76 protein-coding genes, 1 tRNA gene, 2 pseudogenes and 1 riboswitch (1 of these 80 only partly in view) are annotated in these 83,555 nt (G+C 65.7%); of the genes and pseudogenes, 39 read left to right on the top strand and 40 right to left on the bottom strand.

From position 1 onward, the window contains the following. The 5 genes and pseudogenes from ACWJI3_RS04365 to ACWJI3_RS04345 form a co-directional block, all read left to right on the top strand. Nucleotides 1–220, top strand: a pseudogene (locus ACWJI3_RS04365) (photosystem II q(b) protein); the annotation flags it as partial. Between the two features lie 251 nt (nt 221–471). Further along, nucleotides 472–1,404: a metal ABC transporter substrate-binding protein gene (locus ACWJI3_RS04360; protein ID WP_261347328.1), complete on the top strand. Its 933-nt coding sequence runs from the start codon at nt 472–474 to the stop codon at nt 1,402–1,404. A gap of 4 nt (nt 1,405–1,408) precedes the next feature. After that, nucleotides 1,409–2,218 (top strand): metal ABC transporter ATP-binding protein, encoded by an 810-nt coding sequence (locus tag ACWJI3_RS04355; protein WP_094512902.1) that lies wholly within the window; start codon nt 1,409–1,411, stop codon nt 2,216–2,218. After that, nucleotides 2,218–3,057, top strand: a complete 840-nt coding sequence (locus ACWJI3_RS04350) for a metal ABC transporter permease (protein ID WP_480202976.1) — start codon at nt 2,218–2,220, stop codon at nt 3,055–3,057. The genes ACWJI3_RS04355 and ACWJI3_RS04350 overlap by 1 nt, the downstream gene beginning before the upstream one ends. Then, a complete protein-coding gene (locus tag ACWJI3_RS04345) occupies nt 3,054–4,265 on the top strand; it encodes a DUF4336 domain-containing protein (protein WP_480202975.1) in 1,212 nt (403 codons plus the stop codon). Before ACWJI3_RS04350 ends, ACWJI3_RS04345 begins: the two co-directional genes overlap by 4 nt. A gap of 37 nt (nt 4,266–4,302) precedes the next feature. Here the strand turns inward: ACWJI3_RS04345 and ACWJI3_RS04340 are convergent, their stop codons facing one another. Both ACWJI3_RS04340 and lepB read right to left on the bottom strand, forming a co-directional pair. Further along, a complete protein-coding gene (locus ACWJI3_RS04340) occupies nt 4,303–4,650 on the bottom strand; it encodes a DUF760 domain-containing protein (RefSeq protein WP_094513026.1) in 348 nt (115 codons plus the stop codon). Between the two features lie 49 nt (nt 4,651–4,699). Next, the gene (gene lepB / locus ACWJI3_RS04335) at nt 4,700–5,293 is read right to left on the bottom strand and encodes a signal peptidase I (protein WP_094512900.1); all 594 of its coding nucleotides are present in this window, start codon (nt 5,291–5,293) and stop codon (nt 4,700–4,702) included. 57 nt (nt 5,294–5,350) lie between these two features. Between lepB and menD the strand changes: the two genes are divergently transcribed. The 3 genes from menD (at nt 5,351) to ACWJI3_RS04320 (ending at nt 9,216) form a co-directional block, all read left to right on the top strand. Continuing rightward, the gene (menD, locus tag ACWJI3_RS04330) at nt 5,351–7,174 is read left to right on the top strand and encodes a 2-succinyl-5-enolpyruvyl-6-hydroxy-3-cyclohexene-1-carboxylic-acid synthase (RefSeq protein WP_480202974.1); all 1,824 of its coding nucleotides are present in this window, start codon (nt 5,351–5,353) and stop codon (nt 7,172–7,174) included. Nucleotides 7,175–7,227: 53 nt separating this feature from the next. Next, nucleotides 7,228–8,130, top strand: a complete 903-nt coding sequence (gene menB / locus ACWJI3_RS04325; protein WP_094513024.1) for a 1,4-dihydroxy-2-naphthoyl-CoA synthase — start codon at nt 7,228–7,230, stop codon at nt 8,128–8,130. 114 nt (nt 8,131–8,244) lie between these two features. After that, complete coding sequence (locus ACWJI3_RS04320) at nt 8,245–9,216, top strand: sensor domain-containing diguanylate cyclase (RefSeq protein ID WP_480202973.1); 972 nt, start codon at nt 8,245–8,247, stop codon at nt 9,214–9,216. Between the two features lie 12 nt (nt 9,217–9,228). Here ACWJI3_RS04320 and ACWJI3_RS04315 read toward each other — a convergent pair whose 3' ends face one another. Genes ACWJI3_RS04315 through ACWJI3_RS04305 form a run of 3 tightly spaced genes read right to left on the bottom strand, consistent with a single transcriptional unit; the run spans nt 9,229 to nt 11,646 of the window. Beyond that, on the bottom strand, nt 9,229–9,636 hold the full coding sequence (locus tag ACWJI3_RS04315; RefSeq protein WP_480202972.1) for a response regulator: 408 nt from the start codon (nt 9,634–9,636) through the stop codon (nt 9,229–9,231). Nucleotides 9,637–9,662: 26 nt separating this feature from the next. Then, nucleotides 9,663–11,291 carry an ATP-binding protein gene (locus ACWJI3_RS04310; RefSeq protein WP_480202971.1) on the bottom strand — a complete coding sequence of 543 codons (1,629 nt, stop codon included), beginning with the start codon at nt 11,289–11,291 and terminating at the stop codon, nt 9,663–9,665. 7 nt (nt 11,292–11,298) lie between these two features. Then, nucleotides 11,299–11,646 (bottom strand): PAS domain S-box protein, encoded by a 348-nt coding sequence (locus tag ACWJI3_RS04305; protein ID WP_255139779.1) that lies wholly within the window; start codon nt 11,644–11,646, stop codon nt 11,299–11,301. Nucleotides 11,647–11,851: 205 nt separating this feature from the next. On the opposite strand from ACWJI3_RS04305, the pseudogene ACWJI3_RS04300 reads away from it, so the two are divergent. Then, nucleotides 11,852–12,199: pseudogene (locus ACWJI3_RS04300) on the top strand (STAS domain-containing protein); the annotation flags it as partial. 22 nt (nt 12,200–12,221) lie between these two features. On the opposite strand, the gene ACWJI3_RS04295 reads toward ACWJI3_RS04300, so the two are convergent. The 5 genes from ACWJI3_RS04295 to ACWJI3_RS04275 all read right to left on the bottom strand — a co-directional run bounded on the left by ACWJI3_RS04295 (nt 12,222) and on the right by ACWJI3_RS04275 (nt 18,847). Beyond that, nucleotides 12,222–13,394 carry a PP2C family protein-serine/threonine phosphatase gene (locus tag ACWJI3_RS04295; RefSeq protein ID WP_480202970.1) on the bottom strand — a complete coding sequence of 391 codons (1,173 nt, stop codon included), beginning with the start codon at nt 13,392–13,394 and terminating at the stop codon, nt 12,222–12,224. 5 nt (nt 13,395–13,399) lie between these two features. Beyond that, nucleotides 13,400–15,907 (bottom strand): ATP-binding protein, encoded by a 2,508-nt coding sequence (locus ACWJI3_RS04290; protein WP_480202969.1) that lies wholly within the window; start codon nt 15,905–15,907, stop codon nt 13,400–13,402. A 28-nt stretch (nt 15,908–15,935) separates the two neighbouring features. Beyond that, nucleotides 15,936–16,535, bottom strand: a complete 600-nt coding sequence (locus ACWJI3_RS04285; protein ID WP_094512893.1) for a heme NO-binding domain-containing protein — start codon at nt 16,533–16,535, stop codon at nt 15,936–15,938. Between the two features lie 59 nt (nt 16,536–16,594). After that, complete coding sequence (locus ACWJI3_RS04280) at nt 16,595–17,656, bottom strand: polysaccharide pyruvyl transferase family protein (RefSeq protein ID WP_480202968.1); 1,062 nt, start codon at nt 17,654–17,656, stop codon at nt 16,595–16,597. 300 nt (nt 17,657–17,956) lie between these two features. Then, complete coding sequence (locus ACWJI3_RS04275) at nt 17,957–18,847, bottom strand: glycosyltransferase family 8 protein (RefSeq protein WP_480202967.1); 891 nt, start codon at nt 18,845–18,847, stop codon at nt 17,957–17,959. Between the two features lie 669 nt (nt 18,848–19,516). On the opposite strand from ACWJI3_RS04275, the gene ACWJI3_RS04270 reads away from it, so the two are divergent. The 15 genes from ACWJI3_RS04270 to ACWJI3_RS04200 all read left to right on the top strand — a co-directional run bounded on the left by ACWJI3_RS04270 (nt 19,517) and on the right by ACWJI3_RS04200 (nt 35,732). Continuing rightward, the gene (locus ACWJI3_RS04270; protein ID WP_094512891.1) at nt 19,517–20,560 is read left to right on the top strand and encodes a polysaccharide biosynthesis/export family protein; all 1,044 of its coding nucleotides are present in this window, start codon (nt 19,517–19,519) and stop codon (nt 20,558–20,560) included. Between the two features lie 69 nt (nt 20,561–20,629). Continuing rightward, nucleotides 20,630–22,078 (top strand): GumC family protein, encoded by a 1,449-nt coding sequence (locus ACWJI3_RS04265; RefSeq protein WP_480202966.1) that lies wholly within the window; start codon nt 20,630–20,632, stop codon nt 22,076–22,078. A gap of 88 nt (nt 22,079–22,166) precedes the next feature. Continuing rightward, a complete protein-coding gene (locus ACWJI3_RS04260) occupies nt 22,167–23,423 on the top strand; it encodes an O-antigen ligase domain-containing protein (RefSeq protein ID WP_480202965.1) in 1,257 nt (418 codons plus the stop codon). A gap of 164 nt (nt 23,424–23,587) precedes the next feature. Beyond that, complete coding sequence (locus ACWJI3_RS04255; RefSeq protein ID WP_480202964.1) at nt 23,588–24,868, top strand: lipopolysaccharide biosynthesis protein; 1,281 nt, start codon at nt 23,588–23,590, stop codon at nt 24,866–24,868. Between the two features lie 126 nt (nt 24,869–24,994). Then, nucleotides 24,995–25,888 (top strand): glycosyltransferase family 2 protein, encoded by an 894-nt coding sequence (locus ACWJI3_RS04250; RefSeq protein WP_480202963.1) that lies wholly within the window; start codon nt 24,995–24,997, stop codon nt 25,886–25,888. Nucleotides 25,889–25,929: 41 nt separating this feature from the next. Then, nucleotides 25,930–26,907: a glycosyltransferase family 2 protein gene (locus tag ACWJI3_RS04245; protein WP_480202962.1), complete on the top strand. Its 978-nt coding sequence runs from the start codon at nt 25,930–25,932 to the stop codon at nt 26,905–26,907. Between the two features lie 40 nt (nt 26,908–26,947). Beyond that, nucleotides 26,948–27,979, top strand: a complete 1,032-nt coding sequence (locus ACWJI3_RS04240) for a glycosyltransferase family 2 protein (protein ID WP_480202961.1) — start codon at nt 26,948–26,950, stop codon at nt 27,977–27,979. After that, on the top strand, nt 27,976–28,431 hold the full coding sequence (gene pssD / locus ACWJI3_RS04235) for a PssD/Cps14F family polysaccharide biosynthesis glycosyltransferase (protein ID WP_480202960.1): 456 nt from the start codon (nt 27,976–27,978) through the stop codon (nt 28,429–28,431). Before ACWJI3_RS04240 ends, pssD begins: the two co-directional genes overlap by 4 nt. Continuing rightward, complete coding sequence (locus tag ACWJI3_RS04230) at nt 28,428–28,907, top strand: glycosyltransferase (protein WP_480202959.1); 480 nt, start codon at nt 28,428–28,430, stop codon at nt 28,905–28,907. The genes pssD and ACWJI3_RS04230 overlap by 4 nt, the downstream gene beginning before the upstream one ends. Beyond that, on the top strand, nt 28,904–29,905 hold the full coding sequence (locus tag ACWJI3_RS04225) for a sugar transferase (RefSeq protein ID WP_480202958.1): 1,002 nt from the start codon (nt 28,904–28,906) through the stop codon (nt 29,903–29,905). Before ACWJI3_RS04230 ends, ACWJI3_RS04225 begins: the two co-directional genes overlap by 4 nt. Next, entirely contained in the window at nt 29,902–30,399 is a 498-nt protein-coding gene (locus ACWJI3_RS04220; RefSeq protein WP_480202957.1) for an ATP-binding protein, read from the top strand. The genes ACWJI3_RS04225 and ACWJI3_RS04220 overlap by 4 nt, the downstream gene beginning before the upstream one ends. Before the next feature lie 561 nt (nt 30,400–30,960). Next, nucleotides 30,961–31,596, top strand: a complete 636-nt coding sequence (locus tag ACWJI3_RS04215) for a L,D-transpeptidase (protein ID WP_480202956.1) — start codon at nt 30,961–30,963, stop codon at nt 31,594–31,596. A 105-nt stretch (nt 31,597–31,701) separates the two neighbouring features. After that, nucleotides 31,702–33,246 (top strand): glycogen synthase GlgA, encoded by a 1,545-nt coding sequence (gene glgA / locus ACWJI3_RS04210; protein ID WP_094512881.1) that lies wholly within the window; start codon nt 31,702–31,704, stop codon nt 33,244–33,246. A gap of 67 nt (nt 33,247–33,313) precedes the next feature. After that, nucleotides 33,314–34,192, top strand: a complete 879-nt coding sequence (locus ACWJI3_RS04205; protein WP_480202955.1) for a hypothetical protein — start codon at nt 33,314–33,316, stop codon at nt 34,190–34,192. Nucleotides 34,193–34,196: 4 nt separating this feature from the next. Beyond that, a complete protein-coding gene (locus ACWJI3_RS04200) occupies nt 34,197–35,732 on the top strand; it encodes a UDP-N-acetylmuramoyl-tripeptide--D-alanyl-D-alanine ligase (protein ID WP_480202954.1) in 1,536 nt (511 codons plus the stop codon). Here the strand turns inward: ACWJI3_RS04200 and glmU are convergent. The 3 genes from glmU to upp form a co-directional block, all read right to left on the bottom strand. Then, entirely contained in the window at nt 35,696–37,075 is a 1,380-nt protein-coding gene (glmU, locus tag ACWJI3_RS04195; protein WP_480202953.1) for a bifunctional UDP-N-acetylglucosamine diphosphorylase/glucosamine-1-phosphate N-acetyltransferase GlmU, read from the bottom strand. The two genes, ACWJI3_RS04200 and glmU, sit on opposite strands and share 37 nt — an antisense overlap. Before the next feature lie 61 nt (nt 37,076–37,136). Continuing rightward, nucleotides 37,137–38,474 (bottom strand): 3-phosphoshikimate 1-carboxyvinyltransferase, encoded by a 1,338-nt coding sequence (aroA, locus tag ACWJI3_RS04190; protein WP_480202952.1) that lies wholly within the window; start codon nt 38,472–38,474, stop codon nt 37,137–37,139. Nucleotides 38,475–38,573: 99 nt separating this feature from the next. Further along, nucleotides 38,574–39,242 (bottom strand): uracil phosphoribosyltransferase, encoded by a 669-nt coding sequence (gene upp / locus ACWJI3_RS04185; RefSeq protein WP_255100868.1) that lies wholly within the window; start codon nt 39,240–39,242, stop codon nt 38,574–38,576. Nucleotides 39,243–39,293: 51 nt separating this feature from the next. Between upp and ACWJI3_RS04180 the strand changes: the two genes are divergently transcribed. The 3 genes from ACWJI3_RS04180 (at nt 39,294) to cobW (ending at nt 41,862) form a co-directional block, all read left to right on the top strand. Then, a complete protein-coding gene (locus ACWJI3_RS04180; protein WP_369803028.1) occupies nt 39,294–39,824 on the top strand; it encodes a pentapeptide repeat-containing protein in 531 nt (176 codons plus the stop codon). After that, a riboswitch (cobalamin riboswitch) is annotated at nt 39,818–39,973 on the top strand. (Overlaps the previous gene by 7 nt.) Before the next feature lie 127 nt (nt 39,974–40,100). Continuing rightward, complete coding sequence (locus ACWJI3_RS04175; protein WP_480202951.1) at nt 40,101–40,685, top strand: HupE/UreJ family protein; 585 nt, start codon at nt 40,101–40,103, stop codon at nt 40,683–40,685. A gap of 1 nt (nt 40,686) precedes the next feature. Next, complete coding sequence (cobW, locus tag ACWJI3_RS04170) at nt 40,687–41,862, top strand: cobalamin biosynthesis protein CobW (RefSeq protein WP_480202950.1); 1,176 nt, start codon at nt 40,687–40,689, stop codon at nt 41,860–41,862. A 141-nt stretch (nt 41,863–42,003) separates the two neighbouring features. Here the strand turns inward: cobW and ACWJI3_RS04165 are convergent, their stop codons facing one another. Next, nucleotides 42,004–42,375 carry a hypothetical protein gene (locus tag ACWJI3_RS04165; protein ID WP_255100871.1) on the bottom strand — a complete coding sequence of 124 codons (372 nt, stop codon included), beginning with the start codon at nt 42,373–42,375 and terminating at the stop codon, nt 42,004–42,006. A 94-nt stretch (nt 42,376–42,469) separates the two neighbouring features. Between ACWJI3_RS04165 and purS the strand changes: the two genes are divergently transcribed. Both purS and purQ read left to right on the top strand, forming a co-directional pair. Beyond that, a complete protein-coding gene (purS, locus tag ACWJI3_RS04160) occupies nt 42,470–42,742 on the top strand; it encodes a phosphoribosylformylglycinamidine synthase subunit PurS (protein WP_094512874.1) in 273 nt (90 codons plus the stop codon). Further along, on the top strand, nt 42,739–43,392 hold the full coding sequence (purQ, locus tag ACWJI3_RS04155) for a phosphoribosylformylglycinamidine synthase subunit PurQ (protein WP_094512873.1): 654 nt from the start codon (nt 42,739–42,741) through the stop codon (nt 43,390–43,392). The genes purS and purQ overlap by 4 nt, the downstream gene beginning before the upstream one ends. A gap of 26 nt (nt 43,393–43,418) precedes the next feature. On the opposite strand, the gene ACWJI3_RS04150 is transcribed toward purQ, so the two are convergent. After that, entirely contained in the window at nt 43,419–44,021 is a 603-nt protein-coding gene (locus ACWJI3_RS04150; RefSeq protein WP_480202949.1) for a peroxiredoxin, read from the bottom strand. Between the two features lie 407 nt (nt 44,022–44,428). On the opposite strand from ACWJI3_RS04150, the gene ACWJI3_RS04145 reads away from it, so the two are divergent. After that, complete coding sequence (locus tag ACWJI3_RS04145; protein WP_144037006.1) at nt 44,429–44,707, top strand: hypothetical protein; 279 nt, start codon at nt 44,429–44,431, stop codon at nt 44,705–44,707. A 457-nt stretch (nt 44,708–45,164) separates the two neighbouring features. Here the strand turns inward: ACWJI3_RS04145 and ACWJI3_RS04140 are convergent. The 6 genes from ACWJI3_RS04140 to psb32 form a co-directional block, all read right to left on the bottom strand. Continuing rightward, nucleotides 45,165–45,238: transfer RNA gene (locus tag ACWJI3_RS04140), tRNA-Met, on the bottom strand. A gap of 49 nt (nt 45,239–45,287) precedes the next feature. Next, on the bottom strand, nt 45,288–46,340 hold the full coding sequence (locus ACWJI3_RS04135) for a M23 family metallopeptidase (protein WP_233132971.1): 1,053 nt from the start codon (nt 46,338–46,340) through the stop codon (nt 45,288–45,290). Nucleotides 46,341–46,482: 142 nt separating this feature from the next. Next, a complete protein-coding gene (locus tag ACWJI3_RS04130; RefSeq protein ID WP_094512869.1) occupies nt 46,483–46,980 on the bottom strand; it encodes a tRNA (cytidine(34)-2'-O)-methyltransferase in 498 nt (165 codons plus the stop codon). A gap of 3 nt (nt 46,981–46,983) precedes the next feature. Then, nucleotides 46,984–47,538 carry a bifunctional adenosylcobinamide kinase/adenosylcobinamide-phosphate guanylyltransferase gene (gene cobU / locus ACWJI3_RS04125; protein WP_094512868.1) on the bottom strand — a complete coding sequence of 185 codons (555 nt, stop codon included), beginning with the start codon at nt 47,536–47,538 and terminating at the stop codon, nt 46,984–46,986. Continuing rightward, nucleotides 47,525–48,667 carry a proton extrusion protein PcxA gene (gene pxcA / locus ACWJI3_RS04120; RefSeq protein WP_094512867.1) on the bottom strand — a complete coding sequence of 381 codons (1,143 nt, stop codon included), beginning with the start codon at nt 48,665–48,667 and terminating at the stop codon, nt 47,525–47,527. Before pxcA ends, cobU begins: the two co-directional genes overlap by 14 nt. 6 nt (nt 48,668–48,673) lie before the next feature. Then, nucleotides 48,674–49,342: a photosystem II repair protein Psb32 gene (psb32, locus tag ACWJI3_RS04115; RefSeq protein ID WP_480202948.1), complete on the bottom strand. Its 669-nt coding sequence runs from the start codon at nt 49,340–49,342 to the stop codon at nt 48,674–48,676. Between the two features lie 98 nt (nt 49,343–49,440). Between psb32 and ACWJI3_RS04110 the strand changes: the two genes are divergently transcribed. Next, nucleotides 49,441–50,103, top strand: a complete 663-nt coding sequence (locus ACWJI3_RS04110; RefSeq protein WP_158217467.1) for a cofactor assembly of complex C subunit B — start codon at nt 49,441–49,443, stop codon at nt 50,101–50,103. Here the strand turns inward: ACWJI3_RS04110 and lptC are convergent. Together lptC and metG are read right to left on the bottom strand one after the other, a co-directional pair. After that, nucleotides 50,045–51,193, bottom strand: coding sequence for an LPS export ABC transporter periplasmic protein LptC (lptC, locus tag ACWJI3_RS04105; RefSeq protein WP_480202947.1), 1,149 nt, complete (start codon nt 51,191–51,193; stop codon nt 50,045–50,047). The genes ACWJI3_RS04110 and lptC overlap by 59 nt on opposite strands. After that, entirely contained in the window at nt 51,190–52,776 is a 1,587-nt protein-coding gene (gene metG / locus ACWJI3_RS04100; RefSeq protein ID WP_480202946.1) for a methionine--tRNA ligase, read from the bottom strand. Before metG ends, lptC begins: the two co-directional genes overlap by 4 nt. Before the next feature lie 201 nt (nt 52,777–52,977). Here metG and ACWJI3_RS04095 point away from each other — a divergent pair, with 201 nt between their 5' ends. After that, nucleotides 52,978–54,786 carry an FAD-dependent oxidoreductase gene (locus ACWJI3_RS04095; RefSeq protein WP_480202945.1) on the top strand — a complete coding sequence of 603 codons (1,809 nt, stop codon included), beginning with the start codon at nt 52,978–52,980 and terminating at the stop codon, nt 54,784–54,786. A gap of 30 nt (nt 54,787–54,816) precedes the next feature. Here the strand turns inward: ACWJI3_RS04095 and ACWJI3_RS04090 are convergent, their stop codons facing one another. The 3 genes from ACWJI3_RS04090 to rpmG all read right to left on the bottom strand — a co-directional run bounded on the left by ACWJI3_RS04090 (nt 54,817) and on the right by rpmG (nt 57,383). Next, a complete protein-coding gene (locus ACWJI3_RS04090) occupies nt 54,817–56,883 on the bottom strand; it encodes an RNB domain-containing ribonuclease (protein ID WP_480202944.1) in 2,067 nt (688 codons plus the stop codon). 7 nt (nt 56,884–56,890) lie between these two features. Beyond that, complete coding sequence (gene rpsR, locus ACWJI3_RS04085; RefSeq protein ID WP_094512863.1) at nt 56,891–57,112, bottom strand: 30S ribosomal protein S18; 222 nt, start codon at nt 57,110–57,112, stop codon at nt 56,891–56,893. 76 nt (nt 57,113–57,188) lie between these two features. Next, a complete protein-coding gene (gene rpmG / locus ACWJI3_RS04080; RefSeq protein ID WP_094512862.1) occupies nt 57,189–57,383 on the bottom strand; it encodes a 50S ribosomal protein L33 in 195 nt (64 codons plus the stop codon). A 109-nt stretch (nt 57,384–57,492) separates the two neighbouring features. Between rpmG and pheT the strand changes: the two genes are divergently transcribed. Further along, nucleotides 57,493–59,991: a phenylalanine--tRNA ligase subunit beta gene (pheT, locus tag ACWJI3_RS04075; RefSeq protein ID WP_480202943.1), complete on the top strand. Its 2,499-nt coding sequence runs from the start codon at nt 57,493–57,495 to the stop codon at nt 59,989–59,991. A 22-nt stretch (nt 59,992–60,013) separates the two neighbouring features. On the opposite strand, the gene rlmD is transcribed toward pheT, so the two are convergent. Next, nucleotides 60,014–61,402 carry a 23S rRNA (uracil(1939)-C(5))-methyltransferase RlmD gene (rlmD, locus tag ACWJI3_RS04070; RefSeq protein ID WP_480202942.1) on the bottom strand — a complete coding sequence of 463 codons (1,389 nt, stop codon included), beginning with the start codon at nt 61,400–61,402 and terminating at the stop codon, nt 60,014–60,016. 135 nt (nt 61,403–61,537) lie between these two features. Between rlmD and apcD the strand changes: the two genes are divergently transcribed. Beyond that, complete coding sequence (apcD, locus tag ACWJI3_RS04065; protein ID WP_094512860.1) at nt 61,538–62,032, top strand: allophycocyanin subunit alpha-B; 495 nt, start codon at nt 61,538–61,540, stop codon at nt 62,030–62,032. 172 nt (nt 62,033–62,204) lie between these two features. Here apcD and ACWJI3_RS04060 read toward each other — a convergent pair whose 3' ends face one another. From ACWJI3_RS04060 to ACWJI3_RS04050, 3 genes are all read right to left on the bottom strand, one after another. Beyond that, entirely contained in the window at nt 62,205–62,492 is a 288-nt protein-coding gene (locus ACWJI3_RS04060) for a hypothetical protein (protein ID WP_480202941.1), read from the bottom strand. 1,368 nt (nt 62,493–63,860) lie between these two features. Beyond that, nucleotides 63,861–64,928: a J domain-containing protein gene (locus tag ACWJI3_RS04055; protein ID WP_255100880.1), complete on the bottom strand. Its 1,068-nt coding sequence runs from the start codon at nt 64,926–64,928 to the stop codon at nt 63,861–63,863. 61 nt (nt 64,929–64,989) lie between these two features. Further along, nucleotides 64,990–66,657 (bottom strand): DUF3370 family protein, encoded by a 1,668-nt coding sequence (locus ACWJI3_RS04050; RefSeq protein WP_233132968.1) that lies wholly within the window; start codon nt 66,655–66,657, stop codon nt 64,990–64,992. Between the two features lie 193 nt (nt 66,658–66,850). On the opposite strand from ACWJI3_RS04050, the gene ACWJI3_RS04045 reads away from it, so the two are divergent. Next, entirely contained in the window at nt 66,851–67,045 is a 195-nt protein-coding gene (locus ACWJI3_RS04045) for a sigma factor SigF (RefSeq protein WP_094512857.1), read from the top strand. On the opposite strand, the gene ACWJI3_RS04040 is transcribed toward ACWJI3_RS04045, so the two are convergent. Further along, a complete protein-coding gene (locus ACWJI3_RS04040) occupies nt 66,993–67,715 on the bottom strand; it encodes a sigma-70 family RNA polymerase sigma factor (protein WP_480202940.1) in 723 nt (240 codons plus the stop codon). The genes ACWJI3_RS04045 and ACWJI3_RS04040 overlap by 53 nt on opposite strands. Nucleotides 67,716–67,842: 127 nt before the next feature. On the opposite strand from ACWJI3_RS04040, the gene ACWJI3_RS04035 reads away from it, so the two are divergent. After that, nucleotides 67,843–68,037 carry a hypothetical protein gene (locus ACWJI3_RS04035; RefSeq protein ID WP_480202939.1) on the top strand — a complete coding sequence of 65 codons (195 nt, stop codon included), beginning with the start codon at nt 67,843–67,845 and terminating at the stop codon, nt 68,035–68,037. A 304-nt stretch (nt 68,038–68,341) separates the two neighbouring features. Here the strand turns inward: ACWJI3_RS04035 and ACWJI3_RS04030 are convergent, their stop codons facing one another. The 3 genes from ACWJI3_RS04030 to ACWJI3_RS04020 form a co-directional block, all read right to left on the bottom strand. Then, nucleotides 68,342–69,184, bottom strand: coding sequence for an ATP adenylyltransferase family protein (locus ACWJI3_RS04030; protein WP_233132967.1), 843 nt, complete (start codon nt 69,182–69,184; stop codon nt 68,342–68,344). Nucleotides 69,185–69,203: 19 nt separating this feature from the next. Continuing rightward, nucleotides 69,204–70,298, bottom strand: coding sequence for a SpoIID/LytB domain-containing protein (locus ACWJI3_RS04025; protein ID WP_480202938.1), 1,095 nt, complete (start codon nt 70,296–70,298; stop codon nt 69,204–69,206). A 149-nt stretch (nt 70,299–70,447) separates the two neighbouring features. Then, the gene (locus tag ACWJI3_RS04020; protein ID WP_480202937.1) at nt 70,448–71,359 is read right to left on the bottom strand and encodes an NAD(P)H-dependent glycerol-3-phosphate dehydrogenase; all 912 of its coding nucleotides are present in this window, start codon (nt 71,357–71,359) and stop codon (nt 70,448–70,450) included. Nucleotides 71,360–71,408: 49 nt separating this feature from the next. Here ACWJI3_RS04020 and ACWJI3_RS04015 point away from each other — a divergent pair, with 49 nt between their 5' ends. Continuing rightward, on the top strand, nt 71,409–72,179 hold the full coding sequence (locus ACWJI3_RS04015; protein WP_480202936.1) for an SDR family NAD(P)-dependent oxidoreductase: 771 nt from the start codon (nt 71,409–71,411) through the stop codon (nt 72,177–72,179). A 116-nt stretch (nt 72,180–72,295) separates the two neighbouring features. On the opposite strand, the gene ACWJI3_RS04010 is transcribed toward ACWJI3_RS04015, so the two are convergent. Then, entirely contained in the window at nt 72,296–72,688 is a 393-nt protein-coding gene (locus ACWJI3_RS04010; RefSeq protein ID WP_255100886.1) for a DUF2237 family protein, read from the bottom strand. Nucleotides 72,689–72,842: 154 nt separating this feature from the next. On the opposite strand from ACWJI3_RS04010, the gene ACWJI3_RS04005 reads away from it, so the two are divergent. Beyond that, complete coding sequence (locus ACWJI3_RS04005; RefSeq protein ID WP_094512850.1) at nt 72,843–73,064, top strand: hypothetical protein; 222 nt, start codon at nt 72,843–72,845, stop codon at nt 73,062–73,064. Between the two features lie 265 nt (nt 73,065–73,329). On the opposite strand, the gene ACWJI3_RS04000 is transcribed toward ACWJI3_RS04005, so the two are convergent. From ACWJI3_RS04000 to ACWJI3_RS03990, 3 genes are all read right to left on the bottom strand, one after another. Continuing rightward, complete coding sequence (locus ACWJI3_RS04000) at nt 73,330–73,602, bottom strand: small RNA NsiR4-regulated ssr1528 family protein (protein ID WP_094512849.1); 273 nt, start codon at nt 73,600–73,602, stop codon at nt 73,330–73,332. A gap of 71 nt (nt 73,603–73,673) precedes the next feature. After that, nucleotides 73,674–77,417 carry a methionine synthase gene (gene metH / locus ACWJI3_RS03995; protein WP_480202935.1) on the bottom strand — a complete coding sequence of 1,248 codons (3,744 nt, stop codon included), beginning with the start codon at nt 77,415–77,417 and terminating at the stop codon, nt 73,674–73,676. Nucleotides 77,418–77,464: 47 nt separating this feature from the next. Beyond that, entirely contained in the window at nt 77,465–78,382 is a 918-nt protein-coding gene (locus ACWJI3_RS03990; protein WP_094512847.1) for a branched-chain amino acid transaminase, read from the bottom strand. Nucleotides 78,383–78,459: 77 nt separating this feature from the next. On the opposite strand from ACWJI3_RS03990, the gene cobN reads away from it, so the two are divergent. After that, the gene (cobN, locus tag ACWJI3_RS03985) at nt 78,460–82,320 is read left to right on the top strand and encodes a cobaltochelatase subunit CobN (RefSeq protein WP_480202934.1); all 3,861 of its coding nucleotides are present in this window, start codon (nt 78,460–78,462) and stop codon (nt 82,318–82,320) included. A 60-nt stretch (nt 82,321–82,380) separates the two neighbouring features. Here cobN and ACWJI3_RS03980 read toward each other — a convergent pair whose 3' ends face one another. Together ACWJI3_RS03980 and ACWJI3_RS03975 are read right to left on the bottom strand one after the other, a co-directional pair. After that, entirely contained in the window at nt 82,381–82,923 is a 543-nt protein-coding gene (locus ACWJI3_RS03980; protein ID WP_094512845.1) for a hypothetical protein, read from the bottom strand. 29 nt (nt 82,924–82,952) lie between these two features. Next, nucleotides 82,953–83,555, bottom strand: partial view of a PHP domain-containing protein gene (locus ACWJI3_RS03975; RefSeq protein WP_369803023.1) — the 3' portion only. 51 nt of this gene lie beyond the right edge of the window; 603 of the gene's 654 nt are visible here — the last part of the coding sequence; the start codon falls outside the window, past its right edge; the stop codon is at nt 82,953–82,955.

The raw sequence follows: 83,555 nt of genomic DNA, 5'->3' as shown, positions 1-83,555 counted from the left end.
CCTGGGCGTGAGCACGATGGCCTTCAACCTCAACGGGTTCAACTTCAACCAGTCGGTGCTGGATGCCCAGGGCCGGGTGATCAACACCTGGGCCGATGTGCTCAACCGCGGCAACCTCGGCTTTGAGGTGATGCACGAGCGCAATGCGCACAACTTCCCGCTCGACCTGGCCCTGCTGGAGTCGGTGCCGGTGGCGCTGCAGGCTCCGGCGATCGGCTGAGCCAGCCTCTGTCGCCAGCCGCCGGGGGCCACCTCCCCTGGCACCTGCACCCCTGAAGGCCTCCGCTGCGGCGGGGGCCTTTTCTTCTGGCCCCAGCAGCGCCTCCGCTGCCGCAGGCACGTGCCGCACCAGCAACGGTTACGTCAGCGCCGCTTGTGTTCTCTTAGACCATTTTCGTGTTTGACGTTGCGCCGTTGATGGCGGCCCGCTCGATTCTCAGGCGTCCTGCCCTGGCCCTTTGTGGCGTGCTGATGCTCACCAGTGGCGCCCTGCTGGGTTGCACGCCGTCGCCGCGTCCGGCCGAGCGGACTCCGGCCCCCGGCACCTCCGCGGCTGGCACGCCAGGGGCCGCAGCGACGCAAGGGAAACCGCGCGTGCTCACCACGTTCACAATCCTGGCCGACATGGCCCGCCAGGTGGCCGGCGACCACCTGCAGGTGGAGTCGATCACCCGGCCGGGCGCCGAGATCCACGGCTACGAACCCACTCCCAGCGATCTGCGGCGGGCTGAGGGGGCCCAGCTGGTGCTGGTCAACGGCTTCGGCCTCGAGCGCTGGGCCGATCGGTTTCTCTCCGGCCTGCCGGACGTGCCGCGGGTGGTGCTCACCGACGGCATCGAGCCCTTGCCGATCGCCGGGGATGCCTACGCCGGCAAGCCCAATCCGCACGCCTGGATGTCGCCCTGGCTGGCGGAGGTTTATGTGGAGAACATGCGCAAGGCCTTCACCCAGCTCGCCCCCGCCCATGCGGCCGATTTCAAGCGCAACGCCGAGGCCTACCGCGCTGAGCTGCGCGCCCTCGACAGGGACCTGCGCCGCGATCTGGCCACCCTGCCGCCCCAGCACCGCCTGCTGGCCACCTGCGAAGGCGCCTTCTCCTACCTCGCCCGCGATTACGGCCTCACCGAGGCCTACCTCTGGCCTGTCAATGCCGAATCCCAGGTCACCCCGCAGCGCATGGCCCGCCTGATCGCCACGGTCCGAGAGCGCCAGGTGCCGGCGGTGTTCTGCGAAAGCACAGTGTCGGCAGAGGCGCAGAAGCAGGTGGCCGCGGAGAGCGGCAGCCGCTTTGCCGGTGTTTTCTTCGTGGATTCCCTGTCGCCTGAAGGTGGCCCGGCCTCCTCCCTGCTGGAGCTGCAGCGGCACAATGTATCCACACTGATCAACGGACTCAAGGGGCGCTGAGCCGATGCAACACCGCCCGCCCCGCCCGCCTCAGCACCGTCCGGCCCAGGAGCGCATCGTCGTCGACAACCTCTGCTACGCCTACAACGGCGTGGTGGCTCTGCATGATGTGTCGCTGCGGGCCTACGCCGGCAGCATCTGCGCCCTCGTCGGCATGAACGGCGCCGGCAAATCCACCCTGTTCAAGGCGCTGATGGGGTTCGTGAACCCTTCGCGCGGCACCATCGCCATCAACGGCGTGCCCCTGCGTGAAGCCCTGCGACAGCAGGCGGTGGCCTATGTGCCGCAGACCGAAAGCGTCGACTGGAACTTCCCGGTGAGCGTGGCGAACGTGGTGATGATGGGCCGCTACGGCACCATGAACCTGCTGCGCATTCCTCGTCGGAGCGACCACCAGGCCGTGCGTGAGAGCCTGGAGCGGGTGGAGCTCTGGCCGTTGCGCCACCGCCAGATCGGTCAGCTCTCGGGGGGCCAGCGCAAGCGGGCCTTCGTCGCTCGAGCCCTTGCCCAGGAGGCGTCAGTGATGCTGCTCGATGAACCCTTCGCCGGCGTGGACATCCGCACCGAGAAGCTGCTGATCCAGCTGTTCCAGCAGTTCCGCCAGGAAGGCCGCACGCTGCTGATCTCCACCCACGATCTGAGCCACGTCACCGGCTTCTGCGACGACGTGGTGCTGATCAATAAGACCGTGCTCGCTTACGGCGACACCTCCGAGGTGTTCACGCAGGAGAACGTGGCCCGCACCTTCGGCGGCGGACCGCTCGATTCGCTCACGATCACCCCGCCGGATCCGTCCGGTGAGGGCGACCTGTGATGGACGCGCTCCCCTGGCTCACCGAACCGTTGCAGCATGCCTTCATGCAGCGGGCCCTGCTGGTGAGCATGCTCGTGGCCTCCGTCTGCGGCCTGCTCTCCTGCTACATGACCCTCAAAGGCTGGGCGCTGATGGGTGATGCGGTGTCCCATGCGGTGATGCCCGGCGTGGTGATCGCCTACGCCCTCAACCTGCCCTTCGCCCTCGGCGCCTTCGTGTTCGGCGTGGGATCGGTGGCGGTGATCGGCTACATCAAGCAGATGACGCGCATCAAGGAAGACACCGTGATCGGGCTGGTGTTCACCGGATTCTTCGCCTTCGGCCTGATCCTGGTGTCGAAGGTGCGCAGCAGCATCGATCTCACCCACATCCTGTTCGGCAATGTGCTCGGCATCAGCCCCGCTGACATCCAGCAGACGGTCTGGATCTGCGGCCTGGTGCTGGCGGTGCTGCTGCTGCTGCGCCGTGACCTGATTCTGTTCTGCTTCGATCCCACCCACGCCCGTTCGATCGGCATCCACACCGGCGTGCTGCATTACCTGCTGCTGGCGGTGCTGTCATTGGCGGCGGTGGCCGGCCTTCAGACCGTGGGCATCATCCTGGTGGTGGCCATGCTGGTCACCCCGGGGGCCACGGCTCACCTGCTCACCGATCGCTTCGACAGGATGACCTGGATCGCCGTCGGCTCCGCCATGCTCTCCAGTGTGGTCGGCATCTACTGGAGCTACTGGCTGGATGCCTCCACCGGCGGCTGCATCGTGGTGGTCCAGACCTGCCTCTTCCTGGCCAGCTTCCTGTTCGCGCCCCGCCATGGGCTGATGGCGCAGCTGCGGCAGTGAGAGCCTCCAACGGCCTGCCCCCCACGCCGAGGCTGCGGCAGGGGTGGCCCTGGTGGCCGCTGCTGCCGCTCTATCCCTATGGCCGCCGCCGCACCCTGGTGCGCGAGCTTGTGCCTGGCCAGATCTGGAGTTTCGAGCAACTGCAGGGCGTGCTCTACGTGGCGGTGCCGATCCGCATGACCGTGGCACGCCTCACCGATGGGCTGCTGCTCTACGCGCCAGTGGCGCCCACCCAGGAGCTGCTGCACAGCCTGCGCGAGCTCGAAGCCCGCTATGGGCCGGTGCGCACGATCGTGCTGCCCACCAGCTCCGGGCTGGAGCACAAGCTGCCGGTGCCGGCGATGGCCCGGGCCTTTCCTGCCGCCACCGTGTGGGTGAGCCCGTGCCAGTGGAGCTTTCCGCTGCCGCTGCCCCTGCCCTGGCTCGGATTTCCCGCTGGCCGCACCCGGGTGCTGTTCGAGCAGGGCCTGCCCCACGCCGAGCAGCTGCAATGGGAGATGCTTGGCCCGCTGGACCTGGGCCTCGGCACCTTCGTGGAAGTGGCCTGCCTGCACCGGGCCAGCGGCAGCCTGCTCGTCACCGATGCGCTGGTGGCCATCTCCAGCGAACCGCCGGAGATCTTCAGCACCGATCCCACGCCCCTGCTGTTCCATGCCCGCGAGCAGGGCGCCGAGCCGCTCTGCGATGGCCAGGAGCAACGGCGGCGCGGCTGGATGCGGCTGGTGCTGTTCGCCTCCTACCTGCGGCCGTCCGCGCTGGAGGTGCGACCCTGGCCAGAGGTGATCGCCGGCAGCTTCCGGCCGGGGCTGCGCGCCGCAAAGGCCTACTTCGGCCTCTACCCCTTTCGCTGGCAGCCCGGTTGGGAGGCTGAATTCGAGGCGCTGCTGGGCGGTGATGCCCATCCTCTGCAGGTGGCGCCGGTGTTGGAGCGGCTGGTGTTTCCCAGGGCCCGCACCGCCCTGGTGGCTTGGCTACGGCGGCTCGCCCAGCTGCCAAGCATTCGCCAGGTGGTGCCTGCCCACTACGCGGCACCTGTGGCGTCCACCCAGGAGGATCTCCAGCGTCTCGCCGATGCCCTGGAGCAGCGCCCGTGGGCGCCCTCCAGCGGATCGTGGGAATTCCTTGCCGGCATCGACAGCGCCCTTGTGCGTTGGGGCGTGGTGCCGGAGGTGCCGGCAGCGGAGCCTCAAGCCGCCGGAAAGGGCTGATCAGCCCGGATCTGGAGAGCCCAGCGGGGCTCTGGGCTCAGAGGCTCAGCTCGCCGGGGTCGGCATCAAGGGTGCCTTCGCCGAACAGGCTGCTCTCCAGCTCCATGCGCTGCTCCATCTGGCGCAGGAAGTAACCCGTCATCATCGCGGAGGCCAGCAGGCCAGCGAGATTGTCGCGACTGGCCTGGATCTTCACTTCAAACTGCTCGCCCGGCAGCATGCCCAGCAGGCCCTGAACGTTGTGGCGGATGATGTCCTGAATGTCGCCGCTGGCGGATCGGGCCACACGCTGCAAAACGTCCGGAGATTGCTCCTGCAGGTACTGGATCAGCGAGTTGCCGCTGATTGATTCGCTGTCGGTCGTCAGGAACTCCGGGTTGAACATCTCCGGTGTGCTCTGCGTCACGGCCTGCACCATAACGCAGCTCTCCGGGTCAACCCATGGCCGCAGAGGGGGAGAACCGTATGGGTCCGAGTTTGTTCCAGGGCCAGTAGCGGAACACGGCGGTGCCGATCACATGGTCGGCCGGCAGGGGGCCCCAGAGGTGCGAATCGAGGCTGGCATTGCGGTTGTCGCCCATGACCAGCAGGCAATCAGGCGGCACGGCGAGCGGCGCCAGTTCATAGGCGATCGGCTCGGCCCGCCACGGCTCCGGCACCGGCTGGCCGTTGCGGATCAGCTGGCCGTCATGGACGGCGATCCGATCCCCCGCCGCTCCCACCACCCGCTTGATCAGGGCGGCATCGGGGTCGTAGCCGGCCGCCAGCAAGGCGTCGGGAGGGTGGAACACCACGATCGTGCCCACCGGCAGGGGCCGGTGCAGGCGAGCCCGCAGTTTCTCCACCAGCACTCGGTCGTTGAGCTGGAGGGTGGGCAGCATGGAGCCGGAGGGGATCCAGCGGGGTTCGATCACCGCCCAGCGCAGCAGCAGCGCCACGCCCACCCACAGCAGCAACAGGCCGACCTGGCGCAGCAGCCCGGCGCGGCCTCCGTCCGGAGAGCTGCCGCCGGTGGGAGTGACGCTCATGTCGGGGGGCTCCGGTCGTGGGCATGATCAGGCCATCCTGAACAGTCATGGGCCCCGGTGAGCGGCAACGACGGCCTCGGCAGCCATGCCCCAGCGGGCACCGATGCTCACGCTGCGGCGAATCTGGGCGCGGCCCATGCGCTGCTGCTCGCCTTCCGGCAGCTGGGGCTGGGGCGGCTCGTGCTCTGCCCCGGCAGCCGCTCGGCGCCGCTGGCGATAGCGGCCGGCCTGCTGGAGGCCGAAGACGAAGGCCTGCGGCTGTACACCGCGATCGATGAGCGCTCCGCTGCGTTCTTCGCGCTGGGGCTGAGCCGCGCCGATGGCCTGCCGGCGGCGGTGATCACCACGTCCGGCACGGCGGTGGCCAACCTGCTGCCGGCGGCGGTGGAAGCCGACCATGGCGCGATTCCGCTGCTGCTGCTCAGCGCCGACCGGCCCCAGCGGTTGAAGGGGCGTGGCGCCAACCAGACGGTGAACCAGGAGGACTTTCTGCGCTGCAGCTGCCGCTGGGCCGGTGCTGGCGCTGCCGAGGGACTGGCCGTGATGACGCCCGCCAGCCTGCAGGCGCTCGCGCAGCGGGCCTGGCAGGAGGCCATCGGCCACCCGGCCGGCCCTGTGCATCTCAACCTGGCCTTCGAGGAGCCGCTCCATCCCTCGGCCGCCGCCATCGCGTCGCTGATGGCCCGCACGCCCAGCGACAGGGTGGTGGGGGTTCAGCCGGAGCCGTCCGTGACCTCGGAAGCCTTGCCGCTGCTGGATCCCGATCAGCCCGGCGTGATCGTGGCCGGGCCCTGGCGCGGTGCCCCGGAGCAGTGGCCGGCCCACCTGCAGGCCCTGCAACGCTGGCAGCGGCGCAGCGGCTGGCCCCTGCTCGCTGATGGCCTTTCGGGCCTGCGGGGTCAGCCGCTGCTGGAGCTGGTGGCGGGCTACGACCTGCTGCTGGAGGAGCCCATGGAGCCGTTGCAGGTGTCCCAGTTGCTGCGGCTCGGGCCCCTGCCCGCCAGCCGCCGGCTGCAGCACTGGATCGGGCGCCAGTGCGGTTGCCAGCTGGTGATCAGCGAGGGCGACCCGCGCGATCTCGATCCGCTCGGCACCGCCAGCCACCGCTTCGGCCATGGGCTGGCGGCCTGGTGCCGGGCGCTGCCAGCGGCGCTCTGGGCGGGGGAGCCGCCGGCGGCCAACCACGCCTGGCAACGGCGCTGGATGGAGCTGGAGCACACGGTGCAGGCCGGCCTCAGCCAGGCCCTGCCGGTCACGGGTGCTGCCAATGAACCCGCCATCGCCCGGGCCCTGAGCCAGCTGTTGCCGCCGCAGCTGCCGGTGATGCTGGCCAGCAGCAGCCCCGTGCGCGACTGGGAAAGCTTTGCTCCGCAGGCGGGCGCTCCCCGGCCGCTGTTCGGCTTCCGCGGAGCCTCCGGCATCGACGGCACCCTCTCGCTGGCGGCCGGCCTGGCGGAAAGCGCCGGATCCCTGCTGCTCCTCTGCGGCGACCTCGCCCTCCTGCACGACAGCAACGGCTGGCTCTGGCGCCAGCAGCTGCGCGGGCGCCTCACCGTGGTGCTGATCGACAACGGCGGTGGCGGCATTTTTGAGCAGCTGCCAATTCGCACCTCCGGCGCCTCGCCCGTTCCGCCGGAGGTTGCCGCGCCCTTCGATTTTGAGCGCCTGTTCGCCATGCCGCAGAGCCTCGATCAGGCCGCCCTGGCGGCGTTGCATGGCGTGCCCGTGCGGCGCGTGGCTCAGCTGGAGGAGCTGGAGGAGGCACTGGCCTGGGCGCTGCCCCAGCCCCTGGCCCTGCTGGAGCTGCGCACCGATCGCCAGGCGGATGCCCGCCTGCGCCAGCAGCTGCGGGCCGCGCTGGTGCCTGGCTCCCCAGCATGAGCCGGCCCACGGCTCCGCAGAATGAGCCGAAGCCGCTGCCGTTGTCAGGCCTGATGCGCCCCGATTCCGCCGCACCTCCCTCCCAGCCCGCGCCGGCGGACCCCGTGCTGCCCGGCACAGCTCCGGTGCTCTGGACGCCGGCCGCCACCTACACCGACATCCGCTTCGATACCTGCGCGCAGGGGATGGCCCGCATTGCGATCAACCGGCCGGCAAAGCGCAATGCCTTTCGCCCGCTCACGGTGCAGGAGCTGTGCGATGCCTTCTCGCGTGTGCGCGACGATCCCCGTATCGGCGTGGTGCTGTTCACCGGTGTCGGGCCGGCCGCCGACGGCGGCTATGCCTTCTGCTCCGGTGGCGACCAGAGCGTGCGCGGCGATGGCGGCTACCTCGATGCCAGTGGCCTGCCGCGGCTGAATGTGCTCGACCTGCAGCGGCTGATCCGTTCGCTGCCCAAGGTGGTGATCGCCCTGGTGGCGGGCTATGCGATCGGTGGCGGGCAGGTGCTTCACCTGCTCTGTGATCTCAGCCTGGCGGCGGAGAACGCGGTGTTCGGCCAGACGGGCCCACGGGTGGGCAGCTTCGATGGCGGCTTCGGCGCCGGCTACCTCGCCCGCGTGGTGGGGCAGCGCAAGGCACGCGAAATCTGGTTTCTCTGCCGCCGCTACGACGCCAGTCAGGCCCTGGCCATGGGGCTCGTCAATGCGGTGGTGCCGTTGGAGGAGCTGGAGGCGGAAGGAGTGCGCTGGGGCCTGGAGATCCTGCAGCACAGTCCCACAGCGATTCGCTGCCTCAAGGCAGCCTTCAATGCCGAAACCGACGGCATGGCCGGCATTCAGGAGCTGGCGGGCCAGGCCACCCATCTGTTTTATCGCACGGAAGAAGGGCAGGAAGGGCGCAACGCCTTTCTTGAAAAGCGCGAGCCGGATTTCAGCGAGGCGCCGTGGCTTCCCTGAAGCGCCGCGCCACCAGCCCGGGACGGGACCTCACCAGGAAAGGACATACTGCAAGTTGTGGGATAGACGGCCGAACGGCGGCGTCCCGGTCCCCCCTGCGTCCTGCTCTCCGCGATGACCGCCTACCCCGTACCGGACAACGAGGCTGAACGCCAGGCGGCTCTCGACGAGCAACACATTCTGGATGCGGAGTCCGATGAGGACTTCAATCGCATCACACGCCTGGCCAGCCAGATGCTGGGCGTGCCGACGGCCCTGATTTCCCTGGTCGATCGGCAGCGGCAGTGGTTTCTCTCCCGGGTGGGTCTGGAGGCGAGTGAAACGCCCAGGGATGTGGCCTTCTGTGCCCACGCCATCTGCGGCAATGACGTCCTGGTCGTCAATGACGCCAGTGCGGACGAGCGTTTCAAGGACAATCCCCTGGTGACGGGGAACCCCAACATCCGCTTCTATGCCGGGGTGCCGTTGCGGACCCACTCCGGCTTCAACCTCGGCACCCTGTGCGTGATCAGCCCCCAGCCGAGGCAACTCGCCGGCAACGAACAACAACTGCTGCAGGACCTTGCTGGGATGGTGATCCAGCACATGGAATCGCGGCGCAACAGTTACCTCTGCTCCCTCACGGGCATCAAGAACCGAAGACCCTTCTTCGATGCAGGTCTGAACGAGTTCCGGCGGCAAAGGGAGTACGGAGAACCGTTGACCCTGATGATCTTCGGTCTGGATGACTTCCATGATTTCTGCACACGATTCGGCCAACAACAGGGCGATCGGTTGCTTCAGGAGCTGGCCAGACAACTGCAATCGGACTTTGGGGAGAGCGCCCTCTACGGGCGTGTGAGTGATGACGAGTTCGCCGTGTTGCAGACAGGCTTGGTGGGGCAGGAGGCGGTAGCCCAGGCGGAGGGCTTCCGTTCCGGCCTGGCTCTCCAGGGCTGGCTGGTGGGGGGAGTCCGCCATCCTCTTCCCGTCAGCCTGGGCACGGCTTGCGCCAGCAGCGACGACACCAGCTTCAAGGACCTGTTCCAACGGGCTGAAGCGGCCCTGAAGCAGGCCAGGCTGTCCGGAACAAGCCTGCCGGGCTGAACCGAGCCACACTCACGGGGCCAGTACAGCCGCGTGGGCCCGGGACAGGGCGGCTTGCAGGGACTCGACCCTGATGGGCTTACCAATGAAATCATTCATGCCGCTGGCCAGGGCCTCGGCACGGTCGCAGTCACGAATCTTGGCGGTGACCGCGACGATCCAGGGCCGCACCGTGTTGCCGGCCTGCTCACGAATTCTGCGGGTGGTCTCAAAGCCATCAACCTTTGGCATGCGCAGATCCATCAGGATGATGTCCGGATCCAGCAGCCGCTGCTGGACAGACTTGAAGAGAGTCCGTTCAGCCACCCAGTAGGTAACAATCAGGGCAGAACTGGTGATGGAAAAGATTCCCAATGCCAGCAGGATGGAAGCCCGGGAGAGCCTGCACCTTGACTCCGATGGACCATCAATGGGGCCCACTCCGCCCCTCATCGCATCACTCAGTATCATTCGGATGCAACCGACTCTGTGGCTCGGCGCCAATCGCGATACCTGCTCAAGGCCACGCGAAGATCCGCCAATCGAAGTGGTTTGGAGAGAAAGTCGTTCATCCCAGCCGCTGCACACTCCTGCCGGTGGGTGTCGAATGAATAGGCTGTCAGGGCAATGATGTAGAGATCCGAGTAACCTTCGCTGCGCAATTGGCGCGAGGCGGCCAAGCCGTCAAGACCTGGCATGGCCACATCCATGAAGATGAGATCCACGTTCCCATTCCTGACGCACTGAATGGCCGCATTGCCGTCTCCCACCGCATCTGCGCTTAGATGCAATCTGGCCAGCATCAACTCAAGCACCCTGCGGTTGACGCGGTTATCATCAGCAACGAGAATTCTGATTCCAGTCTCTAAGCTTTCTTCGGGATTGTCCCTGACAATCTCACCCTGCTCCTGCGAAGCCAGCGTGAACGGCAGACTGACCGTAAAGCAACTGCCGGATCCGAGACTCGAATCAACGGAAATGTCGCCCCCCATCAATTGGCACAATCTCGAACAGATGGCGAGGCCGAGGCCAGCACTTTGCTGCGTCTGGGCGGGATTGGAATGGCCAATGAATTCCTCAAAGATAAGCGGTAGAGCCTCCCTGGAGATGCCAATACCCGTGTCGGAAACATGGAACACTAAGGATCTCAGGTTAGCCGTGGCCGCCAAGGTATCTACGCTGAGGCGAATCTCCCCCTGATTGGTGTACTTGCAAGCATTCCCCAACAGGTTGAACAGAATCTGGCGCAGCTTGAGATCATCACCAAAGAGCCATCTCGGCGTATCCGGTGGCATGCTGAGGTGCAAGCCGAGGCGTCTTACAGAGGCTTGATACTGAAAGAGATGAATGATGTCATTGAGTAAACCATGAAGGTCGAAGGTTCTGGGGTTGAGTGCCAATCGCCCGGTTTCAATCTGCGAGATGTCCAGAATGTCGTTGATCAGGCTTAGCAGATACTCGCCGTTTTGATGAATCGTTTCGAGCATCTCCCGTTGCTGCCCCTCCATTGGGCTGCTGAGCAGCACATCCGTCATCCCGATCACAGCGTTCAATGGGGTGCGGATTTCATGGCTCATGTTGGCCAGAAACCGGGTTTTGGATTGGCTGGCTGCCAGGGCCTCATCGCGCGCCAGCTGCAACGCGCGGGTTCGCTCGACCACCTGCACCTCCAGCTGGTCACGGGCATCGATCAACTTGTCCTGGGCCTGAACAATCGCGCTTTTGTCCCTGAAGGTGAACACCAAAGACGGCTTACCAGGGAGATCGACAGTCGCCCAGGACACCTCAATCACCTGGCGGAGAGGCGCACCCAGCAGTTCCCAGGTGCTGGATCCTTCTGATCCCGAGCTCCAGAACGGCAGGCCTGATTGGCTGTCGCTGAGCTCGTGGAGATAGGGCCTCGGGAGGATCTGGCTCAGGCATTGGCCAAGGCTCTGCAAGCGGGACAAACCCACGAACCGATCAAACGATGCATTCGTCCATTCCACGATTCCGTTGAGATCGGTGAAGGCAAGGGCCTCGTCAACGGCTCCCAGGGCCGCCTCCAGCCTCCCGAGAGTGCTGCGAAGCTGGCCGACAAGGGTCTGGTCCGGCATGCACGCCTCAGGTCAACGGTCGCAGGGTTGCCGCGAACACCCAGCTATCGCCACGGCGTTCGGCCACAATGAAATGCTCCGAGTTGATGGCCTGGTTGTCTTTGCAGATGGTCATCAATTGCAGGGGATGGTTGAGAATCTGCGATTCACCAACGATCTGGAAACGGGAGAAGCCGAGATGGTGGGCGTCTTGATAAGCAGCCGGCAGGATCATGGAAAGAGAATGGCCCTTGAGATCGTCCAATGTCCATCCATAGGTCGTCTCAAACAGATCGTTGATCTCTACAATCAAACCTTCCTGGTCGGCAGCGACAAAGGGAAGAGATTGGCGTCGTAACTCTTCAATCGTGACCATGAACCTCGCGGCTGAAGCGGCCTACCTGGTTACGAACTGTAGCGTTGTGCTCCATTGGCTCCCTCCTACCCTCTTAGCGGAATGGGGGCTTGTGGTCAGACCCACACCCGCTCGCCACCAGCCGGCGGACGGGTCTCAAGACCCCAGGCCCAGCCGAATGGGCTTTCGGCGATGAGTGGTAAACTCTTAGCAATTTGCGTTTCAATGTGTGGATAATCTGTACATCCTGAAACCCATGGGCCTGCTCGACGCCCAGAGTGGCGCTGAGTTGCGGCAGTCTGTCGGTTCAGTTCTGGCGGAGCAACCCAGGGACATCCTGATTGATTGCCAGGGCGTCGACTTCATGGACAGCAGCGGATTCGGCGCTCTGGTTTCCGTGCTCAAACGGGTCAAGGAGCAAGGTCAGCAACTGTTTCTTTGCGGTCTGTGCAGCCAGGTCCGCATTGTTCTGGACCTCACCGGCACCGAAAAAGTGTTCACCACGTTTCCGAACAGTGAGGCATGCATCGCCGCATTGGCTGCCGATCAATCGGGCGGCTCAACCGACACCTGAACAACCAGAAGGCCCGTAACGATCACGACAGCAGCGCCCGGATCAGCGAGTAGTCATCGGTGAATGGCGCATGGCCCGAGACGTGGAGGATCTGGGACAGCAACCGATCCAGGCCATCGTCATCAGCGAGCACGTCTTGGCACTGCTCCACCAGTTGCATGAAGTCGGGCAGTGTCCCCATCAAGCCACCGGGCCTCGGCACTTCATAGAGGCCATCGCTGTAGATGAGAAGACAGGCCCCTTCGCCCACCTCCAGGCTCTCGGTGCCATAGGTCGCGTCGTCGAACAGGCCCACGGCCATGCCCTGACCTTTGAGCCAATGGCAGGGAAAGGCACTGGTGCGGCTCCAGAGAAAGGCTGGGGGATGGCCCGCGCTGGCAAAACTCAGGGTTCGGCTGGAGGGCTGATAAACCCCATACCAAAGCGTCAGATACCGCCCCTGGTGACGCTCCATCGGAAACCCGGAGTTCAGGGTCTGCAGCACAGCGCCCGGATCACGCAGATCAACGGGCAGCGAGCGGGAGCGCAGCTGGTTGTGAACGGAAATCGAGGGGAAGGCCGCCGCCAGGCCATGGCCGGAGCCATCGGCGAGGTAGAGGACGAAGTGGTCGTCATCAAGCCAGAAGAAATCAAACGAATCACCACCCAGTTCATGGCAGAGCTCGAACCGGGAGTCCGCCCGCACGGCACCACCGATGGGCTCGGGCAGCAGGGATCGCACATAACTGGCCGCCTCCTCCAGCTCCTGATCCAGCCGCAACTTCTGCTGATGCAACTCACTCGCCAGGAGCTTCAGCCGTTCATTGGCCTGGTGTAGGCGGATGCCGGAGCGGACCCGGGCCAGCAGCTCCTCCGGATCCACCGGCTTGCTGAGGAAATCATCGGCGCCGCAGTCGAGCCCCTCCACCCGGTCTTCCACCCGGGAGCGTGAGGTCAGCAGGATGAAGTGGGCCGATTCCAGGGCCGGTTCCGCCTTGAACGCCCGGCAGACGTCCAGCCCATTCATGCCGTCCATCAGCCAGTCGCAGACGACAACCGTGGGGGGGCAGACACGGGCCTGCACCAGGGCACTGTCACCCGAATCCGCCACAACAATCTGGTAGCCCTGGGCGCGTAGACGGACCTCGAGGATGCGGGAATGGATGCGATCGTCATCCACCAGCAGAATCGAAATCGGGGCGGGACAACCTTCCATCGGCGTCAGGCGTCCATCGGACGCCGCTGGCGCAGCGCTTCGGTCACCCGTCCAGCCTCGACAAGCAGCTGATCGATTCTGACCTGGGGCCACAGCTCCGAATCGGAGCGCAGGGACTCCTCAACCTGGCCGCACAGCGTGGCCAACCGCAGGGCCCCCAGGCTGGCACTGGGGGAGCGCAGCGAATGGGCAGCGGCGATCATTGCCGGGGGATCGTGGTACTGGTGGGCCATCACCACCGCCGACACGAGTCGCATCGCGTCCTCGAGGTAGAGGTCGATGAGCTCCTGGAGCACGGCCGCCGCCCCGTCTCCCATGGCTTGCTCCAATTCCTCCCAGGCGGCCGCGTCGATCGGGTCGGCCCCTCCACCCGCTGGCGCTTGGGGTTGGTCGCGGGGCTGGTAGTGCTCCAGGGCGTAGGTGAGCTGGGCAGGCACGATCGGCTTGGCCAGAAAGTCGTCCATGCCGGCCTGGAGGCAGGCCTGGCGATCCTCCGGACGGCCATGGGCGGTCATGGCAATGATCCAGGGCTGCACGAAGGGAGCCGGCAGACACCGGATCGCCCGCGTGGTCGCGTAACCATCAAGCTCCGGCATCTGCACGTCCATGAACAGCACGTCGAAGGGGGTCTCCTGCACGGCCGCGAGCGCCTCGGAGCCCGAAGCCACGGCCTCGGCCCGGTAACCCAGCCGCTGCAGCAACTGAAGCGCCAACTGGCGGTTCACGGGGATGTCATCGACGACGAGCAGCCGCAGCGGCAGCCGGTCGGTGAGGCGATGGGGGCCGCCCTGGGGGGCGGATTCGCGCGTCAGCGTTGGCGGCCCGGCCAGCCGCCGCTCCAAAGGGCTCTGCCCTTGCTGAATCAGGGCCAGGCGGAGCTGTTCGAATCGCACAGGCTTGGAGAGCATCACAGCCGGCGTCTTGGCCAGCGCTGCCAGCTCTGACACCTTGCACCTGTCAGCCAGGACGATCCAGGGACGCAGCTGAAGCACGGGGTCCTGCAGAAAGGCTGGCGGGGTTGTCTCCCCTTCGGAGCACAGCAGCCGCCCATCGATGACCACCACGCCAGGGCCGAGGTCGCCGATCTGGGGCTGGGCGGTCGGTATGGGGATCTGGCAGGGATCGGGGGCGATCACCGAGAGCCCTATCCAACCCAGCTGCTTCTGGAGCACGGCGCGCAGGGTGGGATTGCCGACCAGCAGCAGGATGGCGGACGCCGGCGGCACCAGGGGCTCCGGGCTGTTGCTGGCCTGGGGGGCCGGATCAAGATGCAGCAGCACGTTGAAGGTGAAGACACTGCCTTTGCCTTCCTGGCTGGCCAGGTTGATCGAGCCCCCCATCAACTCACACAGGCGCCGTGTGATCGCCAGACCAAGGCCCGTGCCGCCGTAGCGCCGGGCGGTGGAGGGATCGGCCTGGCGGAAGGGTTCGAACAACTGGGGAATCAGCGCGTCGGACACGCCGATGCCGGTGTCGCGGATCTGAAACGTGAACTGGCACGGGGTCGGCTGACCGGCCTCAGCGGCCTGGGGCTCCGCTGACACCGTGACGACGATCTCGCCCTGGGGGGTGAATTTGACCGCATTGCTCAGCAGATTCCAGAGGATCTGGCGCAGACGGGTGAGGTCGCCGATGACAGCCGTGGGCAGGCCGGGCTCGATGTCGAGGATCATTTCCAGCGGCTTGTCCAAGAGGCGGGACACGCTCAGATCGAGGGCCTCTTCGATGCAGATGCGGAGGTTGAAGCGCTGCTCATCCAGCTGCATGTTACCGGATTCGATCTTCGAGAAGTCGAGAATGTCATTGATGATCGTCAGCAGGGAATCGGTGCTGCTGTTGATGATCTCGACATACTCCCTCTCCATGGGCTCCAGCTGGGAGTCCTGAAGTAAACCGGCCATGCCGATGATGGCGTTCATCGGAGTTCTGATCTCATGGCTCATCGTGGCCAGAAACGTATCCTTGGCGGCATTGGCGGCTTCAGCAGCCTGCTTGGCCGCCTCCAGCTCCGCATTGAGCGTCGACAGACGCTGGGTTGACTCGCGCAACTCCCCACGCTGCGCGATGAGAATCTCATTGAGCTTCTGACTTTCTGTGAGCGCCACATTCCTGGCCTGCAGCAGGAAAAGAAAGTCAACCAGGGAGTCATGCAAAGGAAAGTCATTGATCTTTAGACTGAGGGTCTTAAGATCCTCCAGTTGCAGCAAACAGGGCGTACCAACAAACAACAGCTGTTCCCTTTCGTCAAGGCAACAGATCTGGCCCTTCAGTTGCAATGGAATCGCGGCGGACTTGAAAATCACGTGCCGGTCTGTGCAGTCACTCAGACTGGCGAAGTTCATGGGGACATCCGGTCGCAGGAGCAGGAAGTGCTCATCGAGGGGCTGCCCCACCAGCTCCGGGACAGAAAGGATGCGACGCAGAACAGAGCCGACGGACTGGATACGTAGCTCTCGGTCGACGACGAAATGGAAAGGGAACAGGGGATCGAGAAGGTGGTCAGGTAACGGCACGGAAGGCACCTTCAGAAACGACGAACCTTCACTCGCTCGTCATGCCGTCATCCGGCCGACCTGCGACAGATTCGGAAGGCGGAGAAAGGCGAACGTGGAACAGGTCCGTGGCATCACCCCTGTCGCGAGAGGCGACCTGATCGACCGCCAGTGGAGTACGAAAACGCTTGCCCAGGCCATGAAGCAGGCCGGTCACCATGGGGGCAAGGCCGCGCCGCTTTGAACGGTACTCCAGTTGCATGGAGGCGTCAGCACTGTGCTCGCAACGGAAGGAGGGAGGCTGCAGCTCAGGAAAGGCCAGGGCGGCGCGGGCGTGGAGATTATCGAGATGATCCAGGAATTCTGGCAGGGTGTCCCCTGTGCTTTCGAGCAACTGCTCGTAACCTTCCGTGGCTGTGTAGGTGATCCAGTACTCACCAAACGCCTGCATGATCTGATCACCCGTGAGGCCAAGTTCCTCCGTGGCCGCTGCCACCAGCCGATGGGTCACGTCGTCGGGATAGGCCTGGTACGTGGAAAAGAAATCCAGATCCTGGAGATCGGCCCGCTCCTTGATGCGCTGCCACACCTCCTCACCATGGTGGGTGGTGACCATCTGCTGAATGGCCCGGTTGACAAGCCCGTACATCGTTGAACGGCCAGATAGAGGAATCTAGCTCAGGGATCCAAGGGGCCAGACGACGACCGTCAGATCACATCGGGGAGTTGATCGAGGCACCACCGGAAATCGCGGCGCACCTGTTCACGCACGTGCTGATGATCGAACCGGCGCCCGCGGCTGGCCAGAATCGCTTCCAGCGCCGACGAAGGAACCAGGCTGGCCAGATCACAGCCGGGTAGATCGAGTCGCCGGCAGAGGTCCCTGCCCTTGTTGGAATAGTGGAGATGGTACGGAACCCGCCCGGCCGCCAGCGAAAGAACGGCCGTGTGAAAACGTACGGCAATCACGCTGTCGACCAGAGCGAACAGGGCCATGGCCAACTGCCAACTCGGCACGGCTGGATCGGCGACGAACGGGTTGAGGATGGCGGTGCCGGGGGCCCGTTCCTGGATGGCGGCGGCCACTTCGAGATCATTATCGGAGCCATAGGCGCCCGATTGGATCAAAATGACGGGGCTGAGTCCGGCCCCGGTGAGTTCAACGCTCAGCTGGGCCATTCTGGAAACGAAGGCCTCATTGTCGTGGCCGTACATGCTGTCGAAACCACGCACAGACAGGACGGCTGCCTGGGATGGATCAATCCCTAGCCGCTCCAGGCATTGCCGCGCCGTGGCCTCCGCCAGGGGGGAGCTCTCCAGCACAAAGGCAATGTCGTAGGACAACCGTGCTTGAACCCCTGCGGCGCAGAGGCGCTGGTGACTTTCGGCATCCCGCACACAGACAGCCGCCAGGCGCTTGAAATAGCGCTGCAACAGGAGAAAGCTGAGGCCGTGGCAGGAGCGAGGAATCGACTGGCCGAACAGGATGGTGCGGTTCGGACTGTGCCTCAGTTCAGCCAGGTTCTTGAGGAAGGCTTTGGTGACAAACCATTCACGCGAATTGTTGAAGATGTCCCCCCCCACGCTCACGTAAGCGTCGCAATTCCTGGGCCGTTCGGACAAGAACGTGACCCCAAGGGTGGCATCGGGCCGTTCATCCTGAACGCAACCCACCAGCTCCACATCAGGCAGCAACTGACGAAAGGCGCTGTAGATCGCTGCATCCCCCAGATTCAGGGTGCTGTAGGCGTTGATCAGGCCAATGCGCACGGGAGAGGGCAGAAGTGGAGAACAGTGATGGAAACGGCGCAGAAACGACTAACGCGTTACGCATGAATCCAGAGTGAAGCAGGAGCAAGCCACTGGTTCTTATCCTATCAGCCCTGGCCAGAAGGTAACCACGTGGTGGGTCGGGTGGCTTGTACAACGACCTGAGCCAGACCTGCCGACCAATCAGATGGCTTGTCCAGATCCCTATGCCCAGGCTGCTGCTCGCCTTAGCTGGTCTGGCAGGCCGTGTGAGCCAGGCCATCAGCGCAGAACACTTCTATCCTGGCGGCAACGATAGAATCAAGTAGACCGAATGAGTCGCCGCAGTTTACCTTTGACCATCTCCAAGGTAGGAACAGTACGGACAAACTTGCGATAGGCGGCTGCTATGCCGAGTAGTTTAACAGGACGCTGACCGGCAAAGGCGGTTCGATCCAGTAGTGCAAACCATCGATCTTGAAAGTTTGCGGCATAATCTGCGTGCCAGGGCTTGACTTTGCCTAATAAATGAATAATGCCATCTGAAAAATCAGCATCGGCCCTGCCTTTGGATGTATTCCATTTCGGATCGAGCACCAGCCAATCGCCTGCCAAGACGATATTCAGAGCATCTTGATCCATTTGGTCAAGCAAATCATAGTTTTCCTGTGCAACCGCTAGAGCCTTCGATTGGATCTCATGATGCCTCCATGCATCCAGATCCATCACAATCACTCCTGAATTAAAGTACTGGCGAGGATTGTCTAGTTTCAGCTTTTCGCGAAGTCGCTGCTGCTGCTGTGGGGTGTCTATGCCACCATCAATAACACAAGCACTGGATTTGCCATGCAGATCCAGAAGCTGCAGTTCAGTTAGATCCGAGCAAACGATTAAGTCCGTATCTAAATAGATGCAGCGAGATACACCCGCCAAGTATTCGGGTATAAAGAAGCGCGCATAAGGAGATTTGCTCTTGACAAGCAGAGTGCTGCGGAAGCTATTGACCCGCTCAAGATTGAAATCAATAAAGCTGATTTCGCCGATGTTGGCAGCTTGCCAGGAATTGGAAAGTTGCCGCTTGTCGTCCTGCGATAGATCGACGCAAATGGCATAGACATTTAGGCTTGTGCTACAGGCTTCCAAAGCGGAACGAACGGTGACCGCCGCCCCCCAAAGATAGTTGGCCGTTGCCACAATTACAATGTTAACCATCATACCTTCAGGGACCTTGCCACACGAATTTAGCTCAGCTTTGTGATTGAGACCTGGCAGGGTGGCCTTCTCCCCAGCTCCATTGCCCCAGCAGCCGTGAGCATCCCAACGGCAGTGAGGGTCATGGATCCAGTTCCCGCCTGCATGCTCCAGCAGGCCCCTACCAGTAGGAACGGCGTCTGAGGTGCTGTGCAGCTCTCCGGTGGGGGCATGGGGCGCTCCTTGACAAGGCCTGGTGGACCAGGACGGCGCCAAGGCCCCAGGCTGTACCGGTTCGGTTCCTGGGGGGCTACCGGTTCTCACGAGCCTCAGCCTTGCGACAACTAGCCGCAACACTGGCGGAGACAGCACTCCGCGCCGGCAGCGACCATTTGGAAGAGCCTTGCGGTAGCTCAATAGATTAGCCGGCACCCACTGATTGGCTGCGCAGGGGTAGTCTTCGCGGTCGGGAGCAGAGCGATACACCGACCCAGCCGAAGACGGATAGGCAAGCCAGGGGCCATACAGACACACGTTGCACCGGACCTGCCTCCAGGTGACGGGAATCATCAGGCGATTGAGTGATCACTCGTCAAACTCGCCCAGGCTGAAAGCCGGTAGCCCGCAGTCTACGAATACGCTAAGATTGTCTGAGCAAGCCAAAAAGCGAACTCTCCCAGATCGACACAGATGTCGAAACTTCTTTTTTGGCTTGTTGGGCTCGCTTGCTTTGTTGGCACTCCAGGATCGTCCTTGGCATTACCGATCTCCCCAGGAGATCGAGTCAAGGTGACAATCCCTGAAGGGGAAGAATTCAGTGGCATCTTTGAAATCAATCTGAACGGAGAGCTTGAAATTCCCTTTTCCAAGGGAATCTACGCTGTGGGTCTTGAGCCGGAACAGCTTCAGAAGCGGGTCTATCAAGCCCTGGTGCAACAAGGCTTTTTTCAGCCATCTTTTCTGAGGGTCAGTCTGAGTGTCATTCAATGGGCACCTGTACCGGTCTTTGTCATTGGATCTGCTTTTCAGCCTGGACGGTTGTTAATCAACGAGTTAAGTGACGTTGAACAGACACAGACGCCTGTTCAACTTTCTGGACAAGCTCCGCTCAACCGTATGCTCACAACGGCACTCCGTCGTGCAGGAGGCATTACTCCCACGGCCGATGTCGCCGCGATACAGGTGAAACGAGGTTCAAAAAGGCAAGTGATTGACATGTCCGGTGCTTTTACGGGAGAACCTTTTAACGACATCCCACTCATTGCTGGTGATCAAGTCATTGTTCCGGACACTGGTACCGTTAATCCACTAATCGTTCGCCCTTCTCAGATTACGCCCGCTGAAGTTGAGATTAACATTTCAAATCTTACTGTTCCTGCGGCTGGAAACTCTGTTGCTGGCATTGGCTCTCAGGCTAGGAACTTTCCCTATGGATCTCGCTTGTCCCATGCGGTTGTCTCGGCCAACTGTGCTGGTGGAACCATGGTCACCAATGCGCGACGCCGAGCCATCCTGGTGAGAACTGAAAGGATCTCGGGGAAGACGACTGTCTACGAACGAGGAGTAGAAGATCTTCTTCGCGCGTCTACAAGCAACGCCAACAACCCCTATCTCATGGCAGACGATGGTGTTGCCTGTTATGATTCGAAGATGACCAACTTCCAGGCTGTTCTTAGCATCTTTACTCAGTTTCTGAATCCATCCGTTTTGATTTATGATCGCAGTATTCCGTAGAATCTAGTGAAAGACTCTCCGCCGATCGTCGGACGACTCAGGCCTAAGGTACAGGCCGTGCGAGAACCCTTGGGAAAGGCGGCGCGATTGTTTGCCGAACAGTTTCGAAATATTCCTGGGTTGAAGGCACCCGATCCAAAGGGATGGTGGAAAAAACTGAGTCGAACCGACAAGCTTCGCTGGAGTCGCTATCTATTCGTATCCACTTGTACGAACGGATTGATATGGAGCACCAGTATTCTCTATCTTGCACTTGCAAAGCCTGTTTATACAAGCTCTTGGGCATTGGTTCTGCCTGGAAGCGCTAATGCTGTTAACTTAAGCCTGCCAGAAATTGGTCAAGCCACGGCATCAAACGAATCACTCGGCCTGGCTGCGTTTGATCCTCGTGCAAACTATGAATACATCTTCGTTAGCGAGCAAGTCATCGCGCGGGCTGCCAAGATTGCCAATATTCCTAAGGCAGATTTCGCCAAGCCTCGCATTAAGAACATTGATAACACAACGCTGATGCAGATTGATACCACCGGTCCATCGCCTGTAGATGCACGAAAGCGAGCCTATGCGTTGCATGACGCCATGGTAGAGCGTCTCAATGAGCTGCGTGTCAGCGAGATCGAGCAACGGCAAGGCCCAGCACAGGAGATTCTGCTGGAAACGCAGCAGAAGCTTGAGACTGCACAAAAGCAAGTTTCCGCATACAAGCGCAAGTCTGGCCTCACCTCTATTGAACAGGTTGAAATCCTTTCGGCTAACATTGAACAGCTACGCAAACAGAGAGCCGAGCTGGCTGCGCTGCAATCGCAGGCAGAGAGTCGATTGCAGAAGTTGAGTCGTAGCCTGGGGCTGTCTCCTTCAGAGGCAACAGATGCGTTCAAGTTGCAGGTTGATCAGATCTTCCAGCAGAATGTGAAGGACTACAGCGAGGCCACGTCTATACTCAAGGTCCAACTGTCTAAGTTCGGTCGGAATAATCCTCGCATTCTCAAAGAGATCAAGCGGCAAGAGGCTGCTAGGCAGGCATTGAATCAGCGTGCCAACGAGTTGCTCGGTCGCTCTCCATCGGCCCAGACTCTCACCAGACTGGCGTTGACTGGTGCCAGTTCTGGTCGCGATTCACTCTTCCAGAACTTGGTGAATTACCAGTCAGATGCTTCAGGTGCAGCAGCACAGGTTCGCAAGCTTGATCAACAGATCAGCTCCTTGGAGGGGCGCCTCAGGTTGATGTCCCAGAAACAGTCTTCTTTGGAGAACCTTAAGCGAAATGAACAGATAGCAGAAGCTGTCTTTGCATCCACATTGGCCAAACTGGATCTTGGCCAGGCCAATATCTTTGCAGCATTCCCACTGATTCAAATAGCTGTGGAGCCATCCTTGCCAGAAACAGCTACGTCACCAAAGCGAACATTGGTGCTTGCTGGCTCAGCATTTGGTTCCATCCTGACGACTGTAGGTCTTTGGATCCTATGGATCCGCAAGCCCTGGATCAAACGGGTCGCCAATTGGATTTCTACATAACAAGGGGTCTTCATTGGGACTTAAAACGCTTCTTTCAAGGGCCTTCCAGTCTGAGGATGATCTTCAGCCGAGAAATTGGCCAGAGCGTTTGGTCTGGTGGTCGATTGTTTGCACCTACCCTATCTGGCTATTCGGTGGACTTTACGTTGTGGGGTCTATTCTCTGCTGGCTGCTTCTTGGTTGCCTATTGATCAAGATTCTGGCCCGAATGGATCACCCAGAGGAAAATGAAGAAATTTCTATATCACCCGTGATTTGGCTTTGGATCATCGGCATGATCATCATGGAAGTTGCCTTGATTGCAGGGCATGTGAACTTCAACCTCGGGACTGGAGCTATCATCAAGTCCACGATTGGTTGGGCCAAAGGGTGGGCCGCCCTAGCGCTCTATCCGTTAGCAGGAGCTTTGCCGATTCGGAGCAGCATCCTCACGCGTGCCATTTGCATCGTGGGCTTTCATACGCTCCTTATCATGCCGCTCCTTCTGCTAACCCCGCATCTGGGCCTGCCAGAAGTGCTCTATGTCTCGCCATTGAGAGCCGTGGGTGGTCCAGGAAATGAATTCTTTGATGTTCCACTCTACGAGATTGACGGTAGCACCGGTGACCTTCGCTGGCGGCTCTTCGCTCCATGGGGGCCTGCTCTTGGGTTTGTCGGCAATATCAACTTCATGATCTGTCTGCTGGAAAAAGATCGGAAATGGAAGGTTCTGGGCATCATTGGCTCGATCCTCATGTGCTTCGTCTGCAAGTCGCGTCTTGCCCAGCTCTGCATCATCCTGATTCCAGCCGTTACGGCAGTGGTATCAAGGCTGCGTCAACCATTCATGCTGATTTCTCTTGGCGTAGTTTCCTATCTTGGAGGCATCTTTGCTACGTCTATTCTTACCGCCATCAGTGACTACTGGGAAGGTTTCAAAGGCGCTCGGGCTGGCTCTACGCGCGTTCGCTTTGCCTTAAAGCGCATCGCCTTCCATCGCTGGGAGACAGAGGCTCCGATTTGGGGACATGGTGTCGTAGAGGGCGGCCCCCATCTGGTTGAGTACATGGCCATTGGTTCCCATCACACCTGGGCCGGAGTGCTTTTTGTGAAGGGTATTGTTGGCTTCGTCGCTCTGGCTGTTCCCATGTTGGTTACAGCGCTTGATCTATTGCGCCGTGCTGCCAGTCCCCGCTATCAACTTGGCTCAGCCGGCCTGGGAATCATTATTCTCTTGTTCATGTATACATTTGGCGAGAATCTGGAGATTCTAGTCTACCTCTTTTGGCCTGGAATGCTTATGATGGGAATGGCTCTACAGGAGAACAAAGGCCCGCTCCAGTCAGAAATTCTTCCCGTACTGTGATTCACACCCAATCCGCCAGCCGTGAGACACCTTGATGCCATGACGAGCATTCTGAAGACAACAGCATGGCCAATGTCGTTGCGGTCTCGACCGCTCTGCCTGTGGGGACACAGTCTGTGGACGTTGCTTTGCCTCTCGAGTCTTAACCGTGGGGTAGACCTTTGATGCGTCTGCTCAGCCAGCTGAAGAGTTTCATCCCGAAGGATCGATTCATCCGCAACATCGGCTGGATGGGTGTGGGGGAGGTGGGGATTCGCGTCTCGCGACTCGTGGCCACAGTGCTGTTGGCCAGGCTGCTGAGCCCAAGGGACTATGGCCTGGCCGCCATCGTGTTGACGTCCGGCGAGCTTGTCAAGGTCTTCACACGCAACGGCATCGGGGACAAGATCGTGCAGGCCGATGCGGAGGATGTCCAAGAGATCTGCCAGACGGCATGGAGCCTGAACTGGCTGATCGGCTTTAGCCTCTTTGTCGTGCAGATCATTGGTTCGTTTATCTTTGCCCGCGTTTACAGCGACAACGCACTGATCCTGCCAATCATTGTGGTGAGCTTCAGCTATCTGATCTACCCACTCGCCATGGTCCAGACGGCCTTGGTACGCAGGCAAAACAGGCTCAAGTTCTACAGCTTGACCAATCTCACGGCGGTCGTCACCGACAATCTGCTGACCGGGATCTTTGCGCTGTTTGGGATGGGCATGTGGGCGATTGTACTGCCCAAGTTGCTGGTGGCTCCGGTATGGGTCGCGATGATGCTGCGGTTTGAACCCTGGCGTCCCGTCATGACGTTCACCCTCAAACGTTGGAAATCCGTGCTGGGATTCGGCAGTCGCATCCTGGGTGTGGAGATGCTCAACACGTTCCGCGAGAATGTTGATTATCTTTTGATCGGTCGCTTCATCGGTGTCAAAGCACTAGGCGTGTACTACTTCGCCTTCAACGCTGGATTGGGCCTGAGCCTGAGTGTGATCAATGCCCTGTCCGTCTCCATCTACTCCGATTTCTGTGACGTCAGAAGCCAACCTGCCGAACTCAAGCAGCGCTTCAGCAAGAACCTGCTCACCATCACCAAGGTGATCGTGCCCGTTGTGGCGTTGCAATGCAGCCTGGCCCCTCTCTATGTACCGATCGTTTTTGGTCAGAAGTGGGTGACGGAGGGTGCCGTGCCGATCTTGATGCTGATCTGCCTGTCGGCCCTGTCCCGACCCTTCGCCAACGCCTCTTCGATGCTGTTCCGCGCCGTAGGCCTGCCCCAGGTGGATCTGCTCTGGAACCTGGCCTTCACGGTGGCCCTTACCGTCGCCATCCTGATCGGCACGTCCTGGGGATCCCTGGGTGTGGCCGTGTCCGTGGCAGCGGCCCATCTCACGCTTCAGCCGATCTACCTGATGATGGGGCAACGGCTGTTGCGAAGGATTCAGGTGGCCCAGCCGGCCAGCCTTTGACGCACCTTCACAGGCCTGAGGCCCAATCCCTTTCCCCATGGAGGCCGCTGCCAGCGCGGTTAGGGTGATGGAAATGTTTCCAGCCTCGCTGGCCCCGCCCCAGTCCCGGGTCACGTCGGTGGTGCCATGGGTGCCATCGGAGCAAGCCGTACCGTCCGCCCGCCCGATTCACGCGTGAAGATCTACGCCATCTGTCTGATCAAGAATGAGGGCGACGTCATTGCGGATTGTCTGATTCACGCGCTGACGTTCTGTGATCGCATCTTCGTTCTCGATAACGGCAGCACCGATGGAACCTGGGAAACCGTGAATGCCCTGGCACAGCACTATCCGACGATTGTGATCGAGGACCAGCTCCTGATCCCATTCCGCGATGGGATGCGCTCGATCGTCTACAACAAATACAACCACGAACTGGCTGATCAGGATTGGTGGCTACGGCTTGATGGGGATGAGTTCCTCGAAGGGGACCCCAGAGAGGTGCTGGCCACGGCCAACCGTGAGAAAGCCGATTTCGTGACGGCCTGGAATCTGCAGTTCTACTACACGGATGCCGATTACAAGAACTGGGCGGCTGAGAAGCTTGAACCCCACCGTCCCATCACCGAACGGCGCCTGTACTACTCGGCCAATTGGCGAGAGTACCGCTTCTTCCGCAACCAACCCCATCAGCCCTGGAACGAAGCGGTGGCCCCACAGTGGCCCAACGGACTCACCAAAGCCTGCTCGCAGCGTCTCTACAATCGCCACTACCCCTACCGCACGCCTGACCAGATCAAGGAGAAGCTTCAGGCCCGCTACGGCCACGAACAGTTTCGCCATATCGACTCCGTCGACTGGACATCCAAGTTGCTGCCTGCGCGCCAACTGAACCACTTCCAGGAGGGTCAGCCGCCCATCATCAACCAGTTCGATTACTACGCCAAACGCCTGCGGATGATCCGGATCACCCTGATGGGACGGATCAGGGCCGTCCTGCGTCGTCTTCTGGGTGGCCACCGCTCCAGCCATACGTCGTAGCCACCACGATGGAGAACCTTCATCACCACGGGACAGCTGCGGTGGTTCCAGACCCTGAACAACTGGACGAACCGGCCATTTCCGTGGTGGTACCGATCTACAACGCGGCGCCACACATCGAGCAAACCCTGCGCTCCGTGCAGAACCAGAGCCTGAGCAACTGGGAACTGATCGCTGTTGATGACGGATCCACTGACGACAGCCTCGCCATCGTGTCGCGCCTGGTTGGGGAGGATCCCCGAGTGCACCTGGTAAGCCAGCCCAACGCGGGAGTCTCGATCGCCCGCAATCGCGGGGTGGCCCTCAGCCGTGCGCCCCTGATCGCCTTTCTCGATGCCGATGACCTCTGGCATGCCGACAAACTGCGCCTGCATGTGGCCTACCACGCCAACCATCCTGATGTCGGCGTGAGTTTCGCCCGCATCGCGTTCCTGTCCCCTGGGGGAACGCCCACCGGCCTGCTGGCGGCCCTGCCCCGGGAATCGCATCGGCCGGTGGATTTTCTCTGTGAGAACCCCACCAACACCACGTCGAACTGGGTGCTGCGGCGGCAGGTGTTCGACGCAGTGGGCGGATTCGTCACCGACATGAGTTATTCGGAGGATCTGGAATGGCTGCTGCGGGTGGCCTGCGATGGCCGCTGGCAGATCGCCGGCTTGCCTCAGGTGCTCACCTACTACCGCACCTCGGCCGGTGGGCTCTCCTCCAGCCTGCAACGCATGGAACAGGGCTGGCTGCGGCTGATCAGCGAAGCCCGTGGCTATGCGCCCGAGCTGGTGGCGAACCACTTCGCCACGGCCCAGGCCATCCACCTGCGCTACCTGGCCCGGCGCTCCCTGCGCCTCGGAGGAGCCCCCGCCATCGGCACCGATTTCATGCTGCGCTCCCTGCGCTCGGATTGGCGGATCCTGCTGCGGGAGCCGCGCCGTACCGTGCTCACGGCCCTGGCCGTCTTCGCCCGACAGCTGCTGGCCCCCTTCCGCCGCCCGGGTGGCCGCCACGACGAGGCACGGCCATGATGACCTTCGCCAATGCCCCTCTGCCTGTGAGCGCACTGACATGAGCCAATCCCCCCTGGTCTCAGTGGTGATGCCGCTCTACAACTCCGCCGCCACGGTGAGGGAAAGCCTGGAATCCGTTCTCAGCCAGACCTACCCCAACCTGGAGATCCTGGTGGTGAACGACGGCTCCACCGATGACGGGGTGGCGATCTGCCAGGGGTATGGGGACGGGCGCGTTCGGGTGGTGCATCAGCAGAACCGGGGCCTGGCCGGGGCGCGGAACACAGGCATCCGGCAGGCCCAAGGGGAGTTCCTCGGATTTCTGGACAGCGACGATCTGTGGCTTCCCACCAAGGTGGAGCGGCATGTGGCCCATCTGCAAGCGCGGCCGGAGGTGGGTGTCAGCTTTTCCCGCTCCGGATTCATCGATGAGAGCTCCAGGCCGATCGGGATCTACCAGATGCCGAGGCTGCAGGACATCACGCCGGAGATCGTCTTCTGCCGCAATCCGATCGGCAATGGCTCAGCTGTGGTGATCCGCCGAGACGTCTTTGACGCCATTCGCTTTGAGGCGAATCTCTATGGCGAAGTGGAAGACTTCTTCTTTGACGACACCTTTCGACAGTCCGAAGACATTGAGTGCTGGCTGCGGATTGCGCTGCATACCCATTGGCGGATCGAGGGAATCCCCGAGGCACTGACGCTCTACCGCATCAGCGACGGCGGACTCTCGGCCAATCTGATGAAGCAGTACGCCTCCTGGGAGCGGGTTCTGCTCAAGACCCAAGCCACCCACCCCGATTTCGTCGCCCAATGGGGCTCCAGGGCCCGCGCCTATCAGCTGCGCTACCTGGCCCGCCGGGCCACCCGCCAGCGGGACGGCGCCCTGGCTGTGCGTCTGCTGCACCAATCCCTGGCCACCGACTGGAGGGTGCTGCTCGAGGAACCGCGACGTACCTTGATCACGCTGCTGGCCGCCTACCTGCTGCGGCTGTTGCCGGAGGCTCCCTATCGCTGGCTGGAGGGTCTGATGCTGGGCTCCACGGGGGCCAGTCAGCAGCGGCGCATGCGTGGGGAACTGAGCCGATGAAGATCCTGCTGGTCTGCTCTTCAGGGGGGCATTTCAAGGCGCTGCAGCAGCTGGCCGATTTCTGGGGGCGCCATCCCCATCTGTGGGTCACGTTTCGAACGCCCACGACGGAAACGGCCCTGGCCGATGAACAGGTGCTCTGGGCCCACAGCCCCACGAATCGCAACCTGCCGAATCTGCTGCGCAACCTGGGGCTGGCGATGCAGGTGATCCGCAGAGAGCAGCCAGACGTGATTCTTTCCACCGGCGCCGGTGTGGCTGTTCCCTTTCTTCTTCTCGGTAAGCTGTTTCGATGCAAGACCGTGTTCATCGAGTCCGTGACCCGCATTGAGACGCTCAGCCTGTCGGCGCGGCTGGTGCGACCCTTCCTGGACATCCTCTATGTGCACTGGCCCCAGCTGCAGCGTCGCTATCCCCGGGCCGAACTTGTCCAGGGCAAGCTCGAATCATGATTCTCGTCAGTGTCGGAACAGAGCAGTTCCCCTTCAATCGGCTGATGCAGTGGGTGGAGCTGCTGATCCAACAAGAGCTCATCGATGAAGAGATCGTCGTTCAATATGGCACCTGTACGTTTCTCCCCAGTGGCACCACCGTGTATCGGCTGTTGAAGGAGGAGTCGTTTCGGGCCCTCGTGCAGAGGGCCCGGGTGGTGATTGCCCACTGCGGAGAGGGCACGGTGCTGTTGCTCGATGAGATGCAGCAGCCTTTCATTCTTGTTCCCCGCAGTGTGCGTTACCAGGAGCATGTGGATGATCATCAGGTGGAACTCGCCCTGGCACTGACGGAAATGGGGGTGCCGATCGCCTGGAGCCCGGGCGATCTGGTTCGCTTTCTTCTGGCGCCTTTCAAGACCTCGATCAACGACGTGACCGATAGCTCCGCCCAGTCCCTGTGTCGCAGTCTGCAGAGCCACTTTTCTCCGGCATGACAGCTCACCCTTCTCCCAACGCGGCTGTGGTCAGAACCGTTCAGAACGGGGTGCTGATTCTCCAGCTGCCCCCACGGCTGACCGTCACTGAGGCCGTGGCTTTCCGCGCCGGTTTCTGCGGCTGGCTTGAGGAGGTGGAGGATCTGCGCGAAGTGATCCTGGATTTCGGCAGGACGGCCAGCATCGACAGCAGCGGCATCGGTGCCCTGGTCGGCGCCATCAAGGCCGTCCAGGAGCGGGCCGTTCCCCTCTGCGCCTGGAGCCTGCACCGGCAGGTGTTCCTTGCCCTGCAGTTGACGGGGCTGGAGACGCTGTTGCCGATGGCAGCCCATTCCGAGGGCCTGCTCCCCCAGCTCTCCCACGTTGAGGACCAGCGCCCCCCCCTCACCCACCCTTCGGTGCGCTCCGGGATCAAGCGGTTCATGGACATCTGTGGCGCACTCATCGGCCTGGGGATCACGGCGCTGCTGTTCCTGCCCCTGGCCGTGGCCATCCGCCTGGACAGCCCGGGGCCAATCCTGTTCAGTCAGGTGCGCTGCGGCTGGATGGGCCGTCATTTCCGCATCTGGAAGTTCCGCTCGATGGTGAGCGATGCCGAGACCCTCAAAGGTAGTGTGGCGAACCAGGCCCAGGGCGCTTTCTTCAAGAATGACAATGACCCCAGGATCACCAAAGTGGGCCGCATCCTGCGCAAGACCAGCCTCGATGAACTGCCCCAGTTCTGGAACGTGCTGATCGGCGACATGAGCCTGATCGGAACGCGGCCAGCCACCCCGGATGAGGTGCGTCGCTACGCCATTCCCAGCTGGCAGCGGTTTGATGTGCGCCCCGGGATGAGTGGGGAATGGCAGGTGAATGGCCGCTCTTCCATCCGTGATTTCGAAGATGTGATCAAGCTCGACCTCCGCTACCAGCAGAACTGGAGTCTGGGCTACGACCTCCGACTGATCGCCAGAACATTCCTTGTGCTGCTCAGCAAGGATTCGGGGGCGGCATGAGTCTGCCCATGGCGGCAGATTTCGTGCCGGATGGGCAGCCTGCGGTCAGCAGTGATCTCAATCAGCTTGAGCTTGTCCTCAGCTGGTTCGAGAGACTGGGCCACCCCGACGTGCCCGCCGATGTCTGGATGCAGGCCCAGCTGGCTCTTGTGGAAGGGTTCACCAACGCCGTGCGCCATGCCCATGCCCACCTGGTGTCGCCACCACAGGTGCAGCTCGCGCTGCAGCGGAGCAGCCGCCTTGTGCGCCTTCAGATTGTCGACCACGGCGAAGCCTTTGATCTGGCCTCGGCACTGGTCAGGGTGGAAGCCGAGATCGCCGCCAGTGGTTCGGACCCCCTGGCCAGGGAGGCCCATTGGGGGCTGGTGATGTTTCTGAAGCTTCAGAAGGAGTATGGCTGGACGATCAGCTACTGCAGGGAGGACGACGGCATCAATGTCCTGTGCCTGAGCCACGCCCTGACGGCGGAAGCAGGGGCCGGTGGGTCATGCTGAAGGACTCGGGATGGCATCGGGCAGGTTGAAAGATCGACCACCGCGTCCAGAGGTGAAGGTAGTAATTGGTTCCCTCCGGTCCCCGCCCCCAACCATTGGCCAGGTGCTGGCCCCAGATGATGCTGGTGGCTTCCAGTGATCTCCGGCTCTCCTTCGGAAGACTCCCCAGATCACCGCTGTAGAGAATCCTCCGGCCTCGGTAGTAAAAGGCGGTCTCCAGGGGGAGCTCTCTGAGCTTGTCATCCAACCTGAACCAGACTTTCTTACTCTTGTGCAGCAACCAGAAGCTCCTCGAGCAGGTGGCCGGCACTGTGTTGTCCTTGTAGCTGTAGAGAACTCCGGGGTGGTGCTCAGGGGAGCCGAGCGATGCAGCCGTGATCTCCAGACCCATGAACAGAGCGGCAGACGTCAGGGAAGCGATGCGATGCAACCGTCCTCACCGTTTGGATCGCCAGCGTCAACGTAGCTTGACCTTCTGCGTGGCCATCACTCCTGGAAGGCCCCGGGGCCCTTGCGCTGGCTAGCCTGCAGAGCCTGCCCACGCCGTCCGCCCTTCCGACCGTGGATCCGGACCGCCGCTCCGCCTCCCTGCCCCAGTCGCGCTGGCGGCCCGCCGCCGGGTTGCTGCTGGCCGCCGCCTTGCTGTTGCCGGCCATCTCGTTGCCGTCTCCGGCGGCTCTTGCGGCCCCGGCTGCGTCGAGCAGGGCCTCCTCCAGCCAAAGCCTGCTGGCGGGGGTGCCCGTGGCACTGGTGCAGCGGCCCGATCGCCATCTGGTGCTGCAACGCCGCCAGCGGCGCCTGCTGGTGCTGGAGGCGGGCGAGCTGATCCGCACCTATCCCGTGGCGGTGGGCATGCCGGGCTGGGAAACCCCGCTGGGTCGCTTCGAGGTGTTGAACATGCACAAGAATCCGGTGTGGGAGCACCCGGCCAAAGGCACCCGCATCGGCCCGGGGCCCGCTAACCCGCTCGGCAGCCGCTGGATCGGCTTCCAGAAAGATTGTGCGGGCCGCCGCGGCTTCAGCGGTGATCAGGTGCTGGATCTGCAGGGTTGTCTGATGACCGGCTTTCACGGCACCCCACACCGTTGGACCGTGGGCCGGGCCGTGTCCCACGGCTGCGTGCGCCTTCACGACGAAAGCGTGCAGGAGCTGTTCGAGCTGGTGGAGGTGGGCATCTCGGTCACGGTGCTGCCCTGAGCCCGATGCCCTCGGGGTCACACAGGCAGCCCCTTCAGGCAGCCCGATCAGCCAGACCCGTCAGGCAGCCCCCGTAGAGTTCGGCCCTGCCGACCGGATCTTCTGATGCGTGTGCTGTTCGCCGCCGCCGAATGTGCTCCGATGGTGAAGGTGGGCGGCATGGGGGATGTGGTGGGATCGCTTCCCCCGGCCCTTGCCGCACTCGGCCACGACGTGCGTCTGATTCTTCCTGGTTACGGCCGGCTCTGGAGCCAGCTGTCGATTCCCAGTGAGCCGATCTGGCGGGGCTGGGCGATGGGCACGGAGTTTGCGATCTATGCCACCACCCATCCCACCAATGGCCTGCCGCTGTATCTGGTGGGGCATCCGGTGTTCGACCCGGAGCGCATCTACGGCGGTGACGACGAGGACTGGCGGTTCACCTTTTTTGCCAACGCCATCTCCGAGTTCGCCTGGAACCACTGGAAGCCGGATGTGCTGCACTGCCACGACTGGCACACCGGCATGATTCCGGTGTGGATGCATCAGGACCCGGAGATCAGCACGGTCTTCACCATCCACAACCTGCGCTATCAGGGCCCCTGGCGCTGGAAGCTCGACCGCATGACCTGGTGCCCCTGGTACATGCAGGGGGATCACACGATGGCGGCGGCCCTGCTCTACGCCGATCGGGTGAATGCGGTGTCTCCCACCTACGCGATGGAGATCCGCACGCCCGAATATGGCGAGCGCCTCGATGGCCTGCTCAACTACATCAGCGGCAAGCTGCGCGGCATCCTCAACGGCATTGATATCGCCGACTGGAATCCCGCCACCGACAAGACCCTGCCTGCCACGTTCAGCGCCGACGACCTGGCACCGCGGGCGACCAACAAGCGGATGCTGCAGGAACGCATGGGCCTGCGGGTGGACCCTGACACCTACGTGATGGGCATGGTGAGCCGCTTGGTGGATCAGAAGGGGGTGGACCTGCTGCTGCAGGTGGCCGATCGCGTGCTCGCTTACACCGACAGCCAGATCGTGGTGCTGGGTACCGGTGATCGCAACTACGAGGCGGGGCTCTGGCAGATGGCCCTGGCCCATCCCGGCCGGTTCGCGGTGTTTCTCACCTACGACGACGCCCTCTCCCGCCTGATCTATGCCGGCGCCGATGCCTTCCTGATGCCCAGCCGCTTCGAGCCGTGCGGCATCAGCCAGCTGCTGGCGATGCGCTACGGCTGCATTCCGGTTGTGCGCAAGGTGGGCGGCCTGGTGGACACCGTGCCGGCCCACGTGCCAGCCACTCACACCGGCACCGGCTTCTGCTTCGATCGCTATGAAGCGATCGATTTCTACACGGCGATCGTGCGCTCGTGGGAGGCCTATCGGCACACCGCCAGCTGGCAGGAACTGCAGCAGCGCGCCATGCGCGCCGATCACAGCTGGACCCGCTCCGCCCTGGAATACGACGCGATGTACCGCGAAGTGAAGGGCGTCAAGGAGCCCTCGCCGAACCGCGAGGCTGTCGAGCAATTCTCGTTGGGTCAGGAGGCCGACCCGGCTCTCGCCGACGGTGCGGCCCTCCCGGAGCGTCCCCCGGTCGCGCCCCGGCCCACCCCGGTGGTGTCGCGCAACCCGTTCTCGGCCCTGCTGCGGCGCGGCAACAGCTGAGCGGGTAGAGCTGCCTTGATCCGTGCGGATCCGCCCTGATCCCACCGTCTGCTTCTGAACCTGGCCCATGACGGACCCGGACCCCGGCCGCTCCCAGCTCCCTGCGCTCTACACCAGCCCCTGGAGTGCCCTCGGCCGGGATCTGATCGCCGTGCTCGCCAGCCTGCGCCTGAAGGCGCAGGAACTGTGGCGTCGCAACCGCCAGGCCGATCTGATCGTGCCCGGCTTCTGGCCACGCGCGCTGGCGCCGCTGTTCTGGCCGCTGTTGCTCCTGCTGGCATTGCTGGGGCTGACGGGCGTTGTGGTGGGGCTTAGGGCGCTGGGGCCCCGTGCGGTTCCCCCTGCTGCCCCCGTAGCGGCCCCTTTGCAGCCGCCCATCACCCCCGCCGGCAGTCCCGGCCAGGCTCCCGGCCTCCCGCATTCCCCGGCCGCTGGCTCAACAGACTCCCCGAGCTCCCGGACCGTCGCCTCTGAGCCGGCAGGGGAGCGGCGGGGAGCGCGATCCCCTGCCACTCCTTCACCAGCCACACCCTCCACGAGAGCACGCTCCGCCGGCACCCCTTCGCCGTCGCGGCCGCCTTCTGCGCCGTCACCTGCGCCGTCATCTGCGCCGCCTGGGGCCGCCCCGCCTGATTCGGCCCTGAGCGAACCCTCCCCGCCGGCGATCGAACCGCTGCTGGAGCTGTTGGCCGACCTGGACCCGCAGCAACTGATCCGCGTTGCCCGCCCCCATCCCGACAGCGGCACCCTGGAACTGGAGCTGGACGCCAGGCTCGATCGGCTCAACGCTCAGGAGCGCCAGCAGCAGGCGAACCTCTGGCTGGAGCGGGCCCGCGCCCTTGGCTACGACAACCTGGAGCTCAGCGATGGCGACGGGCTGCTGCTGGGCCGGCCTGCCTGGGTGGGAGGGGGCATGATCCTTCTCGATCACCAGGCTGGGGGCTGAGCGGATGCGGCTGGAGCAACTCGTGGCGCTCTGGGGCGACCCCATCGGTCCGGCACTCGATCCCGCTGTGCCGCTGCCCCGCGTCTGCACCGATAGCCGGCGTCTGCAGCCGGGTGATCTGTTTGTGCCGCTCACGGGTGAACAGCACGATGGCCACCGGTTCCTCTCCCAGGCGGCCGAAGCCGGCGCCCTGGCGGCACTGATCGCGCGCGCGCGTGCCGCGGAGCGCCCTGCCTCCCTGCCCGCCTGGCTCGTGGACGACACCCAGCTGGCCTACCAGCAGCTGGCACGGGCCTGGCGCCAGACGCTGGCGGCACCGGTGATCGCCGTGACGGGTTCCGCTGGCAAGACCACCACCCGCGAACTGGTGCGCGCCGTGCTGGCGCCGCTGGGGCCGGTGCTGGCCACCAGCGGCAATGAGAACAACGATGTGGGCGTGCCGCTCACCCTGCTCAAGGCCAGCCCCAGTGAGGCGGCCGTGGTGGTGGAAATGGGCATGCGCGGTCTGGGGGAGATCGAGCGGCTCTCCCGCTGTGCGCTGCCCGATGTGGTGGTGATCACCAACATCGGCACGGCCCACATCGGCCGGCTCGGCAGCCGTGAAGCCATTGCCCAGGCCAAGTGTGAGATCACAGCCGCGCTCAGCCCGGCCGGTCTGGTGGTGATTCCCGCCGGCGATCCTCTGCTCGAGCAGGCGCTGGGCGCCGTGTGGAGCGGGCGGGTGCGCCGCGTGGCGCTCACAGGCGATGACGTCGCCGGCTCTGGTTCTGCCGCCGTGGGCCCGCACGTGCCAGCCCCTGACCTGCTCGGCCAGATCGAGGGGGATCCCGGCGCGGCCGGCGGCGCCTGGCTGCAGCTGCTTGCCGGCCCCGGCGCCGCTGCAAGCACTGCCGCTCCCGCTCCTGCTCCTGTTGCTTCAGGTGAGGGAGCTTCCACTGGCGAGGCTTCCACAGACCCTTCTCCAACGGAGTTTCGGGTGCCGCTGCCCCTGCCCGGGCGCCACAATGCCCGGAACCTGCTGCTTGCCCTGGCGGTGGCACTGGAGCTCGGCGTGCGGGCCGATCAGCTGCAGGTCCTCCGGGTGGAGGTGCCCGGTGGCCGCAGCCGCCGTCTGCAGCTCGGCGCTGTACAGGTGCTCGACGAGACCTACAACGCCTCCCCCGAAGCGGTGCTGGCGGCCCTCGATCTGCTGGCGGCCCAGCCGGGACGCCGCTTTGCTGCTCTCGGCACGATGCTGGAGCTGGGCGAGCAGAGCGAGGCGCTCCATCGCGCCGTGGCACGCCGTGCCGCGGACCTGCAGCTGGATGGGCTGGTGATCGTGGATGGTGGTGCCATGGGCGCCGCCATGCAGGAGGCGGCCAGTGGCCTGCCGCGGCTGGCTCGCGTGCAGAGCCCGGCTGAGGCGGCCGAGGCGCTGCTGGGGTGGCTGCAACCGGGCGATCAGTTGCTGCTCAAGGCCAGCCGTGGCGTGGCCCTGGAGCGGGCGATCCCGCTGCTGGCGGCTCAGCTGGCCGGCGCCGCCGGCGTGGCGCCGGCCTGAGGCCCCGGCCAGTTCTCGCGCACCAGCTGGCGGGCCCGGCCCAGAGCCAGGGAGCCGGCGGGAACATCGCGGGTAAGGGTGGAGCCGGCCCCCACGGTGACGCCCTCACCCAGGCGGATCGGGGCCACCAACACGGAATTGGCACCGGTTTTGCTGCCGGCGCCGATCACGGTGCGGTGCTTGCGCACGCCGTCGTAGTTGGCGGTGATCGTGCCGGCTCCCACATTCACGTTCTCGCCCAGCTCCGCATCGCCGATGTAGCTGAGGTGGTTCACCTTGCAGCCGGCGCCCAGCCTGCTCTGCTTGATCTCCACGAAGTTCCCCACCCGGCAGCCCGCCGCCAACTCGGTACCGGGCCTCAGCTGGGCGTAGGGCCCGATGGCGCAGCCATCAGCGACGCTGGCCTCGCGTACCACCGAAAGCAGCACCTCCACTCCGTTGCCGAGTGTGGCGTTCTCCAGCAGGGAGCCTGGCCCGAGCCGGCAGCCATCGCCGATCCGGCAGGCGCCGCGCAGGTGGGTCTGAGGCTCCACCACCACGTCGCGCCCGAAGCGGGTGGCGTCGCTGAGCGTGCAGCTGGCCGGATCGATGAAGGTGACACCCTCCACCATCCAGTGCCGCCGCAGCCGCTCCTGCAGCACCTGCTCGCACTGGGCCAGCTGCAGGCGGTCGTTGATGCCGTTGGTCTCGGCGCTGTCCTCCACCTCCAGGTGCTGGGCGGAGCCGAGCAGGGCCACGGTGTCGGTCAGGTAGAGCTCGCCCTGGTCGTTGTCGCTGGAGAGCTTGGGCAGCACCGCCGCCAGGCGGCTCCAGTCGAAGCAGTAGATGCCGGCGTTCACGAGCGGGTTGTCCCGCTGGGCGGCATTGCAGTCGCGGTGTTCCACGATCGCGCTCACCTGTGCATCCTCGTCCGCGAACACCCGGCCGTAGCCGCTCGGATCCTCCAGCCGGGCTGTCAGCAGGGTCACGGCGGCGCCACCGCGCCGGTGGCTGTCGAGCAGCTGGCGCAGCGTTTGCGGACGCAGCAGCGGCACGTCTCCATTGAGCACCAGCAGATCACCCGTGAAGCCCTGCAGCGGCTCCAGCAGCTGCTGCACGGCATGGCCGGTGCCGTTCTGCGGCTGCTGCAGCACGAACTCCAGCCCGTGGTGGGCCGCCAGCGACGCCTCCACACGCTCGGCCTGGTGCCCCACGATCAGCAGGCGCCGATCGGGTTCGAGGCTGTCGCAGCAGCGGAGCACCCGCTCCACCAGCGTGGCACCGGCCAGCGGCTGCAGCACCTTGGGAAGGTCGCTGCGCATGCGGGTTCCCTTCCCGGCGGCCAGAACGGCAACGGCAAGCATGCGGGGGGCGGCAATTGGCGGGAATCTATCCGGCGCCCCGCTGCCCTTTCGCCGGTGGGCTTCAGGCCTGCAGACGTGCCAGATCGTCCCAGAAGCCGGGGTACGACACCGCCGCAGCTTCGCTGCGGTGCAGCCGCGTGGGACCGATGGCCACCTGGGCCGCCACCGCCAGGCTCATCGCCACCCGGTGGTCGGTTTCGCTGTCCACCTCGGCGCCCTGCAGCTCCACCCCTCCGGTGATGTCGAGCCCGTCGGGGTGCTCCACCAGCCGTGCCCCCATCGCGCCCAGCTGGCGGCACATCACGGCGAGCCGATCGGTTTCCTTGACGCGCAGCTCAGCTGCTTCCCGGATCCGGCTGGTGCCCTCGGCCCGGCAGGCGGCCACCACCAGCACGGGGATTTCATCCACCAGGCGCGGAATCAGCTCGCCGCCGATGTCAAAGGCCTGCAACGGCCCATAGCGCACCCGCAGATCCCCCACCGGCTCGCCCGCCACCAGGCGCTGCTCCAGCCGCTCGATGCGGGCGCCCATGGCTTCGAGCACCTCCAGCACCCCCGTGCGGGTGGGGTTGAGGCCCACGTTGCGCACGGTCAGGTCGGCGCCTGGGGTGATCGCCCCGGCCACCAGCCAGAAGGCCGCCGAGCTGATGTCGCCCGGCACTTCCACCGGCTGCCCCACCAGCTCCCGGCCCGGCGTCAGCCGCACGTGCCGGCCGGAGTCGCCGCCGATCTCGATGTCGGCGCCGAAGCCACGCAGCATCCGCTCGCTGTGATCGCGGGAGCGGGCCGGTTCGATCACGCTGGTGGGACCGGTGGCGGTGAGACCCGCCAGCAGGATCGCCGACTTCACCTGGGCCGAGGCGATCGGGGTGCCCAGCACGGCCCCATGCAGCGCGCTTCCCTGGATCGAGAGCGGCGCCAGCTTGCCGCCGGCGCGGCCGCGGATCTGGGCGCCCATGGCGGCCAGCGGTTCGGCCACCCTTCCCATCGGCCGCTGGCGCAGGGACGCATCGCCGTTCAGCACGAAGTGGCAGCCGCTGCGTCCCGCCAGCAGCCCCATGATCAGCCGCATGGTGGTGCCGGAATTGCCGCAATCCAGCACGTCGTCGGGTTCCCGCAGGCCTTCGAGGCCCACCCCCTGCACGATCACCGGCTGCCCTGCCGCGATCGGGCTGATGGTCACCCCCATGGCGCGCAGGCAGGCGGCGGTGCTGAGCGGATCCTCCGCAGGCAGCAGGCCATCGATGCGGGTTTCGCCGGTGGCGATTGCCCCGAACAGCAGCGCGCGGTGGGAGATCGACTTATCGCCCGGCACCTGCACGGTGCCGCTCAACGAACGCGAACCTTCCTGCCCGAGGGCACGGGCCGGGGGCGGTGAAGCGGCGACAGCCAGTCCCATGCCAGGGGAGCAATGGCCCGTGAGCCTAGGTCTGGGCCTGGGCGCCACGGTCTGGCCGAGCACGACAGAGGAGGGCTGGAGCCGCGCCTGCTGCAGGCATCAGGGAATGGCCGCCGCCGGGGTGCCGAACAGACGATCACCGGCATCGCCGAGGCCCGGGACGATGCGGAAGTCGGCATCCAGGTCAGCGTCGATGCAGGCGGTGTAGAGGGTGAGGTGGGGGAAGCGCTGCCCCAGGGTGTTGAGCCCGGGCCGGGCCGCCAGGGCCGTGATCACCCGCAGCCGGTCACCGCTCACCCCTTTGCTCTCGAGCCGTTCCAGCACCTGCACCAGGCTGCCGGCGGTGGCCACCATCGGATCGAACACCAGCACCCCCACCTGGGGGCCGATTGTTTCGGGCAGCGCGTCGTAGTACCAGGAGGCCCTGGCATCAGCTTCATTGCGGCGCAGGCCGACGTGGGCGACCCGGGCCGTGGGCAGCACGGCCTGGGCCCCCTGCCACAGCCCCAGGCCCGCCCGCAGGATCGGTACCGCCAGCAGGGGCACGCTGCCGTCCACCACGCTGCCTTCGGTGCTGGCCAGCGGTGTCTGCACCGTCACCCGCTGATGGGGCAGCCAGTCGCGCACGGCTTCATAGGTGAGCCAGCGGCCCAGCTCGGCCATGGCGGTGCCGAACAGAGAGGGGGGCGTGTCCTGGTCACGCAGCAGGGTCAACCAGTGACCGATCAGGGGATGGGGCGGCACCACCACCCGCAGGGACATGCTCATGTCGATCGCGTCGCGGCCGTGGCTGCCATAACTTGAGGGCCCACGGTACGTGTGTTCTTGCCCCCCTTCACTCGCCCCGGTTGGCTCAGCTCCCTGCTTGCCCTGCTGGTGGTCACGGTCGCCTGGCTGGGTCTGGTGGGCCCCCTGGCGCCGGCCCTGGCGATCACGGCACCGGAGCTGCGCGGCCAGCGGGCGCTGAAGGATCTGCAGCCCGCTATGCATGGCCGCAACCTGCAGCAGCAGGAGTTTCTGAAGGCGTCGATGCAGGGCTTCGACCTCAGTGACACCAACCTGCGCGGTGCCGTGTTCAATTCCAGCGATCTGCAGGGCAGCAATCTCAGCGGCGCCGACCTCGAAGACGCCGTGGCCTTCGCCACCCGCTTCGACAACGCCGACCTCAGCGGTGCGGTGCTCCGCAACGCCATGCTCATGCAGAGCCGCTTCACCGGGGCCACGATCGAGGGGGCCGATTTCAGCGACGCCGTGCTCGATCTGACCCAGCAGAAAGCCCTCTGCGCCAGGGCCGCAGGCGTCAATCCCCGCACCGGCGTCAGCACGGTTGAAAGCCTCGGCTGCCGGTAGATTGGCTCGTCGGTTCCAGGGGATCCATCCCTTGGAGGCAAGGGGGAAAGTCCGGTGCAATTCCGGCGCTGTCCCGCAACTGTGAAGCCTGTTCCCCGAGTCCTCGTGGCAGGGCCAGTCAGAACACCCGCCGGCGTTTCAACCCATCCAGTTCCGGCGAGGACCGGTCGAGCCATGTTTCTTCAACCCCGGGCTGCTGGCCCAGGCCTTCGTGCGGCCCAGCCAGCCAGCCCTCTTCAGTTTTCTGGCGCCCTGCAGCTCGCGCCACTCCTGGTCGTGCCGCTGCTGCTCGTGCCACTGCTGCTCGTGCCACTGCTGGCCACCCCCGCAGCTGCCCACCACCTGATGGAAACCTTCGCCCTGAAGGAGGGCCCGCTGGCGGGTCTGCTCAGCGGCATCGGTCATCCGCTGCTGGGTCCGGATCACCTGCTGTTTCTGCTGGCGCTCGGCCTGGTGGGCCTGGTGCAGCGCCTGCGCTGGGTGCTCGCTCTGCTGGCCGTGGGGCTTACGGCCACCGGCCTTGGCCTGCTGCTGCCGGCCCTGCCTGGCGCCGAAGCGCTGGTGGCGCTGTCGCTGGTGGTGGTGGGGCTGGTGGTGATCCAAAGGTTGCCTGTCTGGACCCTGCTGCCCGCTTTCGCCCTGCACGGCTATGTGCTCAGTGATGCCGTGAGTGGCTGGCAGGCGGCCTCCGTCGTTTGGTACCTGCTGGGCCTGCTGATCAGCCAGGGCGCCCTGCTGTGGCTGGCGCTCACGTTGGTGCAGCGCTGGCGCGCGGGCCTCGCTCCGGCGCGGTTGATGCTGGCGGCCGGCGTGCTGATCGGCGTCGGCTCCACGTTCGCCTGGTCCGCGTTGGTGCCCTGAGATGACAGCCTCCATGCAACGGCGTCTGCCTGTCACGGTGGTGACGGGCTTTCTCGGCGCGGGCAAAACCACCTTGCTGCGCCATCTGCTCACCACCAGCGGTCTGCGCCTGGCGGTGCTGGTGAATGAATTCGGCGAAGTCGGCATCGACGGTGACCTGCTGCGCAGCTGCGGCTTCTGCCCGGAGGAGGAGCTCGATGGCCGGCTGGTGGAGCTCGCCAATGGCTGCCTCTGCTGCACCGTCCAGGACGATTTTCTGCCGACGATGCAGAAGCTGCTGGCGTCCGCTGATCGTCTTGACGGCATCGTGGTGGAAACCAGCGGCCTGGCGCTGCCCGAGCCCCTGGTGCAGGCCTTCCAGTGGCCCGACATCCGCACCCGCACCCGCGTCAACGGCGTGGTGACGGTGGTGGATGGTGAAGCGCTGGCCGGCGGCAGTGTGGTGGCCGACCCCGCCGCGCTTGAGCGGCAGCGGGCCGCCGACCCCAGCCTCGATCATCTCTCCGACCTGGAGGAGTTGTTCGAGGACCAGTTGCGGGCGGCTGATCTGGTGCTGGTGAGCCGCGGCGACCGCCTCATGCCTGCAGAGCTGGACCGGGTGCGCGGGCGCCTTCAGGCCTCCTGCCGCCCCGGCGCCCAGGTGTTGCCAATGCAGCGCGGTCAGGTGCCGCCCGAGCTGCTGCTGGGCCTGGATCGCCCAGCCGTCGCGCCGGCTCCTGGCCCCCATGGCGAGGCCTCCCACGACCACCATCACGATCACGATCACGCTCATCACAACCACGAGCATCACGACCACACCCACGTGCCCATGCAATCGGTGGCGATTCAGCTCGCTGGCTCCTTCGATCGTGAGGCCCTTGAAGCCACGCTCCTGGAGCAGATCCAGCACCAGGCCCTGCTGCGCCTCAAGGGCTGGCTGATTCAGCCCGGCAAACGACGGCCTCTGCAGATCCAGGCGGTTGGTCCGCGGCTCGATTGCTGGTACGAGGACCACGACGCACAGAGGGCAGCCCCCGCAGGCCCGATAGCCCCCGCTCCCAGGGAGATTGGCTCCCCTGGCAGCCCCCACGAGGGTCGGATCGAGCTGGTGGCGCTCGGGCTGCGTGTCGAGCGCAGCTTGCTGCTGCAGGCGATCGAAGGCACCCGACGCAGGCAGGTCAGCGCCAGCCGGGTCTGAGCAGGCTCGCAGCCAAGCTCAGGCGGCCTGTCTGCGATCCATTCGATGGCGGCTTGTCTGTGATCCATTCACAGTCTTCCCAGGTGTGCCATCCACTTCCAGCCGACCCAATCTTCCAGCCGACCAAATCCGATGGTCGGTTCAGTCCAGGGGGATGTCCCCCTGGGCACAGATGCCGTCCCAGCAGAGGGCCTGATCCTCGCTCCAGCGGGCCTTCACCGTCTCCCAGCTGCCGGCTGGTCGCTGCATCTCCACCACGCCCTTGCCGTCGTGGCGGAAGCTGAGCTGTGTGTTGTCGAAGCGCAACCTCCAGCGCTCACCCACCGCTTCCACCGTCATCACGCAGGGAAGCCAGGGGCCATCGGCCAGCCGGCAGCGCAGGGGCACCCGCTGCACCTGTGCCAGGGCCGGAGCAAGCAGAGCGGTACCTGCCATCGCGATCAACACTGCCACCATCCCCGCCCGGGCCAGCCGGGCTCCCAGGCAGGGTTGGCTGGCGCCTGTCGCTTGCATCGCTTCCAACGCCCACCTCTGTTTTGACCATGCTTCGGCGCTGGTCCCGAGGGGGAGGCAAGCTGCCAAGATTTAACAAACGACATCCCTGCCGGTGCCCCGCTTTCAAGCCCGTGTGCTGGTCTCCCTGAGACCATCGGTTCTCGATCCGGCAGGAGAAGCCACCAGAGCCGCCGCCCAGCGGCTCGGCGTCGATGGCATCACGCGTCTGCGCATTGGCAAGGCGATGGAGGTGGAACTCGATGCGCCGGATCTCGACGCCGCGCGCAGCACGATCGAGCGGCTGAGCGATCGCCTGCTGGCCAATCCGGTGATCGAGAACTGGTGCCTCGAGCAGCTCAAGCCCGTGGAGGGCGCCGGGTCATGACGATCGGAGTGGTGGTGTTTCCCGGTTCGAACTGCGATCGGGATGTGCGCTGGGCGGCGGAAGGATGCCTCGGCATTCCCACCCGCTTCCTCTGGCACGAGGAGTCGAGCCTGGAGGGCATCGATGCGGTGGTGCTGCCCGGCGGGTTCAGCTATGGCGACTATCTCCGTTGCGGCGCCATTGCCCATGTCTCGCCGCTGTTGAGCGAAGTGGCCAGCTTCGCGGCGCGTGGCGGCCCGGTGCTGGGCATCTGCAACGGCTTCCAGGTGCTCACAGAAATGGGCCTGCTGCCCGGAGCGCTCACGCGCAACCGCCAGCTGCACTTTCTCTGTGAAGCGGCTCCGCTCACGGTGCACCCGGGCGCCTCCCAGTGGCTGCGCCACTACAGCGAAGGTGAGCAGATCAGCCTGCCGATCGCCCACGGCGAAGGTTGCTTCCAGGCCGACGCTGACACGCTGGCGGAGCTGGAGGGGGAAGGCCGGGTGGTGCTGCGTTACGCCGCCAACCCCAACGGTTCGGTGGGGAATGTCGCCGGCCTCTGCAACGCCCAAGGCAACGTGCTGGGTCTGATGCCCCACCCGGAGCGGGCCTGCGACCCGATCACCGGCGGCACCGACGGCACCCGCCTGCTGGCCTCGCTGCTGGGCTGACCGCCAAGGCGGTGGCAGGGGGTAGCTCAGCCGTGGGCGGCGAAGTACTCCTTGCTGGCGACCGGGTCGGGCTTCATGGTCGCAGCGCCCGGCATCCAGTTGGCGGGGCACACCTCGCCAGGGTGCCCCTGCACGTGCTGGAAGGCCTTGAGCACGCGCAGGGTTTCCTCCACGCTGCGGCCCACCGAGAGATTGTTGATGGTGGCGTGCTGCACGATGCCGTCCGGATCGATCAGGAACAGGCCCCGCAGCGCCACACCGACCTCCTCGTCGAGCACGCCGTAGGCGCGGGCGATCTCCTTCCTGAGATCGGCCACCAGCGGATAGGCGATTTCGCCGACACCACCGTCCTGGCGCGAGGTCTGGATCCAGGCCAGGTGGCTGTACTGGCTGTCGACTGAGACGCCCAGCACTTCAGCGCCAAGTGCGGCGAACTCTGCGTGCCGATCGCTGAAGGCTGTCACCTCCGTGGGGCAGACGAAGGTGAAATCGAGCGGATAGAAAAACAGCACCACATACCGGCCGCGGTACTGCGACAACTGGATTTCGCTGAAGTCCTGGTCCACCACGGCGGTGGCGGTGAAGTCGGGCGCCTGCTGACCCACGCGCAGGGAGGCGTTGATCGTCATGGCGGAGAGATGCTCAGGGACGGGAAGGTTGGGGAGGCTATGGCCGCCGGCGACAGCATCACGCCGGAAGCCGGAGATTGCAGCTGCGAAAGGAGGTGTGCCGCGGTGTTCCTGCCGTCTCCATCACTGTATCCAGCGCTGTCTGTGTGCAGCGGCCGTGGCGCGGATCAGCGGCGCTCGCAGCCGATCAGCAGGGGCCTCAGCCAGACGGATCAGGGCAGCCCTTGCCGGCCAAGCGCAGCGGGTCAAGAACTTTTGTCATAAAACACTGGCTGCATGCCTGAATGGGGTCGTTGGCGCGGTAGGCAGGTGAGGTGGCAGGCTGCTTCGTCAGCTCCTGTCCGCAGCACCGAACGCCAGCCTGGAGCGCACCCGGTTTCGGTGGTCCTTTTCTTTTGCCTGCCCTGATGTCCTGGGATCCCGTCCTGCTTCGCAAGTACAACGCCACCGGGCATTTCCGTCTGCTCAGCCAGCTGCGCAGCGAAATCGTCTCCCACCCGATTCAGCGTCCCCAGGCCGATGGCAGCCCGGCACGCCGTGGCCGTGGTTCCTCATCCTCCTCAAGGCGCTCCGGTGCCCGTGGTGGCGCCAGCGAGGCTGCGAACACCACCTCGGATTACGGAGCCGCTTCAGCCAATTCCGCCCCCAGCTTTCGTGAGCGCCTGAACGCCATCGAAATGCGCTGAGATCACGCGGCGATGCGCGATGGTGACTCAGATAGCGAGAGCCTGAATCAGAAAGCGAGACGCTGAGTCAGAAAGCGGCAGGTTGATTCAGGAAGCGAGAGAGACGATCACGTTCACCCCGCATGGAACCCATCCAACATTGATCCCCCGCGGATTGAACGCACCCCACAGTCAATCCACCGCGGATGGAACCAACCCCGGATGGGACCCACCCCGTTTTCATGCGGACCCAACTTGAGTGCTGGCTGATTCGCACGCCCCGGCACGCAGGGCCGGGATTGAGTCATTGGCCGAGCCGCGCAGAGCGCTCAGCAGAACTCGCCAGCTTCAGGCGCCAACAAAGTCTCGCCAACGTCAGGTGTCAACCCATTGAGGTGACAAGGATGTCAAACGATCAATGTCAAAGAATTGAAGTGCCACTGGATCTACCACTGGGTTGGATCGATTTTCAGGGCAATGGCTCGGGGGAGACTTGAACTCCCGACCTTGGGGTTATGAATCCCACGCTCTAACCAGCTGAGCTACCGAGCCCTGTGTGGAGAGCTTAAACGACGGCCCGACGCCTCCCGTGCGGCGCGTCTCAGGCGCGGCCGGGGAGGAACTCCAGGGGATTCACGGCACCACGGCCGGGGGGATGGATCTCGAAGTGGAGGTGAGGCCCGGTGCTGCGTCCGGTGCTGCCCATCGAGCTGATCACGGTTCCCTGGCCCACCATCTGGCCGACTCTCACCATCAGGCGGCTGTTGTGGGCGTAGAGCGACTTGCTGCCGTCGCTGTGCTGGATCTCCACCAGGTAGCCGTAGCCCCCGTCATGCCAGCCGGCAAAGACCACCTGGCCGGAGCGGGCGGCCACGATCGGCGTGCCGACGTTGTTGGCGATGTCGACGCCTTTGTGCATGCGCCCCCAGCGCCAGCCGAAGCCGGAGCTGAACACCCCTCTGGTGGGCCAGATCCAGGTGGCGTCGCCCTGGGTGGGGCCTTGCTCCACCTCTGGACGGCCACCGAAGGAGGGGAGATCCGGCCAGCTGAGCCCGCCGCTGCCCACGGGATTGAGCCCGAGCACCATCCGGGTGCGGCCGGGGGCGGAACGGGCCAGCCGCACCTGGGTACCGGCCACGAGCCGGGCGGCCTCTAGGCCGGGGTTCAGCCGCAGCAGCTCCTGAATCGTGAGGTTGTAGCGCTTGGCGAGCTTCATCAGGCTGTCGCCGAAGCGCACCACTCCGGTGGATTCCAGGGGTGGCAGCTCGGAGAGCGGGGCGGAGCGCCGGATCTGCTCGGGATCGAGGGCGGCCACGCTGCGCGCCCGGTTGGTGTCCCGTCCAGGGATCACCAGCCAGTCGCCCTGGCTGAACCTGTGGTCTTCGGTCACATCATTCATGCGGGCCAGGGGCGTTTCCTGGATGCGCAGCTGCTGAGCGAGCTCATCCAGGGTGACCTCTGCGCGCACCTGGATCCACACCCTGTCGCTGGCCTTGGGGAGCGAGGCGAGCTGCTGGACCGCTTTGGGCTCGGCCGTCAGCCCCAGAGCATCCCCGAAGCCGGCAGACAGCTCATCAACCCCGCTGGAGCGGGAGTCGGCGATGCCAGGGATGGCCGCAGCAGCCACCAGAGAGAGAACCGGGAGGGCTCCCATCAGAGGCAGGATCAGTTGCGAAGGCTTCATGCAAATTCACCCATTGGACAAAACCCGGTGGAGAAGCCGCCACCCCCCGGGTCGCGCCGACAGTAGCGGCCTGAACTCCTTTAGACAACCTGAAGGCCGGAGCGAACGGGGTTCAAGCGTCCCTGGCGGTGCTGGAGATCCCTGTCCCCAACTGGCGAATGGCCTCAAACAACACCACGGCGGCGGCCACGGAGAGGTTGAGGCTGCGCACCCCACCACCGCTGCGCACCGAGCCCGGCATCGGCACGGTGAGCCGGGCATCGGCGGCGGCCAGCACATCCGGCGGCAGGCCGCTCGATTCACGCCCATGCAGCAGCCAGTCGTCGTCTCGGAAGGCGAAGGAGGTGTACGGCTGGTCCACCTGGCTGCTGAAGGCCACCAGGCGCCCACCGCACCTGCGGCGGTGCTGCTCGAAGCTCACCAGGTTGGCGTGGCGGTGCAGCTGTACCCAGGGCCAATAGTCCAGGCCCGCCCGCTTCAGCTGCCGGTCATCGATCTGGAAGCCCAGCGGTTCGATCAGGTGAAGCTCGCAGCCGGTGGCCGCACAGGTGCGCGCCACATTGCCGGTGTTCGGCGGGATCTCCGGCTCAAACAGCACCACCCGCGGCATGGCTCAGAGCTCCGGCACCGGCCTGCTCAGCCGCAGCAGATCGATCGCCCGCCCGTGCACCACCAGCCACGCCTCGTTGCAGCGGGGCAGCAGCTCTTGCTGCAGCGCCCCGAGCCGATCCCGGAAGCGCCCGCCGATCGCCGTGGGGGGCACCACACCCCAGCCAGTCTCCTCAGACACGATCAGCGCGGCGGCGCGGCAACGCTGCAACGCCGACAGCAGATGCTGCTGTTCCTGCTCCCAGGCGCCTGTGTCCAGTTCGAGGTGGTGCGCCAGCCAGGTGCCGAGCGAGTCGATCAGCAGCAGTCGCTCAGCGGGCGCCCGCTCCAGCGCGGCGCTGAGCTGCCCTTCCACCTCCCAGGTGGGCCAGTCGGCCGGCCGGCGGCGGCGGTGCAGGGCCAGCCGCTCGCTCCAGCTGGCATCGCCCTCGAGGCGGGGGCCGGTGGCGATGTAGGTGACCGGCCGGCCCGAATGCAGGGCCAGGTGCTCGGCCCAGCGGCTCTTGCCGCTCCGGCTCGGACCGGTCACCAGGGTGAGCATGGCGTCAGCCCCCGCCATTCATGTTGCGCAGCGTGGCCACAGAAGATGGGGACACACGGTTGAGATAGCGGAAAATCCAATACTTGAAGATCGTGGCCAGAATCACCGGGAAGGTGGCGATGAAGAGCATCACGAAGTTCTCTCTCACCGGTAGTCCCAGGTGGGTGGCTACACCATCGAGCAACACAGTCCAGCCTTCCGGGCTGTGAAATCCCACGAAGATGTCGGTAAAAAGAATGATTGCAAAGGCCTTGGCACTGTCGCTCAGGCCATACACCTGTTCGTCCAGAAAGCCGCGCAGCACCCGGATGTCCTCACGGGCCAGCAGGCAGACCAGCCCGAAACTGAGCAGCCCGAAGGCATCGGAGAGCACGTTCTTGATCGCCAGGGTGCTCTGTCCATCCGCTTCTTCCTTCAGTTCGGCGGCGCGGCTGGCCAGGGCCTTGTGCATCGCCGCCGGATCGGGGAGGTCTTCGCCCTTGAGCAGAGCATCGAATTCCAGCTCCGCTTTGTACACACGCAGCTTCTCCACAGCCGCCTCTTCAAGCTGCGGCTTGGGGTAAGTGAGGAAGGGCACGTCGGGCGCGAAGCGATCCACCAAGGGCGAAATCACGAAGGTGCGGCTGGCCTGCTGCATCAGCAGCGGCACCAGCACCAGCAGCAGCAGGATGCGCAGCGACACCAGCGTGGAATCGCGGCGCCGGCGAAAGCCAGCCACCACGGTGGCCTCTGCCTGGGGATCCAGCTGCCGTCGCACCTTCTCCATCAACCCCATCAGGCTGCGGGGCAACAACTCCGGCGAGCGGGTGAGGGTGGAGAGCGGCTTGCGGTTGGAGTAGCGCCCCTCGACTGTTTCAATCAGCTGGAACTGCCGCAGCTCCTGGGGATCGAGTTCGTGGCGGCGGGGCTGGAGTTCCTCCACCACCTGCCGGCACAGCTCCAGTGAACTGCGAAACCGCCGCATCATCTGCGCCTGCACCGACGCCGGCATGCTCAGCTCAAGCTCCGGCCGCACAGGGCGGTCGTTGAAGTATTCGAGCTCAATGTTCTGGATCAGCAGGGCGGCCTCATAGGCGCGCTCCAGATTGCTGCGCAGATCCTTGGTGCGGGCCTTCCCGAAGGTTCCCATCCAGTCGGTCAGACCCATGGGTGCTCAGCGGGAGAAAACCCACCAGGTGAGCATCGGCACCACCGTGCCCACCACCAACAGCACGACGATCCAGGTGAAACCATTGCTGGAGGCCGTTTCCTCCTGGGTGGGGATGTTCGACTCCACCGGCACGATCACCTGCTCCAGCGGCGGGCCAGGGTCTTCGCCGCCTGCCAGCACGGCCGTGATGCGGTCGAGGGCATCGAGTGAGGCCTGGCGGTAGCGTGATCCCAGCCGGATTGGAATCGCCATGGTGCGATCGGCGGTGTTGCGCAGCAGGGATTCAGGAAGCTGGTCCAGCAGGGTGTCACTGGCCACCACGGCGGCAGTGTTCGTCTGAGAATCGATCAGCAGGATCAGCTGGGAGGAGTCGTCGCTGGAGGCGGTGGACCAGCGGTCGATCAATTGCTGGCCGAGGGTCTCGAGATCGAGGCCGTAGTCGCGGCGCTGCACCGTGACCAGGCGGGCTTCGATGTGATCGGCCTGCAGCTCCTTGAGCCGGCGTTCCAGCTCCACCGCCGTGGCCCTGCTGAACAGCTCGGCGGGATCGATCAGGTGCTGCTGGGGCAGAGCGGGATAGGCGCTGGCTCCGACGGCCCAGGCCGCCGCTACGGGCAGGAACTGGAGCAGCAACACGGTGATGGCAGCCAGTAGACGCAGCGGCAGACGCAAAGACCGGGCCTCACAGTTGTGATTGTCAGTCTGCCGCCCGCAGGCCCTGCTGTCGCGCCCTGATGTGTCAGCGTTCGTATTCCAATCGCCAGAATCCCATGGCCGGTCTCCCGCCGCCGGCACGGCTCTGCCTGGCTGCCGGAGTGCTCGGCCTGCTGCTCTGCCTGCTCAACCAGCTCACGGCACCCGACCTTTCTCCCGCTCTGGAGCGGGCAGCCGTGCTCGCCAGCCTGATGGCGGTGGGCCTGATGCTGGTGGCCGTGCTCTGGACGCGGGCCCTGCCGGCGGCACCGGAGCGGGTGGAGTTGCCCGGGCCCCAGGGGCTGGAACTTGATGAGGCCCTCCCGCCCCTGGCCCGGCAGGAACTCGCCTGGGGCAGCCACATGCTGCTCACCGCCACGCCCGCCGCCAGCGTGCTGCTGTTCTGGCAGGGCCGGGTGGTTCTGCGCCGCGGGGTGCTGGCCGAAGAGCCCTTCTTCCCGGGTGCAATCTGCGAGCGGGCCCGACGGACGGAGCGCTGCGTTTCGCTGGTGGACCTGCGCCTTTATCCCGGCCGCCAGGAGTTCACCGGCTTGCCGCTGGGCACGCCAGCCGTGATTGTGCAACCCATCGGTGCGGTGGGCTGGCTGCTGGTGGGGGGCTGGTCGCCACGATGCTTCTGCCGCGCCGATGAACTGTGGCTGGAGGGCTGGGCCCGCAAGCTCAGAACGACACTGGAGGACGCTTCCGCGCCGGGCCCGGCGCCCGTGGCGGCACCGTGAGCTCGGTGAACACCCGCGCCCCCGGACTGACGAACTCAACGGTGCCGTCTTTGCCCACCTGGCCGCTGAGCGCCTCGCTGCGGGTGATCTGCCGGTTCGCCTCGCGTTCCAGCCGCACGGCCCCCTGGGCCTGAACCTCTTTCGAGGTCCAGTTCCACCGGCAGACGTTGGCCTGCAACCACTCGCCTGGTTGGCGCACATCGCAGCCGGCGGGGATGAAGGCCGTGGTGTCCGCCAGATTCGCTTCCAGTGCCTTGCCGCGCACCGTGAGCTGATCGAAGCGGCCCGTGAAGGGTTCGGCGCTGGAAATCCATTGCTTCTCGAGGTTCCAGCGGGTTCGCCCAGCGGCGATCTCCGTCTTGGCGGCGGGGTCAAGGAACTGCACCGGCGCGATCCCGTCGAACACCTGCTCGCGCGTGTTGCCCTCCAGTGCTGATGCGGTGAGGCGCTGGGCGGGCTTGCCGGGCTGCTGCCTCAGCGCCAGCACCGGCCCGGCCGCCTTCAGATTGCCGCTCGGCGGATACCAGTCGGCTTCGCGGGTGAGCAGGTTGAGGCCCGGCTGGAGCAGACGGGGAGATCCGCGCAGTTCCAGCTTGTCTTCGGCGATCAGGAAACGGGCGCGCTCCGCCGTCAGGCGGGTGGAGCGGTCGGTGGCAACGGGCCTCCCGCTAATCTCAATCAGGGAGCGGGCTGGCGTCCAGCGGACGCGATCGCCCGTGATCGTGGCGCCCTGGGGGCCGATCACCACGATGCTCACCTTCCCCTCCAGCTGGATCACCTCGCCGTCGTTGATCACGGTGCCGCTGCCGGCCTGGATGCGGTAGCGCGGCTTGCCGGCCGCATAGATCAGACCGCGCGGTTGCCTGGCGGTGGCCACGCGGCGCTGCAGGTCGTAGCGGGCTTCAGGGCTGGTCAGCTCCCAGCTGGGTCGCCCCTTGGCATCCTGCTGGCGGAGGTTGAGGGCGCGGAACACGAACGGCTGCGGTTTGGCCGGCGTTCTGGCGCTGCGCGCACAACCGAACAACGGCACCCCCAGCAGCAGCACCAGCAGCAGAAGGCCGCTGCGGCGTGTGGAGCGGGGAGCGATCAAAGCGCTTCCTCCAGCTCGAGGCGGGCCATCACCGGCGCCGGCTCAGGCAGGGGTGTGCCCGCCACTAAGCCACCCCAGCGCAGCCGTTCGCTCCATGGCGGATTGGCGGGGTCGCCGGCGGGCGCCGGCTCAGGCGCACCGCTGAGCACGGGGGCCTGCGCCAGCTGGACCAGCATGCGCCCGGCCAGATCCGGCAGCAAAGGGGCGATCAGCAGGGCCACGATCCGGGCAGCCTCGAGCACGGCGTAGAGATCATCCGCCACCTGCTCCACCCCCTCCTGCCGTTTCATGCGACTCCAGGGGGCCTGCTCGTTGAGGTAGCCGTTGGCGGCCACCGCCAGCTGCAGCGCCGCCTCCGCCCCCGCGCGGAAATCAAGCCGTTCCAGTGCCGCCATCACCCGCTGCGTGGCCTCCGCGCTGGCCAGGGCCAGCGGATGCTGATCGGTGACGGCGCTGCTCACCGGCGGCACAGCCTCGGCGAACCAGCGACGCGCCATGGAGGAGGTGCGGTTGAGCAGGTTGCCGATCGTGTTGGCCAGGTCGTTGTTGACCAAGTCAGTGAAGCGCTGCTGCTGAAAGTCGCCGTCGTCGCCGAAGCCGATGTCCCGCAGCAGATACCAGCGCACCGCATCGGGCCCACAGCGCTCCAGCAAGGTGGCGGGATCCAGCACGTTGCCCAGCGACTTGCCCATCTTCTGCCCTTCACGGGTGAGAAAGCCGTGGCCGAACACCCGCTCGGGCAGCGGCAGGCCAGCCGACAGCAGCATCGCTGGCCAGTAGACGGCATGAAACCGCAGGATGTCCTTGCCGATCACATGCACCGACGCCGGCCAGCCCCGCTGGCTGAGGAGATCGAGATCGGGGGCATCACCCGGCTCCAGCAGGGCGGTGAGGTAGCCCAGCAGCGCATCGAACCAAACATAGAACGTCTGCGGTTCATGGCCCGGCACCGGCAGCCCCCAGGGCACGTTCAGGCGGGAGATCGAGAAATCGCGCAGGCCCTGCTGCACGAAGTTCTCCACCTCCTTCTGCCGGCCGGGCGGGGCGATGAAGCCAGGACGGCGGATCAGCTCCTCGATCGGCTGCTGGTAGCGCGAGAGCCGGAAGAAGAGATTGGTTTCATCGCGCCACTCGAGCGGGCGGTGGTGAATGCTGCAGTTGGGTGAATCGGCACCGGCGGCCTCGTCCTTGAATTCCTCGCAGGCCACGCAGTACCAGCCCTGCTGGCGGCCCTCCACCACGTCGCCGGCGGCCTCGACCCGCCAGAAGAACTGATCCACGAGTTGGCGATGGCGTGGATCGGTGGTGCGGATGAAGCGGTCGTTGCTGATCTCCCACGCCTGCCACAGCTCTCTGTACTGGGCGCTGACGCGGTCGCAGTGAGCCTGGGGGGTGAGCCCGGCCTGCTCGGCGGTGCGTTGGATCTTCAGGCCGTGCTCGTCGCAGCCGGTGATGAAGATCACCCGTTCCCCCTGGAGGCGCTGGAAACGGGCCAGGGCGTCACAGGCCAGGGTCGTGTAAGCGCTGCCGAGGTGCGGCTTGTCGTTGACGTAGTAAAGGGGGGTGGTGAGCGTGTAAGTCATTCGGCGGGGATCAAGGGCTCGCTGGCCCGCCAAAGCGGCCCTGCGCCGGCGACGGATCCTACCGAGCGTCTCTTGGCGCCGGCCTTCCTGCCAGCGGTGCCTCAGCACTTTCGGGCACTCTGACAACCTTTCCCCACCAGCCGCCCTGCCGCCGATGGCCTCGCTTCTGTGTGACCGCCTCCCGCTGCCCGGTTGCCGCTGATGGGCGCCGCAGCGGAACAAGCCCAGGTGGTGGTCTGGGGCGGTGGCAGCGGCGGCGTGGCAGCGGCGCTGCAGTCGGCCCGCGCCGGCGCCGACACCCTGCTGCTCACCCCCGGCGGCTGGCTGGGGGGAATGGTGAGCGCTGCAGGGGTCTGCGCGCCCGACGGCAATGAGCTCACCCCCTGGCAGACCGGTCTCTGGGGGGCGCTGCTGCGGGCCTTGCAGCAGGCGGAAGCCGAAGGGCTCGATCACAACTGGGTGAGCTGCTTCGGTTGGCGGCCGGCCACGGCCGAACGGATCCTGCGCGGCTGGGTGGCGGCAGAACCGCGCCTGCGCTGGTGGCCGTGCTGCACGCTGCGCGGCGTACGGCGCCAGGGACGGCGGGTCACCGCCGTGGAGATCGAGCGGGAGCACGAGCCCCAGTCGATCGCTCTGGAGGTGCTGATCGATGGCAGCGACCGAGGCGATCTGCTGCCCCTGGCGGAGGTGCCGTTCCGCTGCGGCTGGGAACCCCGCGAACAGTGGGGAGAACCCAGCGCTCCGCCACAGCAACAGCTGGAAAACGACGCCTTCTTCCAACGGCAGCCGGTGCAGTCGCCCACCTGGGTGGTGCTGGGCCAGCTCGGGCAGGGCCCCTGCCCCTCCGGCCGGCCGCCGGCCCCACCCTTCGCGCGCTCCACCGAGGCCCACGGCCTGCTGCGCACGCTCACCTATGGGCGCCTGCCGGGCGGGCTGGTGATGCTGAACTGGCCCTTGCACGGCAATGACTGGCACGACGGGCTGGAGCGGGCCTTCAGCGCCGATCCGCAGCAGCAGCAGGCGCTGCAGGCGGAGATGCGGGCCCACAGCCTCGCGTTTGCGGCGGCCCTGGGCGAAGCCAGTGACGGCTGGGTAAAGACGGCGGCGGTGTTCCCGGAGGCGGCGGCAGGGGCGGCCCTGCAGGGCTCCTCGGCCTTGGCGTTGATGCCCTACTGGCGCGAGGGCCGTCGCCTGCACGGTCTGGCCACTGTCACTGAAGGGGATCTGTTGCCCCAGGCCTGCGCCGGCGGCACAGCCGAGGCACGCCTGGCCCCGCTGGCCACAGGCCCAGACGGGACGATCAGCTCCATTGCCGTGGGCAATTACCCCAACGATCACCACTACCCCGGCCCTGACTGGCCCCTGGCCCCGAAGAGCTGCCGTTGGGGCGGACGCTGGAGCGGCACCCCCTTCACGATTCCCTATGGCGCACTGGTGTGCGCCGACCTCGACAACCTGCTGGCCGCCGACAAGTCCTTCAGCACCAGCCACATGGCCAACGGCGCCACCCGGCTGCAGCCGCTGATCCTCAACATCGGCCAGGCGGCGGGAGCGGCGGCGGCGTTGTGCGTGGCCCACGCACTGCTGCCGGCCGAGCTGCCGGTGCGCCAGCTGCAGGAGGCCCTGATCAACGACCCGCAGGCGCCTGCCGGGCCGCTACCGCTCTGGGACACCCCCTGGCATCACCCCGAGTGGCGCCTGCGCCAGCACGCGGCGCTGGCCGCGCCCGAGCGCCTGTCGCCTGGCGGCGAGCTGCTTGGCGCCGCGCCAACGGATCCCGGTGTTGCCCCAGCGGAGCCCCACGAACGCCTGTTCCAGGGCAGCCTGCAGAGCGATGGCAACGGCGGCTTTCTCCTCGACACCGGCAAGCGCCCCTGGCCTGTGATCACGCTCGAACCCGGTCTGCACCACTGGCTGGCCGCTGTTGAGCTACCTCGCACGGTGCAGCTGATCGGCTGCGCCAATCCCTGGGGGCCCTGGCTGCGGGTGTCACGGCTCGTCGCAGACTGACGCCTGCGCTGGCCATCGCCTGAGGCCCCCTCAGCGCGCCTCGAGGCGCAGCAGATCCGACAGCGAATCCACCATCTGCACGTGCACGGTGAGGGTGGTGCCAGGTTCGGCGGAGGCGGGGCAGCGGGCAGCCACGTCCAGCGCCAGCGCTTCGAGATGCACGAGGCCCAGCCGGTCCTGCTCCCGCAGCCAGCGCAGGAACACCCCCTCCAGGCGTTCCTGGGGGTGCTGCTCAAACCACACCTGCTGCCAGTGGCGCTGGTCTTCGCGGCTGATCTGCACCCCCTCCCGCAGCGGCGGATCGAGTTGATCGAGCAGGGCGCCGAGGTCGGTTCCATCCAGGGGCGGCTGGTGCTGCTGATGGGCCGCCAGCTGGCGTTGCACCACCAGATCGGCGTAGCGACGGATCGGTGAGGTGGCCTGCACGTAGGCGCTCAGCCCGAGGCTGAAGTGATGGCAGGGCTGCACACCGGTGACACCCCGGGTGAGGCAGCGGCGCAGGGCCATGTGTCGCACCGGACCAGGGGGCAGGGCCTCCAGCTGGGCAGCGGGTGGCAGCTCGGCGCTGGGCTGGCCCCGGTAAGGAAGGGCCAGACCCTCGCTCACGCCATAGGCGGCGATCACGGCGCCGTTGAGGATCATCGCTTCGGCCACCAGCGCCCGGGCCGGGCTCGGGTCGGTGATCTCCACGCTTGTCTGGCCGTCCACCGCGCGGATGCGGCCCTCCGGTTGCTCCATCTGCAGGGCACCCTGGGCCACACGCCAGCGGCGACGGCGCTCCAGCAGGGCGTCGATGCTGGCCAGATCCGGTTCTTCCTTTGGAGCCAGTTCGATCAGGGCATCGCCGTCGGCGTAGGAGAGGCGATAGGTGGGCAGCACCCAGCTGCGCACAATCTCCACGGCAGCCACTGCACCTTCGTCATCCAGCTCGATCGCGGTGCTCCAGGCGGCACAACGGTGACCCTGGCGCAGGCTGAAGGGGCCGGTGGCCAGAGGAAAGGGAAACATCGGCACCACCCGGTCGGCCAGGTAGAGGCTGGAGGCGCGGCGTCGTGCCTCCAGATCCAGGGGCGACTCCGGTGGCACCAGCCGCCCAGGATCGGCGATGTGCACCCACAGACGCTGACGGCCATCGCCCAGCTGCTCCAGGGAGAGGGCGTCGTCGATCTCCAGGGTGTCGGGATCGTCGAGGGTGTAGGTGCGCAGGGTGGTGAGGTCGCGGCGCTGGTCGTCGCCGGGTTGCGGGTCAGCGGCGGCAGCGATCAACCGCTCGGCCTCGGCCAGCAGCTCGGGCACGAAGCCCTGTTCCCACACGGTGCGCTGCAGCGAGGGGAGTGCGTGGGGCTCCCACTGGCCCAGATCCACCAGCAGGCGTCGCACCGCCCCCGGCTCCGCACTGCAGTGGGCGCCGTGCAGGGCCTGGCGCAGGGCCACCGGCAACGGCGTGGTGGTATCCCCGCCGGCCAGGGCCAGCAGGTGGTCGAGCTGGGCACGGGCCTGGGCGTCGAGGCTGCTCGGATCGAGCGGCTGACGTTGCTGCAGCAAGGCTTGCCAGCGCTGTTCGCGCAGCCGGCTCAGGCGTTCGAGGTGACGCTCCCGGCGCAGCTGGCGGAGATCCCGCAGCGTGCGGGGCTGAACCGCGCCGTGGCGCCAGCGAAAAAAGTGCTGCTCCTGGTGCTGCAGGACCAACCAGCAGGCGGCTCGAGCCGCCGGTGTGTCGGCAGGGGCCACCAGGGCCACGAGCTCCTCCAGTGGCATGGCCGCAGGAGGTGCGCCATGGGAAGAAGCCCCGGCGGCGGCAGGCGACGCCGGCTCACTGAGCAGCAGCCAAGCGGCGCCGAGATCACGGCTGGAGGGCCGCTGCTGTTGCAGCAGCTCCGCTGTGAGCCCCCAGGGGGGGGCGACCATAGAGGCGGGCGGGTTGAAGGTGCCTGGCAACGACACCAGGGGATCAAGCTCACGCAACGGCACCTGTTGGCGTCTGGCCTCAAAGCCGACCCGCAGGGCCGCTTTGCTGCCGGACAGGGTGTCGATGACGGCAAGCTCAGGCCCCCTGGAGCCGTTCAGACCGACCAGGTCGCCGGGCTGAAACGCCAAGGCGAACTCAGCCCTCGGGGTTCACGAAGGGAAGCAGCGCCAGGATGCGGGCGCGCTTCACGGAATTGGTGAGGTCGCGTTGCTGCTGGGCGGTGAGCCCGGTGAGCCGGCGGGGCAGGATCTTGCCGCGTTCGGTGATGAACTTCTTGAGCAGATCGACGTCTTTGTAGTCGATCGGATCGCCGGGTTTGATCGGCGAAAGACGCTTCTTGAAGAAGGAGCTGGACATGGGGAAGGGCAGAAAGGAAGAAGACGTGGGGAGAGGAAAAGCTGTGGGGCTGGCGGTCATCACCGCCAGCCCTCACTCACTTGATCTCCTTGTGGTTCGTGCTCTTGTTGCAGTGAGGGCAGAACTTCTTCAATTCGAGCCGTTCGGTGGTGTTGCGGCGGTTCTTCTGGGTGGTGTAACGAGACACACCAGGAGACCGCTTGGCGGGGTTGGACCGGCATTCGGTGCACTCAAGAGTGATCACGAGCCGGACGCCCTTGTTCTTTGCCATGGAAGGACGTGCGCCGCTGAAGCGAGGCGAGCTGACAGCTGAACAGCATACTCTCCGGCCTGCACCGGGCCGGTCATTAGGATCTCGGCGACTGGACGCCGTGGATTCGATGCAGGTCTCGCTCCAATGGCTGCGGGAGCTGGTGGCCTGCTCCATGCCCGCCGCTGAACTGGCCGAACGTCTATCGATGGCCGGCTTTGAAGTCGATGCGATCGAGGATCTTGCTGCCCGCGCCGCCGGCGTGGTGGTGGGCTTCGTGGAGGAGCGCAGCCCCCATCCCAACGCCGACAAGCTCAGCGTCTGCCGGGTGCGTTTCTCGGCCGCTCCAGGCGACGACCTGCTGCAGATCGTCTGCGGCGCCCCCAATGTGCGGGCCGGAATCCATGTGCCCGTGGCGTTGGTGGGCGCCCACCTGCCGGCGGTGGATCTCACCATCAAACCCGCCGAACTGCGTGGCGTGGCCAGCAGCGGCATGATCTGCTCGCTGCGGGAGCTGGGACTGCCCGAAAGCAGCGATGGCATCGCCGTGCTCGACGATTTGCTCAGCGACGTGCCGCCCCTGGGCACCCCGGTGGGACCCAGCCTCGGTCTTGACGACCAGGTGCTGGAGCTGGCGATCACCGCCAACCGCCCCGATGGGCTTTCGATGCAGGGCATCGCCCGTGAGGTGGCGGCCCTCACCGGCGCAGCGCTCACGCTCACAGCGCCGGCTCCGCAGGTGACCGCCGTGCCGTTGCCGGTGGCAGCCGCTGACGGCGCCGCGATCGAAGCCGGTGGGCTCTACAGCCTCACGGCCCTCACCGGCGTGAAGGTCGGGCCTTCGCCGGAGTGGCTGCAGCAGCGCCTGGAGCGGGCCGGCCTGCGGGCGATCAACAACGTGGTCGATGTCACCAATCTGGTGATGCTGGAATTTGGCCAGCCCCTGCATGCCTTCGACAGTGAGCGGCTCGCCCTGCTCGGCCCGGCAGGCTCTGCCAGCGCCGACCCCGGCGCCATCGGCGTGCGTCAGGCAGGCGACGGCGAAGCCTTCGAGGCGCTTGATGGCAGCAGCCATCGCCTCACCCCCGAAGCCCTGCTCATCACCTACGCCAACCAGCCGGTGGCCCTGGCGGGGGTGATCGGTGGTAGCAACGCCTCGGTGCACCCCGGCACCGGCGCCATCTGGCTGGAAGCCGCTGTGTTCACGCCCCAGGCGGTGCGCCGCAGCGCCCGCAGCGTGGGCCTGCGCACCGATGCCAGCCATCGGTTCGAGAAAGGCCTGCCGCGGGAGGTCACCCTGGCGGCGGCGGATCGTGCCGCTGCCCTGCTGGTGGAGCTGGCCGGCGGCGAGATCCAGGGCCGCTGGCTGCACCAGGCGCCTGTGGACCCCCGCCCACCGCTGGCCTTGCGCCGCGATGCCCTGCACCAGCTGCTGGGTCCCGTGCTCGTTGATGGCATGGCGGACGACCTGGCCGATGAACGCATCACGGCCACCCTGGAGGCACTGGGCTGCCAGCTGGAGGACAGCGAGGAGGGCTGGTGGGTCACCGTGCCCCCGTCGCGGGCGATGGATCTGCAGCGGGAGGTGGATCTGATCGAGGAGGTGGCCCGGCTCGTGGGTTACGACCATTTCGCCAGCCATCTGCCGGACCCGATCTGCCCTGGCGGTCTGGAGCCTGCCCAGAAGGCCGAGCGTCTGTTGCGCCGTGGCCTCTGCGCCGCCGGACTGCAGGAATGCTGCTCGCTGTCGCTCGGGCCGGCCCAGGCCCCGGTGAGCAGGGGCATTGGGCTGACGACGGCAGAGCGGGTGGCGCTGGCCAATCCTCTTCTGGCGGAATACGGCCACCTGCGTGATTCGCTGATCGACGACCTGCTGCTGGCGGCACGCCGCAACCTGCAGGCCTCACAGCCAGGCTTCTGGGCCTTCGAGATCGGCCATGTGTTCCGTGCCAACGGCGATGCCGCCGACACCGATGTGATCAGCGAGGCGAAGCTGGCGGGGGTGATCTGCGGGGAACGGCGCTCCGAGCTGTGGAGCAGCGCCGGCAAGCCCCGGCCGTTGGGGTACTACGAAGCGCGGGGTGTCCTGCAGCAGGCTCTCGGCCAGTTGTCGCTGACCTGCGACGACCGCCCCCTGCAGGGCCATGCGCTGCTGCACCCGGGCCGGGCGGCGGAGCTGGTGCTCGAAGGCCGCGCTGTGGGCTGGTTTGCACAACTGCACCCGGCCCAGGCCGAAGCCCTCGACCTGCCGGAAGCCACCCATCTGTTTGAGCTCTCGCTGGAGCCGCTGCTGCGCGCGGCCACCCGCAGCAACCGCTGGCAGCCCAGCTTCAGCCCCTATCCCACCGTTCCCGCCTCCGAACGTGACCTGGCCGTGGTGATCCCTGCCAGCGTTACGGCTGCCCAGCTACTCACGGTGATGCGCAAGGCCGGCCGGCCGTTGCTGGAGTCGGCGGAACTGATCGACCGCTATGCCGGCAGCCAGGTGGCCGAGGGAGCCGCCAGCCAGGCCTTCCGCCTGCGCTACCGCGATGCGCGCCGCACCCTCACCGAAGCGGAGGTGGAGCAGGCCCACGCGGCGGTGCGCCAGGCCGTCGAGAAGCAGTTCGACGCCCAGCTGCGAGCCTGATCCCAAGCAGCGGGCCTGACGCTCAGCTGGCGGTCAGCACCGCCAGCGCCTCCACGTGGCTGGTCTGAGGAAAGAAGTCGACGGGTTGCACGCTCTGCAGCGTCAGCCCCCCGTCCTGTGTGAGGCGGGCCAGGTCGCGGGCAAGTGTGGCGGGGTTACAGCTGAGGTAGGCGACCCGTCGGGGGGGGCAGGCACGGATCACGGCCGTGACCTGCTCGGGAAGGCCTTTGCGCGGTGGATCGAGCAGCAGCCCATCCGCCTCCGGCAGCAGCTCCACCAGCGCAGTGGCCACGTCGGCGCTCTCCACCGACAACCCATTGAGACCGTTGAGCGCCGCATTGAGCCGGGCCTGCTCAACGCTGGGCAGGTGCAGCTCCAGCCCCCGCACGCTTGCCCCGGCGGCCGCCAGAGACAAGCCGAAGGTGCCGATGCCGCAGTAGGCCTCCACCAGCGTGCGTCCGGCGCGTGGTTCAAGCGCGTCCAGCAGCAGCGGCACCAGCCGCTCGGCCTGGGGGGTGTGCACCTGAAAGAAGGTGTCCGGCGCGATGCGCAGCTCGTGCCCGCAGAAGCGTTCGCTCAGCCAGCCCCGCCCGGCGATCACCTCGGTGCGCGGACCCATCAAGGTGTTGGTGGGCAGGGGCTGGAGGTTCAGGCACACGCCCACCAGTTCAGGCCAGCGCTCCATCCAGGCGTCTGCACGTTCGCTCAGCCCGGGCAGCTGGCTGTGGCTGCTGATCAGGGTCACCAGCACCTCGCCGCTGTGATGCCCGACGCGCAGGCCCAGATGGCGAAGACCACCGCCTTCGCTCAGGTCCGCGTCCACGGGCCAGCCGCTGGCTTCCAGCTCCTGCTTCAGTGGCGCGATCAGCGAGTCGATGCGCGCATCGAGCACCGGACAGCGGTTCATATTGACGATCTTGTGGCTGCCGCTGCGGTAGAAGCCGGCTCTCAGGGTGCCGTCGGGCCCGCGCTCCAGCGGAATCACGGCCCGGTTGCGATAGGCAAGCGGCTCAGCCGCCGCCAGGATCGGCTGCACCGCCAGGGAAAAGCCACCGATCCGCTGCAGGGCCTGCTGGACCAGATCCTGTTTCCAGCGGGCTTGGGCCTCATCGACGAGATGCTGGACGCTGCAGCCGCCGCAGCGCTCGGCAAGGATGCAGGGAGGACGCCGGCGCTCTGCCGCCGTGTTGTGCCGCTCGATCAGCTCCGCCACCACGTGGCCTTTGGCCTGGTAGGTGACGCGGGCCGTCACCGCCTCACCGGGCAGGGCCTGTGGCACAAACACCACCACGCCCCGCTCGCCTCCCCCTTCCGTGGCTGCGCCCCAGCGACCGACACCCTCGCCGAGGTGGTTCAACCCGGTGATGCTCAGCTCCAGGGCCGTGCCGGAGGGGGGCAAGAGAAGGGCCATCCAAAGACCTGCGACACAACGGGCAGCCCCTGACCCTAAAGGCCCCCCCGGATGCAAAGGGCCGTTACACAAAGGCGCTTCCGGCCATCGCGAGGGACTCTTCTCGGTAAGATCGGCCCCAGCGTGGTGCTTTCGATGAGCGTCGTCAGGGACCTGATCCTGCAAGCCGATGATCAGTTGCGCTACCCCAGCGGCGGTGAATTGCGCTCCATGGCGGAGTACCTCTCCGGCGGAAACCAGCGCATTCGTGTCGCCCGCGTGCTCACGGAAAACGAGAAAAAGATCGTCAATGAGGCGGCGCGGCAGCTGTTTCTGCGCAAGCCCGAATACGTGGCCCAGGGCGGCAATGCCTATGGCCAGCGCCAAAGGGCCCAGTGCCTGCGCGATTTCAGCTGGTACCTCCGCCTGGTCACCTACGGCGTGCTTGCCGGCAGCACCGAAAAGATCCAGGACATCGGCCTGATCGGTGCCCGCGAGATGTACAACAGCCTCGGGGTGCCCATGGCGGGCATGGTCGAAAGCATGCGCACACTCAAAGAGGCGTCACTGGCGCTGCTTGCCACCGAGGATGCCGTCATGGCTGGCCCCTACTTCGACTTCCTGATCCAGGGGATGCAGACGCCCGGCTGATCTGCCTGCCCCGTCGGATCTGATCGTGTCTGGCCTGGCCTGATGATCTTCTGCTTTTGAGCCAGCAACCCAGCTTGCGTTGAGGTGTTTCTTGGTCTCGTCTGCTTCGGTTGCGCCTCCCTCATCGACAGCTGAAGGCCCTTCGCAAGCCCTCTGACATCTAGGCAACTGTTCAGCTGGCTGCGCGCACCTCTGACAGGGAGTGAAGCGTCTGCACCTGCCCTGGGGTGAGATCAAAGCTGAGGTCTTCCAGGAAACTGGGCAGCACGATTTGAAGGCTCATCCCAGCTGCAGGGATCGGATCCAGGCAACCGGCCTCGAACTGGGACGACCTCATCGCAACCAAGGCGCCCAGCCTTTGGCTCGCACCGTTGTCAAGGTTCCAGTTGCCGGGCTCGTCCTCTTGAACGGCTGCCGAGAAGACAAACGCAGCGCAGAACAGAAGCGCCGCGCCTGCCATCCCTGTGCCGAATCAGGCCAAGCAGGATCGCCATTGCCTCTGTCCTGCAAGAGGGAATGAATCCATTGGCTTCTGCGCTGAGGCCAGTCGTGGAGTCGTCTCTTCTCCACTGTCTCACTCTGGACATGTAGTAGGTCCAGAGCTGGTTCTGTCGTGAGGCACATGAGATCCAATGAAAGCCGCAGCAGGATCGCCCTAAGCAGCGGTTAAGCGAACGATCGAGCCTCGCCTCATGGATCGGTGAGGCGAGGCAAGGGCGTCATTTCCAGCTGTGTCTCGCACATCGGAAATCTTTCAGGTGCGCAGAAGAGGTTCGATAGGAACAACTCACCCAGAAGTTCCCTCATCGCGCAGGCTTTGTCGGCAGTCACCTCGTCATGGCTTGGCTGCGTTGTTTCCTGGGTCGCCTGGCGCTGGACGCCCGGTGTTCGCCGAAGGCCGTACTCTCCCAGCTGTCTCATGCGCGACCAGTGGCAGGTCCAGTACTGAGTCTTGTCTGCGCTGCTTGAAAACCAGATTTTCCTGCGATTCCACCTGTGCAGACCGACCTTTTCCCCTCTGAGTCTGCAGAGATGGTCAGCCTGGTCATGGGGCTGTCTGGAGTTGCTTCCTGTTCATCTGTGCCGCCTTGGACGTTCAGTGCTGATCGCCGTCGACCGTGACCCATACAACCCCCGGCTCTCTGCGAGCCTGGCGGATCCTGAGCTGGTCCAGCCAGCAACATGGCACTCCACCACAGAGTCTTCGAGCCGGCTCACCCCTTCGCTGCCTGTGGCTTCATGCCACGCCATCGTGATTTCGCTCGCGCTCACTCCGGTGCAGCCTGTCGAAGCTGCGCCTTGGTCAACCCTCTGCGTACCTGTGTCTCTCGCAGGTACGCAGAGGAACTTTTGCGCGATGCTCCCCTGCTCTAATTGGGTTTTCAGGCCCTTCCGATTCCATGTCCACCTGCTGGACAGCTGCCCTGTTGGCTGGTGGACAAGCCGCTGCAGACAAAGGTGTCATTGGCGCGGTGATCCGTAGCCAGACGATTGCGGAACTGATGGTCAGTGGTTGCCTCTCCTCGTCAGCGATCCGCCCGGGGCTTTGGCTGGGTACCGAGTGCATGGCGCTCTGATGGTTTTCGATCTGATGGGTGTTGTGTCTGTGCTGGGACGGTGCGGCTGCATCGTTTTGCGCCTGGGGGTGTTCCCCCTCGGGGGTGGCACAATCGCCATTATGTGCCGCTCATCTCATACGGGTCCCGTCGCGAGACTCATAACGCGTCTCACCGTGGATAGATGGGCGAAGCCTTTCAGGCGGAGGCTGGTAGAGGCCTCCGCCTGAAAGGACCATGAGCCAAGCAGGAGCTCTGGCCTGCCCAGAGGGTCAGCTGGATTTACGATAAAGCTCCTTGAGCAGTTGGTAGGCCTCATTCAGGCGGCGCATCGTGTCGGCGCTGCCGCCGGAATCGGGGTGGTGCCGTTGGGCCTGCTCCCGATAGGCCTCGCGGATCCGTTTCAACGTGAGCCGTTCGCCGACCTCGAAGGGAATCTCCAGCACCTTGAGGGCTCCCTGCAGCGTCATCGTGTGCTCCAGCGTCTGGAAGGAGGTGCCCTGCCGGCGGCGGCGGAAGCGATGCACGAAGCGCCTGATCAAGGTGGGCAGTCGCAGGCTCAACGTGGCCGGGCTGAACGGATCCTCCAGCAGCCCGGCGCCCACCATCACCCGCTCGAAGCTGGGCGGGCCAGCCGGCCAGCTCGGAGCACAGCCCACGATCCAGTGTTCCAGCGCCGACCACGTGAAAGGTCGCCCTTCCGCCTGGTCGGACTGGGGCCAGATCTCCTGGCCCAGCCATACCATCGCCGCTTCCAGGACAGCGTCGTTGGCGGCCGTGCCGTACAGGCCCACCCAGTGGGCTGTGGCGGCAGTGAGGGCGGCGCTCAGATCGTGCTCAGAGATTTCTGGAAAAGGATCATTGGGCCGTGTTGGCGTGCTCGGCTGCGGGTGGAGGCTCTGGCGCAGCCGTGCCGATCGTTGCTGCACGAATCCAGGCAGATCGATGCCACCTCCCATGCCTCGGCTTCCTGATCCGCCGCTGCCGGTTGCGGCCGTCTCCCGCCCCTTGTGCGGACCCGGCAGTGTTCGAGGCTGTTTGCGGGTCTCACTTGAGACCTCTTCTGAGTCTCGTGTCAGGTCTAACTCGAATTCGGTGAGACCGTCCTCGGTAGTGAGCACGAGTTGCGTGCTTTCGCCGCTGGACGCCAGCACCAGAGCTCCCCGTTCAAGCAGCACCTCATGTTCTTGATCGTCGCCGTCGTCCTGCTCCGCCTCCTGGTCGGGGGATTCAGGCAGCAGTAACTCCAGCAGGTGCTCCATGGCCTGCCCGTGGGTGGAGAAGCCCCATTCGCGCTGGAGTTGCTTGAACTGCGCGATCCTTGCGGTCGGCAGCGTCATCGACAGAGTTTTGCGCTCCTTTCGTACCGGCTCAGCCACGTCGGAACCGATGGGAGTGGACCTAGCGCCCCATCATCTCCCTGAGGAACCGCTGTTGGGCCTCGGCCGCTTCCCGATAACGGCCAAGCAGCACGGTCTGGGTGCCGTCGTTGGGGCCCTCACCCGGCAGCTGGTTGAGCAGGGGGAGCGGGATGGCCGGCAGCGGGCGGATCCAGGCCGGCACCAAGGTGGGCAGAAAACGGGGGGCGGCAGCCGGTGCCGGGGGTGGAGGCGTGGGACGCGCGGGTGCTGGTGCCGGGGGCGGTGCGCTGGCGGTGCGGCCGGAGGCGGGACGGGTAACCGGCACTGGGGCCGCCAGGGTGGGGGGAGCTTTGGGAGCGGGCCGTTGGCGGGCGGCTTCCGCGGCGGCGGCACGGGCCATGGCGATGCGCTGTTCCCGCTCGCGCAGCTGAGCCAGCTGGTAGCTGGGCACCACGCTCAGCAGGTGTCCGGGCGTGGCATCGGCTGGGTACACCATGCTCACCCGCACAGGGTTGTTCACACCGGGGACCAGGTTCAACGAGGCCAGAGAAAGACTCTCGCCTGAACGCAGGCCTACGTGCACGTCGTTGTAGCCCTCCTTGGTACGGATGCCGATCGAGCCGCGGAAGGCCGTGAACTGGCGGCCGTTCGCGGTGGGATGGCTCATCACCAGCTCATGGGGCCCGTTGCCTTTGAGATTCAGATCCACATCGAAACGCACGCCATAGGTGCCCACGTTGTCGAGGGAGGAATCAATCATGCGGCTGGCCAGCGGGTTCACCTGCACTTCGCGGGTGCCGAAGGTGTGGCGGTTCGTGCTCGTGAAGGGCACGTGCAATGGGCCCTGATTGAGATCGTGCACCAGGCTCGCCTGGTACTCATCGCCGATCGCCACGCCACCGACCCGTGAGAACACCTGGCCGTAGTGGATCTTTGAGAGCATGTCGAGGTAGATGCGGCCTGGCGCGAGCATCCCTTGATCCAGCACTGCGAACAGATCGGCATCAGTTTCCGGATCCTCCGCTGCCACCACCGCCATCTGGAACGGCCCGTCACTGCGGCCTTTCAGTAGGCCATTGGCGATGCCCCGGGCGGGCAGACGGGTGTGGAACAGTACCCGGCGGCTATAGGGAGGAACCACCAGGGTTTCCGGCATCTTGGGATCCAGCTCCCCGCGCAACATGATCACCGAGGTGGCATCACCCGGTCCGGTGTTCCAGGGGCGCCGCCCCAGTGGTTTCACGCCCATCAGGTGGTTGCCTAGATAAGGCGCTTCAAAGCTGTTGCGAACGGCGCCGCGCTCCATCTCAAGGGTGACAGGACGCGAGCCCGGGTTCATCACGATCGTGGCGATCGTGAGCTTGCCGCGCACATAACGGCCGCCGAGACGGCTGGCATTTTCTGGGAAATACTTGTGATGAACGTGGAGCCCGAAATCTCCGTTGAAAGTGTAAGTAGCGTTGTTGAGATATTGACGGGTTTCCGTGGCGATAGCCTGGCCAGGCGCTGTGTTCACCAGAATTCCCGGGCCGAAGACCTCCTCAGGCTGGTTGGAATGCAGCACCGGCACGGTGTTGAACGCGCCGTTGAGTGGACGGGCTGACTGGCCCGCCATCAAGGCCACGTAGGCGTGGGCGGCAGGCGCCTGCAGCACGAGCGTGCCGGCGATCACCACCAGACAGGGGCGAAGAAACCTTGTGGGAATCATGGGTCCCATTTGATTGATCTGGCGGGGGGACAACGGCAAAACGGTGGCGGTGCGGGGGTGGATGTGGTGGGCCAGTATTCCCTGCCTGCCTTTGGTTTCGACGCTTGAAGGCCGAGTTCACCAACGGGTGGGGCAGGGAACGCATGGGCACCAGAGCACTGGCTAGAACCTTCAGGCACTGTGAAATTTTCCCATGTTCCCGCCCTTTGCCTGTTACGGATCCAGCAGCGGTGATCATGAAGCGATGCGCCGCCATCATCAGCAGCGCAAGATGCGCATGCTTACCTACTGGCGCGACGGAGTGGAGCGTCAGCTCGCTGCCGTGAATGCGGCGATCAGCACCCTGGAGAAGCAGATGCAGCGTGATGGGGTACAGCCGGCGGAGTAACCACCTGCTGAAGGCCGCGGTCCAGTTCCTGCCTGAGCCGCTCCAGCCCTTTGTGCAGGGCCCTGTGCACGGTCATCGGGCTGAGCTGAAGCCGGCGGGCCGCCTCCCGCAGGCTCCGCCCCTCCAGCACCACCTGCTCCACCACTTGACGCTGCCGGTTCTCCAGCTGCGTCAGCAGGGCCATTGCCTGGGCGGTTTCGCCATCAACGCAGTCGTCGTCGTCATGGTCTGCCGCAATGCCCTCCATCGAGGCTTCGAGCGGTGCCAGGCGGCGCAGCCGCTCCAGCCGCTCGAACGTGCACCATTGGGCCACGGACAGCTCCAAGCCGCTGCGCAGTTCGGCCTCACTCGGGCTCTGCCCGAATCGCGTCTGCCAGTCACGGGTGAACTGCCGCATCCGGTCCTGAAGCTCCTGCTGACGCCGCGGCAGCCGGATGGGCGGGGCCTGATCCCGCAGGTAGTGCAGGATCGCGCCCCGGACGTGCTGGCGAGCAAAGGCGGAAAACGGCGTTCCGGTGCTTGGTTCGAACCGCTCCGCGGCGCGGATCAGGCCCAGCAGGCCCACCTGGATCAGATCATCCGCCCCTTCCCGACAAAGGGCGGCGTAGTGCAGAGCGATCGGCCGTACCAGCTCCCTGTAGGCCTCCACCCGCTGGTTGCGTTGTCGCACGGTGGCGTGCTGGCTGGCATGAGTGCCGGCATTCGTGTTCGTCCTGCGCTTCGTGGTCGGCGTGTTCGCCTTGGTGGCGTTTGTGGCCGTATGAACGGCGCTCAGGCGGCTTGCTGAAGCAGCGGTCTTGCTGCTGGTCGATCGGCCAGGCAAGAGCAAAGCCGATGCTGCAGCCGAAGCGTTGGTGGGTGGAGCGCTGATGGGTGGAGCGCTGGTTGGCGGGACACGTGTTGGCGCGACGCTCAGTGGGGTGGTGGAGCGCTGGGACGCCAGTGGGGAGCAGGTCATGAACAGGGAAGCGGAGATGAGAAGGAAGCTGTAGGGAGAACCGCCGGTCGTTCCGGCAGGTTTCTTTTCCAGAAAGATCCCTTGCTGCCACCTTGTGCAACCGTGCTTTCACTGAACTTTTTTGAAGAGGGTTCAGGACGAGACCGAGTTCTTCACCCCCAGAGCACCAACTGGAGGGTGCTGCAGGCTCCTCGTCCACAGGCTCCAAGGCGCTGAGGGTCCTTGGTCAGCCTCATCCAGACCGTTTCCTTTGCGCCTCCCGGAATCAGCCGCGGCGCACAGGGCTCGGCGAAGATCGGAGCCCACCTCCATGCCCAATCACTGGCCCACTGCCTCGCTCAGTGCCTCGTCTGAGGCGGGCCTTCCGCAGGCTCCAGCGCGGCGTCCACGGCCGGCGCCACGGCGCGGAGCAGCTGCCACGGTCCATGCTCCTTCAGCCACGGCAGATCCGACTGTTCCGTCAGCAGCAGGTAGCCAGCGAAGCCCAGCGCATTGAGGCTGAACCCGGCGGCATGTTCGCGGGTTCGCAGGATGGTGAGAAACCAGGAGCTGGTGAACAGCAGGTTGTAGGGATGGCTGGGCTCCCCACCATCCGCCGGATCACCCAGCCCGAGCTCCAGGGCATGGCGGCGGTAGAGCATCGCCAGGTCGGCGGGTCCGCCGCCCTCGGGGCGCGGGCTGAGCCGGTAGCGCCAGGGCCAGGGTGGCGCCTGGCCCTGCAGCTGGGCGCGTAGGGCGGGCTCCAGCGGGCAGTTGGGTGCCCCGCGATGGCGGGGCAACAGCTGCAGATGCCGGTGAGGCTGGCTGGCGCCGGCCCGCCCGCTGCTGTTGAAGAACCACAGACCGGTGGTGTCCGCATCGACATGGGCCACCGCCTGCCAGTCGGCCGCTCTCAGCCAGCCGCTCTGCGGCGCCCAGCCCTGGGTGATCAGCAGCAGATGGCCGGCTTGCACCGGGTACTTGTTCAGGATCACCGCATGGCTGTCGCCCAGTCGCGTCACCTCCAGTTGCCGCTCCCAGGGGAGAAACGGGTTGGGCCGGGGCCCACCGCTGCGCAGGTGGCGCGGCACGGGCGAGTCGAGCTGGCGCAGCTGGAAGGGTGCCCAGGCTCCCGGCGGCAGCACCCTGGTGACGAGCGGCACCAGGGCACCGCGTTCGCGCGCGGCCTGGCTCTGCTGCAAGGCCGTTCGCCACAGGCGCTCAGTTCGCTCCACCGATCTGCAGGCGTGCCAGCGAGGCCCCACGGTAGTAGTGGCCCAGGATCTCGTTGTAACGCCGGCCCGCGAGGGCCAGTTCCTGGGCGCCTTCCTGGCTCATGCTCGCTCCCAGGTGCCCGTGCGCTTCCAGCGTGATCTGGCTGTTGGCCGCATACAGGCTTTCCACAATGCCCCCCTGGTAGCTGAGGATTAAGCCGTTGGTGCGCGCGGCAGCTTCGGTGGTGCGGCCATTCACCGAGGTGAGGCCCCGGTAGGCCTGCCAGCGGGTGGTGTCCCCCAGATGCCAGAACTTATTGGCCGGTCGGGCCAGGTGGGCCAGGGCGTAGGAGCGGGCCGCCACCGCCTGGGCCTTGAGGGCCTCCATCGACCAGGACGTGGGCATTTCCGCCCCCACCACCGAGGCGATGTAGGCCTCCAGTGGCAGGTGATTGATCGGTGTGATGCCTTCCCGCTCCGCCAGCAGACGCAGGCGACCGGTGTACGGCTGGCCGTTCACCAGCAACGCTTCCCCGGGTGCGGTGTCCAACCAGAGATCGTTGGCGCCGGTGCCGGCGCTGAGATCGACAGGGCTGCGGGCCTGACCCTGGGCCAGCACCTGCCCGTCGCCGTTGCGCAGCCACCAGGGGCCGGTGGCCGAAAAGCTGGGCTGGCCGGCCTGACGCAGCAGGGCCACCCGCACCTCAAGCGGAACCGGGCGGCCAGCGGCCGGTTCCACCAGGGAGGCGGGGGCATCCGGCAGCTGGGCCGGAGCGGGAGGCTGCTGGGCGCGGCGCGCTTCGATCGCCCGCAGGCGGCTCTCCTCACCCGCCGGGTCGGTGGCTTCGCCGGTGGTGCTGGCCGGCAGCAGCGCCTCCATCACCCGTGCGTCAAGGTCGGGCTTCGGCTGGCTGAACGATTGGGCATAGAAGCCGATGCCCAGAGCCACCACGCTCAAGGGTGTGGTGAGCAGCAGCGTGGTGCGGCGTTGAGGGCTGAGAGTCCGCTGCAGGCGTCGCGCCAGCCGCTCGCTGCCGAGCTTCAACGGACGCAGGGCACGTGCGCCCTGTGCCACCAACTGCTGCCCTGCCGGCCAGTTCATGAACCTTTCCCTCTGTTCACATCCCTGTCCCACTAGTCGTTGGAGCGATCATGGCTGAGAACGGCCGCGAACATACGGTTGTCGCGCAGACGTGGGCCCTGGATGGGCGCTGGTAGGAGCTGTGGGGCCTCTGGATGTGGCCCTGCGACTCACACCCATTCCCGGCGCAGATCGCGCTCCATCAGCGCCCGCACGGCTTCCTGCGGGGTGTTGCGCCGCTGCAGCAGGCCCACCACCTGCTCACAGATCGGCAGGTGCAGGGCATGCCGATGGGCCAGCACCAGCGCGGCTTCGGCCGTGGCGGGTCCCTCCACCGTGGCGCCGATGCGGGTGAAGGCCGCCGCTGCAGAGTCACCTTCGGCCAGATGCAGCCCGAAGCGGTAGTTGCGGCTCAGGGGGCTGTTGGCGGTGGCCAGGAGGTCGCCAAGGCCGGCCAGGCCGTAGAGGGTGGCGGGATCGCCGCCCAGCAGCTGGCTGAGCCGCCCCATTTCGGCCAGCCCGCGGGTCAGCAGGGAGGCCTTGGCATTGGCCCCCAGCCCGAGACCATCGCAGATGCCGGCCGCCACCGCCATGACGTTCTTGAGCGCGCCGGCCAGTTCGGTGCCGATCGGATCGGCGTTGGTGTACAGCCTCAGCCGCTGGCTGCTGAGCTGGCGTTGCAGCTCGCTGGCCAGTTCGGTGTGGATGGAGGCCAGCACGCTGGCGGCCGGCAGGCCCTGATCCAGCTCAGCCGCCAGGTTGGGCCCGCTCAGCACCAGGCACGCCAACGACGGAATGGCCTGCTGCCACAACTGGCTGGCTGTGCAGTGCTGCTGAAGGTCGATGCCCTTGCTGCAGCTCACCAGGGGCACAGCCCCGGGCCAGCCGGCGCTCAGCTGCTGCGCCAGCGCCGGCACCCCGGCCATGGCCACCGCTGAGAGCACCAGGTCCTGCCGCTGGAGCACCGCGGCTGGATCGCTGCCATGGGAGCGCGACCACACCGCGAGCTCATGGCCCTGCTGGCGCAGCACGCTGGCCAGGGTGCGCCCCCAGGCCCCTTGCCCCAGAACGGCGATCCTCATTGCCATCGCGCCATCATGCGCCATCCCCTCCACCGCTTCGCCCCAGGTGTTGCCCCCGCTCCCGTCCCGGCCGTCCCTCAGCAGCTGGAACGGCCATGCCCTGGTGGTGGGTGCCGGCGGCATCGGCCGCGCCCTGGTGCAGGCCCTGGCCGAGCGGGCCCCCGGGCTCTGCCTCTGGGGCGCCAGCCGCCGCGGCTGGCCTGCCCGGCCGGGAGAGCCGCAGCTGGGCGCGCGCGCCCTGCAGCTCGACCTCTGCGCCGACGCCAGTCTGCAGGCCGCTGCCGCCACGCTGCAGGCCCAGGCCGGCACCTTGCGCCTCGTGATCAACACGGCGGGCCTCCTGCACGACGGCCCGGCTCTGCAACCGGAAAAGCGGCTCAGCCAGCTGAACCGCGCCGCCCTGGAGCGAGTGTTCGCGGTGAATGCCTACGGCCCGATTCTGCTGGCCCAGGCCCTGGAGCCGCTGCTGCCGGCCGCAGAGCCGGCGCTGTTCGCCAGCCTGTCAGCACGGGTCGGCAGCATCGGCGACAACGGCCTGGGGGGCTGGTACGGCTACCGCAGTGCCAAGGCCGCCCAGAATCAGTTGCTGCGTTGCCTGGCCCTGGAGTGGCGCCGCCGCCGACCCCTCGCCACTGTGACCCTGCTGCATCCCGGCACCACGGCCACCGATCTCTCAGCGCCTTTCCGCAGCGGCGTGCCGCCGGAGCGCCTGTTCAGCCCCGAGCGAGCCGCCCACCACCTCCTGGACGTGCTGGAACTGCAGGGGCCGGAGCAGAGCGGCAGCTTCCTGGCCTGGGACGGGAGCCCGGTTCCGTGGTGAAGGCGGGGTGTGAAGACGGTGGAGTGTTCGGCTGACGCGGGCTGATGTGACCGGGGTGACGTGAAGGGTGGTGCAGGTGGTGGGAGAGAGGTGATGCCGCTGCTGCGGCGCGGCGCTCACCCCACGTGGGCCAGCTCCTTCAGCAACTCCAGCGGGATCACCTCAAGTGCAGACGCTTCCGTGGCCTCCAGCCGCACCGGCGGCGCCACCCCGTCCTGGTAGGCCTCTAGCCAGCGGGCGGCACAGATGCACCAGTGGTTTCCGGGCTGAAGACCCGGAAAGCCGTAGGCCGGCATCGGTGTGGAAAGGTCGTTGCCGCGGGAACGGCTGTAGCGCAGGAAGACATCGTTCACCACACAGCAGACGGTGTGGCGTCCCGTGTCGCTGCTGTCGGTACGGCAGAAACCATCGCGGTACCAGCCGGTGCGGGGTGTGCATCCGCAGATCTCAAGCGTCTCACCGAGCACATTGCGGGCCACCACTGGCGCTGAAGAAGAACGCGGTTCCACGGATCGTGCCGAAATCATCCCAAAGTCTGCAGGACCAATGGCGGGAATGGCCCTGGGAGGTTGACGGAATCGGGGGTGCAGGCGTTAAAGGTCATTGTGCAGTGGTGCTGGAAGGCTCCCTTCTGCCGCCCTTACGACTTGCGATACCCCCTTCATGAGCTGGGATTTCACCGAAGATGCTGCCTTCATGGCGCTGCTCGACGCCTTCAAGGAAAGCGGTGAAAGCTCCGCGATGGAGTTTCTTGCCCACGGTGAAGGCGCTTTCCATTTCCAGGAGCTCACCCAGAATGCCGCCGGTGAGGGGGTCGACCTGAGTGATTCGACCGATCTCCAGGCGTTTCAACAAGAGGTGATCGACACCCTCGAAGATCTCTGATCCGGCTATGGCGCTGAAACCTCTCCGTTCGGTGCGTTGCCTTGATGGCTCGCTGACGGAGCTTCGGTGTGAAAGGTTCTGTGTCGAACCCGCATGGCTGAATGCTGAGGGCCAGTGGCTCCCGGCCAAAGGCTTGGGGCTGAGATAAACGCATCGCTTGAACTGCCGCCTGCTGGTTGCGCTGACGCGGCGGAATCAAGCGCTGACTCAACGCAGGGCACGTCAGCGGCCCGGTTCCTCCAGTAGCTGATTGAACCCAAGCGATTCAGCCGTAGAAGAAGGCGATTTCCTTGTCCTTGAGGCCATCCCAGCCGGCGGCCTTGAGGCGGGCATCAAGGCTGGCCTGATCGAAATGCTTGGCCCCGGTTTTCACCACCCGGTTGCGCATCGATTTCTTCACGCCGCTGCGGGCCCGTTGGGCCTCCAGTGCCATCACCTCGCGGTACAGGCTCAGCATCTCGGCCGGAATCGGCGAGCCGTCAAGGTCGAGTCCGGCTGCGATGGCCGCATCCACTCCGTCAGGTCCGGCAATGGCCATAGCAGCAGTGCAAGAGAGCCTCCCCAGCCTGCCACCGCGCCCCTACCTGCCATCGCCTCGGGATGGCTTCCTCAGGCGCTGAAGTAGCGCGCCTGGCTGTGCAGGGCCACTAGGGCGGTGGTGCTCTGCTCAGGCTCCAGCTGGTCGCTTTCGTCCATGCTCAGCCCGATGCGCTCCGCCCCCAGCCACTGCAGCTGGGGACGGGAATCGGCCACGTTGGGGCAGGCGGGATAGCCGAAGGAGTAGCGGCTGCCGCGATAGCGCTGGGCAAGCACATCGCGCAGGGCGCTGGGTTCCTCGGCGACGAAGCCCATTTCGCGTCGGATGCGTGCATGGGTCCACTCGGCCAGCGCTTCTGCCATCTGCACCCCCAGACCGTGGAAATAGAGATAGTCGGTGTAGCGATCGGCGGCGAAGAGTTCGCGCGCGAAGACTGTGGCCTTCTCCCCCATCGTGACGGCCTGCATCGGCAGCACATCGGTGGGCCGCCCCTGGCGGAGGTCGCGGTAGAAATCGGCGACGCAGTAGCGGTTGCCGCCCCTCTGGCGCGGCAGCTCGAAACGGCCCAGCTCCCGCTCAGGCGCGGCCGGATCGAAGACCACCAGCGCATTGCCGAGCCGGCCACAGGGGAAGTAGCCGTAGGCCACCCGTGGAGTGAGCAACTTCTCCTCCAGGCAGCGCTGCATCCAGTGCTGCAACACCGGTTCGGCCTTGGCCGCCAGCATCTGCTCGTAGTCGTCGCGGCTCTGCTGCTGCGTCTTGCGCAACTGCCACTGGCCGGCGAACAGGGCGTTGCGATCCAGGTAGCCGAACACCTCAGCCAGCGGAATCGCCTGCTCATCGAGCACGCGGCTGCCCAGGAACGGCGGCTGGATGGCGGCCTCTTCTGGAACGGCCTCGGAGCGATGGTCGTTGAGCGGCGCTGCTGCGCTGGATGGCGTCTCTGGCACGACTGCGGCAGCCGCTGGGTCCTCGGTTTCAGGGGCTGCCTGGGGCGCTGGGGGCGATCCTGGGGCTGCTTGGGCTGCTGCTGATCCAGCGACTGCTGGTGCCTCCTCTGCACTGCCGGGGGCGGTTGTCGTGGCGTCATCGGCGGTGTCTTCGCCGCGCTCCAGCCCGAGTCCGGCCGGAATCTCGCCGCTGAAGCCTTCCGCATCGCTCCAGCGGTTGTTCTGCTTGGCCTCCACCAGCGCATCCATGAAGCGCAGGTCGGCGAAGGCATCCCGGCCGTAGATCACCTGCCCCCGGTAGACCGCGCGGCAATCCTTGTTGACGAAGCGAGGCGTCAACGCCGCTCCACCAAGAATCACCGGCACCTGAATGCCAGCCTCATTGAAGGCCTGGAGGTTGTCTTTCATGAAGGCGGTGGACTTCACCAGGAGGCCGCTCATGGCGATGCAATCGGCCTGGTGCAGTTTCTGGGCTTCGATGATCGCTTCCACCGACTGCTTGATGCCGAGATTCACCACCTCATAACCGTTGTTGGTGAGAATGATGTCCACCAGATTCTTGCCGATGTCATGAACGTCACCTTTTACTGTGGCGATCAGAAACTTGGCCTTGGCGCTACTCTCCCCTTCCACCCGCTCCATGAAGGGTTCAAGGAACGCCACGGCGAACTTCATCGTCTCAGCGCTCTGCAACACGAAGGGCAACTGCATCTGGCCGGAACCGAACAGCTCACCCACCACCTTCATGCCATCGAGCAGGAAGGTGTTGATGATCTGCAGCGGCGGGTACTTGGCGAGGGCTTCGTTGAGTGAAGCTTCGAGGCCGATGCGCTCCCCATCGATGATGTGCTGGGTGAGGCGTTTCTCCACCTCCAGATCCGCCAGCTGCGGCCCCGCGTCGCGTGCTTCCCGGGCGCTCACCCCCTCGAACAGGGTGCTGAGCGTGGTGAGCGGGTCGTAGACGCAGACATCCCCGTCGAAACGGCGTGCATCTGCGATCAGATCACGGCATACCTGTTGGTGTTCCTCGCTGATCTTGATCAGCGGCAGGATCTTGGCCGGGCTGATGATCGCCGCATCCATGCCGGCGGCACAGCACGCGTGCAGAAACACGGAGTTGAGCGTGATCCGCGCCGCTGGTGACAGCCCGAAGCTGATGTTGCTCACCCCCAGCACCACATGCACGCCAGGAAGCTCGCTGCGGATGCGGCGGATCGCCTCGATTGTGGCGGCTCCATTAAGGCGGTCTTCCTCGATGCCGGTGGAGATCGGCAGCGCCAGGGGGTCGTAGAAGATTTCGTGCGCTGGAATGCCGAATTCCAGGGCATCGCGATAGGCGCGCTGGGCAATGGCGAACTTGCGCTCGGCGGTGCGCGCCATTCCCTCTTCATCAATCGTGCCGATCACCACGGCAGCGCCGTAGCGCCGTGCCAGTTCCAGCACCTTGAAGAAGCGCTCATCCCCATCTTCGTAGTTGGTGGAGTTCAGCAGACATTTCCCGCCTGCCACCTTCAGGCCAGCTTCCATCTTCTGCCACTCGGTGGAATCGAGCATCAGCGGCAGATTCACGTTCGTGACCAGCCGGCTGACCAGCTCATGCATGTCACGCTCACCGTCGCGGCCCACATAATCAACGTTGACGTCGAGCACGTGGGCGTTTTCCTTCACTTGGCCGCGTGCCACGGCCACCAGCCCGTCCCAGTCTTCTGCGTTGAGCAGATCACGCACCTTGCGCGAGCCGCTGGCGTTGAGCCGCTCACCGATGATCAGGAACGAGTTGTCCTGGTGGTATGGCGTGACGCCATAAATCGAGGCGGCCGCAGGTTCGTAGTGGAAAGCCGGCCGCTCCAGCCGTTGCTCCGGACGCCGCACGGCCCGCGGGCGGGGTAGCAGATCGGCGGTGAGCTCGGAGAGGGCTGCGATGTGGGCGGGGGTGGTGCCGCAGCAACCGCCGATCACCTGCACGCCGAGATCATTGACGAAGTGCATCAGCTGCAGCTTCAGCTCCAGCGGTGTCAGCCGGTAGTGGGCCACGCCGCCCACGTTTTCGGGCAGCCCGGCGTTGGGAATGCAACTCACCACGAACGGACTGTGCTCGCTCAGGTAGCGCATGTGCTCCTTCATCTGCTCGGGCCCGGTGGCGCAGTTGAGGCCGAGCACATCGATCGGGAACGGCTCCAGGATCGACACCACCGCGGCGATGTCGGAGCCCACGAGCATGGTGCCGGTGGTTTCCATCGTGACCGACACCATCAGCGGCCGCCGCTGCCCGGTGGCGCTGAAGGCCGCTTCAATTCCCTGCAGGGCAGCCTTGATCTGCAGCACGTCCTGGCACGTTTCCACGATCAGCAGGTCCACGTCGCCCGCAATCAGGCCTTCCGCCTGCTCCCGGAAGGCGTCGCGCATCGTGTCGAAGTCGATGTGCCCAAGCGTGGGCAACTTGGTGGTGGGCCCCATCGAGCCGGCCACGAAGCGGGGTTTGGCGGGGCTGCTGTATTCAGCAGCGCAGGCGCGGGCCAGTTCGGCCGCCCGCTTGTTGATCATGAAGGCCTGGTCTTCCAGGCCGTATTCGGCCAGCACGATCGAGGCGGCGCCGAAGGTATTGGTTTCGATCACATCACAGCCGGCCTCCAGGAACTGGCGGTGCACGGCTTGCACGGCATCCGGCCGGGTGAACACCAGCTGCTCGTTGCATCCCTCCAGGGCTGCGCCACCGAAGTCGGCGGCGCTGAGATCCATCTGCTGGAGTGAGGTGCCGGTGGCCCCGTCAAACACCAGCACCGGCCGCTCAGGTGCGTGGAGACGCTCCAGAAACCCCATGCGCTGGGTCGCTGGCGCCCCTGCCTGCTGCACCGCTGCCGTCATCGATTACGCGCTCAAGGCCAGCTGTCACTGTAGGAAGTGCCGCTGGCTTACCCATCGAGCCGCACGCGGGTCACCCAGTGCTCGTAGGCCGGATCGCGGCCCTCGGTGATCGCGGTGAGGGCGCTGCGCAGCTTCTCCATGATCGGCCGCGGTCCAGCCAGATCCGTTGTTTCCACCCGGCGCACTGGCGTGACCCGGGCGGCGGTGCCGCTGAGGAACACCTCGTCGGCGACGAACAGCTCCGTTTTGTCGACCGCGCGTTCCAGGGTGGGGATGCCCATGGCCTGCGCCAGCTCGAGGATGCTGGCGCGGGTGATCCCCTCGAGGATGTCCTGGTCGACGCCGGGGGTGATCAGCACGCCGTCGCGCACCATGAACAGGTTCATGCCGCTGGCTTCGCTTACCTTGCCGCGGCTGTTGAGCAGCAGCGCTTCATCAAAGCCGCTCTTGACCGCTTCAGTTTTGGCCAGGGAGCTGGTGATGTACGCGCCGCTGATCTTCCCGCGCAACGGCAGGGAGCGGTCCTCCTGGCGGCACCAACTGCTGATGCGGCAGCTCACCCCATCGGGGGAGAGGTAATCGCCGAGTTCGATGCCGTAGATCAGGAAATCTGTCTCGATGTCGTGGAGGCGTGGCGCGATTCCCAGATCGCTGGTATACACGAACGGCCGCAGATAGATCGGGGTGGTGGGACGGTTCGCCTGCAGGAACTGCTGAATCGCATCGAGAATCGTGGCCTCCGGCAGCTCGGCCAACAGCAGCCGCGCGCTCTGGGAGAGGCGGCGCGTGTGCCGATCGGCGCGGAACAGCAGGATCTCGTTGGGATCTGCCGGGTTGGGCAGGGCCCGCATGCCGCCGAACGCGCCGGTTCCGTAATGGAGGGCGTGGGTGGCCACTGAAATCGTGGCTTCACCGAAGGGAACACAGCGGCCGCCGAACCAGGCGTAAGGAAGAAACTTCTGCATGCGGAAGCGCGTGGAGATGCGGCGCCGGCGGCGTTCGCTGGTGAGATCTTCTCACTGCCGGGGCCGAAGATGGCGTGATGCACCGTCTTGCCGTCGTTCCAGGCCTGCCTTCCGGCTTCGAGGACTCCGCCTTCGTGGAGCAGGAGTCCACGCCGTTGCTGGTGCTCAGCAGTTCAGACACCGATCTCCAGACCCTGGCCGCCGTTCTTGCCCGGCAGCCCAGTGCGGTGCCGGTGCGGGGGCTGAACCTGGCCGCGCTGGCTGCGCCGGCGGTCCTCGATCACTACATCGCCACCAGCCTGTCCACCACCCGCGTGGTGTTGGTGCGGCTGCTCGGTGGAAGAGGCCACTGGAGTTACGGGCTGGAGCAGCTGCATGCCTGGGCGGAGCACCAACCCGGGCGCCAGCTGATCGTGGCGGCCGGCACGGCCGATCAGGAGCTGGAGCTGGCCAGCCTTGGCAACGGGCCTGAGGAGATGGCCGTGGCGATCAGCCGCTGCCTGCGCGAGGGCGGTGCTGACAACCTGCGCCGCGTGCTCGACAGCCTGGAGGCGCTCGCCGCTGGCCAGGCGGCGCCAGCGCCGGTGCCCTTGCCCCTGGCCGACCCCCTTCCCCACGACTGGCGGGCCGACCCGGGGGCACGGGTGGGGGTGATCCTCTACCGCGCCCTGTTGCAGGCCGGCGACGATCAGCTGGCCACCGTCCTGCTCCAGGCCCTGCGCCGCCAGGGACTCTGCCCGCGGGCGCTGTGGGTGAGTGGCCTGAGGGATCCGGCTGTCCAGCAGGGGGTGGCCGACCTGCTGCATAGAGAGGGGGTGCAGGGCGTGCTGTGCACCACCTCCTTTGCCTCGGTGCAGTTCGAGGAAGCGGGTCTGGGTGCCCCGCTCTGGGACCGCCTCAACGTGCCGGTGATTCAGGTGCTCTGCAGCACCCGCAGCCGTGAGCAATGGGCTGCCAGCAGCATCGGCCTCGGCCCGCTCGATCTCAGCCTGCAGGTGGCTCTGCCCGAGCTTGACGGACGCATCACCAGCCGGGTCGGTGCCTTCAAGGAGCTGGAGCGGGCCGATGCCTCGCTTTCGGCAGCGCTGATGCACTACCAGCCGGATCCGGAACGGCTCGACTGGATCGCCCGCCTGCTGGCGGCCTGGGTGGAGCTGCGCCTCACCCCGGTGAAGCAGCGCCGTGTGGCCCTGGTGTTGGCCAACTACCCCACCCGCAACAGCCGCCTGGCCAATGGCGTGGGCCTCGACACCCCCGCCAGCGCCGCGGCGATGCTCCGCTGGCTGGCGGAGGCCGGCTACGACCTGGGCGTGACCCCCACGGACCTGCCCGCGGAACTGACGACAGGCCTTCCCGCTGACGGGGATGCCCTGATCCAGCAGCTGCTGGCCGCACGCACCAACGACCCGGAAAGCCAGCACCGGCCGCCGCTCGATCACCTGCCCCTGGCGACTTATCTCGCCTGGTACCAGCAACTCCCGGCGGCGGGCAGGGCCGTGCTGGAGACCCGCTGGGGGCCGCCCGCTGCCGATGAGGGCCTGGAGCAGGGGCCGGCGGGTGCCGGCTTCCCGATCCGAGGTCTGCGCTTCGGCGCCGTGGCCGTGCTGGTGCAGCCGGAGCGGGGCTACGGCCGCGACCCCAGCCTCAGCTATCACTCCCCCGACCTGCCGCCCACCCATGCCTACCTGGCCCAGTATTTGTGGCTGCGCCAGGTGGCCGCCAGCCAGGTGGTGGTCCACGTGGGCAAGCACGGCAACCTGGAATGGCTCCCCGGCAAGGGGCTCGGCCTCTCCGATCAGTGCTTCCCCGAGTGGGCGCTGGGGCCCATGCCCCACCTGTATCCGTTCATCGTCAACGATCCGGGCGAAGGCTCCCAGGCCAAGCGCCGCGCCCAGGCGGTGATCCTCGATCACCTCACCCCTCCGCTCGATCGGGCCGGGCTGCACGGGCCCCTGCAGGAGCTCGAAGCCCTGCTCGACGAGTACTGGGAGGCCCGCCAGCTGGGCAGCGAGCGCGTCGCTCCCTTACGGGAGCGGCTCGCCGGGCTGCTCGCCTCCCTGGAGCTGCCCGCGCATGCCGCTGCTGGAGACGGCACATCTGCAGATCGATCAGCTGCAGACAGATCATTCGCGGCCGGCGCTGCTGTGGGATCCGCCTCTGCCCAGGCCATCGATGATCTTGAAGCGCGTCTCGATGGCGCCGATGGCTACCTGTGTGAGCTGAAGGAAGCTCAGATCCGCACCGGCCTGCATGTGTTCGGCCACCTGCCTGGTCCCCAGCCCTTGCTGGAGCTGCTGCTGTGCCTGGTGCGGCCCCCCCTGGCCGAGGGCCCTGGTCTCACCCAGGCCTTGGCCGCTGATCTGCAACTGGAGCTGGACCCGTGGGCGGATGCCGAGGAGGCGCCACTCAGCGTGGCGGATCGCCTCCGCCTCCAGGCGTCTCCCGCGGCCGCCGTCTCTGACCCGGCCTCTCCCTCTGCCCCGACCGCCCTGCGCCGCTGTGGTGATGCCGTTGCCCTGCTGGAAGCACAGGCCCTCGATCTGCTGAAGCCGCTGCTGGCGCCCACCACCGCCACTGCCGCTTCTGCAGCGGTGGTGGTGGGACCAACAACCCAAGCTGTGCTGGAGCGTGTGCGGCGTCAGCTGCTGCCGCGCCTGCTGGCCTGTGCCAGCGCCGAGCGTCAGGCCCTGCTGCGGGGCCTGGCCGGGGAACGCATTGCCGCCGGGCCCTCCGGGGCGCCCACACGCGGCCGCCCTGATGTGCTGCCCACCGGCCGCAACTTCTACAGCGTGGATCTGCGCGGGCTGCCCACCGAAGCCGCCTGGGACCTGGGGCGTCGCAGCGCCGCCCTGCTGCTGGAAGCCCACCTGCAGCAGGAGGGAGACGACCTGCGCCACCTGGCCCTGTCGGTGTGGGGCACCGCCACGATGCGCAATGGCGGCGAGGACATCGCCCAGGCGCTGGCGCTGATGGGGGTGCGGCCGGTGTGGGACGGACCGACCCGGCGGATGGTGGATCTGGAGGTGATTCCGCTCAGCCTGCTGCAACGCCCCCGGGTGGATGTGACGCTGCGCATCTCCGGCCTCTTCCGCGATGCTTTCCCGCAGCTGGTCGACTGGATGAATCAGGCCAGCCGCCGGGTCGCTGCTCTTGATGAAGACGAGTGGCACAACCCGCTGGCAGCCCATGCCCGCCAGGAAGGCCACAGCGGCAGGGTGTACGGCTCGGCGCCGGGGGCCTATGGGGCGGGGCTTCAGGGACTGATCGACAGTGGTCAGTGGGAGCAGCGGGGCGATCTCGGTGAGGCCTTCCTCAACTGGAGCGGCTGGCGTTACGACGCCAGCGGTGACGGCCGTTGCGAGGCCAGCCCCGATCGTGAGGGGCTGGAGCAGCGGTTGCGTCAGGTGGAGGTGGTGCTCCACAACCAGGACAACCGTGAGCACGACCTGCTGGATTCCGACGACTACTACCAGTTCCAAGGAGGGCTCAGCGCCGCCAGCGAACGGGTGCGCGGCAGCGCTCCGGCCCTCTGGTTCGCCGATCATTCGCGCCACCAGCGGCCGCGCGTGCACCGGCTGGAGCATGAATTCGACAAGGTGCTCCGCTCACGCGTGCTGAACCCGCGCTGGATTCAGGGCATGCTTGCCCACGGATACAAGGGCGGTTTCGAGTTGGCCGCCAGCCTCGATTACCTGTTCGCCTACGACGCGAGCACGGGCCGGGTGCCGGATTGGAGCTATGGCGCCATCTGCCGCCAGTGGCTGCAGGACGACGACGTGTTGCAGGCGCTGCGGCAGTCGAACCCGTGGGCGCTGCGGGACATGGCCGAGCGGCTGCTGGAGGCCGCCAACCGCGAGCTGTGGCAGGGAGCGGACCCTGCTCAGCTTGAACACCTGAAGGCCTTGGTGATCGGCAGCGAAAGCCTGATCGAAACCTGAACAAGTGAACCGCGGCCACTCACATTCGAAGGAGTGAACCGCGGCCGCTTACCAAGCCGATCAGTTGTTGAGGTCGCGGGCCATGGCCTTGAACGGGTCAATGTCGCCAGGCTTGGCCGGCTTCTGGGTGAACTGGGGCTGGGAACTGCCGGCGGCATCGGCCTTGCGCCCTGCAGAGCTGCCGCCGGGCGTGTTGACGGCGACTGCCGCGCCCTTGAGCCGCTGACCAAGTTCAGCGGAGGTGAGGCGGGCCGCGAAGGTTTTCTTCACCGGCTTGGGCACGCCACCGGTGAGGCTGGTGTTGGATTCAGGCGATGCGTTCACCGGCAGGCCGCTGCTGGCTTTCTCCAGCCGCGCCGACATCGAATCGACTTCCTGCACCATCTCCTTTTCACCCGGATTGTCGGCATTGCCGGGGAAGGTGCGCCGGATTTTGTTGGAGCGCCGCATGTACTCCACGTTGCCCATGGAGCTGGAGGTGTCGGGGTCGAGGAAGAACGTCTGTTCGCCAGCCTTGGCGGCGGGCTTCTCGGGTTTGGCCGGCTTGGAGGAGAAGCTGGCGTCCTTGGTACCGATGTTCAACAGACGATCGAAGAGACCCATGGTGAGGAAACGGAAACCTGTGATGAACCCTAGCGGCCTGACAAGGCCAGTCCATGGGTATCGGTGCCACAACTTCTCAGCAAACCCAGGCTCTGCAGCTGGCTGGCGATTGCGTCGCACACCAACGGTGTGGGCTGCCAGCGGCTGGTCAGGTCGTAGTCGTAGAAGGCTTCGGCCCCATCGAAGCCGAGCTCTGCCGCCGCCGCGATCAGCTGCTGGTGGGGACGCCGGTAGCGGGCCGGATGGGCCAGCAAGGCCAGGCCACCGGCGGCATGAATCGCTTCCCGCACCTTGCCGGCGCGCAGCCCTGGCCCCACCACCGCATGGCCGCGCACGTAAGGCGCCAGGGCCGGGTGGTGCAGCTCGAAGCCCAGGGCCAGCACATGCACCAGGCAGCCCTCCAGCAGGCAGCTGATTTCCACTCCACTCCAAAGCTGCGGCACCCGCTGCCCCAGTCGCTGGCGCTCCTCCAGGTGAGCCCGAGCCGGTTGGTAGGCCGCGATGCTGTGGTGATCGGTGACGGCGAAATGCTCAAGGCCCATCGCCAGCGCCTGGTCGGCCACGGCGGCCGGTTCGAGGCTGCCGTCGCTGCAATGGGTGTGGCAATGGAAGTTGAGCCTGGTGGGGCAGCT

The organism is Marcopretia estuarina LEGE 06307, assembly GCF_056633115.1.
Note: the sequence above shows the minus strand (reverse complement) of the source record. Positions and strands in the feature narration are given on the sequence as shown.

Bases quoted from the DNA above. Each gene is read 5' to 3' on its own strand.
- ACWJI3_RS04360 (WP_261347328.1), top strand. From the start codon at position 472: ATGCTCACCAGTGGCGCCCTGCTGGGTTGCACGCCGTCGCCGCGTCCG.
- ACWJI3_RS04355 (WP_094512902.1), top strand. From the start codon at position 1,409: ATGCAACACCGCCCGCCCCGCCCGCCTCAGCACCGTCCGGCCCAGGAG.
- ACWJI3_RS04350 (WP_480202976.1), top strand. From the start codon at position 2,218: ATGGACGCGCTCCCCTGGCTCACCGAACCGTTGCAGCATGCCTTCATG.
- ACWJI3_RS04340 (WP_094513026.1), bottom strand. From the start codon at position 4,650: ATGTTCAACCCGGAGTTCCTGACGACCGACAGCGAATCAATCAGCGGC.
- lepB (WP_094512900.1), bottom strand. From the start codon at position 5,293: ATGAGCGTCACTCCCACCGGCGGCAGCTCTCCGGACGGAGGCCGCGCC.
- menB (WP_094513024.1), top strand. From the start codon at position 7,228: ATGCGCCCCGATTCCGCCGCACCTCCCTCCCAGCCCGCGCCGGCGGAC.
- ACWJI3_RS04320 (WP_480202973.1), top strand. From the start codon at position 8,245: ATGACCGCCTACCCCGTACCGGACAACGAGGCTGAACGCCAGGCGGCT.
- ACWJI3_RS04310 (WP_480202971.1), bottom strand. From the start codon at position 11,291: ATGCCGGACCAGACCCTTGTCGGCCAGCTTCGCAGCACTCTCGGGAGG.
- ACWJI3_RS04305 (WP_255139779.1), bottom strand. From the start codon at position 11,646: ATGGTCACGATTGAAGAGTTACGACGCCAATCTCTTCCCTTTGTCGCT.
- ACWJI3_RS04295 (WP_480202970.1), bottom strand. From the start codon at position 13,394: ATGGAAGGTTGTCCCGCCCCGATTTCGATTCTGCTGGTGGATGACGAT.
- ACWJI3_RS04285 (WP_094512893.1), bottom strand. From the start codon at position 16,535: ATGTACGGGCTTGTCAACCGGGCCATTCAGCAGATGGTCACCACCCAC.
- ACWJI3_RS04275 (WP_480202967.1), bottom strand. From the start codon at position 18,847: ATGGTTAACATTGTAATTGTGGCAACGGCCAACTATCTTTGGGGGGCG.
- ACWJI3_RS04270 (WP_094512891.1), top strand. From the start codon at position 19,517: ATGTCGAAACTTCTTTTTTGGCTTGTTGGGCTCGCTTGCTTTGTTGGC.
- ACWJI3_RS04255 (WP_480202964.1), top strand. From the start codon at position 23,588: ATGCGTCTGCTCAGCCAGCTGAAGAGTTTCATCCCGAAGGATCGATTC.
- ACWJI3_RS04250 (WP_480202963.1), top strand. From the start codon at position 24,995: ATGGGTGCCATCGGAGCAAGCCGTACCGTCCGCCCGCCCGATTCACGC.
- ACWJI3_RS04240 (WP_480202961.1), top strand. From the start codon at position 26,948: ATGAGCCAATCCCCCCTGGTCTCAGTGGTGATGCCGCTCTACAACTCC.
- pssD (WP_480202960.1), top strand. From the start codon at position 27,976: ATGAAGATCCTGCTGGTCTGCTCTTCAGGGGGGCATTTCAAGGCGCTG.
- ACWJI3_RS04230 (WP_480202959.1), top strand. From the start codon at position 28,428: ATGATTCTCGTCAGTGTCGGAACAGAGCAGTTCCCCTTCAATCGGCTG.
- ACWJI3_RS04225 (WP_480202958.1), top strand. From the start codon at position 28,904: ATGACAGCTCACCCTTCTCCCAACGCGGCTGTGGTCAGAACCGTTCAG.
- ACWJI3_RS04220 (WP_480202957.1), top strand. From the start codon at position 29,902: ATGAGTCTGCCCATGGCGGCAGATTTCGTGCCGGATGGGCAGCCTGCG.
- glgA (WP_094512881.1), top strand. From the start codon at position 31,702: ATGCGTGTGCTGTTCGCCGCCGCCGAATGTGCTCCGATGGTGAAGGTG.
- ACWJI3_RS04205 (WP_480202955.1), top strand. From the start codon at position 33,314: ATGACGGACCCGGACCCCGGCCGCTCCCAGCTCCCTGCGCTCTACACC.
- ACWJI3_RS04200 (WP_480202954.1), top strand. From the start codon at position 34,197: ATGCGGCTGGAGCAACTCGTGGCGCTCTGGGGCGACCCCATCGGTCCG.
- glmU (WP_480202953.1), bottom strand. From the start codon at position 37,075: ATGCTTGCCGTTGCCGTTCTGGCCGCCGGGAAGGGAACCCGCATGCGC.
- aroA (WP_480202952.1), bottom strand. From the start codon at position 38,474: ATGGGACTGGCTGTCGCCGCTTCACCGCCCCCGGCCCGTGCCCTCGGG.
- upp (WP_255100868.1), bottom strand. From the start codon at position 39,242: ATGAGCATGTCCCTGCGGGTGGTGGTGCCGCCCCATCCCCTGATCGGT.
- cobW (WP_480202950.1), top strand. From the start codon at position 40,687: ATGACAGCCTCCATGCAACGGCGTCTGCCTGTCACGGTGGTGACGGGC.
- ACWJI3_RS04165 (WP_255100871.1), bottom strand. From the start codon at position 42,375: ATGCAAGCGACAGGCGCCAGCCAACCCTGCCTGGGAGCCCGGCTGGCC.
- purQ (WP_094512873.1), top strand. From the start codon at position 42,739: ATGACGATCGGAGTGGTGGTGTTTCCCGGTTCGAACTGCGATCGGGAT.
- ACWJI3_RS04150 (WP_480202949.1), bottom strand. From the start codon at position 44,021: ATGACGATCAACGCCTCCCTGCGCGTGGGTCAGCAGGCGCCCGACTTC.
- ACWJI3_RS04145 (WP_144037006.1), top strand. From the start codon at position 44,429: ATGTCCTGGGATCCCGTCCTGCTTCGCAAGTACAACGCCACCGGGCAT.
- ACWJI3_RS04135 (WP_233132971.1), bottom strand. From the start codon at position 46,340: ATGGGAGCCCTCCCGGTTCTCTCTCTGGTGGCTGCTGCGGCCATCCCT.
- ACWJI3_RS04130 (WP_094512869.1), bottom strand. From the start codon at position 46,980: ATGCCGCGGGTGGTGCTGTTTGAGCCGGAGATCCCGCCGAACACCGGC.
- cobU (WP_094512868.1), bottom strand. From the start codon at position 47,538: ATGGCGGGGGCTGACGCCATGCTCACCCTGGTGACCGGTCCGAGCCGG.
- pxcA (WP_094512867.1), bottom strand. From the start codon at position 48,667: ATGGGTCTGACCGACTGGATGGGAACCTTCGGGAAGGCCCGCACCAAG.
- ACWJI3_RS04110 (WP_158217467.1), top strand. From the start codon at position 49,441: ATGGCCGGTCTCCCGCCGCCGGCACGGCTCTGCCTGGCTGCCGGAGTG.
- metG (WP_480202946.1), bottom strand. From the start codon at position 52,776: ATGACTTACACGCTCACCACCCCCCTTTACTACGTCAACGACAAGCCG.
- ACWJI3_RS04095 (WP_480202945.1), top strand. From the start codon at position 52,978: ATGGGCGCCGCAGCGGAACAAGCCCAGGTGGTGGTCTGGGGCGGTGGC.
- rpsR (WP_094512863.1), bottom strand. From the start codon at position 57,112: ATGTCCAGCTCCTTCTTCAAGAAGCGTCTTTCGCCGATCAAACCCGGC.
- rpmG (WP_094512862.1), bottom strand. From the start codon at position 57,383: ATGGCAAAGAACAAGGGCGTCCGGCTCGTGATCACTCTTGAGTGCACC.
- pheT (WP_480202943.1), top strand. From the start codon at position 57,493: ATGCAGGTCTCGCTCCAATGGCTGCGGGAGCTGGTGGCCTGCTCCATG.
- rlmD (WP_480202942.1), bottom strand. From the start codon at position 61,402: ATGGCCCTTCTCTTGCCCCCCTCCGGCACGGCCCTGGAGCTGAGCATC.
- apcD (WP_094512860.1), top strand. From the start codon at position 61,538: ATGAGCGTCGTCAGGGACCTGATCCTGCAAGCCGATGATCAGTTGCGC.
- ACWJI3_RS04060 (WP_480202941.1), bottom strand. From the start codon at position 62,492: ATGGCAGGCGCGGCGCTTCTGTTCTGCGCTGCGTTTGTCTTCTCGGCA.
- ACWJI3_RS04055 (WP_255100880.1), bottom strand. From the start codon at position 64,928: ATGACGCTGCCGACCGCAAGGATCGCGCAGTTCAAGCAACTCCAGCGC.
- ACWJI3_RS04050 (WP_233132968.1), bottom strand. From the start codon at position 66,657: ATGATTCCCACAAGGTTTCTTCGCCCCTGTCTGGTGGTGATCGCCGGC.
- ACWJI3_RS04045 (WP_094512857.1), top strand. From the start codon at position 66,851: ATGTTCCCGCCCTTTGCCTGTTACGGATCCAGCAGCGGTGATCATGAA.
- ACWJI3_RS04025 (WP_480202938.1), bottom strand. From the start codon at position 70,298: ATGAACTGGCCGGCAGGGCAGCAGTTGGTGGCACAGGGCGCACGTGCC.
- ACWJI3_RS04020 (WP_480202937.1), bottom strand. From the start codon at position 71,359: ATGAGGATCGCCGTTCTGGGGCAAGGGGCCTGGGGGCGCACCCTGGCC.
- ACWJI3_RS04005 (WP_094512850.1), top strand. From the start codon at position 72,843: ATGAGCTGGGATTTCACCGAAGATGCTGCCTTCATGGCGCTGCTCGAC.
- ACWJI3_RS04000 (WP_094512849.1), bottom strand. From the start codon at position 73,602: ATGGCCATTGCCGGACCTGACGGAGTGGATGCGGCCATCGCAGCCGGA.
- metH (WP_480202935.1), bottom strand. From the start codon at position 77,417: ATGACGGCAGCGGTGCAGCAGGCAGGGGCGCCAGCGACCCAGCGCATG.
- ACWJI3_RS03990 (WP_094512847.1), bottom strand. From the start codon at position 78,382: ATGCAGAAGTTTCTTCCTTACGCCTGGTTCGGCGGCCGCTGTGTTCCC.
- cobN (WP_480202934.1), top strand. From the start codon at position 78,460: ATGCACCGTCTTGCCGTCGTTCCAGGCCTGCCTTCCGGCTTCGAGGAC.
- ACWJI3_RS03980 (WP_094512845.1), bottom strand. From the start codon at position 82,923: ATGGGTCTCTTCGATCGTCTGTTGAACATCGGTACCAAGGACGCCAGC.